The sequence below is a fragment of the Saccharothrix deserti genome (genome assembly GCF_009769385.1).
GTDB lineage: Bacteria > Actinomycetota > Actinomycetes > Mycobacteriales > Pseudonocardiaceae > Actinosynnema > Actinosynnema deserti.
This window is the reverse complement of the sequence record NZ_ML775960.1, coordinates 114732-227460: the sequence shown is the minus strand read 5'-3', so window position 1 is coordinate 227460 and position 112729 is coordinate 114732. Positions and strand designations below refer to the sequence as shown.

At 71.0% G+C, this 112729-nt stretch carries 113 protein-coding genes (1 of these 113 running past the window's edge); 59 read left to right on the top strand and 54 right to left on the bottom strand.

Annotation, left to right across the window (positions count from 1 at the left end; translation table 11 throughout):
• A protein-coding gene (locus FM051_RS03265; RefSeq protein WP_158840465.1) for a DUF4352 domain-containing protein crosses the window boundary here: on the top strand, positions 1-402 show its 3' portion. The gene continues 369 nt to the left of window position 1, outside the view; the window shows 402 of its 771 coding nt (coding positions 370-771); the start codon falls outside the window, past its left edge; the stop codon is at positions 400-402.
• A 13-nt stretch (positions 403-415) separates the two neighbouring features.
• Here FM051_RS03265 and FM051_RS03260 read toward each other — a convergent pair whose 3' ends face one another.
• Positions 416-1048, bottom strand: coding sequence for a DUF3043 domain-containing protein (locus tag FM051_RS03260; protein ID WP_158840463.1), 633 nt, complete (start codon positions 1046-1048; stop codon positions 416-418).
• Between the two features lie 42 nt (positions 1049-1090).
• Here FM051_RS03260 and FM051_RS03255 point away from each other — a divergent pair, with 42 nt between their 5' ends.
• Both FM051_RS03255 and FM051_RS03250 read left to right on the top strand, forming a co-directional pair.
• The gene (locus tag FM051_RS03255) at positions 1091-2104 is read left to right on the top strand and encodes a glycerate kinase family protein (RefSeq protein ID WP_158840461.1); all 1014 of its coding nucleotides are present in this window, start codon (positions 1091-1093) and stop codon (positions 2102-2104) included.
• An 89-nt stretch (positions 2105-2193) separates the two neighbouring features.
• Positions 2194-2568 carry a HesB/IscA family protein gene (locus tag FM051_RS03250; RefSeq protein WP_077007559.1) on the top strand — a complete coding sequence of 125 codons (375 nt, stop codon included), beginning with the start codon at positions 2194-2196 and terminating at the stop codon, positions 2566-2568.
• Between the two features lie 128 nt (positions 2569-2696).
• On the opposite strand, the gene FM051_RS03245 is transcribed toward FM051_RS03250, so the two are convergent.
• The 4 genes from FM051_RS03245 to FM051_RS03235 form a co-directional block, all read right to left on the bottom strand.
• Positions 2697-3086, bottom strand: a complete 390-nt coding sequence (locus tag FM051_RS03245) for a VOC family protein (RefSeq protein ID WP_158840459.1) — start codon at positions 3084-3086, stop codon at positions 2697-2699.
• The gene (locus tag FM051_RS03240) at positions 3083-3379 is read right to left on the bottom strand and encodes an ArsR/SmtB family transcription factor (protein ID WP_158840457.1); all 297 of its coding nucleotides are present in this window, start codon (positions 3377-3379) and stop codon (positions 3083-3085) included. Before FM051_RS03240 ends, FM051_RS03245 begins: the two co-directional genes overlap by 4 nt.
• Positions 3380-3532: 153 nt before the next feature.
• Positions 3533-3703, bottom strand: coding sequence for a hypothetical protein (locus FM051_RS50380; protein ID WP_202918657.1), 171 nt, complete (start codon positions 3701-3703; stop codon positions 3533-3535).
• A gap of 75 nt (positions 3704-3778) precedes the next feature.
• Positions 3779-4957, bottom strand: coding sequence for an MFS transporter (locus FM051_RS03235; protein WP_238412099.1), 1179 nt, complete (start codon positions 4955-4957; stop codon positions 3779-3781).
• Positions 4958-5002: 45 nt separating this feature from the next.
• On the opposite strand from FM051_RS03235, the gene FM051_RS03230 reads away from it, so the two are divergent.
• A complete protein-coding gene (locus FM051_RS03230) occupies positions 5003-5521 on the top strand; it encodes a MerR family transcriptional regulator (RefSeq protein ID WP_158840455.1) in 519 nt (172 codons plus the stop codon).
• Between the two features lie 77 nt (positions 5522-5598).
• On the opposite strand, the gene asnB is transcribed toward FM051_RS03230, so the two are convergent.
• A complete protein-coding gene (gene asnB / locus FM051_RS03225) occupies positions 5599-7527 on the bottom strand; it encodes an asparagine synthase (glutamine-hydrolyzing) (protein WP_158840453.1) in 1929 nt (642 codons plus the stop codon).
• A gap of 209 nt (positions 7528-7736) precedes the next feature.
• On the opposite strand from asnB, the gene ctaC reads away from it, so the two are divergent.
• Positions 7737-8669, top strand: coding sequence for an aa3-type cytochrome oxidase subunit II (ctaC, locus tag FM051_RS03220; RefSeq protein WP_158840451.1), 933 nt, complete (start codon positions 7737-7739; stop codon positions 8667-8669).
• A gap of 12 nt (positions 8670-8681) precedes the next feature.
• Positions 8682-9098, top strand: a complete 417-nt coding sequence (locus FM051_RS03215; protein ID WP_158840449.1) for a cytochrome c oxidase subunit 4 — start codon at positions 8682-8684, stop codon at positions 9096-9098.
• A 65-nt stretch (positions 9099-9163) separates the two neighbouring features.
• Here FM051_RS03215 and FM051_RS03210 read toward each other — a convergent pair whose 3' ends face one another.
• The 4 genes from FM051_RS03210 to FM051_RS03195 all read right to left on the bottom strand — a co-directional run bounded on the left by FM051_RS03210 (position 9164) and on the right by FM051_RS03195 (position 12196).
• Positions 9164-9829 carry a lysophospholipid acyltransferase family protein gene (locus FM051_RS03210; RefSeq protein WP_158840447.1) on the bottom strand — a complete coding sequence of 222 codons (666 nt, stop codon included), beginning with the start codon at positions 9827-9829 and terminating at the stop codon, positions 9164-9166.
• Between the two features lie 443 nt (positions 9830-10272).
• Positions 10273-11334, bottom strand: a complete 1062-nt coding sequence (gene trpD / locus FM051_RS03205) for an anthranilate phosphoribosyltransferase (RefSeq protein ID WP_158840445.1) — start codon at positions 11332-11334, stop codon at positions 10273-10275.
• 7 nt (positions 11335-11341) lie between these two features.
• A complete protein-coding gene (locus tag FM051_RS03200; protein WP_158840443.1) occupies positions 11342-11752 on the bottom strand; it encodes a hypothetical protein in 411 nt (136 codons plus the stop codon).
• A gap of 51 nt (positions 11753-11803) precedes the next feature.
• Positions 11804-12196, bottom strand: a complete 393-nt coding sequence (locus FM051_RS03195) for a hypothetical protein (protein ID WP_158840441.1) — start codon at positions 12194-12196, stop codon at positions 11804-11806.
• Positions 12197-12279: 83 nt separating this feature from the next.
• On the opposite strand from FM051_RS03195, the gene ctaE reads away from it, so the two are divergent.
• From ctaE to qcrB, 4 genes are read left to right on the top strand one after another with little or no spacing between them, the layout of a single operon-like run.
• Entirely contained in the window at positions 12280-12888 is a 609-nt protein-coding gene (gene ctaE / locus FM051_RS03190; RefSeq protein ID WP_158840439.1) for an aa3-type cytochrome oxidase subunit III, read from the top strand.
• Positions 12889-12932: 44 nt separating this feature from the next.
• Positions 12933-13742 carry a cytochrome bc1 complex diheme cytochrome c subunit gene (gene qcrC / locus FM051_RS03185; protein ID WP_158840437.1) on the top strand — a complete coding sequence of 270 codons (810 nt, stop codon included), beginning with the start codon at positions 12933-12935 and terminating at the stop codon, positions 13740-13742.
• A complete protein-coding gene (qcrA, locus tag FM051_RS03180; RefSeq protein ID WP_158840435.1) occupies positions 13739-14863 on the top strand; it encodes a cytochrome bc1 complex Rieske iron-sulfur subunit in 1125 nt (374 codons plus the stop codon). The genes qcrC and qcrA overlap by 4 nt, the downstream gene beginning before the upstream one ends.
• Positions 14860-16530: a cytochrome bc1 complex cytochrome b subunit gene (qcrB, locus tag FM051_RS03175; protein WP_158840433.1), complete on the top strand. Its 1671-nt coding sequence runs from the start codon at positions 14860-14862 to the stop codon at positions 16528-16530. Before qcrA ends, qcrB begins: the two co-directional genes overlap by 4 nt.
• A 439-nt stretch (positions 16531-16969) precedes the next feature.
• Here the strand turns inward: qcrB and FM051_RS03170 are convergent, their stop codons facing one another.
• Positions 16970-17254: an Lrp/AsnC family transcriptional regulator gene (locus FM051_RS03170; protein ID WP_158840431.1), complete on the bottom strand. Its 285-nt coding sequence runs from the start codon at positions 17252-17254 to the stop codon at positions 16970-16972.
• 42 nt (positions 17255-17296) lie between these two features.
• Positions 17297-19000: a DEDD exonuclease domain-containing protein gene (locus FM051_RS03165; RefSeq protein WP_158840429.1), complete on the bottom strand. Its 1704-nt coding sequence runs from the start codon at positions 18998-19000 to the stop codon at positions 17297-17299.
• Between the two features lie 253 nt (positions 19001-19253).
• Here FM051_RS03165 and FM051_RS03160 point away from each other — a divergent pair, with 253 nt between their 5' ends.
• The 4 genes from FM051_RS03160 to FM051_RS03145 all read left to right on the top strand — a co-directional run bounded on the left by FM051_RS03160 (position 19254) and on the right by FM051_RS03145 (position 24432).
• Entirely contained in the window at positions 19254-20612 is a 1359-nt protein-coding gene (locus FM051_RS03160; protein WP_420803564.1) for an NYN domain-containing protein, read from the top strand.
• Positions 20613-20908: 296 nt separating this feature from the next.
• A complete protein-coding gene (locus tag FM051_RS03155) occupies positions 20909-21949 on the top strand; it encodes a C40 family peptidase (protein ID WP_158840427.1) in 1041 nt (346 codons plus the stop codon).
• Between the two features lie 61 nt (positions 21950-22010).
• On the top strand, positions 22011-23276 hold the full coding sequence (locus FM051_RS03150; protein ID WP_158840425.1) for a hypothetical protein: 1266 nt from the start codon (positions 22011-22013) through the stop codon (positions 23274-23276).
• Between the two features lie 25 nt (positions 23277-23301).
• Positions 23302-24432, top strand: coding sequence for a glycosyltransferase family 4 protein (locus FM051_RS03145; RefSeq protein WP_158840423.1), 1131 nt, complete (start codon positions 23302-23304; stop codon positions 24430-24432).
• A 154-nt stretch (positions 24433-24586) separates the two neighbouring features.
• On the opposite strand, the gene FM051_RS03140 is transcribed toward FM051_RS03145, so the two are convergent.
• Complete coding sequence (locus tag FM051_RS03140; RefSeq protein WP_158840421.1) at positions 24587-27508, bottom strand: AfsR/SARP family transcriptional regulator; 2922 nt, start codon at positions 27506-27508, stop codon at positions 24587-24589.
• 426 nt (positions 27509-27934) lie between these two features.
• Positions 27935-29743, bottom strand: coding sequence for an AMP-dependent synthetase/ligase (locus FM051_RS03135; protein WP_158840419.1), 1809 nt, complete (start codon positions 29741-29743; stop codon positions 27935-27937).
• Between the two features lie 112 nt (positions 29744-29855).
• Here FM051_RS03135 and FM051_RS03130 point away from each other — a divergent pair, with 112 nt between their 5' ends.
• The 7 genes from FM051_RS03130 (at position 29856) to FM051_RS03100 (ending at position 35163) form a co-directional block, all read left to right on the top strand.
• Positions 29856-30236, top strand: a complete 381-nt coding sequence (locus tag FM051_RS03130; protein WP_158840417.1) for a polyketide cyclase / dehydrase and lipid transport — start codon at positions 29856-29858, stop codon at positions 30234-30236.
• 11 nt (positions 30237-30247) lie between these two features.
• Positions 30248-31036 carry a metallophosphoesterase family protein gene (locus FM051_RS03125; protein WP_158840415.1) on the top strand — a complete coding sequence of 263 codons (789 nt, stop codon included), beginning with the start codon at positions 30248-30250 and terminating at the stop codon, positions 31034-31036.
• Positions 31037-31063: 27 nt separating this feature from the next.
• Complete coding sequence (locus FM051_RS03120) at positions 31064-31501, top strand: SRPBCC family protein (RefSeq protein ID WP_158840413.1); 438 nt, start codon at positions 31064-31066, stop codon at positions 31499-31501.
• On the top strand, positions 31498-32709 hold the full coding sequence (locus FM051_RS03115; protein WP_158840411.1) for an ArsA family ATPase: 1212 nt from the start codon (positions 31498-31500) through the stop codon (positions 32707-32709). The genes FM051_RS03120 and FM051_RS03115 overlap by 4 nt, the downstream gene beginning before the upstream one ends.
• A gap of 5 nt (positions 32710-32714) precedes the next feature.
• The gene (locus tag FM051_RS03110) at positions 32715-33083 is read left to right on the top strand and encodes a hypothetical protein (RefSeq protein ID WP_158840409.1); all 369 of its coding nucleotides are present in this window, start codon (positions 32715-32717) and stop codon (positions 33081-33083) included.
• Positions 33077-34048, top strand: a complete 972-nt coding sequence (locus tag FM051_RS03105) for an ROK family glucokinase (RefSeq protein ID WP_158840407.1) — start codon at positions 33077-33079, stop codon at positions 34046-34048. Before FM051_RS03110 ends, FM051_RS03105 begins: the two co-directional genes overlap by 7 nt.
• A gap of 182 nt (positions 34049-34230) precedes the next feature.
• Positions 34231-35163: a sensor histidine kinase gene (locus tag FM051_RS03100; protein WP_158840405.1), complete on the top strand. Its 933-nt coding sequence runs from the start codon at positions 34231-34233 to the stop codon at positions 35161-35163.
• 219 nt (positions 35164-35382) lie between these two features.
• On the opposite strand, the gene FM051_RS03095 is transcribed toward FM051_RS03100, so the two are convergent.
• Complete coding sequence (locus FM051_RS03095) at positions 35383-35868, bottom strand: hypothetical protein (protein WP_158840403.1); 486 nt, start codon at positions 35866-35868, stop codon at positions 35383-35385.
• Positions 35869-36070: 202 nt separating this feature from the next.
• Between FM051_RS03095 and FM051_RS03090 the strand changes: the two genes are divergently transcribed.
• The 3 genes from FM051_RS03090 to FM051_RS03080 all read left to right on the top strand — a co-directional run bounded on the left by FM051_RS03090 (position 36071) and on the right by FM051_RS03080 (position 38455).
• The gene (locus FM051_RS03090) at positions 36071-36802 is read left to right on the top strand and encodes a lysophospholipid acyltransferase family protein (RefSeq protein WP_158840401.1); all 732 of its coding nucleotides are present in this window, start codon (positions 36071-36073) and stop codon (positions 36800-36802) included.
• A gap of 22 nt (positions 36803-36824) precedes the next feature.
• Entirely contained in the window at positions 36825-37337 is a 513-nt protein-coding gene (locus tag FM051_RS03085) for a polyadenylate-specific 3'-exoribonuclease AS (protein ID WP_158840399.1), read from the top strand.
• A gap of 92 nt (positions 37338-37429) precedes the next feature.
• Positions 37430-38455: a 6-phosphofructokinase gene (locus FM051_RS03080; RefSeq protein WP_077007532.1), complete on the top strand. Its 1026-nt coding sequence runs from the start codon at positions 37430-37432 to the stop codon at positions 38453-38455.
• A 132-nt stretch (positions 38456-38587) separates the two neighbouring features.
• Here the strand turns inward: FM051_RS03080 and FM051_RS03075 are convergent, their stop codons facing one another.
• Together FM051_RS03075 and FM051_RS03070 are read right to left on the bottom strand one after the other, a co-directional pair.
• Positions 38588-38944 carry a cupin domain-containing protein gene (locus FM051_RS03075; protein WP_158840397.1) on the bottom strand — a complete coding sequence of 119 codons (357 nt, stop codon included), beginning with the start codon at positions 38942-38944 and terminating at the stop codon, positions 38588-38590.
• 22 nt (positions 38945-38966) lie between these two features.
• The gene (locus FM051_RS03070) at positions 38967-39215 is read right to left on the bottom strand and encodes a DUF4242 domain-containing protein (protein WP_158840395.1); all 249 of its coding nucleotides are present in this window, start codon (positions 39213-39215) and stop codon (positions 38967-38969) included.
• 118 nt (positions 39216-39333) lie between these two features.
• Here FM051_RS03070 and FM051_RS03065 point away from each other — a divergent pair, with 118 nt between their 5' ends.
• Positions 39334-41040: an AfsR/SARP family transcriptional regulator gene (locus FM051_RS03065; RefSeq protein WP_158840393.1), complete on the top strand. Its 1707-nt coding sequence runs from the start codon at positions 39334-39336 to the stop codon at positions 41038-41040.
• Positions 41041-41089: 49 nt separating this feature from the next.
• On the opposite strand, the gene FM051_RS03060 is transcribed toward FM051_RS03065, so the two are convergent.
• Complete coding sequence (locus FM051_RS03060; RefSeq protein ID WP_202918655.1) at positions 41090-42109, bottom strand: DUF2891 domain-containing protein; 1020 nt, start codon at positions 42107-42109, stop codon at positions 41090-41092.
• A 75-nt stretch (positions 42110-42184) separates the two neighbouring features.
• On the opposite strand from FM051_RS03060, the gene FM051_RS03055 reads away from it, so the two are divergent.
• Positions 42185-43573, top strand: coding sequence for a class II 3-deoxy-7-phosphoheptulonate synthase (locus FM051_RS03055; protein WP_158840391.1), 1389 nt, complete (start codon positions 42185-42187; stop codon positions 43571-43573).
• A gap of 79 nt (positions 43574-43652) precedes the next feature.
• On the opposite strand, the gene FM051_RS03050 is transcribed toward FM051_RS03055, so the two are convergent.
• On the bottom strand, positions 43653-45725 hold the full coding sequence (locus tag FM051_RS03050) for a Stk1 family PASTA domain-containing Ser/Thr kinase (protein WP_158840389.1): 2073 nt from the start codon (positions 45723-45725) through the stop codon (positions 43653-43655).
• A 185-nt stretch (positions 45726-45910) separates the two neighbouring features.
• On the opposite strand from FM051_RS03050, the gene FM051_RS03045 reads away from it, so the two are divergent.
• Positions 45911-46276 (top strand): Rv2175c family DNA-binding protein, encoded by a 366-nt coding sequence (locus FM051_RS03045; RefSeq protein ID WP_202918654.1) that lies wholly within the window; start codon positions 45911-45913, stop codon positions 46274-46276.
• A gap of 160 nt (positions 46277-46436) precedes the next feature.
• Here the strand turns inward: FM051_RS03045 and FM051_RS03040 are convergent, their stop codons facing one another.
• Both FM051_RS03040 and mptB read right to left on the bottom strand, forming a co-directional pair.
• The gene (locus FM051_RS03040) at positions 46437-47324 is read right to left on the bottom strand and encodes a phytoene/squalene synthase family protein (RefSeq protein WP_238412098.1); all 888 of its coding nucleotides are present in this window, start codon (positions 47322-47324) and stop codon (positions 46437-46439) included.
• Complete coding sequence (gene mptB, locus FM051_RS03035) at positions 47321-48859, bottom strand: polyprenol phosphomannose-dependent alpha 1,6 mannosyltransferase MptB (protein ID WP_158840387.1); 1539 nt, start codon at positions 48857-48859, stop codon at positions 47321-47323. The genes FM051_RS03040 and mptB overlap by 4 nt, the downstream gene beginning before the upstream one ends.
• A 204-nt stretch (positions 48860-49063) precedes the next feature.
• Here mptB and FM051_RS03030 point away from each other — a divergent pair, with 204 nt between their 5' ends.
• Both FM051_RS03030 and FM051_RS03025 read left to right on the top strand, forming a co-directional pair.
• Complete coding sequence (locus tag FM051_RS03030) at positions 49064-49768, top strand: ABC transporter ATP-binding protein (RefSeq protein ID WP_158840385.1); 705 nt, start codon at positions 49064-49066, stop codon at positions 49766-49768.
• Between the two features lie 30 nt (positions 49769-49798).
• Complete coding sequence (locus tag FM051_RS03025; protein ID WP_158840383.1) at positions 49799-50524, top strand: ABC transporter permease; 726 nt, start codon at positions 49799-49801, stop codon at positions 50522-50524.
• On the opposite strand, the gene crtI is transcribed toward FM051_RS03025, so the two are convergent.
• Together crtI and FM051_RS03015 are read right to left on the bottom strand one after the other, a co-directional pair.
• Positions 50457-51950 carry a phytoene desaturase family protein gene (crtI, locus tag FM051_RS03020; RefSeq protein WP_158840381.1) on the bottom strand — a complete coding sequence of 498 codons (1494 nt, stop codon included), beginning with the start codon at positions 51948-51950 and terminating at the stop codon, positions 50457-50459. The two genes, FM051_RS03025 and crtI, sit on opposite strands and share 68 nt — an antisense overlap.
• A 2-nt stretch (positions 51951-51952) precedes the next feature.
• Complete coding sequence (locus tag FM051_RS03015) at positions 51953-53020, bottom strand: polyprenyl synthetase family protein (RefSeq protein ID WP_158840379.1); 1068 nt, start codon at positions 53018-53020, stop codon at positions 51953-51955.
• 105 nt (positions 53021-53125) lie between these two features.
• Between FM051_RS03015 and FM051_RS03010 the strand changes: the two genes are divergently transcribed.
• Positions 53126-54010 (top strand): methylenetetrahydrofolate reductase, encoded by an 885-nt coding sequence (locus FM051_RS03010; RefSeq protein WP_158840377.1) that lies wholly within the window; start codon positions 53126-53128, stop codon positions 54008-54010.
• A gap of 72 nt (positions 54011-54082) precedes the next feature.
• Here FM051_RS03010 and FM051_RS03005 read toward each other — a convergent pair whose 3' ends face one another.
• Positions 54083-54733, bottom strand: a complete 651-nt coding sequence (locus tag FM051_RS03005; protein WP_158840375.1) for a DUF3153 domain-containing protein — start codon at positions 54731-54733, stop codon at positions 54083-54085.
• 105 nt (positions 54734-54838) lie between these two features.
• On the opposite strand from FM051_RS03005, the gene FM051_RS03000 reads away from it, so the two are divergent.
• Positions 54839-56521 (top strand): DUF885 domain-containing protein, encoded by a 1683-nt coding sequence (locus FM051_RS03000; protein WP_158840373.1) that lies wholly within the window; start codon positions 54839-54841, stop codon positions 56519-56521.
• Between the two features lie 87 nt (positions 56522-56608).
• Entirely contained in the window at positions 56609-57241 is a 633-nt protein-coding gene (locus tag FM051_RS02995) for a CHAP domain-containing protein (protein ID WP_158840372.1), read from the top strand.
• Between the two features lie 97 nt (positions 57242-57338).
• On the opposite strand, the gene FM051_RS02990 is transcribed toward FM051_RS02995, so the two are convergent.
• Together FM051_RS02990 and FM051_RS02985 are read right to left on the bottom strand one after the other, a co-directional pair.
• Entirely contained in the window at positions 57339-57899 is a 561-nt protein-coding gene (locus FM051_RS02990) for a GNAT family N-acetyltransferase (protein ID WP_158840370.1), read from the bottom strand.
• The gene (locus FM051_RS02985; protein ID WP_158840368.1) at positions 57896-58396 is read right to left on the bottom strand and encodes a YbaK/EbsC family protein; all 501 of its coding nucleotides are present in this window, start codon (positions 58394-58396) and stop codon (positions 57896-57898) included. Before FM051_RS02985 ends, FM051_RS02990 begins: the two co-directional genes overlap by 4 nt.
• Before the next feature lie 182 nt (positions 58397-58578).
• Here FM051_RS02985 and FM051_RS02980 point away from each other — a divergent pair, with 182 nt between their 5' ends.
• Complete coding sequence (locus FM051_RS02980) at positions 58579-58992, top strand: SAV_6107 family HEPN domain-containing protein (RefSeq protein ID WP_158840366.1); 414 nt, start codon at positions 58579-58581, stop codon at positions 58990-58992.
• A complete protein-coding gene (locus FM051_RS02975) occupies positions 58989-59753 on the top strand; it encodes a maleylpyruvate isomerase N-terminal domain-containing protein (RefSeq protein ID WP_158840364.1) in 765 nt (254 codons plus the stop codon). Before FM051_RS02980 ends, FM051_RS02975 begins: the two co-directional genes overlap by 4 nt.
• Before the next feature lie 227 nt (positions 59754-59980).
• Here the strand turns inward: FM051_RS02975 and FM051_RS02970 are convergent, their stop codons facing one another.
• Positions 59981-61564, bottom strand: coding sequence for an alkaline phosphatase D family protein (locus FM051_RS02970; RefSeq protein ID WP_158840362.1), 1584 nt, complete (start codon positions 61562-61564; stop codon positions 59981-59983).
• 22 nt (positions 61565-61586) lie between these two features.
• On the opposite strand from FM051_RS02970, the gene FM051_RS02965 reads away from it, so the two are divergent.
• Positions 61587-61937: a VOC family protein gene (locus FM051_RS02965; protein WP_158840360.1), complete on the top strand. Its 351-nt coding sequence runs from the start codon at positions 61587-61589 to the stop codon at positions 61935-61937.
• 16 nt (positions 61938-61953) lie between these two features.
• On the opposite strand, the gene FM051_RS02960 is transcribed toward FM051_RS02965, so the two are convergent.
• The gene (locus tag FM051_RS02960) at positions 61954-62367 is read right to left on the bottom strand and encodes a hypothetical protein (protein WP_158840358.1); all 414 of its coding nucleotides are present in this window, start codon (positions 62365-62367) and stop codon (positions 61954-61956) included.
• Positions 62368-62505: 138 nt separating this feature from the next.
• Here FM051_RS02960 and FM051_RS02955 point away from each other — a divergent pair, with 138 nt between their 5' ends.
• Both FM051_RS02955 and FM051_RS02950 read left to right on the top strand, forming a co-directional pair.
• Positions 62506-63150 (top strand): GntR family transcriptional regulator, encoded by a 645-nt coding sequence (locus FM051_RS02955; protein ID WP_158840356.1) that lies wholly within the window; start codon positions 62506-62508, stop codon positions 63148-63150.
• A 2-nt stretch (positions 63151-63152) separates the two neighbouring features.
• The gene (locus tag FM051_RS02950) at positions 63153-64148 is read left to right on the top strand and encodes a 1-aminocyclopropane-1-carboxylate deaminase (RefSeq protein ID WP_158840354.1); all 996 of its coding nucleotides are present in this window, start codon (positions 63153-63155) and stop codon (positions 64146-64148) included.
• 171 nt (positions 64149-64319) lie between these two features.
• On the opposite strand, the gene FM051_RS02945 is transcribed toward FM051_RS02950, so the two are convergent.
• Positions 64320-68864, bottom strand: coding sequence for an ATP-dependent helicase (locus tag FM051_RS02945; RefSeq protein ID WP_158840352.1), 4545 nt, complete (start codon positions 68862-68864; stop codon positions 64320-64322).
• A gap of 76 nt (positions 68865-68940) precedes the next feature.
• Between FM051_RS02945 and FM051_RS02940 the strand changes: the two genes are divergently transcribed.
• Both FM051_RS02940 and FM051_RS02935 read left to right on the top strand, forming a co-directional pair.
• Complete coding sequence (locus tag FM051_RS02940; protein ID WP_158840350.1) at positions 68941-70866, top strand: Hsp70 family protein; 1926 nt, start codon at positions 68941-68943, stop codon at positions 70864-70866.
• A 50-nt stretch (positions 70867-70916) separates the two neighbouring features.
• Complete coding sequence (locus FM051_RS02935) at positions 70917-72152, top strand: MFS transporter (RefSeq protein ID WP_238412097.1); 1236 nt, start codon at positions 70917-70919, stop codon at positions 72150-72152.
• 13 nt (positions 72153-72165) lie between these two features.
• Here the strand turns inward: FM051_RS02935 and FM051_RS53010 are convergent, their stop codons facing one another.
• Positions 72166-72291, bottom strand: a complete 126-nt coding sequence (locus FM051_RS53010; RefSeq protein WP_274383441.1) for a hypothetical protein — start codon at positions 72289-72291, stop codon at positions 72166-72168.
• A gap of 9 nt (positions 72292-72300) precedes the next feature.
• Entirely contained in the window at positions 72301-73140 is an 840-nt protein-coding gene (locus tag FM051_RS02930) for a LysR family transcriptional regulator (protein WP_158840348.1), read from the bottom strand.
• A gap of 71 nt (positions 73141-73211) precedes the next feature.
• Between FM051_RS02930 and FM051_RS02925 the strand changes: the two genes are divergently transcribed.
• From FM051_RS02925 to FM051_RS02910, 4 genes are all read left to right on the top strand, one after another.
• A complete protein-coding gene (locus tag FM051_RS02925) occupies positions 73212-73673 on the top strand; it encodes a cupin domain-containing protein (protein ID WP_158840346.1) in 462 nt (153 codons plus the stop codon).
• A gap of 10 nt (positions 73674-73683) precedes the next feature.
• On the top strand, positions 73684-73878 hold the full coding sequence (locus FM051_RS02920) for a DUF3046 domain-containing protein (RefSeq protein ID WP_158840344.1): 195 nt from the start codon (positions 73684-73686) through the stop codon (positions 73876-73878).
• A gap of 171 nt (positions 73879-74049) precedes the next feature.
• Positions 74050-75093 (top strand): recombinase RecA, encoded by a 1044-nt coding sequence (recA, locus tag FM051_RS02915; protein ID WP_158840342.1) that lies wholly within the window; start codon positions 74050-74052, stop codon positions 75091-75093.
• Positions 75094-75099: 6 nt separating this feature from the next.
• Entirely contained in the window at positions 75100-75684 is a 585-nt protein-coding gene (locus FM051_RS02910) for a regulatory protein RecX (RefSeq protein ID WP_158840340.1), read from the top strand.
• A gap of 38 nt (positions 75685-75722) precedes the next feature.
• Here the strand turns inward: FM051_RS02910 and FM051_RS02905 are convergent, their stop codons facing one another.
• Positions 75723-76415 (bottom strand): YqeB family protein, encoded by a 693-nt coding sequence (locus tag FM051_RS02905; RefSeq protein ID WP_158840338.1) that lies wholly within the window; start codon positions 76413-76415, stop codon positions 75723-75725.
• 54 nt (positions 76416-76469) lie between these two features.
• Here FM051_RS02905 and FM051_RS02900 point away from each other — a divergent pair, with 54 nt between their 5' ends.
• Positions 76470-77126 (top strand): HAD family hydrolase, encoded by a 657-nt coding sequence (locus tag FM051_RS02900; RefSeq protein ID WP_158840336.1) that lies wholly within the window; start codon positions 76470-76472, stop codon positions 77124-77126.
• A 66-nt stretch (positions 77127-77192) separates the two neighbouring features.
• Here FM051_RS02900 and eda read toward each other — a convergent pair whose 3' ends face one another.
• Complete coding sequence (gene eda, locus FM051_RS02895) at positions 77193-77831, bottom strand: bifunctional 4-hydroxy-2-oxoglutarate aldolase/2-dehydro-3-deoxy-phosphogluconate aldolase (RefSeq protein WP_238412096.1); 639 nt, start codon at positions 77829-77831, stop codon at positions 77193-77195.
• On the bottom strand, positions 77828-79693 hold the full coding sequence (gene edd / locus FM051_RS02890; protein WP_162470677.1) for a phosphogluconate dehydratase: 1866 nt from the start codon (positions 79691-79693) through the stop codon (positions 77828-77830). The genes eda and edd overlap by 4 nt, the downstream gene beginning before the upstream one ends.
• Before the next feature lie 224 nt (positions 79694-79917).
• On the opposite strand from edd, the gene FM051_RS02885 reads away from it, so the two are divergent.
• The 4 genes from FM051_RS02885 (at position 79918) to FM051_RS02870 (ending at position 83734) form a co-directional block, all read left to right on the top strand.
• The gene (locus FM051_RS02885; protein WP_158840334.1) at positions 79918-80211 is read left to right on the top strand and encodes a hypothetical protein; all 294 of its coding nucleotides are present in this window, start codon (positions 79918-79920) and stop codon (positions 80209-80211) included.
• Positions 80212-80328: 117 nt separating this feature from the next.
• Entirely contained in the window at positions 80329-81090 is a 762-nt protein-coding gene (locus FM051_RS02880) for a hypothetical protein (protein ID WP_158840332.1), read from the top strand.
• 9 nt (positions 81091-81099) lie between these two features.
• On the top strand, positions 81100-82983 hold the full coding sequence (locus FM051_RS02875; RefSeq protein ID WP_158840330.1) for a fumarate reductase/succinate dehydrogenase flavoprotein subunit: 1884 nt from the start codon (positions 81100-81102) through the stop codon (positions 82981-82983).
• Between the two features lies 1 nt (position 82984).
• Positions 82985-83734, top strand: a complete 750-nt coding sequence (locus FM051_RS02870; RefSeq protein WP_158840328.1) for a succinate dehydrogenase/fumarate reductase iron-sulfur subunit — start codon at positions 82985-82987, stop codon at positions 83732-83734.
• A gap of 36 nt (positions 83735-83770) precedes the next feature.
• Here FM051_RS02870 and FM051_RS02865 read toward each other — a convergent pair whose 3' ends face one another.
• From FM051_RS02865 to FM051_RS02825, 9 genes are all read right to left on the bottom strand, one after another.
• Positions 83771-84091 carry a metalloregulator ArsR/SmtB family transcription factor gene (locus tag FM051_RS02865; RefSeq protein WP_158840326.1) on the bottom strand — a complete coding sequence of 107 codons (321 nt, stop codon included), beginning with the start codon at positions 84089-84091 and terminating at the stop codon, positions 83771-83773.
• 25 nt (positions 84092-84116) lie between these two features.
• The gene (locus tag FM051_RS02860) at positions 84117-85307 is read right to left on the bottom strand and encodes an MFS transporter (protein ID WP_158840324.1); all 1191 of its coding nucleotides are present in this window, start codon (positions 85305-85307) and stop codon (positions 84117-84119) included.
• Between the two features lie 74 nt (positions 85308-85381).
• Complete coding sequence (locus FM051_RS02855; protein WP_202918653.1) at positions 85382-85972, bottom strand: TetR/AcrR family transcriptional regulator; 591 nt, start codon at positions 85970-85972, stop codon at positions 85382-85384.
• 34 nt (positions 85973-86006) lie between these two features.
• Positions 86007-86579 (bottom strand): hypothetical protein, encoded by a 573-nt coding sequence (locus FM051_RS50375; RefSeq protein WP_202918681.1) that lies wholly within the window; start codon positions 86577-86579, stop codon positions 86007-86009.
• 31 nt (positions 86580-86610) lie between these two features.
• Positions 86611-86778 carry an ADP-ribosylglycohydrolase family protein gene (locus tag FM051_RS02845; RefSeq protein ID WP_158841002.1) on the bottom strand — a complete coding sequence of 56 codons (168 nt, stop codon included), beginning with the start codon at positions 86776-86778 and terminating at the stop codon, positions 86611-86613.
• A 238-nt stretch (positions 86779-87016) separates the two neighbouring features.
• Positions 87017-87142, bottom strand: a complete 126-nt coding sequence (locus tag FM051_RS53005; RefSeq protein ID WP_274383440.1) for a hypothetical protein — start codon at positions 87140-87142, stop codon at positions 87017-87019.
• An 86-nt stretch (positions 87143-87228) separates the two neighbouring features.
• Positions 87229-90078 carry a vitamin B12-dependent ribonucleotide reductase gene (locus FM051_RS02835; RefSeq protein ID WP_158840322.1) on the bottom strand — a complete coding sequence of 950 codons (2850 nt, stop codon included), beginning with the start codon at positions 90076-90078 and terminating at the stop codon, positions 87229-87231.
• Positions 90079-90194: 116 nt separating this feature from the next.
• Positions 90195-90653, bottom strand: coding sequence for a transcriptional regulator NrdR (nrdR, locus tag FM051_RS02830; protein ID WP_158840320.1), 459 nt, complete (start codon positions 90651-90653; stop codon positions 90195-90197).
• A gap of 459 nt (positions 90654-91112) precedes the next feature.
• Entirely contained in the window at positions 91113-91610 is a 498-nt protein-coding gene (locus FM051_RS02825; protein ID WP_158840318.1) for a LysM peptidoglycan-binding domain-containing protein, read from the bottom strand.
• 241 nt (positions 91611-91851) lie between these two features.
• On the opposite strand from FM051_RS02825, the gene lexA reads away from it, so the two are divergent.
• Entirely contained in the window at positions 91852-92529 is a 678-nt protein-coding gene (lexA, locus tag FM051_RS02820; protein WP_202918675.1) for a transcriptional repressor LexA, read from the top strand.
• 84 nt (positions 92530-92613) lie between these two features.
• On the opposite strand, the gene FM051_RS02815 is transcribed toward lexA, so the two are convergent.
• The 3 genes from FM051_RS02815 to FM051_RS02805 are packed head-to-tail and all read right to left on the bottom strand — an operon-like array spanning position 92614 to position 95640.
• Positions 92614-93639 carry an NHL repeat-containing protein gene (locus FM051_RS02815; protein WP_238412095.1) on the bottom strand — a complete coding sequence of 342 codons (1026 nt, stop codon included), beginning with the start codon at positions 93637-93639 and terminating at the stop codon, positions 92614-92616.
• Between the two features lie 5 nt (positions 93640-93644).
• Positions 93645-95090: a GTPase HflX gene (hflX, locus tag FM051_RS02810; protein WP_158840314.1), complete on the bottom strand. Its 1446-nt coding sequence runs from the start codon at positions 95088-95090 to the stop codon at positions 93645-93647.
• 43 nt (positions 95091-95133) lie between these two features.
• Complete coding sequence (locus tag FM051_RS02805; RefSeq protein ID WP_158840312.1) at positions 95134-95640, bottom strand: ArsR/SmtB family transcription factor; 507 nt, start codon at positions 95638-95640, stop codon at positions 95134-95136.
• Between the two features lie 56 nt (positions 95641-95696).
• Between FM051_RS02805 and FM051_RS02800 the strand changes: the two genes are divergently transcribed.
• Genes FM051_RS02800 through FM051_RS02785 form a run of 4 tightly spaced genes read left to right on the top strand, consistent with a single transcriptional unit; the run spans position 95697 to position 99656 of the window.
• Positions 95697-96914, top strand: coding sequence for an MFS transporter (locus FM051_RS02800; protein WP_158840310.1), 1218 nt, complete (start codon positions 95697-95699; stop codon positions 96912-96914).
• Positions 96898-98127 (top strand): MFS transporter, encoded by a 1230-nt coding sequence (locus FM051_RS02795; RefSeq protein WP_158840308.1) that lies wholly within the window; start codon positions 96898-96900, stop codon positions 98125-98127. Before FM051_RS02800 ends, FM051_RS02795 begins: the two co-directional genes overlap by 17 nt.
• The gene (locus FM051_RS02790; protein WP_158840306.1) at positions 98120-98992 is read left to right on the top strand and encodes an SMP-30/gluconolactonase/LRE family protein; all 873 of its coding nucleotides are present in this window, start codon (positions 98120-98122) and stop codon (positions 98990-98992) included. The genes FM051_RS02795 and FM051_RS02790 overlap by 8 nt, the downstream gene beginning before the upstream one ends.
• 40 nt (positions 98993-99032) lie before the next feature.
• Entirely contained in the window at positions 99033-99656 is a 624-nt protein-coding gene (locus tag FM051_RS02785; RefSeq protein WP_158840304.1) for a TetR/AcrR family transcriptional regulator C-terminal domain-containing protein, read from the top strand.
• Between the two features lie 24 nt (positions 99657-99680).
• On the opposite strand, the gene dapF is transcribed toward FM051_RS02785, so the two are convergent.
• The 3 genes from dapF to FM051_RS02770 are packed head-to-tail and all read right to left on the bottom strand — an operon-like array spanning position 99681 to position 102101.
• The gene (gene dapF / locus FM051_RS02780; RefSeq protein ID WP_420803563.1) at positions 99681-100481 is read right to left on the bottom strand and encodes a diaminopimelate epimerase; all 801 of its coding nucleotides are present in this window, start codon (positions 100479-100481) and stop codon (positions 99681-99683) included.
• A 10-nt stretch (positions 100482-100491) separates the two neighbouring features.
• Entirely contained in the window at positions 100492-101394 is a 903-nt protein-coding gene (miaA, locus tag FM051_RS02775) for a tRNA (adenosine(37)-N6)-dimethylallyltransferase MiaA (RefSeq protein WP_158840300.1), read from the bottom strand.
• Between the two features lie 23 nt (positions 101395-101417).
• Complete coding sequence (locus FM051_RS02770; RefSeq protein ID WP_158840298.1) at positions 101418-102101, bottom strand: class III extradiol dioxygenase subunit B-like domain-containing protein; 684 nt, start codon at positions 102099-102101, stop codon at positions 101418-101420.
• A 185-nt stretch (positions 102102-102286) separates the two neighbouring features.
• Here FM051_RS02770 and FM051_RS02765 point away from each other — a divergent pair, with 185 nt between their 5' ends.
• A complete protein-coding gene (locus FM051_RS02765) occupies positions 102287-103630 on the top strand; it encodes a DUF349 domain-containing protein (RefSeq protein WP_158840296.1) in 1344 nt (447 codons plus the stop codon).
• A gap of 4 nt (positions 103631-103634) precedes the next feature.
• Here FM051_RS02765 and FM051_RS02760 read toward each other — a convergent pair whose 3' ends face one another.
• Genes FM051_RS02760 through miaB form a run of 3 tightly spaced genes read right to left on the bottom strand, consistent with a single transcriptional unit; the run spans position 103635 to position 106158 of the window.
• Positions 103635-104213: a GNAT family N-acetyltransferase gene (locus FM051_RS02760; protein ID WP_158840294.1), complete on the bottom strand. Its 579-nt coding sequence runs from the start codon at positions 104211-104213 to the stop codon at positions 103635-103637.
• Positions 104213-104692, bottom strand: coding sequence for an Rv2732c family membrane protein (locus tag FM051_RS02755; RefSeq protein WP_158840292.1), 480 nt, complete (start codon positions 104690-104692; stop codon positions 104213-104215). The genes FM051_RS02760 and FM051_RS02755 overlap by 1 nt, the downstream gene beginning before the upstream one ends.
• A complete protein-coding gene (gene miaB / locus FM051_RS02750; RefSeq protein WP_158840290.1) occupies positions 104689-106158 on the bottom strand; it encodes a tRNA (N6-isopentenyl adenosine(37)-C2)-methylthiotransferase MiaB in 1470 nt (489 codons plus the stop codon). Before miaB ends, FM051_RS02755 begins: the two co-directional genes overlap by 4 nt.
• 58 nt (positions 106159-106216) lie before the next feature.
• Here miaB and FM051_RS02745 point away from each other — a divergent pair, with 58 nt between their 5' ends.
• Positions 106217-107164 (top strand): TAXI family TRAP transporter solute-binding subunit, encoded by a 948-nt coding sequence (locus tag FM051_RS02745; protein WP_238412094.1) that lies wholly within the window; start codon positions 106217-106219, stop codon positions 107162-107164.
• Between the two features lie 18 nt (positions 107165-107182).
• Here the strand turns inward: FM051_RS02745 and FM051_RS02740 are convergent, their stop codons facing one another.
• The gene (locus tag FM051_RS02740; RefSeq protein ID WP_158840288.1) at positions 107183-108562 is read right to left on the bottom strand and encodes a HAMP domain-containing sensor histidine kinase; all 1380 of its coding nucleotides are present in this window, start codon (positions 108560-108562) and stop codon (positions 107183-107185) included.
• Positions 108563-109234, bottom strand: a complete 672-nt coding sequence (locus tag FM051_RS02735) for a response regulator transcription factor (protein ID WP_158840286.1) — start codon at positions 109232-109234, stop codon at positions 108563-108565.
• Positions 109235-109395: 161 nt separating this feature from the next.
• Here FM051_RS02735 and FM051_RS02730 point away from each other — a divergent pair, with 161 nt between their 5' ends.
• The 4 genes from FM051_RS02730 to FM051_RS02715 all read left to right on the top strand — a co-directional run bounded on the left by FM051_RS02730 (position 109396) and on the right by FM051_RS02715 (position 112658).
• Entirely contained in the window at positions 109396-110124 is a 729-nt protein-coding gene (locus FM051_RS02730; RefSeq protein ID WP_202918673.1) for an amino acid ABC transporter ATP-binding protein, read from the top strand.
• A gap of 64 nt (positions 110125-110188) precedes the next feature.
• Positions 110189-111076, top strand: coding sequence for a glutamate ABC transporter substrate-binding protein (locus FM051_RS02725; protein ID WP_158840282.1), 888 nt, complete (start codon positions 110189-110191; stop codon positions 111074-111076).
• Between the two features lie 65 nt (positions 111077-111141).
• Positions 111142-111813: an amino acid ABC transporter permease gene (locus tag FM051_RS02720; RefSeq protein ID WP_158840280.1), complete on the top strand. Its 672-nt coding sequence runs from the start codon at positions 111142-111144 to the stop codon at positions 111811-111813.
• Entirely contained in the window at positions 111810-112658 is an 849-nt protein-coding gene (locus tag FM051_RS02715; RefSeq protein ID WP_158840278.1) for an amino acid ABC transporter permease, read from the top strand. The genes FM051_RS02720 and FM051_RS02715 overlap by 4 nt, the downstream gene beginning before the upstream one ends.
• Positions 112659-112729: the final 71 nt, after the last annotated feature.

Below are 112729 nucleotides of genomic sequence, written 5' to 3'. Positions count from 1 at the left end.
TACGGCTGGATCACCGGGAACGAGACCGGCGTCGAGCGGCTGGCCGAGTCGAGGTCGGCGAGCGCGGGCGCGTTGGCGCTCACGGTGGACGGGGTCGAGGTGACCTCGCACTTCACCAAGGTCACGATGACCGTCCGGAACGACTACGACACCTCGGTCACGTTGCCGGTCTTCGGCTACTCGCAGCTCACCAGCGGGGCCGTCACGGTCGAGGGCGAGCCGTTCCGCAGCAGGTGGCCCGACACCGTGCCGCCGGGGCAGTCGAGGACCGGGACGATCACGTTCGGCGAGCCGCTGCCCGATTCCGCGACCAGCGTCACGGTCACGTTCACCACCGTGTTCGGTGCGTTGCACGGACCCGACTCGCTGTCCGTGGAGGACGTCCCGCTACGGCCGGTGTAGCCCGCGTGGTCCGTCAGACCTTGTCGCCGGGGGAGACCCGCGGCTTGGGGACGCGCAGGCGGCGCAGCTGGCTGGCGCGGATGAACGAGTACCAGCCGATGGACAGGCCGCGGCTGGTGTCGTCCGGGAACTTCAGCCGCACCCGCTTGACGACCAGCCGGCCGAGCACGAAGCCCTCCAGGATCATCGCCAGCAGCATGAACGTGGTCACCAGCGTCGCGTACTGCTGGACCGCGGGCATGGGCACGAGCAGCGCCACGAACACCAGGATGGCCAGCGGCATGAACAGGCCCATGAGGTTGCGCCGCGAGTCGACCACGTCGCGGATGTAGGCCTTCACCGGCCCGCGGTCGCGCGGCAGGAGGTACTTGTCCTCGCCGGCCATCATCCGCTGCCGCCGCTCGACCGCCGCCGCACGGCGCTCTTCCTTGGACACCTTGTTCCCGCGCGCCCGCTTCAACGCCTCGCGCTGCGTCCTCGGCGGCGGCGGCACGGGGCCGCGCCGCTTGCCCTCCGCCTCACGTCGCTTCGGCGTGGGCCGGCCCTTGGCGGGCGTGCGCGACGGATCGGCCGGGTTCACCTCCGCCGGCATGTCCTCGGCGGTGGTGTCAGCGGCTTCGTCGGCGTTGCGGCGCAGGAACCTCACCACACCAGAGTAGGAGATGCCCCGATAAGTACTGTTCGCGAGGTGCGAGTTGTTATTGCGCCGGACTGCTTCGGCGGAACCCTGACCGCGCGGGAAGTCGCCGAGGCCGTGGCCGCGGGCTGGCGGCGCACCGCTCCCGACGACGAGCTCCACCTCCGCCCGCTGGCCGACGGCGGCCCGGGTTTCGTGGACGTCCTGCACGCCGCCCTGGGCGGCACCCTGCACACGACGACCGTCACCGGCCCGCTGGGCACGCCCGTGGAGGCGCGCTGGCTGGAGCACGACGGGTGCGCGTACATCGAGTCCGCCCAGGCCTGTGGCCTGCACCTGATCCCGTCCGACCAGCGCGCGCGGACCGCCGAGACCGCCACCACCAGGGGCGTCGGCGAATTGATCAACGCCGCCCGGCACGCCCACACGATCGTGGTCGGCCTGGGCGGCTCGGGCACCACCGACGGCGGTGAGGGCCTGCGGGAGACCGTCCAGCCCGTCACGGCCCGCCTCGTCGCCGCCGCGGACGTGGAGAACCCCCTCCTCGGCCCGCACGGTGCCGCGCGCACGTTCGGCCCGCAGAAGGGCGCGTCACCCGAAGCGGTGGAACGCCTGGAGGCGCGGCTGGCCGCGATGGACGAGTTGGCCGACGTCCGCGACCTGCCCGGCGCGGGTGCCGCCGGAGGCCTCGGAGCTGCACTGATGGCTCTCGGCGCGACCGTCGCGTCCGGTGCCGGGATGGTCCGCGAGCTGACCAGGCTGGACGACGCGCTGGACCACGCCGACCTGGCCGTCACCGGTGAGGGCAGCTTCGACTGGCAGTCGCTGCGCGGCAAGCTGGTGACCGCCGTGGCCGGTGGTTCGGCGGAACGCGGCCTGCCGTGCGTGGTGCTCGCGGGCCAGGTCACGGTGGGTAGGCGTGAGGCCGCGGCGGCGGGCGTGCAGGAGTCGTACGCGGTGGCCGAGCACGCCGGGTCGGTGGAGCGGAGCATGGCCGACCCGGCGGGCACGCTGGCCGATCTCGCCGCGGAGGTGGCGAGGCAGTGGTCACACCCCCGCACCTGACGGCTGTGCGACCATGGGGACAGGAACAAAGCGGGTACTACCCGTGTTGCTCGGAATAGATGCCCGCAAAGGACCTCTGAGGGAGAGCCATGACGACCGCTCAGGACGCAGTCACCTCGACTCCTGACGCCCCGCCCACCCATGGCGTGACGCTGACCGACGCGGCGGCCTCGAAGGCCAAGGCGCTGCTCGACCAGGAGGGGCGCGACGACATGCACCTGCGCATCGCCGTCCAGCCCGGTGGTTGCGCGGGGTTGCGCTACCAGCTGTTCTTCGACGAGCGCACGCTCGACGGTGACGCCCTGCGCGACTTCGGCGGCATGAAGGTCGCCGTCGACCGCATGAGCGCCCCGTACGTCGAGGGTGCCGTGATCGACTTCGTGGACACGATCGAGAAGCAGGGTTTCACCATCGACAACCCGAACGCCGGCGGCTCGTGCGCCTGCGGCGACTCGTTCCACTGATCGACCCGCTGGAACCGCAGTAACCACGGGAAGGGCCTCCGCCGCACGGCGAGGCCCTTCCCGTTTTGCGCTTGCGCCGTTGCGCCTGAGGTGCGGCCGGCGGGACTTCTGCCGGCGGGGGTGGGCGACTACTTCATGGCGGCGATCTGGATCAGGTTGCCGCAGGTGTCGTCGAAGACGGCGGTGACGACCGGCCCCATGTCGGTCGCGTCCTGGGTGAACTCGACGCCCAGCCCCTTGAGCCGCTCGACCTCGGCGTACACGTCGTCGACGGCGAACTGGGTGAACGGGATGCCGTCGGTGACCAGGGCCTTCTTGAACGGGCCCGCCGCCGGGTGGCCGTCCGGCTCCAGCAGGAGCTCGACGCCGTCCGGGTCGGCGGGGGAGACCACGGTGAGCCAGCGGGCCTCGCCGGCGGGCACGTCGGTCTTCTTGATGAACCCCAGCTTCTCGGTGTAGAAGGCCAGCGCCTTGGCCTGGTCGTCGACGAACACGCTGGTGATGTTGATGCGGATCACGGGTTCGGTCCCTCTCGCTCGATGGGCCACCGCTCGAGGATCGAGCGCAGCGGGCTCGTGTCGATGTGGTGGAACTTGTACCGGCCCTGCCGCCGGGTGTGCACCAAGCCGGCCTGTTCGAGCACCGCGAGGTGCTGCGAGATGGCCTGGCGCGAGGAGGCCAGGCCGTGCTTCATGGTCAGTCGGCCGCAGATCTCGAACAGCGTCTGACCGTCCTTGTCGGTCAGCTCGTCCAGGATGGTGCGTCGCGTCGCGTCGCCGATGGCCTTGAACAGGTCGGGGTCTGCGTCCACGGGCACAGTTATAGGCAAGTCACCACTTGCCTGTCAAGGAGGGCGGCGGCAAGGGGGAGGACGGCGGTCAGCGTGAAGCCCTCCTCGCCTGACCACCGCCGATCACGCCCAGTCAAAAGCCCCCGCCGGGGCGGGGGCTTCCAGGGATCGGACTCAGACGTAGGCGTCCAGGTCCGCGACCTGGGCGTAGTTGGCGTCGTCCACCTGCCACGGCACCGCGGCCCGCGGTTCCTGGAGGGTCTTGCCCGCGGCCCGCAGCTCCTGCGGCAGCTCGGTGCAGTCCTCGATCAGCTCGTCCAGCGTGTCCGCCTCGATGTTCCTCACATCCGCGACCGTATGCGCGCAAATGCCTTGACCAAAGCCCTACCGGGCGGTAGTTCCGCCCGGTAGGGCCTCATCTCACACGTGCGCGACCAGTGGCGCGGGCGCCGCCGGAGCCGCCGACCGCGCGGTCACCCTGCCGACCACCAGAGCCACCCCCACGCCGAGGATGGTCGACACGCCGCCGACGGTCCCGACCCACTGCAGGCCGAGTCCGCTGGTCAGCACCACGCCGCCGAGCATCGGGCCCAGCGCCGCGGCCACGTTGAACGCGGAGATGTTCACGGAGGCGACCAGCCCGGCCGCCGAACCCGCCTGACCCATCAGGTAGGTGTGGATCAGCGGACCGGCGGTGAACGCGCTGGCGCCCAGCACGAACACGCTCACCACGGCGGCCACCTTGCTCTCCAGCATCAGCCCCTGGGCGAGCAGCCCCACGCCGAGCACGCCAAGCGGGATCGGCAGGACGCGGGCGATGTTGTGCGTGGGCACCCTGCCCGCCAGCGTGCTGCCGACGAGCGTGCCCAGGCCGTACACGAGCAGCACGCCGGTCACCCAACCCGGCTCGAACCCGCTCACGTCCCGCAACGCGGGCGCCACGTACGTGAACGCGGTGATCAGACCGGTGAACGACAGGATCGTGGTGGCCAGACCGAGTAGCACGGTCCGCCGGCCGAACGCGAACAGGCTGGCCCGCACACCGGGGTCCGGCTCGTGCGCGACCTTCGGCGTGCCGAGGACGACCCCGATCAGCCCGATCGCGGTCAACGCGCTGACCAGCACGAACGACGCCCGCCAGCCGTAGTTCTGGCCGATCAGCGTGCCGAGCGGGATGCCCAGGATGGTGGACAGCGCGACACCGTTGACGACCTTGGCGATGGCCGCGGTCTGCTTCTCCGGCGGCACGGCGGAGATGGCGACCTGGGAGGCCACCGCGAAGAACAGGCCCTGGGCCAGCGCGGCGACCATGCGCGCCACCATGAGCAGGGTGTAGTCGTCGGCCAGGGCGCTGCCCAGCGAGGCGAGCAGGGCCAACGCCATGACGGAGATCAGGAGCTTGCGGCGCGAGATGCGCCCGGTGAACACGGTGAGCACGGGGCCGCCCAGGGCCACCGAAACGGCGTAAGCGGTCACCAGCAGGCCTGCGGTCGGCACGTCCACACCGAGGTCGGCGGCGACCTCGGGGAGCACGCCGACGATGATGAACTCGGATGTCCCCACAGCGAAAGCGCTGAGCATCAGGATGAAGGCGATCACGGAACCGACGGTAAAGTGTGACACTGACGTCAGGGTCAAGGTTGCGTGATCGAGCGCTCTTTTCGACGGGAGTGGGAATACGTGCTGATCGGTGAGCTCGCGGAGAAGACCGGCGCCACGGTGCGCATGCTGCGCTACTACGACCAGCAGGGACTGCTGACCCCGCCGCGCACGGACAGCCGTTATCGCGTCTACGACGAGTCCGATGTGGAACGGGTGCGCAGCGTCCGCTGCCTCATCAACTCCGGCCTGAACGTGCGGCTCGCGCGGCTCGTGCTCGCGCACGCGTTCGACCAGGACATCCCGCTGCCCGAGGACGAGGCGGCCTGCGTGCCGCTGCTGGAGATGCTGAACGAGGAGCTGACGTCCATCGACGCCCGCATCGAGCAGCTGACCCGCAGCAAGGCCCACCTGTCCAAATTGGTCGATGACGTGACCCGCATCCTGGAGGACAAGATCGGCACGGAGGCCGTCGCCGAGTGCCGGAGCGCGGTCGACGCACGCCGCCGCGCCGGACAGGCCGAACGGGCTGAACAGGCCGAACGCGTCGAGAAAGCGGGCTGAGCCACACGCCACCCCCGAGCACGACCCGCGCACGACGAAGGCCCCCGGCACGCACGCCGGGGGCCTTCGTCGTGGGCTTAGAGCTTGACCGGGTAGTGCGGCTCCGGGATGACCGGGCGGATCCGGCCCTCCACGAAGATCCCGTGCCAGATCATGAACACCAGCAGCGCCCAGATCCGCCGGCTGTGGTCCGCGACGCCGGACCGGTGCTCCTCGATGACCCGCAGCACCGCGCCCTTGTCGATGTACTGGTCGGTCTGCGACTGGCGCACGTTCTCCACCGCCCAGTCGTGCATCTCGTCCTTCAGCCAGTGCCGGATCGGCACCGGGAAGCCCAGCTTGCGCCGGTTGAGCACGTGCGCGGGCACGATGTCGCGGATCGCCCGGCGCAACGCGTGCTTGGTGGTCTCCCGGGTCAGCTTCAGCTCCGACGGCACCTGCGACGCGATCCGGAACACCTCCGGGTCCAGGAACGGCACCCGCAGCTCCAGCGAGTTCGCCATGGTCATCTTGTCGGCCTTGACCAGGATGTCGCCGCGCAACCACGTGAACAGGTCCACGTGCTGCATCCGCGTCACCGGGTCCCAGCCCTCCGACTCCCGGTACACGTGCGCGGTCACGTCCTTGTGCGACACGTTCGGGTCGTACGTGCGCAGCACCTGCCGCAGCTGGTCGTCCATGAAGATCCGCGCGTTGCCGTAGTAGCGCTCCTCCAGCGTGAGCGCGCCCCGCCGCAGCAGGTCCTTGCCGCGCACGCCCTGCGGGATCTTCGTGGACACCTTGCCCATGGCCTTGCGCAACGCGCCCGGCACCTTCTCGAACGGCGCCAGCGACAACGGCTCGCGGTAGATCGTGTAGCCGCCGAACAACTCGTCCGCGCCCTCACCCGACAGCACGACCTTCACGTGCTCCCGCGCCTCGCGGGCGATGAACCACAACGGCACCAGCGCCGGGTCCGCCACCGGGTCGTCCAGGTACCACGTGATCAGCGGCAGGGCGTCCATCATCTCCTGCGCCGTCACCGCCCGGACCACGTGCTTCACCCCGATCGCGGCGGCCGACTCGGCGGCCACGTCGATCTCCGAGTAGCCCTGCCGCTCGAACCCGGTGGTGAACGTGATCAGGTCCGGGTTGTGCTCCTTGGCCAGCGCCGCGACCACCGTCGAGTCGATGCCGCCGGACAGGAACGAGCCGACCGTCACGTCCGCCCGCATGTGCTTGGCCACCGAGTCCCGCAACGCCTCGGTGATCTCGTCGTACAGCCGGTTCGCGTCCGCCTCGCCGTGCACCGCGCGCGGCCGGAACGTGGCCGGGAAGTACCGCTCGACCACCGGCTTGCCGCCCGGCGTGAGCGTGAACGACGTGCCGGACTCGATGCGGTGGATCTCGCTCTGCAGCGACTCCGGCTCCGGCACGTACTGCAGGATCAGGTAGTGCTGGAGCGCCTTCTGGTCCACCTTCGGCGTGATGCCGATCGTGGGCGCCAGCTCCAGCACCGACTTCTTCTCGCTGGAGAACGCCACACCGCCCGGACCGGCCGCGTAGTACAGCGGCTTGATGCCGAACGGGTCGCGCGCGCCGAACACCACCCGGCGCGCCTTGTCCCAGATCAGGAACGCGAACATGCCGCGCAGCTTCGCCACCGCGGCCGGCCCCCAGTAGTGGTAGGCCGCCACGATCGTCTCGGTGTCGCCGTCCGTGGCGAACACCGCGCCGAACTGCTTGGTCAGCTCCGCGCGCAGCTCCACGTAGTTGTAGATCTCGCCGTTGAACAGGATCGCGTACCGACCCTGCTGGTCGTGCGGACCCCAGTGCAGGGGTTGGTGCGAGTGCTCGATGTCGATGATGGACAGGCGGTTGAAGCCGAAGACGACCTCACCGCCCTGCCAGGTGCCACTCTCGTCGGGGCCGCGGTGCCGCTGGCAGCGCAGAGCCCCCGCCACCGCCGAGCGAGCCCGCTCGGCGTCGTTCTCGCCAGGGCAAACCAGTCCTACCAGGCCGCACACGCCGTAACACCTTTCGAGTCGTGTGGAGAAGAGTCCAGTATGCCGGGGGGCCTGTGTGTGACCGAAACTGCACCGCACGGGTGCGGCCCCCGACGGGTGACGCGCCATGCGCTGGGCTACGCTCCCGCATGATCCGGCATGGGGTGCAATCGCGCTCCTGCCTGCGAGATTTGAGTAGCGGTCGAAGGCAACTGAGGAGGCGGCGAGCAGTGGGCCTGAAGGAGGGCACCAGGGCAGCCCGGCTGGCGAAGGTCGGCGGGCTGGTCGGCCTGGTCGGCGTCGGGGCCACGGGTTGCTCCACGGAAGAGGTGCTGCGCTTCGGTTGGCCGGTGGCCGTGACGCCGCAGGCCGAGGCGATGCGCGAGCTGTGGACCTGGTCGGTCGTCGCGGCACTCGCGGTCGGTGTGATCGTGTGGGGTCTGATCCTCTGGTCGGTCGCGTTCCACCGCAAGAAGAGCGAGGAACTGCCCCGCCAGGTCGCCTACAACCTGCCGTTGGAACTCGTGCTGCTGGTCGTGCCGACGATCATCGTGGCGGTCTTGTTCTACTTCACCGCCGTGACGCAGAACTACGTCACGGACAAGAGCAAAGACCCCGACGTGACGGTCGACGTGATCGCGTTCCAGTGGAACTGGGAGTTCCAGTACCCCGGGTTCAAGACCAACGACGCCCGGCTGCCGGTGAGCACCGTCGGCTCGTCCGGCGAGATCCCGCTGCTGGTCGTGCCGCAGGGCCGGTCGATCCGCTTCAACCTGCGGTCGACCGACGTCATCCACTCGTTCTACGTGCCCGAGTTCCACTTCAAGCGGGACGTCTTCCCCGAGCCGGAGAAGAACAACCAGGACAACTCGTTCCAGATCGACCAGATCGACCGGACCGGGTCGTTCGTCGGGCGGTGTGCCGAGCTGTGCGGCGTCTACCACGCGGTGATGAACTTCGAGGTCAGGGCGCTGTCGCCGGGTGACTTCGACCGGTACATGTACCTGCGGCAGTCCACCAACCGGGCCACCGGCCAGCCGTACACGGCCGCCGAGGCGCTGACCGAGATGGACTGCGGCGAGCTGTGCACGCCGCACGCCGTGACGACCAAGCCCTTCGACACCGACCGGACTGTCCGCGAGGCGTCCGGCGGCGGGAAGTAGGAGGACGCTGCGATGAAGGTCGAAGCACGCATTTTTGACTTGGTGATGGCGTTCTCGTTCCTGATGGCCGTCGTGTACGGCTACTGGACTTGGGCGGACACCGGCGCGGTCGAGCCGACCGGGACGGTGGCGCTCGCGCTGACCGGCGGGTTGGCGCTCATCGTCGGCACGTACTTCCGGTTCGTCGCCCGGCGCATCGAGGTGCGGCCCGAGGACAACGCGGACGCCGAGATCAGCGACGGTGCCGGTGAGCTGGGCTTCTTCAGCCCCGGCAGCTACTGGCCGATCGCTCTGGCGGCGGCTGCCGCGACGGGCGGGGTGGCGTTGGCGTTCTGGCACGTCTGGCTGCTGGTGATCGCGGTCGTGCTGGTGCTGATCGCCGTCGGCGGTCTCGTGTTCGAGTACCACACCGGTCCGAGCCACGACTGACCTGGGCTTTTCGGGGGCCACCTTTCGGGTGGCCCCCTTTTTCGTGCTCGTGGGGCTTCCGGCCTTCAGGCCGCGTTCGAGTTCTGGTAGCTGTCCACGTATTCCTGTTCGGACAGTTCCAGGATGCGGTAGACGATCTCGTCGGTGACCGAGCGGAGCACCGGCAGCGACTCGTGCATGCCCGCGTAGCGGTCGAAGCGCAGCGGCTTGCCGAACCGGATGGTGACCGGGCGGATGCGGGGCAGCTTGCGGTCGACCGGCTGCACCTTGTCCGTGCCGATGAGACCGACCGGGACGACCGGTGCGCCGGACTCCAGCGCCATCCGCGCCACGCCCGTGCGGCCGCGGTGGAGGCGGCCGTCCAGCGAGCGCGTGCCCTCCGGGTAGATGGCGAACGCGCCGTCGTCGGCCAGGATCGCCTTGGCGGTGTCCAGCGAGGCCCTGGCGGCCCTGCCGAGGCCGCGGTGGACGGGGACGTGGCCCAGGGAGCCGAAGAAGTAGCGGGAGAGGGCTCCCTTGACGCCCTTGCCCTCGAAGTACTCGGCCTTGGCCAGGAACGCGACGCGGCGCGGCACCACCATCGGGATGACGATGCTGTCGATGAACGACAAGTGGTTCGGCGCGAGGATCACCGGACCGTCGGTGGGCACGTTCTCCAGCCCCTCGACGGTCGGCCGGTAGACCAGCCGCGCCGTGGGCGCCACCACTCGCTTCATCACCGTGTAGAGCATGCTCACAGCATGACCGGCCGCTGTTACCCGGCGGTGAAAAGGTGGCAGTCGTCTCCGGCCTGGGTGTAGGGGTGCAGCCGGATGGGTTAGAGGACGTGGTCCGAGGCGTGCGTGGCCCCAATGGCGTGCGGCGGCAGGGGCTTACGGCGCTGGGGCCTGCCGCGGAAGGGCGTGCGGCGGCACGGCGTGCACGGGTGGGCGTGCGGCGGGGTGGTGGGCGGCCAGCGGGTGGCGTGTGGGCATGCGGCGCGAGGGCGTGTGGCGGTGAGCCGGTCGCCGGATGCGCGGGCAGTTATCCATCGTGTGCCGGCGGTTATCCACAGGCGGGCGTCCTGAACCGGCACACCGTCGGTCCTACCGGGCAGAATAAAAACAGGGGTCCCCTGGAGGCGACCCCTGCGAAGCATGGCTTGCGCTCGCGGCGGAACGGACAGCGGTCCCGGTCAGGCGTCGGCGAGGGCCGTCTTCAGCTCGGTCGAGCGCGCCGCCCACCGCCGCAGCAGGTCCGCCGCCGCGCCGGAGTCGACCGCCTCGGCGGCCCGGCCCATCGCGTCCGCGATGTCCGCGTGCAGGTCACCCGACAGCCCGGCGTGCGCCGCCAGCGCGCCGGCCGCGTTGAGCAGCACCGCGTCCCGCACCGCACCCGGCTTCCCGGCCACCAGGTCGCGCACGACCTCCGCGTTGAACGACGCGTCACCGCCCCTGAGGTCCTCCGGCAACGCCGCCGCGACACCCAGCACCGACGGGTCGATCCGGTCCGCCCTCACCGCACCGCCGTCGGCCACCCACACCGACGTCGTGGTGGTCGTGGTGATCTCGTCCAACCCGTCGTCACCGCGCACGACCAGCATCGTGTTGCCCCGACGTGCGAAAACACCCGCGATCAACGGTGCCGCCGACGCACGGGCACACCCGATCAGACCCACCTTCGGCTGCGCCGGGTTGGTCAACGGCCCCAACAGGTTGAACGACGTCGGGATGCCGATCTCCCGCCGGGGCGCGCCCGCGTGCCGGAAACCGGGGTGGAACACCGGGGCGAAGCAGAACCCGATCCCCAGTTCCTCGACCGTCTGCTGCACGCCCAACGGCGGCAGGTCGATGGCCACGCCCAACGCCTCCAGCACGTCCGCCGTGCCGCACTTCGACGACGCCGCGCGGTTGCCGTGCTTCACCACCGGCACGCCGGCGGCGGCGGTCACGATCGCCGCCATGGTCGAGATGTTCACCGACCCGGAGCCGTCGCCGCCCGTGCCGACGATGTCCGCCGCACGCCCTTCCACCGTGAACCGGCGGGCGTGCCGGAGCATCATCGTGGCGATGCCGTCGACTTCCTCCGGCGTCTCGCCCTTCGCCCGCAGCGCCACCGCGAACGCGGCGATCTGCGCCGGGGTGGCGGCGCCGGACATCACCTGGTCCATGGCCCAACCCGTGTCGTCCTGGGTCAGGTCGACGCGGTCGATGAGCTGGTTCAGCAGTGACGGCCAGGTGCGGTCCACGGTCGTCATCGGGTCATCAGCCCCGGACGACGGGCAGGGCCGTCGACCGCAGCACCTCGGCCACGGTCTCGGCGGCGGCCAGCGGGTCGAGCGGGTGCACCAGCACCGCGTCCGCCTGCGACCACGTCGCCAGCCACCGGTCGTCCTTGCGGCGCACCGCGACGACGATCGGCGGGCAGTCGGTGATCTCGTTCTTCAGCTGCCGGGACAGGCCCATGCCACCGGTCGGCTGCGCCTCGCCGTCGAGGATCGCCAGGTCGACGCCGCCGTTGTCCATCTCGTACAGGACATCGGCGACCGAACCCACCTCGACGTACTCGACGCGCCCCAGGTCGGGCGCGGGACGGCGCCCCACCGCAGTGATGATCGTCTCACGCACCTCGGGGCGGTGGCTGAACACCAGGATCCTGGTCGTGTGCGTGCTCATCTGCGCGATCCTCCGGCGGGTCGGGTGCCAGGTGACGCAGATGTTATCCGGCTAACGTCCCGCGACTTGCAGTGCGTCCCACCCGATCCAGTCGCCGCCCAGCCGCTGGGCCAGGCTCGCCATCCGGGCCCGCTCCTGAGCGCAGTGCAACGCGTCCAGCTGCTGCACCCGCAACGCGTGCCAGCGCCCGTCGAAACGCAGCTCCCAGCCGTCCGGCGCGAGCAGTTCACGCGCGCGTTCTACCTGGTCAGCCGGCAGCACGAGGTGGTGCCGCAGCACCGCGGGCTCGTCGGGCTGCCACCGCGGCGACCTGGCCAGCACGGCCGAGTCGGCCTCGGCGATGTCGAACGCCTCCACCACCACCGACAGCCCCGGTGAATCGATCTCCAGTGCGGGTACACCCCGCCGCGCGCGTCGATCACGCAACCGGCTCAACAACCCCATGACGTCCTCACCGCGCGTGTGACCCAGATGACCTGCGGACCCGCCCAGGACCCGATGGGCGGACGGAAAACCTGCAAGCAATAATGCGTCGTGTGACAACGGCAGCGCCCTCAATCGGCCAGCGCGTGCACTCGCTGAACCGACCGAACATGGTCAGCGTCGGCACGATCGTCTGGCTGTCCAGTGAGCTCATGTTCTTCGCCGGGCTCTTCGCCATGTTCTTCACGGTGAAGGCCCAGAACGAAGGGCACTGGCCACCAGAGCCGACCCACCTGAACGTGCCGTACGCACTGTTCTTCACGATCATCCTGGTGGCCTCCTCGTTCACGTGCCAGTGGGGCGTGTTCGCCGCCGAGCGTGGTGACGTGTTCGGCCTGCGTCGCTGGTACGTCGTGACGCTGATCATGGGCGCGATCTTCGTCGCCGGTCAGGCCGGTGAGTACATCAACCTCGTGCACGAGGGCACCACGATCCCCGGCTCGGCGTACGGCACCGTCTTCTACCTGACGACCGGCTTCCACGGCCTGCACGTGATCGGTGGTCTGATCGCGTTCGGCTACCTGCTGATCCGCACGAAGCTGAGCAAGTTCACGCCCGCGCAGGCGACCTCCGCGATCGTCGTGTCGTACTACTGGCACTTCGTCGACATCGTCTGGATCGGCTTGTTCGCCGTCATCTACATCGTGCCCTGACCAGCTCGAACCCCGAACTCACACCAACAAGGGTTGCCGCACACATGACCACCAACACCACACGGGCCCGGAAGCGCAGCACGAAGCTGCGCAGGCGGATCTCGGGCCTGCTCGCGCTGGGCTTCGCGCTGCTGGCCGCGGGCTTCACGTTCACCGCCCTCGCGCCGCAGCCGCAGACCGCGACGGCGCAGGACGACCCGGCGCAGGTGCGACTGGGCGAGCAGCTCTACAACAACACCTGCATCACCTGTCACGGCAAGAACCTGGACGGCGTCCAGGACCGCGGCCCCAGCCTGATCGGCGTGGGCGAGGCGGCCGTGTACTTCCAGGTGTCCTCGGGCCGCATGCCGATGGCCCGCCAGGAGGCGCAGGCACAGCGCAAGCCCACCAAGTTCACGCCGGAGGAGGTGGACGCGCTCGGCGCGTTCATCCAGTCCCGCGGCGGCGGCCCGCAGACTCCCGAGGAGCGCGGCGAGGCGCTGCGCGGCGAGGACCCGGCCCGCGGCGGCGAGCTGTTCCGGCTCAACTGCTCGGCGTGCCACAACTTCACCGGCCGCGGCGGGGCGCTGTCGTCCGGCAAGTTCGCACCCGAGCTGGACGGCGTGACCGAAGAGCAGCTGTACACCGCGATGCTCACGGGCCCGCAGAACATGCCGAAGTTCTCCGACCGGCAGCTCACGCCGGAGGAGAAGGAAGACATCATCGCTTACATCAAGTCGGTGACCGACGGGAACAACAACCCCGGCGGTGCCCCCCTCGGCGGCCTAGGGCCGGTATCGGAGGGTCTGATCGCGTTCATCGTGGGTATCGCCGGTCTGATCGGCGTGGCCCTCTGGATCGGAGCCAAGGCATGAGCGGCGTGAAGCCGAACGAGCTGCCCGACGAGGCGGAACTCGCCGGGATGAGCCGGGAAGAGCTGGTCAAGCTCGGGACCAGCATGGACGGCGTCGAGCTCGTCCACTACGAGGAGCGCTGGCCGGTCAAGGGCACGCGCGCGGAGAAGCGCGCCGAGCGCCTCGTCGCCCTGTGGTTCACCATCGCCGCGCTCGCGGGCATCGCGTTCCTCGTGGCGTTCATCTGGTGGCCGTGGAAGTACGAGGCCCCGCACGGCACGGAACACATCCTGTACAGCCTGTACACGCCGATCATCGGCCTCACGCTCGGCGTGGCCATCCTGGGCCTGGGCGTCGGCGCGCTGCTGTACACGAAGAAGTTCATCCCGGAGGAGCTGGCCGTCCAGCAGCGCCACGACGGCGGATCGCCCGAGGTCGACAAGGCCACGGTCATCGCCGAACTGGCCGACGCGGGCGTGAGCTCCACGATCGGCCGCCGGTCGCTCATCAAGCGCACCGCGGGCCTCGGCGCCGGCGTGTTCGGCCTCGGCGTGCTGGCCGTGCCGCTCGGCGGTCTGATCAAGAACCCGTGGGCGGACAGCGAGTCGAAGGACTCCCTGTGGCACACCGCGTGGAAGGCCGAGAACGGCGAGAAGGTCTACCTGCGCCGGCACACGGGCGACTTCCACGAGATCGCGCTGGTGCGTCCGGAGGACCTGGACGCCGGTGGTTTCGAAACGGTGTTCCCGTTCCGCGAGTCGGAGCGCGACGACGAAGAAGCCCTGGTCCACGCGTTGAAGCGGGCGGACAGCCCGGTCATGCTCATCCGCCTGCGCCCCGGCCAGGCGGTGACCAAGCGGGCCGGCCAGGAGGACTTCAACTACGGCGACTTCTACGCGTACTCGAAGATCTGCACCCACCTCGGGTGCCCGACTTCGCTGTACGAGCAGCAGACCGGCTTGCTCCTGTGCCCCTGCCACCAGTCGCAGTTCGACGTCTTCCACTACGGCAAGCCCCGGTTCGGCCCGGCGACCCGCGCCCTGCCGCAGCTTCCGATCACGGTGGACGAGGACGGATACTTGATTGCCCGCAGCGACTTCATCGAGGCTGTGGGTCCGGCGTTCTGGGAGCGTAAGTCATGAGCGGCATCACCACGCCGACAAAGCGGCAGGGTGCCGCCGCCCGCGCGGCGGGTGGCGCCGCGAAGTGGGCTGACGACCGGTACCACATGGCCGGTGGCATGCGGAAACAGCTGAACAAGGTGTTCCCGACGCACTGGTCGTTCCTGCTCGGCGAGATCGCGCTGTACAGCTTCATCATCCTGCTGCTGTCCGGCACGTACCTGGCGTTGTTCTTCGACCCCTCCATGGAGGAGGTCGTCTACAACGGCAGCTTCGTGAACCTCCAGGGCATCGAGATGTCCCGGGCGTTCGAGTCGACCCTGCACATCTCGTTCGAGGTGCGCGGCGGTCTGTTCGTGCGCCAGGTCCACCACTGGGCCGCGCTGCTGTTCATGGGCGCGATCGTCGTGCACATGTTCCGGGTGTTCTTCACCGGTGCCTTCCGGCGTCCGCGTGAGATCAACTGGGTCATCGGCATCGTGCTGTTCATGCTCGGCGCGATCGAGGGCTTCCTCGGCTACTCGCTGCCCGACGACCTGCTGTCCGGCACGGGCCTGCGGGTGATGGCGGCGCTGCTGATCTCGTTCCCGGTGGTCGGCACGTGGATCAACTGGCTGGCGTTCGGCGGGGAGTTCCCCGGCACGGAGATCATCCCGCGGCTGTACACGCTGCACATCCTGGTGATCCCGGGCATCATCCTGGCGCTGATCGCGGTGCACGTCGGCCTGGTCTGGTACCAGAAGCACACCCAGTTCCCGGGGGTGGGCCGCAAGGAGACCAACGTCGTCGGCGTGCGCATCATGCCGGTGTTCGCGGCCAAGGGCGGCGGGTTCTTCGCCGTGGTCACGGCGGTCACGGCGATCATGGGCGGCATCTTCCAGATCAACCCGATCTGGAACTTCGGCCCGTACAACGCGTCGCAGGTGTCGGCGGGCGTGCAGCCCGACTGGTACATGGGCTGGACCGACGGTTTGATCCGCCTGTGGCCCGCGTGGGAGCTGTACCTGGGCAACTACACGGTGCCCGCGCCGTTCCTGCCGTTCCTCCTGGGCCTGCCGCTGCTGACCGGTCTCGCGGCGGTGTACCCGTGGATCGAGCGCAAGATGACCAAGGACTACGCGCACCACAACCTGCTCCAGCGCCCGCGTGACGTGCCCGTTCGGACGTCGCTGGGTGCCATGGCGATCTCGTACTTCATGGTGCTGCTGCTCTCGGGCGGCAACGACATCATCGCGATGAAGTTCGACATCTCGCTGAACGCGATGACGTGGATGGGCCGCATCGGCATGCTCCTCGTGCCGCCGCTGGCGTACTTCATCACGTACCGCATCTGCATCGGTCTCCAGCGCGCGGACCGCGAGGTGCTGGAGCACGGTGTGGAGACGGGCATCATCAAGCGCCTGCCGCACGGCGAGTTCATCGAGGTCCACCAGCCGCTGGGTCCGGTGGACGAGCACGGCCACCCCCTGCCCCTGGCCTACCAGGGCGCGTCGGTGCCGAAGAAGATGAACAAGCTGGGTTCGGCCGGGCACCCGGTGCCGGGCAGCTTCCTGACGCCGGACTCGCCGGAGGAGACCGCAGCCCTGGCCCGTGCGCGGGCCGAGCGCGGTGTCGCGGCGGACTCCCTGAGCGCCGAGAACAAGCCCGCGGGCGAACTGGCCGGGAAGCCGGCTCAGCCCGAGGACTGACCGTTCACCGAAAGGGCCCCGCACCTCGTCTGATGGTGCGGGGCCCTTTCGCGTGTCGGGAGGGCGGCGCTCGGCCCGCCCGATGCCGGATTCGCCTGGTTCGCCTTCGGTTGGTTCGACTTCGCCGGGTCGACTTCACCGGGTTCGACGCAGGCGAGCCGAGCCGGACGCGACCACAACGCGTGCGAGCAATGCCCCGCAGGGGTCCCCGCCCAGGGGATCCCTGTTTTTCATTCTGCCGGCGGGGTCCGACAATTTCGGAGAATCAGCAGGTCAGACGAGGTTCGTGACCGGTCGGTCGGTAGTCGCCCCGAGCCGTCCGGAGGGCGGCCGGAGGGTGAACGCCGGCGAGCCGGCGCACGGCGGCATTGGCAGGCGTGCGACGGCTCGGCAGGAAGCGGCAGTGGGCGCGGCGGAACCCCGGTTGGCCGGTGGCCGGTCAGGCGTCTTCGAGGCCGATGGCGAACGCCGCGTCCGTGTCGCGCTTCGAGTACGACCGGAACGAGATGTGGGTGTCCGTGTTCAGCACGCCGGGCACCTTGGAGATGTGGCCGGGCACCAGGTCGGCCAGGTCTTCGTGCCGGGCGACCTTGACCAGGGCGATCAGGTCGACGTCACCGGCGCACGAGTAGACCTCGGTGACGCCCTCGATGTCGGCGATCGCCTGCGCCGCGTCCGGAATGCTCTCGGCGGCGGCCTGGATCAGCACGATCGCGGTGATCACAGCGGTCCTCCACAAATCGTCGGGGTATCGACCGACCACATGCTAGTGGCCCGCCATCCGGTACTGGTCGCGACCGGCCTCGGCGCGTGCCACCCACTCCCGCCACGCGCCGGCGGCGGACGCGGGCGACGTCCACGGCACGTCGCAGTGCACGAGCCGCGTGCCCGGCTGGTCGATCCACCGCAGCACCACGCCGACCTCCTCCGCCGGCGCGCCGAACAGCGGCCCCTCACCCGGGATCACCGTCTCCGCCGACGCCACCAGCGCGTCGACCACCGGCATCGGTCGCGCACCCCGCCGCGCCACCCCTGCCGACGCCAAGCGCCCGTGCCGGACCACGGCGAACTCCCACCCACCGGAGCCGTCCGGACGCGCTGCCACCACCTCGGGCAACGCGGCCAGCCCCGCGAGCCGCTGCGCACGGTCCAGTGAGCGCACCAACGACGACATGCGGTCACGGCGGGTGGCGGCGTCCTCGAAGCGGTGGTCGGAGGCGAATGCGTCGATCTGCGCGGTGAGGCCGTGCAACGGCGCCACGTCCGTCCCGGCGACCAACTGCCGGAACGCGTCGGCGGCCGGCGAGTACTCGTCCACCGACTGCCGTCCCGCGCACGGCGCCTTGCACCGGCCCAACTCGAACAGCGCGCACGGCGTGGCGGACGCGTTGCGCGCCGAGATCCGGATGGAGCACGCCCGCAGCGGCACGGCCTCCAGCACCGCCTCCAGAGCCGCTTCGGCGAGCCTCCGGGACCGGAACGGGCCGAACGCACCGTCCCGAGGCGTGCGGACCACGGAGAGGCGCGGAAACGCCTCGTCCGTCAGCACGAGCCACCACGCCTGCCCCTGGTTCTTGGAACGCCGGTTGTAGGCGGGCTTGTGCGCGGTCAGCAGCCGCAGCTCCCGCACTTCCGCCTCCAACGAGTGCGCGCACTCCACCGCGTCCACCCGAACGGCCAGCGAGACCATCTCCCGCAACCGCCGCCGTCCCTCGCTCGCGGTGAAGTACTGCCGCACCCGCCGACGCAGATCGGACGCCGTGCCGACGTACAGCACCTCCTCCGACGGCCCCCGGAACATGTAGACACCGGGGGTGGACGGCAGGTGCGCGGCGAGCGTCCGCTTCCGCCGCTGCGCCGGCGTCACCTCGGGCAGGTAGGCGACCAGCTCCTCCAGCGAGTGCACCCCGACCGACCCGACCCGCTCCAGCAGGTGGTGCAGCACCTCGACGGTCGCGCGCGCGTCGATCAGGGCGCGGTGGTTCGGCGGCACGGACACGCCGAACAGGTCCGCCAACGCGGACAGCCGGCAGCTCGGCGCCTCGTCACGGCTCAGCACCCGGCGGGCCAGCTTCACCGTGCAGACCACGGTCGGCTTGGGCCACGAGTAGCCGTGGCGGGCGCAGGCGGCCTTGATGAAGCCCACGTCGAAGCCGGAGTTGTGCGCCACCAGCACCGCACCGGCGGCGAACTCCAGGAACGCGGGCAGCACCGTGTCCAGCCGAGGCGCGCCGGTCACCATCAGCTGCGTGATCCCGGTCAGCGCCACGACCTGCGGCGGGATGCCGCGCTCGGGGTCGACGAGCGTCGCGAACTCGCCGATCACCCGCCCGCCGCGCACCTTCACCGCACCGATCTCGGTGATCGAGTCCTCGTCGGCCCGGCCACCCGTGGTCTCCAGGTCGAACACGACGAACGTGGTCTCGCGCAGCGGGGTGCCCAGTTCGTCGAACGTGAGCTGAGTAGTCATCAGCCGGGCAGGGTACGTGCCCCCACCGACAGTGTTGGATTGCCGCTGCTCCGCAGCCGGCGGACGAGGCCACCACCTGCGACTTTTCGCCCCAACCGGACCACCACGCGAGGTCGCGTCGATCGTTCGCGACTCATTTTCCGGCGATCACGCTTTTCGATCGTCGGAAAATCAGACGCGAGCGGTCGACTTCCAGGCGACCGAGCCCGCCGTCTCCGGAGGAGCGGCAATCAAACACAGCTAGCCTATTGGGGTGCAGGAGCCGATCGTGCCCGCGGACGAGGCGGACGACCTGGTGGCCGAGGAGCCCGACCAGGCCGTCGAGTCCACTGTGGACTGGTCCGCCCTGCCCGAACCGCTGCGGGTGCGGCTCGCGGAGTTGTGCGCGGATGCGTTGGGGGAGTTGGCGAAAGTCGACATCCCCCAGTCCCTGCGCGCGGTGGCGCGGTTCGCGCCCACCAAACGCGCGCGGCTGGGGGCGCCCGCGTTGCTCGGCGGGCTGAAGGCGTCGGCGAACTTCCGCGCCGCGGTCGTCGAGTGGCTGCAGCGCAACCGGCCGGCCGCGCTGGAGGTGACGTCGCCGGACCCGGTGGCGGCGGGCGCGGCGGCGATCCTCCAGGGCGAGGAGGTCGCGGCCCACTTCATCGAACTCGTCGGCAGGCGCGTGGCGGACGCCTCCCTGCGCTCCGAGCGTGACCTGGCGGCGCAGCGCGCGGAACGGCTCGAGGTCGAGTTGGAGCGGCTCAAGGCGGAACGGGCCGAGGTGGGCGGTGCCGCGGACAAGATCCGCGAAGAGGCCGAGGTCGAGCTGGAACGGCTGCGCAAACGGTTGCGGGAGCAGGGCGTGCGGCTGCGCGAGGCCAAGGACCGGGCCGAGTCGGCGGCGGCCGAGGTGGAGCGGGTCCGAGCGGAGGCCGAGGCCGAGTTGCGCCGGTTGACCGCGGAACGGGACCGCGAGCGTGAACGCGCCGAGCACGAACGCGCCAAGGCGCGGCGGGCCGTGGCGGACGCCGAGGTGGCGCGCCAGTCGGCCAAGGAGGCCCGCCAGGCCGACGAGGTGCGGTTGGCCCTGCTCGTGGACACCCTGGACGGCGCGGTGAACGGCCTGCGCCGGGAACTGGCCCTGGGCGGGGCGGGGCCCCGGCCCGCGGACCTGGTCAGGGGCGCGAGCGCGGCGCAGGGCGCGGTCGGGCGGGTGGAGGACCCGGCGGCGTTGGACCGGCTGTTGGCGCTGCCCGCCGTTCACTTGATCGTGGACGGCTACAACGTCACCAAGACCGGCTACCCCGAGCTGTCGCTGTCCGATCAGCGGGACCGCCTGGTGCACCAGTTGGCCGTGTTGGCGGCGCGCACCGGTGCGGAGGTGACGTTGGTGTTCGACGGCGCGGGCGTGGTGGCCGTGCCGACGTCCGCGCCGCGCGGGGTCCGGGTCCTGTTCAGCGATCCCGGTGTGCTGGCGGACGACGTGATCAGGGCTTTGGTGACGGCCGAGCCGGAAGGCCGTCCGGTGGTCGTGGTGACGTCCGATCGGGCGGTGGCCGATTCCGTCCGGCGGCGGGGCGCGCATCCGGTGCCGTCCGCGGTGCTGTTGGCCCGCTTGGGCCGGGTGTGACCCAAATCGTTTTTTTAACACCACCGGCGGTCACACGACCAGGTCACAGCTAGGCCGTTCGAGAACCTGAGGCGGCCGGAGCGGTTTTCGTCCCCCCGCTAGTGGACGGCGGGACTCACTTTTCGTAACCTAGCCGAGATCTCGCGGCGGGCAGCGGTCCATCCTGGACGGCGACGCGAGTTCACCGCCGTATCGGCCTGTCGGGGAGCCGAGCCGGACACTCGAACCAGAGGACTGCCGGGCTGCGTCATGCGCCCGGCCGGTAGGCGGTTCACACGAAGGAGACACACGCGACTGTGGCGTCGCAACGACTCAAGCGCGGCCTGCGCGGGGCGATGGCGGCCACGGCGGTGGCCGCTGCCGCGGTGGGCGTCATGCCCGTACCCGCCGGAGCTCAGCCGAACACCCCCGCGAACGCCTCCGAGGCGCTGAAGAAGTACAACGAGCTGGCCGAACAGGCCACGAAGCTCAACGAAGAGGTTCTGCGCGCCGAGGAACAGCGCACCGCCAACCAGGCGAAGCTGGACGAGGCGAACGCGGCCCTCGCGCAGGCGACCCAGGCCGGCGAACAGGCGAAGACCGACGAGGAGACCTTCCGGGTCCAGGTCGACAAGCTCACCGAGGCGTCGTTCGAGGGCGCCCGGTTCAACCAGCTGTCGGCGTTGCTGGTGTCCGACTCCCAGCAGGACTTCCTCAACCGCATGTCCGCGCTCGGCGTGCTCGCGTCGGACAACAACGAAGCCCTCGGCCTGCTCTCCGGCGCCGTCAACGCGGCCGAGGACGCACGCCAGAAGGCGGCTGCCGCCCAGGGCGCCGCACAGGCCGCGACCGACGAGGCGAACCGGATCGCCGACGACATCAAGAAGCGGCAGTCCGAGCTGCAGGGCCAGATCACCGAGGTCAAGAACCAGCTCAACCGGCTGACCGCCCAGGAGAAGAACACGCTGGGCAGCGTCGGCGTGAAGGTCAACGTCAACGTGCCCGCGGGCGCGGCGGGTACCGCCCTGCAGTTCGCCTTGGACCAGCAGGGCGACATGTACCTGTACGGCGCGACCGGCCCGGACCGCTGGGACTGCTCCGGCCTGACGTCGAAGGCCTACGCGGCGGCGGGTGTGACCATCCCGCGCACTTCCGGTGGCCAGGCGGGCGCCGGGCGGCCGGTGACCCGTGCCGAGGTCAAGGCGGGCGACCTGATCATCTACAACGGCGGCAACCACGTGGGCATGGCGGTGGACAACGGGCGGGTCGTGCACGCGTCCACCGACGGTGTTCCGGTCAAGGTCGTGTCGCTGGAGTCCCCGGGCAGCATCTACGCCATGCGTCGCATCGAGGGCTGACAGCCGTCGTCCAGCAGGGCCATCCTGAACGGGGTGGCCCTGCTGATGACTTTGGAGGCTCGTGAGCCGCTTTCGGGTCCTGTTGGCCGCGTTGGTGGCCGTGACCTTCCTCACCGGACTGGGCGTGGCCGTGGTCCCGGTGAGCCCGTCCATGCCCTCGGCGTCCGCCGACACCGTCTCCTCACCGCGCGCGGACGCGATCCGGTCGCTGCTCGAACGGCGGGCGCGGGCGTTGCTGGAGCGCGACGAGACGGCGTTCACCGCGGACCTCGACCCGCAGGCCGACCCCGGTTTCCGGCAACGGCAGCGCGACCTGTTCCGCAACCTCGCCGCCGTGCCGCTGGCCGAGTGGGAGTACCGACTGGAGGGCGAGACGGATCTCTCCGCGCTCGACCTGCCCGCCGGCGACGAGTGGTGGGCGCCGGACGTGCGGCTGTCCTACCGGCTCAGCGGCGTGGACGTGGAGCCGAGCAGCCAGGGCATGGCGTACCTGTTCACCCGGCGCGGCGACCAGTGGTACCTCAACTCCGACACCGCGCTGGAGCCGATCGGCAAGCGGACCTGGCGCGGGCCGTGGGACTTCGGGCCGTGCCACGTGCTCACCGGCACCGGCGGGTTCGTGCTGAGCCACCCCGGCGGCGAGGTGCTGGCCGCGCGGGTGCTGGCGGAGTTGGACGGCGCGGTGACCGCGGTGACCGAGGTGTGGGGCGCGGCGTGGTCGCGTCAGGTGGCCGTGCTGATCCCGGCGAGCGCGGAGGAGATGGTCGCGCTGGTCGGACCCGGCTTCGCCACCGGGTCGATCGCGGGTGTCGCGGTGGCCGACCGGATCGACCCCGACACGCACACCGCTCGCGGTCAACGGGTGGTGCTGAACCCGGACAGCGCGGGTGTGTTGTCGCCGTTGTCGTTGCGGGTGCTGCTGCGGCACGAGATCACGCACATCGCGGCGCGCGGGGAGACGGTGGACGGGGCGCCCATGTGGGTGCTGGAGGGGTTCGCCGACTACGTGGGCTACCGGCGCAGTGACGTGCCGCCGCGCAAGGCCGCGCCGTTGCTGGCCGCGCAGGTGCGGCAGGGGTTGCCGACCGCTCTGCCGGCGGACGGAGACTTCCGCGGCGCCGCGATGGAGTTGGCGTACCAGCAGTCGTGGTCGCTGAACCTGTACCTCGCGTCGTCGTTGGGGGAGCCGGGGTTGGTGCAGCTGTACCGGCGGCTGGCGCGGGTTCGGGCGTCCGAAGTGGACGGCGTGCTGGTGGAGGTCACCGGTGACGACACGGCGGCGTTGGTGCGGGGCTGGCAGGACTTCCTGCGGCAGGCGTTTCCCTGACTTCGCGGTCCCGTAACGTGGGTGCGTGCGTCGGACCCTGTTGGTGACCAATGACTTCCCGCCACGGCCCGGCGGTATCCAGGCCTACCTGCACGCGTTGGCCGTGCGGCTGCCCGAGTTGGTGGTGTACGCGCCGTCGTGGGAATCGGCCGCGGGCTCGCACCCGTCGTTCGACGCGGCCCAGCCGTTCGAGGTGGTGCGGCATCCGGGGACGTTGATGCTGCCCACACCGGACGTGGTGCGGCGTGCGTCGGACATCCTGCGTGGAGCGCGCTGTGAGGCCGTGTGGTTCGGGGCGGCGGCGCCGTTGGCGTTGATGACGTCCCGGTTGCGGGCCGCTGGTGCTTCGCGGGTGGTGGCTTCCACGCACGGGCACGAGGTCGGGTGGTCGATGCTGCCGGGGGCGCGGCAGGCGTTGCGGCGCATCGGGTCGGACGTGGATGTGGTGACGTTCGTGAGCCGGTACACGCGGTCGCGGTTCGCGGCGGCGTTCGGGCCTTTGGCGGCTTTGGAACACCTGCCGTCCGGTGTGGACACGTCGGTTTTCGCGCCTTCTCCAGCCGAGCGTGAGGCGGTGCGGGCGCGGTACGGGTTGGGTGACCGGCCGGTGGTGGTGTGCGTGTCGCGGCTCGTGCCGCGGAAGGGGCAGGACGTGCTGGTGCGGGCGTTGCCGGAGATCCGGCGGCAGGTGCCCGACGCGGCGTTGCTGCTGGTGGGCGGTGGGCCGTACCGGAAGACGTTGGAACGGCTGGCCGCTTCGGTCGGGGTGTCGGATCACGTCGTGCTGACCGGGTCCGTGCCGTGGGAGGAGCTGCCCGCGCACTACAACGCGGGTGACGTGTTCGCCATGCCGTGCCGGACGCGGGGGCGTGGGCTGGACGTCGAGGGCCTCGGCATCGTGTACCTGGAGGCGTCGGCCACCGGCCTGCCGGTCGTGGCGGGCCGCTCCGGGGGCGCACCGGAGACGGTGCGCGACGGCGTGACCGGGCGCGTGGTCGACGGCCGTGAGGTCACGGAGGTCGCCACCACCATCGCCACCCTCCTGGCCGACCCGGGCACCGCCGCCAAGATGGGCGCCGCCGGCCGCGAATGGGTCACCGCCAACTGGCGCTGGGACGCCCTGGCCGACCGCCTGGCCACCTTGATCAACACCTGAACGTTCAACACACCGCCCGCGAACGTAGGACACACCGCCCGCGAACGTAGGACACACCGGTTCTGAACGTAGGACACACCCGACCTGAGTGTTCGACTCTCGCGTATGTCCTACGTTCGCGTTGGGTGTGTCCTCCGTTCCGGAGGGGTGTGTCCTACGTTCGGGAGGTCGGGCCGGGTGCGGCGGGGTGATCATCACCCAAGGCCAGGTGGACGGCGGCCAGTTCGGTGCGGGCGGAGCGTTCGGTCACGCGGAGGCCCAGGGTCGCGGTGAGGGTCACGGCTTGGGTGGCGAGGGTTTTCGCCTCGGTGAGTTGGCCCAGGAGTCTGCGGACGGTCGCCAATCCCACCAGGGCGCGAGCCTCGCCGGGGAGGTAGCCGATTCGGCGGGCCTTGGTGAGGGCCTGCTGGAACTGCTCGTCGGCGGTGCGGAGGGAGCCGAGGCCGCGGTTCGCGGAGGCCATCACCACCAGGACGTTCGTGGTGATCCGCTGGTCGCCGTCCTCGCGCAGTTCGGCCAACGCCCGGTCGGCCAGCGCCAGCGCCTCGGCGTGTTCACCGAGGTCCAGGCGCACGGACGCGATGCTCTCCAAGGCCCGTGCGGCGGCCTCGTGGAACCCCGCCTCGGTCGACAGGCGCAACGCTTCGGACAGGTGGGACAGCGCGCGCTGCGGCTCACTCATGAGCTGTGACGCCACGCCCAACAACGTCAACGCGGTGATCTCACTGCCGCGCAACCCGTGCTCCACGCTGATCGCCAGCGCCTCACCCAGCAGGTCCACCGCCTCGGCCAGCTCACCGGTCTCGATCGCCAGCACGCCCAACCCGGTCAGCACACCCGTCTCACCCGACCGCGGCCCGCCGGACTCGCGCTTCAACGCCAGGCACGTCTCCAGGTCGTTCCGCGCCGACGCCAGGTCACCGGACTCCAGCCGCACCACACCGAGGTTCTCCCGCACCCCCGCCTCGGACTCCAGGTCACCGGACATCCGGTGCAGCTCGACGGCCCGCGTGTAGTGCGCGATCGACGTCTCGAAGTCGCCGAGCCGCCAGTGCAGCGTGCCCAGGTTCTGGTGCATCGCCGCCTCACCCGCGACGTCACGCTGCTCGTGCGCCGCGTCCAACCCGTACTGCGCGGTCGACAGCCACTCGGTGACGTGCTTGCCGATCCACAGGTACCCGCGCAGCGCGTCGGCCAGCCGCCACGACACCGCGGCCGGCCCGCGCTCGGCCGCCGAACGGATCGCCGCGGTCAGGTTCGCCCGCTCCGCGTCCAGCCACGCCCGCGCCTGCGCCGCCGTCTCGATTTGCGGCAGCCGCACCGCCCGCCCGGCCGGCGCGGGCAACCGCATCAGGTCCGGGTACAACAGCTCGGCGCAGTGGTCCACCGCACGCACGTAGAACTCCAGCAGCCGCACGCGCGCCGCACCCACCTCGTCGGCCGGCGCCGCGTCCGCGACCGACGCGGCGAACCGCGCCAGCTCGTCGTGGAACGCGAACCGCCCCGCCCCGGAGCGCACCAGCCGCGCCCTGGTCAGCTGGTCGAGCAGCGCGGCGGCCTCCGGCACCGGCAGGTCGGCCGCGTTCGCCGCCGCCTCGGTGGTGAAGTCCGGCCCCGGCACCACGCTCAGCAACCCGAACAGCCGCCGCGCGCCCGGCGTCAGCGCGGCGTGCGCGAGGTCCAGCGGATGGCGCCCGCCCAACCGGTTCAGGTACCGCGCCACCGACCCGCCGCCCACCGACGCCGCCACGATGTCCAACGTCAACGGCAGGTGCCCGCAACGCCGCGCCAACTCCTCCGCCGCCTGCCCGGACCGCCGCAGCAGGGCCAGCGACTCGTGCGGCTCGAACACGTCCAGCCCGACCCGGCGGGCGCCGTCGACGGCGATCAGCCCGCGCAGGTCGTCCCGGCTGGTCACCAGCACCGGACAGCTCGCCGCACCCGGCAGCAGCGGCCGCACCTGGTCCGGCGCGGCGGCGTTGTCCAGCACCAGCAGCATCCGCCGACCGGTCAGCAACGACCGGAACAGGGTGCTCTGCTCGTCCACGTCCACCGGGATCTGCTCCGGTGGCACGCCGAGCGCCCGCAGGAACCGGGTCAGCACCTCCACCACCGGCGTCGCCGGTCCGGGCGCGTACCCGCGCAGGTCCACGTACAGCCGACCGTCCGGGAACCGGTCCCGCAGCCGGTGCGCCACGTGCACCGCCAACGCCGTCTTGCCCACACCCGGCACGCCCGTCAGCGCCACGATCGGCACGGCGGTGCGCGGCTCGTCCGGCGCGATCAGCCGCGAGATCCGGTCCACCAGCTCGACCCGCCCGACGAACTCCGGCACGTCCGGCGGCAGCTGGTCCGGCACGTCGGGGTCGGCCCGTTCGGCGGGCGCGGCCAGGCTCGGGTCGCCGACCAGGATCGCCTGGTGCAGCCGGCGCAGCGCCGCGCCCGGCTCGATGCCCAGCTGCTCGTCCAGCATCCGGTCGACCAGCCGGAACGCCTCCAGCGCCTCGGCCTGCCTGCTGGCCCGGTACAGCGCCACCATCAGCTGCGCCCAGAACCGCTCCCGCAGCGGGTGGTCCGCGGTCAACGACCGCAGCAGCGGCACCAGCCGCTCGTGGTTGCCCAACGCGAGCTCGACGTCGTTGCGCTCCTCGTGCACCACCAGCAGCCGTTCGGCCAGCCTCGGCACCTCGTCGTCGCGCAACGCCTCCGACGGCACGTCCGACAGCGCCGGACCGCGCCACAGGTTCAACGCCTCCGCGTACAGCTCGGCCGCGTCCACCAGGTGCCCGGACTGCGCGGCCTGCCGGGCGAGGCCCGCCGTGGTGGTGAACCGGTGCACGTCCACGTGCTCCGGCGGCACCACCAACCGGTAGCCGTCCGAAGTGGTCCGGATCAGCGACGGGTCGCCCAGGAGTTGCCGAAGCCGCATGACGTAGGTCTGCAACGTGCCGCGAGTGCGGGCGGGCGGGTCGTCGCCCCACAGGAACGAGACCAATTCGCCAATTGAGACGACCCGGCCGGCGCGCAGTGACAACGCGGCCAGCAGCGCACGGTGCTTACCCGCCCGAACCGACACCGGTCGACCCTGTATGCGCACTTCAAGCGGGCCGAGAAGGCCGAACCACGGCCCAGCGCCCATCCGCCTGCGTCCCCTCGTTCAGCCTCCCCGCGGCACAGCCTAGGACGGGCGCTGACGGCCCGAGTCATCGCCGCGTCAGCGATACGACAGCGCGTTCGGGCACTCTTTGACTCGTCCCGGTTGGGGGACCGGGACAACACAACTTCTCGGGTCCGCGTCAGCGGATACGCGATCACTGGGGGTCGGGTGGCCCACACCGCAAGGTGTGGGCCACCCGTCTGTTTACGGGCCGGACCACCCCGCGAGGTCGCGTCGATCGTTCGCGACTCATTTCCCGGCGATCACGCTTTTCGATCGTCGGGAAATCAGGCGCGAGCGGTCGACTTCCAGGCGACCTCGCCCGCGACGCCGGAGGCGGCGCAATCAAACACTGTAGATGGCTTCGATGTCCTGCTTGTAGGTAGTGGCCACGACGGCCCGGCGCAGCTTGAGGCTCGGCGTCATCTCGCCGCCCGCCTCGGTGAAGTCCACCGGCAGGATGCGGAACTTCTTGATCGCCTCCGCTTTGGACACCGACCGGTTGGCCTCGTCCACCGCCGCCTGGATCTCGCCGCGCAGCGTCTCGTCGTCCACCATCTCGGCCACGGTCGCCGACGCCGGCTTGCCGTTCTGCTCCTTCCACGCCGGGAAGAACTCCGGGTCGATCGTGATCAGCGCGCCGATGAACGGCTGCGCGTCACCGACCACCATGCACTGGCTGATCAGCGGGTGGGCCCGGAGGCGGTCCTCCAGCACGGCGGGCGAGACGTTCTTGCCGCCGGCGGTGACGATGATCTCCTTCTTGCGGCCGGTGATCTTCAGGAAGCCGTCGTCGTCCAGCTCTCCGATGTCGCCGCTGTGGAACCAGCCGTCCTCCAGCGCCTCCGCCGTCGCCGGGCCGTTGTTCCAGTAGCTGCGGAACACGATGTCGCCCTTGATCAGGATCTCGCCGTCCTCCGCGATGCGCACCGAGGTGCCGATCACCGGACGGCCCACCGTGCCGACCCGGAACGCCGCCTCGGTGTTCACGCACGCCGCCGCGCTGGTCTCGGTCAGGCCGTAGCCCTCCAGCACCGGCACGCCGACGCCGCGGAAGAAGTGCGCCAGCCGTTCGCCGAGCGGCGCGCCGCCGGACACCGCCGCGATGCACCGGCCGCCGAGCGCCGCCTGGAGCTTGCTGTAGACGAGCTTGGCGAACACCGCGTGCTTGACCTTGAGCCCGATGCCCGCGCCGCCCGCGTCCAGCGACTGGCTGTAGGCCACCGCGGTCGCCTCGGCGGCGTCGAAGATCTTGCCCTTGCCCGCCGCGTGCGCCTTCTGCTTCGCGCCGTTGTAGACCTTCTCGAACACGCGCGGCACGGCGACCACGAACGTGGGCCGGAACGACTGCAGGTCCTGCACCAGGTTCTTCACGTCGGACGTGTGGCCCATGGTGACCCGGTTGTACACACCGCACACCGCGAGAGCGCGGGCCAGGATGTGCGCCAGCGGCAGGAACACCAGCAGCGTGTTGCCCGCCTGCATGAGCTGCGGGAACGCGACGTTCGCCCCGCGGATCTCGGACAGCAGGTTGCGGTGGGTCAGCTCGCAGCCCTTCGGACGGCCGGTGGTGCCGGAGGTGTAGACGATGGTCGCGGTGTCGTCCGCGCCGACCTCCTTGCGCCGGGCCCGCGCGTCGTCGTCGGACACCGAGGCGCCCAGCGCGGTCAGCTCGTCGATCGCGCCCGCCGCGTCACCGGAGGGGCCGTCGATCTGCCACACGTGCCGCACCTCGGGCAGGCCCGCCACCACCGAGTCCACCGTCGCGCGGTGGTCGGAGGTCTCCACGAACACGGCCTTGGCCGAGGAGTCGGACAGGATCCACTCGACCTGCTCGGCCGAGGAGGTCTCGTAGATCGGGACCACGACGCCGCCGGCGTGCCAGATGGCGAAGTCGAGGAGGGTCCACTCGTAGCGGGTCTTGGACATCAGACCCACCCGCTCGCCGGGCTGGATACCCGCCGCGACCAGGCCCTTCGCCACCGCGAGAACCTGGGCGGCGAAATCACGGGCGGTGACGTCAACCCATGTCCCGTCCACGCGGCGGCGGAAGCTGACGGCGTTGCCGAAGCGCTCCGCGTTCGCCCACACCATGTCGGTGAGGTTCTCCTCGGCAGCCACAGTGGCGGTGGCGGGGACGCTGAACTCGCGCACGTCGACCTCCGGACGTTTGTTTGTTACCGGTGGGGAAACTTAGCCTGTGATTCCGGCGATACACCAGGCTGGTGGGTAGTTCCGTAATCGTGTCGTGGCACTCTTCCCACCCGTGCCCAGTGTCGACGTCGTGGACGAGACGTTCCTCGCAGTGCCTCCGGCGGTGGTCGCCGCCGCCTTCGCCCCACCCTCGGCCTGGGCCGAATTCTGGCCCGACCTGACCCTCGACGTCTACGCCGATCGGGGCACTCAGGGGTTGCGCTGGACGGTAGCGGGTGCGCTGACCGGAACGATGGAGGTGTGGCTGGAACCCGTCCTGGACGGCACCCTGCTGCACTACTTCCTGCGCGCCGACCTGCCCGGCGACGCCTCCGACAAGCGGGTCCGGCGGGAGGTCCGCCGCCGCCAACTGGCCGCCAAAGAGGTCTCGCTCGGTCTCAAGTCGACCTTGGAAGACGGCCGGCCGCCCGGGATCGCGCCCGTCCTGCCGTAGATTTGGGTCCCGTGCGGGTTCACGTCGTCTCGGATGTCCATGGCAACGCGGAGGCCCTGGCCCGCGCCGGCGACGGCGCCGACGCCCTGGTGGTGCTCGGTGACCTGGTCGACTTCGTCGACTACTACGACCACGGCAAGGGCATCCTCGGCCGGGTGTTCGGCGCGGAGAAGGTCGAGGTGTTCGCCCGGCTGCGGCGCGGCAGGCTCGGCGCGGAGACGGTCCGCTACATGCGATCGCTCTGGGAGAGCCTGGACAACGCCGCCGACGTCGTCCAAGAGGCGATCATCGAGCAGTACACCGCGCTGTTCGGCGCGATGACCGCGCCCACCTACGCCACGCCGGGCAACGTGGACAGCCCCGAGCTGTGGCCGATGTTCGCCCGCGACGGCGTGCACGTCCTGGACGGGCAGGTCGCCGAGATCGGCGGGCTGAGGTTCGGCTTCGCGGGCGGCGCGCTGCTGCACCCCGGTTTCGTGCCGAGCAGGCGCGGTCCGTGGCGGCCCTACCTGCGCACCGAGGAGGAGTTCGGCGCGGCACTGGCGGGCCTGGGCGAGGTGGACGTGCTGTGCACCCACGTGCCGCCCGCGGTGGCCGAGCTGACCTACGACGTGGTGGCCCGCCGGCCGGAGCTGGGCTCCTCGTCGTTGCTGAAGGTGATCGAGCGCGACCGGCCCCGGTGGTCGGTGTTCGGGCACGTGCACCAGCCGATGGCGCGGCGGGTGCGGGTCGGCTGGACCGAGTGCGTCAACGTCGGTCACTTCCAGCGCAGCGGCACGCCCCACGTGCTGCATTGGTGAGCTGAACTACCGGGTAGCCTCCCCGACATGGCCGACGAGTCCACCCAGTCCATCGTCATCGAGGCGACGCCCGAGGAGATCGTGGCGGTCATCGCCGACTTCGACGCCTACCCCGAGTGGGCCAACGGCGTGAAGCGGACGGAGGTGCTGGAGGCCGGGTCGGACGGCCGCGCGGCCCAGGTCAAGTTCAACATCGACCAGGGCCCGATCAAGGACGAGTACGTGCTCGCGTACGACCAGTGGTCCACCGAGCGGATCTCCTGGCACCTGGTCAAGGGCCAGATGCAGAAGTCGCAGGAGGGCAGCTACGCGCTGACCCCCAAGGACGGCTCGACCGAGGTCACCTACACGCTGTCGGTGCAGCTGGTCGTGCCGATGATCGGCCTGTTCCGCCGCAAAGCCGAGAAGATGATCATGGACACCGCGCTCAAGGAGCTCAAGCGGCGGGTGGAAAACGCTGGATGAGCGCCCGCCTGCTGCTGTTCACCGGTAAGGGCGGGGTCGGCAAGACGACCTTGGCCGCCGCCACCGCCGCCGCGCTCGCCGCCGGTGGCCGCAAGGCGCTGGTCGTGTCCACCGATCCGGCGCACTCGCTGGGCGACGCGTTGGGCGTGTCGCTGTCCGGGCACGTCACCGAGGTCGACGGTGGCGGGTCGTTCACGGCACTGCACGCCGCCCAGATCGACCCCCGCGCGTTGGTCGACGACGCGTGGCGCGACCTGCGCGGACACCTGCGGACCGTGCTCGCGGGCGCGGGCGTCGACGAGCTGGACGCCGAGGAGCTGACCGTCCTGCCCGGCGTCGAGGAGCTGCTGGCGCTGTCCGAGGTGCAGCGGCTGGCGAGCTGCGGGCCCTGGGAAGTGGTGGTCGTGGACTGCGGTCCGACCGCCGAGACGTTGCGCCTGCTGGCGCTGCCCGAGGCGTTCGCGTCCTACCTGGAACGGCTGTTCCCGACCCACCGGCGGGTGGTGCGCGGGTTGCTGGCCGGTGTCGCCGGCAACAGCACGGTGGAGAAGTGGGACGCCACCGCCGACGCGTTGGGCAGGCTGGCGGCGAACCTGGAGCGGCTGCGCGGTCTGCTGACCTCGCCGACGACCAGCGTGCGGCTGGTGTTGACCCCCGAACGGGTGGTTGCGGCGGAGACCAGGCGGACCGTGACGGCGCTGGCGCTGCAGGGCATCCGGGTCGACGGCGTGGTGGCCAACCGGGTGGTGCCGCACCCCGGCGCGGGCCGCGGGCCGGCCGCCGCGTGGCTGCGCACCCGGCGGGCCGAGCAGGACGCGGTGCTCGCCGAACTGGCCGACCTCGGGTCGGTGCGCACGGTGGAGCACCGGGCCGCCGAACCCGTCGGCACGACCGCGTTGCTGGAGGTCGCCGACGGTCTCTACCAGGGGCGTGACCCGTTGGAGGGTTCCGCCGCCGCCGACGGTCCGCTGCTCGAAGTCGTGCGATCCGGCGAGCTGGAGTACACGTTGCGCATGGCGTTCCCGGTCGGCGATTCCGAGCTGGACCTGGCCCGGGTCGGTGACGACCTGGCCGTCACCGTGGACGGCAGGCGCCGGCTCGTCGCGCTGCCGTCGCTGCTCAAGCGCTGCCTCGTGACCGGCGCCGAGCTGGACGACACCGGGTTGGCGGTGCGGTTCGCACCCGACCCCGATCTGTGGATGCGGTGAGGCACGTGGACTCGAAGCTTGCCGACTCGAAGCTCGTCGAGGAGCTGCGCCTGCTGCTCGACGCCGCCGCCGAGCGGGCGCAGCCCTGGCTGCACCGGATGGCCGCCGAGGGCGAGCACGACACGAGAACGTGCGGCTGGTGCCCGTTGTGCAACGCGGTGGCGTTGGGCCGCGGTGACCGGTCGGAACTGGCGGCCAAGGCCGCCGAGCACGTGGCCGGCCTGATCGCGGTGCTGCGCGCGGCGTTGGCCGAGCCCGCGCCGCCGCCCGCCTCGGATGACCCGGGTGACCTGGGGGACTCGGGTGAAGAGCCGGCGCGGCCGGAGAAGCCGCGCGTCCAGCACATCCCGGTGGTGCGGCGGTCGCAGTGCTGACTGTCGGCGTCGACGTCGGCGGGACGAGCGTGCGTGCGGGTGTGGTCGACGGTGACGGCGCCGTGCTCGACACGGCACGTGCGGCCACGCCGAGCGGTGAAGAGGCGTTGGAGGAAGCGCTCTGCGCGGCCGTCGCCGAGCTGGCGTCCCGGCACCCGGTGTCGGCGGTCGGCCTGGCCGTGGCCGGGTTCGTGGACTCGGACCGGCGGACCGTGCGGTTCGCGCCGCACCTGGCGTGGCGGCAGGCGCCCGTCGCGGACCGGATCTCGAAGCGCGTCGGTATGCCGGTGGTGCTGGAGCACGACGCGAACGCCGCCGCGCTGGCCGAGCACCGGTTCGGCGCGGCGCGTGGCGCGAAGATCGCCGCGCTGATCGCGATCGGCACCGGGATCGGCGGGGCGTTGCTGATCGACGGCCACGTGTTCCGCGGCGGGTACGGCGTGGCGCCCGAACTGGGGCACCTGCGGCTGGTGCCGGACGGGCGGCCGTGCCCGTGCGGCAAGAACGGGTGCTGGGAGCGGTACTGCAGCGGCACGGCGTTGAGCACCACGGCGGTCGAGCTGCTGGCCCGGTACCCCGGTCTGTCGACGGTGCTGGCGCGTGAGGCGTTGGGCGACTCGCGGGCGGTGACCGGGCGGCGGGTGGCGGGCGCGGCGCGCGATGGCGACCCGTTGGCGCAGCGCGCGATGGCGGACCTGGCCCGGTGGCTGGGGGACGGGTTGGCGCTGGTCGCCGACGTGTACGACCCCGAGGTCGTGGTGATCGGCGGTGGCGTGTCGGAGTCCGCGCCGTTGTTCCTGGACGACGCCCGTGAGCGTTACGCGGCCGTGGTGACGGGGGCCGGGCACCGGCCGTTGGCGCGCATCCGGACCGCGCAGCTCGGTGACGACGCGGGGATCGTCGGCGTGGCCACGCTGGCGCGCGACCTGGCCGCGAAGACGGCCCGCAACGGGCGACGGCACTGACCGACGGGCACCCGCACCGGCACTGGCACTGGCACTGGCACTGGCCAGCGGGCACCGGCACTGGCCGCCGGTCGCGCGTAGCATCGCGGAATGCGGACCTCCGGCGCCGTAGCCGACATCCGGAGACCGGGGCCGCGCGACCACGACGTCCGCGGGCCCTGCGCGGATCCGGCGGTGTCCGGATGAGGACGGGCGCGGCGCGCGGGCACATCGGCCACTTCCACGAGACGGCGTTCTACGGCAGCGACGACGACTACCGGTCGATCGTCGTGCCGTTCCTGGACGGCGGTGTGTCGGCCCGCGAGCCCGTGCTGGTGGCGTGCCGGTCGGCCAACGAGCGGCTGATCCGGGATTCGGTGGCGGACGCCTCCGGCATCGTCTTCCTGCCCGCCGGTGACCAGTACGACCGGCCGACCGAGGCGATCCTGACGTACCGGAAGCTGTTCGCCGAGTACGCGGGGGCGGCGCAGATCCGGGTGGTGGGCGAGGTGCCGCACCCCGGCATCGGCGGGTCGTGGGACTGGTGGTCGCGGTACGAGGCGGCGGTGAACGAGGTCTTCGCCGAGGTCCCGCTGTGGGGGCTGTGCCCGTACGACCTGCGCACCACGCCTGCCCCCGTGCTGGCGGACGTCCTGCGCACCCATCCGCACGTGATCGGGGCGGACGGGGCACACGTGCGGAACCCGCACTACACGTCGTCCTGGGCGTTGCCGCCCGCCGAGCCCACGTCGCTCGAGTCCGAACCGCCCCTGGTCGAGCTGACCGACCCTTCGCCCGCCGAGGCGCGGCGTGCGGTGACGACGGCGTGCTCCGCCGTCCGCCTGAGCCGCGACGAGGTGGACGACATCGTGTACGCCGCCAGCGAGGCCGTCACCAACGCGCAGTACCACGGCAAACCGCCGGTGACGCTGCGCGCGTGGGCCGGCCGGGCGCACGTGCTGGTCGCCGTGACGGACCGCGGCAACGGCCCAACGTCACCCCTGGCGGGCCTCGTGCCGACCGACCGCTCCGCCACGGCCGGCGTGGGCCTCTGGCTCACCCACCGCACGTGCCGCGACGTCACCATGACCCGAGACCGGGACGGCTACACCATCCGCCTGACCGTCGGCCCCTGACCCGCGCGTGAGTCGAACACCCAGGCCCCGAGAGTCGAACCTCCAGGTCCCCTGAATTCAACGCTCAGGTACCCCGCTGGCCGACGTGAGTGTTGAACTCGGGCCCCCTGAGCGTTCGACTCTCGGGACCTGGAGGTTCGACTCTCGCGTGAGTCGAACGTTCGCGTTGGGTGTGTCGAACGTTCGGGTGCGGCGAGTTCTACGTTCGGCGGGGGTGGGTCACAGGACTGCGCCGTCGTCCCAGCCGGAGTCCGGTGGGGGGCCGCTGCGCATGCGGAGGATCAGCCAGCCGGCACCCGAGCACATCACGATCAGCGCCAGCGGCGTCCCGATCGCGCCGGTCAGGCCGAACAGGCCCGGCGCGACCAGCAGCACGACACCCAGCACGATCACCAGCAACGCGGCGATCGTCCCCGGCCGCAACGCGGGCAACGGCGGCGGCTCCGGCGGCACGTAGTGGTCGTTCGGGTCGTCCGAGTCCGGATCCGCGTCATCGTCGTCGGGCCCGTCCTCGACGGTCGCGACGGCGGGCTGCCCCTCGGGCCGCACCGGCCGCACGGGCTCCGCCTCGTCGTCCTCGTCCGGTTCGTCGTCGTCCGACCAGGCCTGCCTGCCCACGCCTTCGCGTTCCAGGCCCGCCACGATCTCGGCGAACGTCGCGTCGACGTCCTCCGGGCCGTCGGTCGAATCGCGTCGGGAGTTCATGGGCGTGCTCCAGCCCTCCGAGTCGTGAAGGCCAATCCTTCTGCCAGGGTTCATCGTCCCACGAGCCCGTTGTGTTGCGGATTACGGCAGCCGGTGGACCTTGGGACCGTACCGCCTTCGCGCGGGTCTTCGTTGTGTCTTGTGCCGTCGGCTCCGTAGGCTGGCGGCGGGGATCAAGCTCGTCGAGGAGGCGCTCCCAGCGGTGCTCTACTGGTTGATGAAACACATCTTTCTCGGGCCGCTCCTGAAGCTGTTCTTCCGACCCCGGATCATCGAGGGCGCGGAGAACATCCCCAAGGAGGGCGGCGCCATCCTGGCGAGCAACCACCTCGCGGTCTCCGACTCGTTCTTCCTCCCGCTGAAGCTGTCCCGCCGGGTCACCTTCCCGGCCAAGATCGAGTACTTCACCGGCAAGGGCCTCAAGGGCGCCTTGCAGCGCTGGTTCTTCTTCGGCGTCGGCCAGGTCCCGATCGACCGGTCCAGCGCGTCGGCCGCCCAGGGCGCGCTCGACACCGGCGTGCGGATCGTGCGCGAGGGCAAGCTGCTGGGCATCTACCCCGAGGGCACCCGGTCGCCCGACGGCCGCCTCTACAAGGGCAAGGTCGGCGTCGCCTGGATCGCGCTGGAGTCCGGCGCGCCGGTCATCCCGGTCGCGATGTTCGGCACGGACAAGGCCAACCCCATCGGCTCGAGGATGTGGAAGCCGTACCCGATCCGGATCAAGATCGGCAAGCCGTTGGACTTCTCCCGCTACGAGGGCCTGTCCGGCGACCGGTTCGTGCTGCGGTCCATCACCGACGAGATCATGTACGCCCTGATGGAGCTGTCCGGTCAGGAGTACGTGGACGTCTACGCGGCCAAGGCCAAGGAGGCGCAGGCCGCCCCGCAGCCCGCGAAAGCGGTCGATCGGCTGCCCGAGACGAAGGCGGGCTGAACGCCACCCCTAGGGTGGTGGTGTGCGGTTCTTCTACGACTGTGAGTTCATCGAAGACGGGGTGACGATCGACCTCGTCTCCATCGGAGTGGTCGACGAGGAAGGCCGCGAGTTCTACGCCGTGTCCACCGAGTTCGACCCGGCCAAGGCCGGTCCGTGGGTGCGCGCGAACGTGCTCAACCAGCTGCCGTCGCCCGCCAGCCAGGCGTGGCGCAGCCGGGAGCGGATCCGGAAGGACCTCCTCGACTTCCTCGGCGGCCCCAAGGCCAACCGGGACGACATCGAGCTGTGGGCCTGGTTCGCGGCCTACGACCACGTGGCGCTGGCGCAGCTCTGGGGCCCGATGCCGGCCCTGCCGCGCTGCCTGCCCCGGTTCACCCGTGACCTGCGGCAACGCTGGGAGGACGTGGGCAAACCCCGGTTGCCGCAGGCCCCGGCGGACGCGCATGATGCATTGGCGGACGCCCGGCACAACCTGGCCCGGTGGAAGGTGATCGAGACGGAACGGCTGCGCAAAGGTTTCGCACTCCGGTAACAGTCCGGTAATTGGACCCCTCGCTTGCTGCACCGATCCAGGGCGTGTCAGTCTTGGGTGACCCACGCCACGAGAAGAGATTGGCTAAGCAAATGCGCATTGGTGTGCTCACCGGCGGTGGCGACTGCCCCGGCCTCAACGCGGTCATCCGCGCTGTGGTCCGCAAGGGCATCGAGGCCCACGGCTGGGAGATCGTGGGGTTCCGGAACGGATGGCAGGGGCCGATCGAGAACCTGACCAAGCCGGTCGGGCTCGGTGAAGTCGAGGACATCCTCACCAGGGGCGGCACCATCCTCGGCTCGTCGCGCACCAACCCGTACAAGGTCGAGGGCGGTGTCGACCGGATCCGCGAGAACCTCGCCGCGAACAAGGTCGACGCGCTGATCGCGATCGGCGGCGAAGACACCCTCGGTGTGGCCAAGCGGCTGACCGACGACGGCATCGGCGTCGTGGGCGTGCCGAAGACCATCGACAACGACCTGGGCGCGACCGACTACACGTTCGGCTTCGACACCGCCGTGCACATCGCCACCGAGGCGATCGACCGGCTGCGCACGACGGCCGAGTCGCACCACCGGGCGCTGGTCGTCGAGGTCATGGGCCGGCACGCGGGCTGGATCGCGCTGCACTCGGGCCTGGCCGGCGGTGCGAACGTGATCCTGGTGCCCGAGCGGCAGTTCAGCGTCGACAAGGTGGTCGAGTGGGTGGAGCGGCGCTTCGAGCGCCAGTTCGCCCCGATCATCGTGGTCGCCGAGGGCGCGATGCCCGAGGGCGGCGCCGAGGTGCTGCACTCCGGTGAGAAGGACGCGTTCGGCCACGTGCGGCTGGGCGGCATCGGCACCTGGCTGGCCGAGGAGATCGCGGAGCGGACCGGCAAGGAGTCCCGCGCGGTCGTGCTGGGCCACGTCCAGCGCGGCGGCATCCCGACCGCCTACGACCGGGTGCTCGCCACCCGTTTCGGCCTGCACGCGGTGGACGCGGTCGCCGAGGGCGACTTCGGCGTCATGGTCGCGCTGCGCGGCACCGATATCGTCCGGGTGAAGCTGGCCGAGGCGACCGCGGAGCTGAAGACCGTTCCGATGGAGCGCTACGCCGAGGCCGAGGTCTTCTTCGGCTGATCGACACCTGTCCGTTCAGGCGCCCCGAACGCTGCGTTCGGGGCGCCTTTGCGTTGGCCGGGGTGTGCTGAACGTTGAACTCGGGTGTTCTGAACGTAGGACACACGCGTTCTGAACGTAGGACTCTCGCGGTTACTTCTTGGCGTAGTCGCGCAGGCCGGTGAAGTCGACCATCACGCACGTCTCGTTGCCGACGATCCAGGCGTCGTGGCCCGGTTCGATCATGACCGCGTCGCCCGGCCCGGCGTCGGCTTCGCTGCCGTCGTCCATGACGACGTGCATCCGGCCGGACAGGACGTAGCCGGTGTGGGCCGCCTGGCAGGACTCGGTGCCCGCGATCGGCTTCACGTCCTGCGACCACCGCCAGCCGGGCTCGAACTCCGCCCTGCCCACCGTGGTGTCACCGACGGTGACCAGATCGACGTGACCGTGCGGGAACTGCCGCACCTCGTCCGGATCGGTGAAGCTCTTCGCTTCGAGTACAGACATCGTCATCCCCTTCTAGGTGTTGTCAGCCCTGCACGACGGGGTAGATCTCGTCGGCCACGAGGCCGTGCGCCTCGCGGTGCACCCGGTGCGCCGTCTCCGCGTCCGGCGCGTCGACCAGGCAGAAGACCTTCCCGTCCTTCTCGTCGACCCAGTAGTTGAGGTAGTGGACGCCGTACTGCTCCTGGGTCCGGAGATCGGCGGCGTGGGCGTCGGCGACGTCCTTGACGCCGGCGCCCTCGGGGAGGCTGTTGTGCACGTCCATGAACAACATGGCGTCCTCCTGGAACTCGGGGAGGGGTAGGGGCGGACGGTAGCCGGCGGGGCGTTCCCAAACCGTTCCCACAGCGTTCCCACCAGCGTTCTTGTCGCGCCGGACGTATGGTTCCGCCATGCCAGCCACCTGCCGGGTGTGCGTTCTGGGCAGGTTTTCCGTCGCGGTCGACGGCAGACCCGTCCCCGGCAACGTGTGGCGGAACCGGCGGGCGGCCGACGTGGTGAAGCTGCTGGCCGTGGAACCCGACCACCGGTTGCACCGCGAGCAGGTGATGGACCGGCTGTGGCCCGATCTGCCCGTGGAGGCGGCGGGGGCGAACCTGCGCAAGGCGCTGTACTACGCACGGCGGGCGCTCGGGTGCGCCGACGCGGTCCGGTGCGAGGGGCGGATGCTGACGCTGTGGCCGTCCGGGGTCCTCGACGTGGACCTGGACCGGTTCGAGCGGGCCGCCGACGCCGCGTTGGCCTCGGGTGACGCCACGCGGTGCGCGCTCGCCGCCGCCGACTACCACGGGGACCTGCTCGCCGACGACCGCTACGAGTGCTGGGTGGCCGAGCCGCACGAGAAGGCCAAGGGCCGTTACGTCGCACTGCTGCGGGCCGCCGGCGACTGGACGCGGTTGCTCGAACTCGACGAGACCGACGAGGAGGCGCACCGCGCGGTGATGCGGCGGCACCTGGCCGCCGGCAACCGCCGTGAGGCGCTGCGCCAGTTCGAACGACTGCGCCACGCGCTGCGGGAGCGGATCGGCGTCGGGCCCGACGCGGAGACCATCGCGCTGTACGAGTCGGCGCTGGCCGTGGACGCGGCCGAGCCGCCGTCGCCGTCACAGCGGGCGGCGGTGGCGCTGGCCAACGGTCTGGTCGCGTTCGGGCGGCGCAACCTCGCCGAAGCCGAGCGGTTGGCGCGGCAGGTGCGGGTGCTGGCGCTGGACGCGGACCTCGGGCACGAACTGGGGGAGGCGTCGACCCTGCTCGCCCTCGTCGCGCACGCGCGGGGCACCTGGCACGAGCTGTTCCGGGAGGAGTTCGCGGAGTCCGTGCGGCACCAGACGCGGCCGGAGGTCTACGACGCCCACCTGTGCTTCCAGGAGTTCTACCTGTACGGACCGGAGGGCCACGACGGCGCCGAGTCGTTCGGCCGGGACCTGCTGGACATCGCGTCACGGGCGGGGTCGGCCTCGGGGCGTGCGCTGGCGTACCTGCTGCTGGGCGAGTTCGCGTTGCTGTCCGGGCACCTCGACAACGCGGTCAGCACCCTGGAGAAGTCGCTGCGCGAGGCCGAGCGCGCCGGGTGCGTCTCGGCGCAGTCCCTGGCGCTGGAACGCCGGGCCGAGGCCGAGACCCGGCGCGGCGACCGTGCCGCCGCCCGCGCCGACCTCGACCGCGCGCTGCCGCTGGCCCGGTCGTCGGGCATCCCGTCGCACCTGGTGATCCGCGTCCACGGTGTCCGCGTGCTCGCCGCGGACAGCCTCGGTGGGGCGCTCAGCGCGATCCGGGAGGCGGAACGCTGGCTCACCGAGGCGCCGCACGTGTGCGATCCGTGCTCCATGGGTTTCCGGATCGCGGCGGCGACGTCGTGCGCCGGCGCGGGCAACCCGAGCCGCGCCCGGCTGCACGTGGCGGAGGCGGAGCGGATCAGCGGGCTGTGGCAGGGCGGCCCGTGGTCGGCCGCGTTGTGGGAGGTGCGCGCGGAGGTGCGGCGCGCCGAAGGCCAGCGCGCCCAGGCGGCGGCGCTGTTCCTGGAGGCGGCCGAGCTGTTCGCGGCGATGCGCCGGCCGATCGAGGAGAGCAGGTGCCGCGCCGCCGCTGCCGCCTGTTAGGCGTGCGCCTCGGACCGCCGCCTCGGACCGCCGCCTCAGACCGCCCGCCTCAGACCGCCGAGAACGCGCCGAGGTGCAGGTAGGCGGCGAACGTGCCCAGCCAGTGCTCGGCGTAGTAGCCGTGGCCGAACACGTACCGCAGGCCGGTCTCCCGGTGCTCCTCGGCTGCCGTGCGGGCGAGGTCGGTGTACCGGTGCCCCTCGGGCAGCGCGTCGGCGATGGACCGCCACTGCCACGCCCGCGACAGCGCCAGGCCGACCAGGTGCGAGCCGTACGCGTCGCCCGGGTCGTCCACCGGCACCGGCTCGCGCAGCACCTTCCAGCGCGCGTCCTCCAGGTTCGGCAGGAACGCCTCGAACCACGCGGTGAACTCGTCGGCCGGCAGCACCCGCCGCACCAGGTCCGCCTCGGTCAGCGCGGGTGACAGGAAGTCCGCCGCGTCCGGCTCGAACCCGCCGTACCCGACGTCCTCCCGGTGCCACCGCAGCGCCGCCCCCGCGCACGCGGCGGCCAACTCCTCGTCACCCACGGCACGCGCCGCGTCGAGCACCAGCCCGGTCGCGAACGACGTGTTGCCGTGCGTGCCGGTCCGGACCGGCAGCCGCGCGCCGGCCACCTTGGCGAGATACCGGTCACGCAGGACCGCGCTCAACGGCCGCAGCGCCTGCGCCCACGGCGACTCCCAGGTGCGCAGTTCCGCGTCCAGCACCAACAGCCACGCCCACCCGTAGGGACGCTCCCAGAACCCGCCGCCGGGGCCGTCGAAGAACGCCGCCTCGGTCTCCGCGTTCTCCTCGGTGATCAACGAATCCAGCACCCGACGGGCCTCCGCCGCGCCCTCGACCTCCGGCCGCGACCGCAGCAGGCGGACCGCCAACCAGGTCTGATGCACGCACGAGTGCCAGTCGAACGACCCGGCGAAGATCGGGTGCAGGGTCCGCTGCGGCACCAGGTCGGCGTCACCGGCGATCACGTGCGACCAGTGCACCGGGTAGTCCCGCTGGACGTTCTCCACCGCCGTCGACAGCAGCCTGGCCGTCGTGTTGTCATCCATTCGGGTATCGGACATGGCGGACATCATGCACAGGATCATGCACAGCCGGACCCGCGCCCGTCTCTCTATGTGGACGGCTATCTTTAACGTGTGAACTGGACCGTGGACGTGCCCGTGGACACGCTTCCCGAGCTTCCGCCCCTCCCGCCCGAGCTGCGCACGCGGCTGGACGACGCGCTGGGCAGGCCCGCCGCCCAGCAGCCGGAGTGGCCGGACGCGGAGCAGGTGCGCCGAGTGCGCGCCGTGCTGGAGAGCGTGCCGCCGATCACCGTGCCCGCCGAGATCGACCGGCTGCGCGACAACCTGGCCGAGGTCGCCCGCGGCGAGGCGTTTCTGCTGCAGGGCGGCGACTGCGCGGAGACGTTCGCGGACAACACCGAGCCGCACATCCGCGCGAACATCCGGACCCTGCTCCAGATGGCCGTCGTGCTCACCTACGGCGCCAGCCTGCCGGTGGTGAAGATCGGCCGCATCGCGGGCCAGTACGCCAAGCCGCGCTCGTCCGGCATCGACGCGCTCGGCCTGCCGTCCTACCGCGGCGACATCGTCAACTCGCTGGTACCCACGCCCGAGGCGCGCGTGCCGGACCCGTCGCGGATGATCCGCGCCTACGCCAACGCGGGCGCGGCGATGAACCTGCTGCGCGCGATGACCAGCGCCGGCATGGCCGACCTGCACCGGCTGCACGACTGGAACAAGGACTTCGTCCGCCAGTCGCCCGCCGGCGAGCGGTACGAGGCGCTGGCCGCCGAGATCGACCGCGGCCTGCGGTTCATGTCGGCGTGCGGCGTGAACGACGCGTCGCTGCACACCACCGAGATCTTCGCCTCGCACGAGGCGCTGCTGCTGGACTACGAGCGGGCGTTGCTGCGCCTGGACACCGGCGGTGACGAGCCGAAGCTGTACGACCTGTCGTCGCACTTCCTGTGGATCGGCGAGCGGACCCGGCAGCTGGACGGCGCGCACATCGCGTTCGCCGAGCTGCTGTCCAACCCGATCGGCCTGAAGATCGGCCCGACGACCACGCCGGAGATGGCCGTCGAGTACGTCGAGCGGCTCGACCCGCACAACCAGGCCGGCCGGTTGACCCTGATCAGCCGGATGGGCAACGGCAAGGTGCGCGACGTGCTGCCGCCGATCATCGAGAAGGTCGAGGCCTCCGGTCACCGGGTCATCTGGCAGTGCGACCCGATGCACGGCAACACGCACGAGTCGTCCACCGGCTACAAGACCCGGCACTTCGACCGGGTGGTGGACGAGGTGCAGGGCTTCTTCGAGGTGCACCGCAGGCTCGGCACCCACCCCGGCGGCATCCACATCGAGCTGACCGGCGAGGACGTCACCGAGTGCCTGGGCGGCGCCCAGGAGATCTCGGACACCGACCTGGCCGGCCGCTACGAGACCGCCTGCGACCCGCGGCTGAACACGCAGCAGTCGCTGGAGCTGGCGTTCCTGGTCGCGGAGATGCTGCGCAGCTGACCGCACGCCCCTGACAGGCCGGTGGCCCCGACTCCGCGGAGTCGGGGCCACCGTCGTTCTCAGCGCGTTTCAGCCCCGGTCACAGGGCGATCAGCGTGATCCTGGTGTCCTTCGGCACGCGCTCCCCGGCCCGCACGGACTGGTTGACCACGCGGGCCTGGTCGCGGTCGTTGAACTGGACGTCGACCTTGAGGCCCGCGTCCTCCAGGATCTCCTTCGCCTCCTTGACCCGCTTGCCCTCGACCTGGGGCACGGTCACCGAGTCCGCCGACACGATGACGGTCACCCGGCGGTTGTTCGGGGGCAGGTTCGTGCCCGCCGGCGGGTCGGTGCGGATCACCTTGCCCCCATCGACCTTGTCGGAGAACTCCTCCGGGCCCTCGACCGGTTCGAACCCGGCCGCGCTGAGCTCGGCGAACGCCTCGTCCTTCGACTTGCCGATCACGCTCGGCACCGGCTTGGGCTGCGCGCCCTTGCTCAGCACGATCGTCACGGTCGAGCCGATCGGCACCTCCGTGCCGGGCGAGGGCTTCAGCGTCACCACCTTGCCCTTGGGCACGCGGTCGCTGAACGCGTCCTCGGCGGGGTTCAACTGGGACTTCAACCCGACCGACGTGATCTCCCGCTCGGCCACCGGGATCTCGACACCGGGGCTGATCTGCGGCACCACCGGCTTGCCCGCGGACACCACGATCCGCACCAGGTCGCCCTGGGTGGCCTTGGACCCCGCCGGCGGGTCGGTGCTGAGCACCTGACCCTTGGGCACGGTGTCGCTGTTCTCGGTCCGCACCGTCTGCTTGAGCGAGGCTTCCTCGACCATCGCGATGGCCGCGGCCTCGTCCTGGCCGACCAGGCTCGGCACGGTGGTGGTCCGGCCGATCGCCAGCCACCAGCTGGTGACGCCGATGAGGACCGCGGCCACCACCACGACGCTGAGCCACGTGATGAACTGCCTCTTGCTGCGCGCCCGCATCTCCTCGTACTGCTGCTCGGGCGTCTTCTTCTTCGGCGGTCTCTTGGGGCGCACACGGGCCGGCGCGGGCTGCGGCGCGGCGGCGTTCGGGTTGGCGGCGTTCGGGTTGGCCGGCGGCAGGAAGTCCGCCCGCGGGATCGCCCTGGTGCCCTGGGGGCCGGACGACGCCGGCGTGAGCGGGTTCGGCCGGTGCACCGGCACGGTCGGGTCGGCGAACGGCGCGCCCGCGCCCACCCGCACCGGTTCCACGCGCAACGTCTGCTCGGCCGGGCTCGGCGGCGCGGGCACGTGCTGCGTCGCCTGCTCCACCGCCGCCGCCACGGGCACCGGCACGTCAACGCTCGCGATGCCGAGCTTCGCCCGCGCCGTCTCCACCTCGGACAGGAACGACTCGGCGTCCGCGGGCCGCAGGAACGCCTCCTTGCGGGTCGCCCGGCGCACCAGCTCGGCCACCTCGGCGGGCACGTCCGGCACCGCGGGCACCTCGTCGTTCACGTGCCGGTAGGCCACCGAGATGGCGTTGTCGCCCACGTACGGCGGCGTGCCGGTCAGCATCTCGTAGAGCAGCACGCCCGCCGAGTACACGTCGCTGCGCGCGTCCGTGGTGCCCGTGGTGACCTGCTCGGGCGAGAGGTAGGCGACTGTGCCCAGGATCATCGTGTCGCTGGTCACACCCACCGTGGACACCGCCCGGACGAGGCCGAAATCGGCCACCTTGACCGTGCCGCCCCGACCGATGAGCACGTTCTCCGGCTTCACGTCCCGGTGCACGAGGTCGGCCCGGTGCGCGGCGGCCAGCGGTGAGAGGACCTTCTCGATCACCGTGAGCGCCAGCGGCACGTCCAGCTTGCCGCGCGCGTTGAGCAGGTCGCGCAGCGTGCCGCCCTCGACCAGCTCCATCACCAGGTAGACCCGGTCCTCGTCCACGCCCTGGTCGTGGACCTGCACCACGCCGGGGTGGTGCAGTTTCGCCGCGGCCCGCGCCTCGCGCTCGAACCGCGCCACGAACTGCGGGTCGGCCGAGAACCTCGGGTCCATGACCTTGATGGCCACTGTGCGCTCCAGGCGCGTGTCCACACCGCGGTACACGGTGGACATGCCGCCCCGCGCCACCAGGGTGCCTACCCGGTAGCGTTGTTCGAGCAGCCCGCCGATCACGTTCGTCGCCGACCTTTCCACAGCCGTGGATCGTACGGTGGGGTGATGCCGACCGATGCTGTGCGCTCGAGCATCCCACGCGCGCGTGTGGGATCCGCGTCAAACTCGGGCGAAACAGGGGGTGTCCCCAAGCCAACCCCTGGGTGTACCGCCACCACCCGGTTGGCGCAGGGCGTCGTTCCCGCCGTTGTGGCATCGTGACGCACGTGAGTGCGATTCCTGCCGCTGCGGATGTGCTGGCTCCCGACCTGGAGGTCCTGCCCCTCCCCGAGGTCGCCGAGCGTCTTGCCCTACCGATCAACCGTGTCCACCAGTTGCTGCGCGACGGTCAACTGCTCGCGGAGCGCCGGAACGGTGTCCTCGTCGTCCCCGCCGAGTTCCTCGCCGCCGGAGGCGTGGTCAAGGGGCTGCCCGGCACCATCACGGTGCTGCGCGATTCCGGCTTTTCAACCGATGAGATCCTCCGGTGGCTGTTCACCGAGGACGACACCCTGCCCGGCACGCCGATCGAGGCGTTGCGCGGCGACCGAGGCCGTGAGGTGAAGCGGCGGGCACAGGCCCTGGGTTTCTGACCGACCCGCACCACCCCGACGACCTACGACGTCCGGGCGGCTCCCTTCACCGGGAGTCGTCCGGACGTCGCGTTTCCGGGGTGTGGCCACCCGGGTTTTCCGCCTGTGACGGGGGAATCGCGCGACGGGCCGTTCCGTTGGACGGCCCTGTTCCGCCGCCTCAGCGACCGGTGACCCGAGCCACCAGCGCCCGCGCGAAACCGGGCACGGCGACCGCCAGCCGCCGCGAGTTCGGCACCACCACGCGCCGGTCCAGCACCTGGTAGTCGGCCGCCGCGATCTCGTCCAGGATCCCCCGGTACAGCGTCAGCGCGGTCCGCACGCACGGCCGGGACACGGGCTTCAGCATCGGCACGCCCACCTCGGCCTCCCGGTACACGGCCAGCGTGTGCGCGACGAGGTGCCGGAACACCCGCCGCACCCGCTGGTCCGACTCGCCGGTCCGCCGGCACCGCACCAGCAGCTCGCGGTCGACGCCGTAGGCCGTCAGCACGTCCTCCGGCAGGTAGAGCCGGCCCCGGTCGAGGTCTTCGCCGACGTCGCGCAGGAAGTTCGTCAACTGGAACGCGCGGCCGAGCGCGGCGGCGGACGGTTCGGCTTCCGCACGAGGCACGACCGTCCCGAACACGGGCAGCAGTTGCAACCCGATCACCGCCGCCGACCCGTGCATGTACCGCTCCAGCGCCGGGAAGTCCGGGTACGACGTGACGGTCAGGTCCATCCGCATCGACGCCAGGAAGTCGCTGAACAGCGAGGTGTCGATCGAGTACCGGTGCGCGGTGTCCGCCAGAGCGGCGAGCACCGGGTGGCCGGTGGGGCGACCCGTCAGCTCGTCGGCCAGCTGCGCGTCCAACAGCTTCAGCTCGGCCGCCGGGTCGGCCGACTCGCCGCTGTCCACGATCTCGTCGGCCCATCGCGCGAACCCGTACAGGGCGTGTACGGCGGGGCGCTGTGACGCGCTGAGCATCCGCGTGGCCAGGAAGAACGTGCGGCCGTGCCGGGCGTTCAGCTCGCGGCAACGGGCGTACGCCGCGGCCAGATCCGTCACGCGTACCTGCCGGACAGCTTCAACGGGTCGGGCTTGGTCAGCGACACGCAGGCCAGCGCGGACACCACCGCGACCATCGCCAGGTAGACCCACGAGTACAGCGCCGTGTCGCCGTTGGGGAAGGTCACCAGCAGCAGCCAGGTGGAGAAGAACGCCGCCGCCTTCAGCCCCGTCGTGGTCCACGGCAGCGCCGCCGCCATCACCAGCGGCCAGCTGAAGTACCAGGGCAGCGTGGCGGGGGAGAGCAGGGCCACGGCCAGCATGGTGATCGCGGCGCGGCGCACCGCCTCGGGCCCGCCGTCCTGCGCGGCCCGCCACTGCCGCCACGCGATGTAGATCAGCAGCACGGAGCCGAGGCCGCGGGCGATGGTCATGAACCAGCCCGGCTCGACCCGGACGAACCCGCTGACCACGGTGTGCGCGAAATCGCCGACCGCGCTGGGCAGCGACAGCCAGTTCACGATCGTGGACGACGAGCTGAGCGCCGGGATCCAGCCCAGGTCCAGCCCGGACACGACGGTGGCCGCGGCGAACACCGCGACGAACGTGACCACACCGCCCGCGATGGCCTTGCCGAGCTGCGCCGCCCGCGTGCCGTCCAGCCGTCGTGCCCACACCAGCACCAGGAACGGCAGCGCGACCACGGCGGTGGCCTTCACCGCGAACGCCAGCGTCACCACCGCGATGCCCAGCACGTGCCTGCGGTCCAGCACCAGCAGCACGCCGGCGGCCAGCAGGCCGACCATCAGCAGGTCGTTGTGCGCGCCGCCGATGAGGTGCACCAGCATCAACGGGTTCGCGGCGGCCACCCACAGCGCGATCGCGGGCCGTCCGCCGAGGTGGCGGGTGAGGCCGGGCAGCGCCCAGCACAGCAGCACCAGGCCGATCGCGAGCACCATCCGCATGATCACCACGCCGCCGATGACGCTGCCGCCGGTCGCCCACACCACGCCCTGGGCGAGCATGAGGAACAGCGGCCCGTACGGCGCCGGGGTGTTCTGCCAGACCCAGCTCACGTTGTCCGACAGCGGGCTCTGCAGCACCGCCGGGCCGACCGAGTAGGGGTCGAGGCCGTTGAGCGCGAGCTGGCCCTGTGCCAGGTAGCTGTAGATGTCCTTGCTGAACAGCGGCGGCGCGAACAGCAGCGGCAGCGTCCAGGCCACGATCGCGGTGAGCACCGCGGCGCTGCCGACGTGCCCGTTGCGCACCATCCGGCCCAGCCTGACCCACGACCAGATCACCATGCCGAGGCCGACGTAGAGGACCGCGGTGGCGAGGTCGTGGCCGTGGCCGTACCGGATCCAGCTCAGCGAGGTGTCGGCGAGCAGCGGGTCGTGCTTGAGGATCGCGCCCGCGCCGGTGCCGCCCAGGGCGAGCAGCATGACGCCGCCGACGCCGAGCAGGATCGTGCGGATGGGGATGCCGCCCGGATCGGGTCGGTCCGAGCCCGCGCGGTCCGGAACCTGGGTAGCCGACGACCGCACCGGCTCGACAGGTGCGGCGCTCGATCGTGGAAAGGACGGGGTCGCGGCCATCGCGGCAACATCGTCGCACAACGGCTGCGAGGTCCGGCACGTGATGGCGCAGTCTGGTGACAGGCTCGTAACACCCGGAGGGATCCTCGCACGGGCGGGTCACTCGGGGGAGTGACCACATGGAGTATTCGGTGTGCGGATCGGGATCGGTTCCACCTGCGCGGAGGTCTGGCGGATCGCCCGATGAGGGCCATAATTCAACGCATGTCCAATGCGGTCGGCGTCGATCGCCTGCGCGTGGTGCGCGGCGGTCGTGAGGTCGTGCGCGGTGTCGGGTTCGACGTGCCGCGCGGCTCGGTCACCGGGCTCCTCGGGCCGAGCGGGTGCGGCAAGACGACGTTGCTGCGCGCCGTGGTCGGTGTCCAGGTGGTGGCGTCGGGCCGGGTGACCGTGCTCGGCCACCCGGCGGGCAGCGCGGTGCTGCGCGACCGGATCGGCTACTCGACGCAGAGCCCGTCGGTGTACGCGGACCTGACCGTGGCGGAGAACCTCGCCTACTTCGCGTCGATCCTCCGCGCACCGCGCGGCGACGTGGACCGGGTGCTCGAAGAGGTCGGCCTGAAGGGCAACGCCGACCAGCTCGTGACCACGCTGTCCGGTGGCGAGAGGGGCCGGGCGAGCCTCGCGGTGGCGTTGCTGGGCAAGCCCGAGGTGATCGTGCTGGACGAGCCGACCGTCGGCCTGGACCCGGTGCTGCGCGAGGACCTGTGGCTGCTGTTCCACCGGCTCGCCGACGCGGGCGCGGCGCTGCTGGTGTCCAGCCACGTGATGGACGAGGCGGCCCGGTGCGACCGGCTGCTGCTGATGCGGGACGGCGCGCTGCTCGCCGACGACACCCCGGACGCGTTGCGCGCGCAGACCGGGACTCAGGACCTGGAGCAGGCCTTCCTGGCGCTGGTACGGCAATGAAGGGGTGACGGCGATGAAGGGGTTGCGGCGATGAACACCCTGGCCACCGCGAAGCGGATCCTCACCCAGCTCCGGCACGACCACCGCACCGTGGCGCTGATGGTGCTCATGCCGTCGTTGCTGCTCGTCCTGCTCCGGTACGTGTTCGACTCGGAGCAGATGTTCAACAGGGCGGCGCCCGCGCTGCTCGGCGTCTTCCCGTTCACGATCATGTTCATCGTCACGTCGATCACCACCCTGCGGGAACGGCTCACCGCCACGTTGGAGCGGCTGATGACGATGCCGATCGGCAAGGTCGACCTGCTGCTCGGCTACGCGGTGGCGTTCGGCCTGGTGGCGGTGGTGCAGGTCGCGTTGGCGGCCACGGTCGCGTTGACCTGGCTGGGGTTGGAGATCAGCGGCTCGGTGTGGCTGTTGCTGGTCATCGCGGTGCTGGACGCGCTGCTCGGCATGGCGTTGGGCCTGTTCGCCAGCGCGTTCGCCCGCACCGAGTTCCAGGCCGTGCAGTTCATGCCCGCGATCGTGATGCCCCAGGTGCTGCTGTGCGGGCTGTTCGTGCCGCGCGACCAGATGGCGACGGTGCTGAACTGGATCTCCGACGTGCTGCCGCTGTCCTACGCGGTCGACGCGCTGACCCAGGTCACGACGTCCTCCGAAGTGGACGGAACGCTGATCCGGAACCTGCTGGTCATCGCCGGGTGTGCGCTGTTGGCCTTGCTGCTGGGCGCCGCGACCTTGCGCCGACGGACCCCGTGATCCGCTGGGCGGCGAGCCTGCCCGAGATCAGCACCGGCGGCACGCCCACACCCGGCGTGGTGCCGCAGCCGGCCAGCACGGCGTTGTCCAGCACCAGGTTGCGCGGCCGGAACGGGCCGGTCTGGGCGAACGTGTGCGCGGCCGAGAACGGCGTGCCGGCGGCCAGGCCCATCGCGGCCCAGTCGTTCGGCGTGACCAGGTGCTCCACCTCGATCGCGTCGCCGAACCCGGTGAGCCCGCGCGCCTCCAGCACGCCCACCAGCTCGTCCCGGTAGGCGGGGCCGACGCGTTCCCAGTCGACAGGGCCGGTGCGCAGGTTCGGCGCGGGCGCCAGCACGAACATGCCCTGCCCCGGCGGCGCGGTGACCAGCAGCGACGGATCGCTCATCAGCGTCCCGCGGCGGGTCAGCTCGTCGAACGTCCGCTCCCACTCGTGGCCGAAGAACAGCGTGTGGTGGGCCAGCTCCGGCCACGTCCGGTCCACGCCCGCGTGCAGCACGACCGCCGACGGCGACCACGTCACCGGCAGCGGGCGGCGCGGGCGGTGGCCCAGCAGGCGGTACGACATCGGCAGGTCCGGGGTGAGCACCACCGCGTCGCACGGGATGCGCTCACCGTGCGACGTGCGCACGGCGGTGACCCGGCCGCCGATGCGTTCCAGCCAGGCCACCGGGGTCTGGAACCGCAGGTCCGCGCCCGCGTCCCGGGCGGCAGCCGCCAACGCGTCCGGCAGCGCGCGCATCCCGCCGTGCGGGTAGTAGACGCCCGCGATCGTGTCCATGTACGCGATGACGCCGTACGCGGCGAGGGCCTTGCGGGGCGGCACGCCCGCGTACAGCGACTGGAACGAGAACACCCGCTGCAACCGCTCGTCGTGGACGAAACGCGCCACCGACGGACCCAGCCTGCCGAACCCGCGCAACGCGGCCAGCTTCGCCAACTGCGGCGTGAGCAGGGACAACGGCGAGTCGAAGTTCGCACCGATGAACGAGTCGCGCTCCACCCGGTACAGCTCGGTCAGCCAGCGGCGCAGCGCCCGGTACCCCTGCGCCTCGCGCGGACCGGCGAACCGGCGCACCTCGGCCTCCATCGCCTCCGCGTCCGCGTGCACGTCCAGCGTGCTGCCGTCGGCGAAGCGGGCCCGGTAGGCGGGGTCGACCGGGCGCAGGTCGAGCCGGTCGCGCAGCGAGTCGCCGACCGCGTGCAGCGCCTCGTCCACCAGCTCCGGCATGGTCAGCACGGTGGGGCCGGTGTCGAACCGGTAGCCGCCCAGGTCCAGCCGCCCGGCCCGGCCGCCGGGCACGGCGTCGCGCTCGACCACGGTGACCCGGCGACCCGCGCCGAGCAGGTGCAGCGCCGCCGACAGCCCGGCCAGCCCCGCGCCGACCACGACGACGTGGTCCGTCCGGCCGGTGACCGTGCGCATCGTCAGGAGGTCCGCTTCGTGGCGCTGATCGCCAGCTCCGCCAGCCGCTCACCGGCCGGTTCGGCGATCGGCGCGCGGTTCAGGGCGGTGAGGGCCGACTCGGTCAGCTCGGCGATCCGCTCCTCGACCGCGTCCACCGCGCCGACCTCGCGCAGCCGGGCGCGCACCTCGTCCACCATGGCCACGTCCAGGTCCGGCTTGCCCAGCGCCTCGTGCAGCACGTCCGCGCCGAACTCCATGCCCAGCGCCACCAGCAGCGTCCGCTTGCCCTCGCGCAGGTCGTCACCCGCGGGCTTGCCGGTCACCGCCGGGTCGCCGAACACGCCGAGCAGGTCGTCGCGCAGCTGGAACGCCACCCCGATGTCGGTGCCGAACGAGCGCAGGCCGTCCACCAGCTCCGGTGAGCCGCCGCCGATCGCCGCGCCCATGTGCAGCGGGCGTTCCACGGTGTACGCGGCGGTCTTGAGCCGGTCGATGCGCAGCGCGGCGTCCGGCGAGCTGTCGCCGCGTGCCTGGGTGAGCACGTCGAGGTACTGGCCGGCCAGCATCTCGGTGCGCATGTCCCGCCACGGCAGGCTCAGCCGCTGGAGGGCGTCGGTGGGCAGGCCGGCCGCGAACAGCATGTCGTCCGCCCAGGCCAGCGCCACGTCGCCGATCAGCACCGACGCGGCCAGCCCGAACCGCTCCGGTTCGCCCAGCCAGCCCTCGGCACGGTGCTTGCGCGCGAACCGGACGTGCACGGTCGGCATGCCCCGGCGGGTTTCCGAAGCGTCCATCAGGTCGTCGTGCACCAGGGCGCAGGCCTGGATCAGCTCCAGCGAGCTGACCGCCGTGAGCACGGCCTCCGCGAGCTCGCCCTCCGGGTCGCCACCCGCGGCCCGCCAGCCCCACCAGGCGAAAGTCGGCCGGATCCGCTTGCCTCCGCCGAGGACGAAGTCGGCCAGCGCGTCGACGGCGCTGGTGAAGTTCTCCTCCATGCGCGCACCCAGTGCCCGGCGGTCGGCCAGATAGCCTGCCAACGCTTCGTCGACGTGCTTGGGCAGTTCGAGGTCCAACGGGTGGGGCGGCACCCGTCTATGGTCACCTCTGCTGCCGGCGACCGCCCAACCGGGGGGTTCGTCTCATCAAGTGAAAGGGCTCTCCCACTGTCCGGACGTACCTCTAGGCTTACCGGCATGACGTCGGTGGTCGAACGCCTGCGCGGGGGCTCCCCCGTGTTCTCCGTCGAGTTCTTCCCGCCCCGCGACGAGGCGGACGAGACCGTGCTCTGGCGCGCGATCCGCGAGCTGGAAGCCTTCGACCCGGCTTTCGTGTCCATCACCTACGGCGCCGGTGGGTCGTCGCGCGACCGGACCATCCGCACCACCGGCCGGGTGGCGCAGGAGACGACCCTGCTGCCGATGGCCCACCTGACCCTGGTCAACCACTCGGTGGCCGAGCTGCGCAACGTGATCGGCTGGTACGCGGCGGTCGGCGTGCGCAACATCCTCGCCGTGCGCGGCGACCCGCCCGGCAACCCGAACGCCGAGTGGGTGCCCCACCCGGAGGGCCTGACCTACGCCGAGGAACTGGTCCGGCTGTGCCGTGAGCTGGGCGACTTCTGCGTCGGCGTCGCGGCGTCACCGTACGGCCACCCCCGGTCGACGAACCTGGACGAGGACACCAAGTACCTGGTGCGGAAGATCCGTGCGGGCGCCGACTTCGCGATCGCGCAGCTGTTCTTCCAGCCGGACGACTTCCTGCGCCTGCGTGACCGGGTGGCCGCGCTGGGTTGCGACACCGTCCTGATCCCCGGCCTCATGCCGTTGACCACGCCGCGGACGTTGGCGAAGACGGAGGAGCTGTCGGGCGCGCCCGTGCCGGATTCGCTCGCCCGGCGGCTGGACCCGTACGTGGACGACCCGGTGGGGTTCCGCAAGGCCGGTATCGACGTGGTGACGGAGATGGGGGAGCGGCTGCTCGCCGAGGGCGTGCCGTGCCTGCACTTCTACACGTTCAACCGGTCGAAGGCGACCCGCGAGATCGTCGGCCGCCTCGGCCTGGTGCCCGCTCGCGCTTGAGGTTGACGGCCTCGGTGTCGTGGTCGGTGAACCGCGACACCGAGGATCACTGCTCGGCGGCGTGGTGGCTATTCAAGCGACTTGGCTGCGGCGGTGGGCGACGATCGCCAGGATCAGCACGATCAGTGCCGCCCCACCGGTCAAGCCGGCGACCAGCATCGTCCACCCGAAGTACGACACCGAGTTCTCACCGGCGTACCGGACCGTCGCCGTCAGCATCGACGCCTGACCGGGTTTCGGGGACCACGCGATGGTCGCGTCGTCCTCTTCTCGCCCGTTCGTGTCGATGATTTCACCCGGGAAGCTGATCTTCACCTGGATGTCGGCGCGTTCCGGCGGCACCTGCGTCAGGTCCACCGAGCCCGACAGCGTCACCAGGTCGCCCGACCGCCGGAACGTCAGCTGGTACCGGCTCGACGAGGCGCTGGTCGCCGCCGACAGCGTCCGCACCTCGTCGAACGTCAACCCGTTGAAGAACAGCTGCGTGCCGACGTAGTCGTCGACCTTGTACGGCTTGGTGGTGACCCGGCTGGCCAGCTCGTTCGGCACCTTCAGCTGCGGGCCGGGGTCGTTGTCCTGGGTCGGCGGCGTGGCGGCGGTGATCTCGCCGGACACCCGGTCGTCCTGGGACAACGCCATGGCGGCGTGCAGCCGGACGCACCCCGTCAGCGAGAACAGCGCGAGGAGGAACACCGGCAGCAGGAGCGCGGAGGCTCTGGACACCAGGTCATCCTGCCGGCAGCGGTCAAAAGTTGACCGGCGGGACACGGTCGTGAGCCTGGCTAATTACCTGTTGGAGGGACACGGCCCGCAGGTAACGTGCGGCGCATGTCAACCTCCTCCTCGGCCGGCGTGCACGGCATCAGCAACCAGTTCGTGGCCGACTACGCGGCAGCGGACCCGTTGACCGCCACGTTCATCGGCAAGCCCGGCTACGACGACCGGCTGACCGACTACTCGCCGGAGGGCCACGCCGCCCGCGAGGAGTTGGCCCGGAGGGCGCTCGCGGCCATCGCCGCGGCCGAGCCCGCGGACAAGTCGGAGGCCGACGCGAAGGCCGTGTTCCAGGAGCGGGTCGGCCTGGACGTCGAGCTGCACGAGGCCGGCCTGGTGGAGGGCGCGCTCAACGTCATCGCCAGCCCCGTGCAGGCGCTGCGCGAGGTGTTCGACCAGATGCCCGCCGAGACCGCCGACGACTGGGCCGTGATCGCCAAGCGGCTCACCGCCGTGCCGGACGCGGTGGCGAACCTGCGCGCGGGCCTCGCCTACTCCGCCGACAAGGGGCGCGTGTCGGCGTTGCGCCAGGTCAGCCGGGTCGCCGAGCAGTGCGACCGGTGGGCGGGCCGTTCGGGCGGCAGGTCGTTCTTCGCCGACCTGATCGCCGAAGCCCCGGCGGACGGCGCGCTGCGCACCGACCTGGAGGCGGGCGCGAAGGCCGCCGCCGAGGCGTACGGGGACCTGGCCGTGTTCCTGCGCGACGACCTCGCGCCCAAGGCCCCGAAGAAGGACGCCGTCGGCGAGGACATCTACCGGCTGCAGTCCCGCTACTTCACCGGCTCCCGCTTCGACCTGGCCGAGGCCTACGAGTGGGGCTGGGCGGAGTTCAGCCGCATCGAGACCGAGATGAAGCAGGTCGCGAACCGGATCAAGTCGGGCTCCACGCTCGCCGAGGCCGCCGCCGCGCTGGACGCCGACCCGCGCTACCTGGTGCACGGCAAGAACGGCCTCCAGTCGTGGATGCAGGAGCTGTCCGACAAGGCGCTGAGGGACGTCCGGGGCGTGCACTTCGAGTTGCCCGACGAGCTGATGAAGCTGGAGTGCCGCATCGCGCCGCCCGGCGGCGGCGTCGGCGCGTACTACACCAGTCCCACGCCGGACTTCACCCGACCCGGCCGCATGTGGTGGTCCGTGCCGGAGGACAAGGAGGAGTTCTCCACCTGGCGCGAGGTCACGACCGTCTACCACGAGGGTGTGCCCGGCCACCACCTCCAGATCGCCACGGCCGTCTACCAGGCGGAGAAGCTGAACGAGTTCCAGCGGCTGCTGTGCTGGGTGTCCGGCCACGGCGAGGGCTGGGCCCTGTACTCCGAGCGGCTGATGCGCGAACTCGGCTACCTCGACGACGACGGCGACCTGCTCGGCATGCTCGACGCGCACCTGTTCCGCGCGGCGCGGGTGATCATCGACATCGGCATGCACCTGGAGTTGGAGATCCCCAAGGGCACCGGCTTCCACGAGGGCGAGCGGTGGACCCCGGACCTCGGCCTGGAGTTCATGCTCACCCGCACCATCACCGACCCGGCGCACGTGCGCGACGAGATCGACCGCTACCTGGGCTGGCCCGGCCAGGCCCCGTCGTACAAGCTGGGCGAGCGGCTGTGGCTGGCGGCCCGCGACGAGGCCCGCGCCCGGCACGGCGACGCGTTCGACCTCAAGATCTTCCACACGCAGGCCTTGGAAATGGGCGCCATGGGGCTGGACACTCTTCGTGAGCGGCTCGCCGAACTCTGACGTGCGCCACCCGGTGACCCCGGCCTCACGCCGAGGTCACCGGGGCCGGTGTTGGATGTGCGGGCGGACAAGGGGCAGGGGGATCTGATGACCAGACGTGTCATGCGGGCCGCACTCGGTGTGGTGCTGGCCGGTGCGCTGCTGATCGGCGGAGCCCCCGGGTACGCGCCGGCCCAACCGGGCGGGGTCGGCGACCAGGCCCAGTGGCGCATCCGGCAGGACATCGTGGACCACGCGCTGCGCGAGGTCGGCGCGCGCGAGACGAACGCCAACTACTACCCGCAGCGGTACCAGGAGATCGGCCAGGGCATCCTGCGCCCGGCCGAGTGGTGCGGCGTGTTCGTCAACTGGGCCTGGACGACCGCGGGCGTGCCCACCCGGCCGTCGATGAGGCCCGCGCCCGGCGCGTCCGTGCTCGACCAGGGGCACTGGGCGACGTACTGGCAGAAGTGGGGCAGGGCCAACGGCCGGTGGAAGGACATCGCCGAGCGCGACGTCGCGCCGGGCGACGCCGTGGTCTACGGCAACTACCCGGACATGCACGCGCACGTCGGCCTGGTGGTCGAGGTCAAGTACGACCGGACCGGCCGGAAGGCGACGCACGTCCGCACCGTCGAGGGCAACTTCGGCGACCGGGTCGTCTACTCGAAGCTGCGCAAGATCGAGGGCCTGAACGCGGGCAAGTACCTCCAGGCGACGGGATTCGTCTCGCCGTTCTAGCCCGGAATTGTCGGACCCCGCCGGTAAAATCAAGACAGGGGTCCCCTGGCGGGGACCCCTGCGAAGCGTGCGGGGTCAGGTGATCGGCCGTGCGGGGTCAGGTGATCGGCAGGGTGCGGCCCAGCACGGCGAACGGCCGCGGGTCGCCGGTGAACTGGTAGTGCCGCAGCACGTCCACGAAACCCGTGCGCCGGTACAGCCGCCAAGCCTTGCTCGGACCCTCCGGAGTGGACAGCAGCACCCGCGAACTCGGCACGCCCTCGAGCAGGTTGCGCAACAGCTGCTCCCCGACACCGCGGCTCTGCGCGCGCGGCAGCACGTGCAGCTCGGTCAGCTCGAAGTAGTCGCGCATCCACTCCTCGACCGCTTTCGGCCCGGCCACCATGGTCAGCCCGTGCCGCACCTGCTCGTGCCACCACTGGCCGACCGAGCCGCGGTAGCCGTAGCCGATGCCGATCAGCTCGTCCTGCTCGCCCAACGCCACCACGCACCGCCAGCCGTCGCGCAGCATGTGCGCCAACCACATGGGCGCGCGCTGCTCGGCCGTGCCGGGCGGGTAGTCCATCGCGCTGACGTAGAGCGCCAGCGCCTCGTCCAGCCGGGAGTTCAACTCCCGCGCGGACAGCGCGACGATCCGCTGCGACGGCGCGGCGGTCACCGGGCGACCTCGGCGGGTGTGCCACCGGTCAGGTCCACCAGACCCGCGTAGGTCGTGGGGTAGACCGCGTGCGGGTGCCCGGCCGCCGCCCACACCACCTCGTACTGCTCCAGCGCCACGTCGACGAACGTGCGGATCGCGGTCGGGTGACCCACCGGCGAGACACCGCCGATCACCTGGCCGGTGTGCTCGCGCACGAAATCGGGTGTGGCCCGTTCGATCGAGTCGGCGCCCGCCAGCGCGGCGAGCTTCGCCGTGTCCGCCCGGTGCGCGCCGGACGTGAGCACGAGCAGTGGCGAGGCGACGCCGTGGCGTACCGCGGCGAACACCAGGCTGTTGGCGATCGCGCCGACCGGCACACCCACCGCCTCGGCCGCCGCGGCGGCGGTGCGGACGGCGTCGGCCAGCACGCGGATCCCGTTCGCCGCGTCGTGGTGTCCCGCTTCGGACAGTGCGGCGGCCACCTTGCGGATGCCGGGGTGGTCGAGTGCGCTCACCCGTCCATAAGACCACGTGCGGTCGGCTTGAGGAGTGCCGGGCCGGCAGGATAGTCTGATCTAGCTCGAACGTTTGTTCGAGCAATGCCTTGGTGGTGGGGCGGGGGAAGCGCCCCACCACCAAGTGCCGCCGTCTCCCCGCGGCGGTCGTCGCTGTCCCGACGCCGCGAGGAGGCCGCGAGATGACTCAGACCTTCCCCCGCCGCATTCCCCTCCCGCTACCACCGGTGTCGGCGGTGACCCTGCTCGCCCAGGCCCGAGAATGCCTGGTCGAGGCCGAACGAGACCCCGCACCGCCCACCCGCTTCGCCACGGCCTACCTGGCCGCGATGCGGGCCGCGGCGGCCGTGCTGGCGGCGAGGGGCCGACCCCACCGGGGCCGCGCCAAGCCGACCAGCGTGTGGGTCCTGCTGCCCCGCCTCGCGCCGGAGTTGCGCGAGTGGGCCGCGTTCTTCGCCGAGTGCTCGGCGACGCGCGCGGCCGTGCAGGCGGGCATCACCCGGCAGGTCACCCAGCGCGCAGCCGACGACCTGGTGCGCCAAGCGGCGCAGTTCACCGAGCTGGTCGACGAGATCATGTACGAGGACGGACTGTGAGCAGGGGACTGGTCGCCTACGACCGCCTGATCGACGTGGTGGAGCACGAAGCCGAGCGCCTGGCGGCGTCGGCCGAAGGACAGCGCCCGGAACGCCAGGTGCCGGCGTGCCCGGGGCTCAACCTCGGGGAGACGGCGCGGCACGTGGGCAGCACGTACCGGATGGTGTCGACGTGGCTGAGGGAAGGCAGCCAACCCCTGGTGTGGCAGCAGGACCCGGAGGTGGGGCAGACGCTGCCCGAGTACGTCCGCTCGGGCGTTCCGCCGTTGGTGCGGGCGCTGCGGGCGCGCGGGCCGGACGACCCGTGCGAGACGTGGTGGCCGGCCGAGCGGAACCACAACTTCTGGGCGCGGCGGTTGGCGCACGAGTCGACCGTGCACCGGATGGACGTGCAGGCGGCGGCCGGGCTGCCGGTCGACACCGTGGACGACGACGTGGCCGAGGACGGCGTGGACGAGATCCTGTCGCTCTGGTTGGGGCACCGGCTGGACATCCTCGGCGTGCGCGGCACCCGTGAGGGCACCGTGGCGATCCGCACGGGGAGCAGGGTGTGGCTGGCGACGACCGGCCCGGACCCGGCGGTGGCGCGGCTGGTCGGGGAGGAGGAGGCGGCGTCGGCTAACGGCGAGGTGAACGGCACGCCGATGCAGGTCTACCGCTGGCTGTGGGGCCGGATCCCGGACCGGGACCTGCCGCCGACGACCGGTGACCACGACGCGATCGCCCAGCTGTGGGCGTTGTTGAGGCTGGCCACCAAGTAGGGGCCGGCCACCGGGTAGACGTGCGTCCGCCGCCGGGCCCGACCTCCACCCGGCGGCGGACGCACCTCGGCCCACCCGGCGGCGACTTGTCCACAGCCGCCCCGCCGGCCGTCGGAATTGTCAGTCCCTTGCGGCAGAATAAAAGCAGGGGTCCCCTGGGGGGTACGCCTGCGAAGCGTCGGCTTGAGCTGAGCCTTCGTCGTTTGGTGTCACAGCGTCGTCTGGTGTCACAGCGCCATGGAAGTCGCTTCGCGCAGGCCGTCGGAGGTCGCGGTTTCCAGGCGGAAGCGGGCTTTCCGGCCCTCGATCTCCAGCACGCCGACCGAGTTGCCGAAGTGCGGTCCGCTGAGCTTGTGCCACGCCACCGGATCCGGCGAGATCCCGCGCCGGTCCGCCCACCGCCGCAGCACCCGCGCGATCGGACGTGACCACGACAGCCGGAACGCGGGCCGGAACACCCACGGCGGCTCGTTGTGCACCGGGGAGCACACGAGTTGGTACACCTTCGCGTCCACCGCCGAGGCGAACGTCGCCCGCGCCGCATAGCTGTGGTGCACGTCCCCGGACAGCACGCACACCGTGCCGGGCCGGTCGTCGGACCGCGAGATCCGCTCCAGCAACCGGGCCAGCCGCTCGAACGACGCCCGGAACGCGGGCCAGTGCTCCAGGTCCCCCGCCTGACGCACCTTCTCCCCGAGCCGCCCCCGCCACCCCGGCAGGTCCGCCAACCTCTCGTTCAACGACTGGAAGTGGCTCAACGCGTGCGGCATCAGCCACGGCAGCGACGAGCCGATCAACAGGTGGTCGAAATCGCCTTGCGCGTTCTGCTCGATCCAGTCGAACTCGCGGTCGCCCACCATCAGCCGCTCCGGTCCGGACAGGATGCGCCCGCTGCGCGTGTCGATCACCAGCAGCCGCACCGGGCCGAAATCGCGCCGGTAGCTCCACCGCGCCGACTTGCCGCCGTCGACCTCGCGATCGGCCTGCTCGGCGAAGTCCTCCAACAACCCCCGCACGTCACCGCCGCTCGACCGCACCTTCTGGTACAGCTCGTCGTGCGCCAACTCGTCCGGCCCGAGGTTGCCCAGGTGCTGGTACACCCAGTACGACGCGAGCCCGGCCCGGATGCGCTCCGGCCACCAGCGCTTGGTCGCCATCTGCTCGCGCCACGTCCGCGAGGTGTTCCAGTCGTCGCGCACGTCGTGGTCGTCGAAGATCATCGACGTCGGCACCACGGACATCAGCCAGCGGATCTCCGGGTCGGTCCACGTCTCGTGGTACAGCTCGGCGTACTCCCGGAACGACACGACCTCGCCCGCCGGCTCCGGTCGGCGCTCCGCCAGCCACTTCGTGATCCGCGGGGTCGGCTCGTCCGCGTAGACCTGGTCTCCCAGCAGCACCAGCGCGTCCGGCCACCGTTCCTGCGGCTGGTCCTTCATCCGCAACGCGTACGCGTCCAGCGCGTCCGGGCCGAGCTTGTCCGGCGTCACGTCCGACTTCGCCGCACGGCACGAGCCGAACAGCAGCCGCCGCACGGGGGTGGTGCGGATGCTGGACGGCGGGAACGGCGGGAACGGCGAGTCCGGCCGCGGCCACACCACGTCACCGTCCAACCGCACGTCGTAGGGCGTGGTGGTGTCGGGCGCGAGGCCTTCGACCACGACCAGGGCGAAGTGCTGTTCACCGACCTGGAACGTCTCGGCGCGGCAGCCCGCGACGGCGACCTCGCACGCGGCGTCGGTCTCGACCCACACCGTCGCCGAGGTGGAGTCGACGTGCCGCAGCACCGGACCAAGAACCAGATCGACCATGGGCAGACGTTACCGTCGGGACATGGCAACGAGGTGGTGTGACGTCGTCGTGGACTCGGCAGATCCGGTCGTGCTCGCCCGGTTCTGGTCCGCGTTGCTGGACAAACCGATCACCGGCGAGGGCGTCGACGAGGTCGACGTGGCGTTCAGCGACGGGCAGGAACTCGTGTTCGTGGCCGTGTCCGACCCGAAGGTGGTGAAGAACCGGGTGCACCTGGACCTGGCGTCTGCGTCCACCGAGGACCAGGCGGCGATCGTGGCGCGGGCCGTGGAGCTGGGCGCGAAGCCGGTCGACATCGGGCAGGGCGACGTGCCGTGGGTGGTGTTGGCCGACCCGGAGGGCAACGAGTTCTGCGTGCTCACGCCCCGTTGACCTCACTCGCGGACTCTCACGGCGATGGGGCCTTGGCGGGCGGTAGGGCGAACCACCGGCGGCTCGCGGGCAGGTACTGCAGGACGATGGCCGCGATGACCAGCGGGAAAAGCCCCAGTCCTGGCACCAGGCCCAGCATGATGAGCCCGATGCGGTTGTCGTGGCCGTGCCGCAGCCCGCTGCCGAGTCGCCAGATCCCAACCGCCGCGACGGTCAACAGTGCGCCGACCGCTGCCCTGATGTCGTTGCCGTACCCGAAAGCCCGCACCGCCTCGAAGCCGTAGGCCAGGGTGAGGAGCACGCCCGTGATGATCCACAGCACTGCCGCGGCGGTGAGCGTCCCCGGACGCGGCAACTGATCTTCCTGGGGAGACGGCGGGGGCATCGGCGCGATTTGGTACGGATCCCGCTCTTCCCGATCCCTCGACATGACGTGCTCCCTCCCCGGTGACCGCTCGGTTTCATGGTCGGGCGCAATGCGTTCACGTTGAGCGTGGTGGCACGAACCGGCCACACATCCCCGGGAAGTCCTGGCGATCTTCCGGGCCGGCGTCTACAGTCTCGCGATATGCAATATATTAGTCGGGCGCTGTTCCGCGACCAGGCGCTGACCGCGATCCGCGAGGCGATCCTGGGCGGCGACCTGGCGCCCGGCGTGCCGATCAAGGACGTGGAACTGGCCGAGCGGCTGGGCCTGTCCCGCACGCCGGTGCGCGAGGCGTTGGCCCGGCTGACCGACGAGGGCCTGGTCGAGACCAAGCCGCACAGCTACACCAGGGTCACCCCGCTGGACACGGTGGCGGTGCGTGACGCGCACGTCGTCATCCAGACCATGCACGCGCTGGCCGCCCGGCTGGCCGTGCCACGCATGGTCGACGCCGACCTGGACGCCATGCGTGCCGCCAACACGGCGTTCGCGCACGCCCTGGACACCGGCGACGTGCCCGGCGCGCTCGCCGCCGACGACGAGTTCCACGGGGTGGCCGTGCGGCGCAGCGACAACTTCGCAGTGGTGGCCACCATCGAGCGCTACACCCCGCTCGTCCGCCGCCTGGAACGGCTGCGGTTCGCCGCGCCGACCGGCCGCCACTCGGTGGCCATGCACGACGAGATCATCACCGCCTGCGCCGCGGCCGACGCCGACCTGGCGGCACGGCTGGTCGGGCGGAACTGGGCGACGTTGGCCGACCTGCTCTCGGTTGAGGAGAACTGACAATGGCACTGGGCGATTTCGCGCGCTACCCGCTGACCTTCGGCCCGTCCCCGGTGCACAAGCTGGAGCGGCTGACCAGGCACCTCGGGGGCGCGCAGGTGTGGGCCAAGCGGGAGGACTGCAACTCCGGGTTGGCCTACGGCGGCAACAAGACCCGCAAGCTGGAGTACCTGGTGGCGGACGCGTTGGCGACGGGGTGCGACACGCTGGTGTCCATCGGCGGCGTGCAGTCCAACCACACCCGCCAGGTGGCCGCGGCGGCGGCGCGGGCCGGGCTGAAGTGCGTGCTGGTGCAGGAGAGCTGGGTCGACTGGCCGGACGCGGTGTACGACCGGGTGGGCAACATCCTGCTCAGCCGGTTGATGGGCGCCGACGTGCGGCTGGTGGAGGCCGACTTCGGCATCGGCGTGAAACCCGCGTGGGAGCAGGCGATCGAGGACGTCCGGGCGTCGGGCGGCAAGCCGTACGCCATCCCGGCGGGCGCGTCGGACCACCCGTTGGGCGGCCTCGGGTTCGCCGGGTGGGCGGCCGAGGTCGAACAGCAGGAGGCCGAGCTGGGGGTGCGGTTCGACACGGTGGTCGTGTGCTCGGTGACCGGCAGCACGCAGGCGGGCATGGTCGCCGGGTTCGCGGGCAGTGGGCGGACGATCATCGGCATCGACGCGTCCGCCGAGCCGTGCGACACCCGTGACCAGGTGCTGCGCATCGCCAAGAACACGGCGGACCTGCTCGGCGTCGAGGTGGCCGACGAGGACGTCCTGCTCGACGACCGGTACCACGAAGGCATCTACGGCGTGCCCGGGGAGTCCACTTTGGAGGCCATGAGGCTGGGCGCGCGGCTGGAGGGCATGATCACCGACCCGGTGTACGAGGGGAAGTCCCTGGCCGGCCTGGTGGACCTGGTCTCCACCGGCGAGATCCCGCGCGACTCCACGGTCCTGTACGCCCACCTGGGCGGCCAACCGGCGTTGAACGCCTACAGCGCCCTGTTCCGCTGAGGCCGGCCGTGAACTCTTCCGTGGTCGCGTGAGACCGGTCCGCCGTGCGCCGCCTCCTTCCAACCCGGCAACGTCAATGGTGTGCGAAAAGTTTCCGGTTGACCTGCTTCTTCGCTCATTTGGGTGATCTTGAGTGTGATCGGTGGTCGTGGCAGCCGCACCGCTCTTCCCTCACGCGCGCAGCCGGAGACCCTTGGGTGTCGCCCGGAAGCCTGCTTCCTGGAGGATGCCTGCCAGCCGTGAGCCCAGCGCCACCTCCCCGTCCGCCCGCTGCACTGCCAGTTGTCCCAACCACCCGTCGCGGACGGCCCGGCTCAGAGCCTGTGCGGCCGCGCGCAACGGCTCTTCCTCCTCGGTGAACGACAGCAGGGACCGGCCGCCCCGCTCCACGTAGAGCGTTGCCTCACCGTCCACCAGGACGACCAGCGCGCCGGACTTGCGGCCTGGGCGGTGTTTGCCCTCACCGGACAGCTCCGGCCACACCAGCGCCGCGCCGTAGGGCTGCGCCGGATCGGCCGCCGCCAGCACCACGGCGTCCGGCGTGCCCACGTGCTCCTGACCCGGCGGCCGGGACGACGCGCGCAGCCGGTCCACCGCACCCCGCGCCGCGAACTGCGCCGCGCCCAACCCCTCGACCACGTACCCGCGCACGACCTGCCCGGACTCCTCCATCGCGCGCAACACCCGGTACACGCCGCTGAACCCGCCGGTCACCCGCTCGGTGTCCAACGCGCCGCGCGTCAGCACGCCGTGCCGCTCCAGGAACGCCTCGGCCCGCGCGTGCGCCCGCCGCGTCGCGTCCGTCGCCGGCACCACGGCCAGCGACCACCGGCCCGCCACCGTCGGCGGCCCGCTGCGGCTCGGCATGTCCGGCCAGCCCGCCCGCATCCGCGCGTAACGACCGCGTGGCGCGGCCCGCCGGGGTTTGTGCGCCGTGCCGCCGCCCGCGACCAGCGCCCGCAGCGGCGACAACGTGTCGTTGGTGACCACGCCGGCCCACACCAGGTCCCACAGCGCGCCGACGACCTCGCCGTCCGTCGTCGGGCCCTGCAACGACACCCGGTCGACCAGCTGCCGGAAGAACAACGCGCCACCGGCCAACGCCTCCACCACGGCGGTGTGCAGCGACGAGTCCGGCATCGCCTCCGGCACCAGGTCCGGCAGCAGCAGGTCGGCCACGTCCGTCGGCGCCAAAGCGATCCAGCCGTCGCCACCGGACAGCGAGCCGCACCCCGTCCACGTCACCTCGCCGGACGCGGTCAGCTCGTCCAGCAGCGCCGGGCTGTAGCCGGGCAGCCGCGCGGGCAGCACCAGCGACTCGACCGCGCTCGCGGGCAGCGGCGCGCCCGCCAACTGCTCGACCACCGAGTACACGTCGTCCACCGTCGGCGCGGACCGCAACCGCCGACCCACCCCGTGCCAGCCCGGCAGGAACCGGCCCAGCGCGGCCGGCTCCACCGGTTCGACCTCGGCCCGCAGCCGGGCCAGCGAGGCCCGCCGCAACCGCCGCAGCACGTCGGCGTCGCAGTACTCGGTGTGCGTTCCTCCCGGCCGCAGCTCACCGCGCACCAGTCGGCCGGTGGCCGCCATCCGCTCCAGCACCCCGGTCACCACCGCGACGCCCAGCCCGAACCGCTCCGCCGCCTCCATCGCGGGGAACGGCCCGTGCGTGCGCGCGTACCGCGACAGCAGGTCGCCCACCGGGTCGGCCACCGGCTCGGTGAACACCTCCGGCACACCCACCGGCAGCGCCACGCCCAACGCGTCCCGCACCCGACCCGCGTCCTCGATCGTGATCACCCGGTCCTGGCCCGCGATGCGCACCCGGATCGCCCGCCGCTGCGCCACCAGGTCCGCCAGCCACTCCGGCCGCACACCCCGTTTCAGCGCTTCCTCCTCGGACAGGTCGCCGAGGAACCGCAGCAGGTCCGCCGCGCCCTCCGCGTCCCGCGCGTGCCGGTCCGGCGCGAGGCGTTGCAGGTTGCGCTCGACCTCCTCGACGACCTCCGGGTCGAGCAGTTCCCGGATCGCCTCGGACCCCAGCAGTTCGGCCAGCAGCGCCGAGTCCAGCGACAGCGCCGCCGCCCGCCGCTCGGCCAGCGGCGCGTCCACCTCGTACAGGAACATCCCGACGTACCCGAACAGCAGGCTCCGCGCGAACGGCGAGGGCGACGGCGTCTCCACCTCCACCACGCGCACCCGCCGTGCCCGGATGTCCGTCATCAGCTCGCGCAGGCCGGGCACGTCGTAGACGTCCTGGAGGACCTCGCGCATCGCCTCCAGGACCACCGGGAAGCTCTCGTACTTCGCCGCCACCGACAGCAGTTGCGCCGCCCGCTGCCGTTGCTGCCACAACGGCGTGCGGCGACGCGGATCACGCCGGGGCAGCAGCAGCGACCGCGCCGCGCACTCCCGGAACCGGGCCGCGAACAGCGCCGACCCGCCCACCTCGGCCACCACGACCTGCTCGACCTCCTCCGGGTCGAGCAGCACGTCGTCCGCACCGGCCACCACCTGCGCGCCGTCCAGGTCGACCGCGTCCGGCAGCCTGATCACGATCCCGTCGTCGGAGTGCGCCGCCTGCACCTCGATACCGCGCCGTTCCCGCAGCCGGGCCGCGATCGCCAACGCCCACGGCGCGTTGACCTGCGCCCCGAACGGCGAGTGCACCACCAGCCGCCAGTCGCCCAGCTCGTCCCGGAACCGCTCCACCAGCACGATCCGGTCGTTGGGCACGTGCCTGGTCGCCTCACGCTGCTCGCCCAGGTACGCCAGCAGGTTCGACGTCGCCCACGCGTCCAACCCGGCCGACGTCGTCCGCTGCCCGGCCTCCTCGTCGTCCAAAGTGGACACCTCGCGGAGGAACTTCCCCAGCGCCCGCCCCAGTTCCAGCGGACGTCCCGGCGCGTCGCCCTTCCAGAACGGCATCCGCGCGGGCTGACCGGGCGCGGGCACCACGATCACCCGGTCGTGGGTGATGTCCTCGACCCGCCACGACGACGTGCCGAGCAGGAACGTGTCGCCCACCCGTGACTCGTAGACCATCTCCTCGTCCAACTCGCCCACCCGCGAGCCGGGACCGCGCTCCGACGGCGGCGTCATCACCGCGAACAGGCCCCGGTCCGGGATCGTGCCGCCCGACGTCACCGCCAGCCGCTGCGAACCCGGCCTGCCGCGCAGCTCACCGGTGATCCGGTCCCACGTGATCCGGGGCCTCAGCTCGCCGAACTCCTCGCTCGGGTACCGGCCCGCGAGCATGTCGAGCACCGCCTGCAGGGCCGATTCCGGCAGCGCGGCGAACGGCGCGGCCCGCCGCACCAGCCCGGCCAGCGCCTCGACCGTCCACGGCTCCATCGCCACCATGGCCACCACGTGCTGCGCCAGCACGTCCAGCGGGTTGCGCGGGTACCGCACGGCCTCGATCGCGCCGTCCCGCATCCGCTCCGCCACCACCGCGCACGACACCAGGTCGCCCCGGAACTTCGGGAACATCACCCCGCGCGACACCGCGCCGACCTGGTGCCCGGCCCGGCCGACCCGCTGCAACCCCGACGCCACCGTCGGCGGCGCCTCCACCTGCACCACCAGGTCGACCGCGCCCATGTCGATGCCCAGCTCCAGCGACGACGTCGCCACCACGCACGGCAGCCGCCCGGACTTCAGCTCCTCCTCGACCACCACCCGCTGCTCGCGCGACATCGAGCCGTGGTGCGCGCGGGCGATCGTGGCGGTGCGCTGGGTGGTGATCCCGGACTGGCCGGGCGCCTCCGCCGGGAACCGCTCCAGCTCCACGGCTTCCTCGGCCAGTTCGTTCAGGCGCGCGGTGAGCCGTTCGGCCAACCGCCGCGAATTGGCGAACACGATCGTCGACCGGTGCTGCCGGACCAGCTCCAGGATCCGCTGCTCCACCGACGGCCAGATCGACGCCCGCTGCTCCGCGCCCGCCGCCGAACCGGACACCTCGCCGGTCGGCTCGCCGAGCACCGACATGTCCTCGACCGGGACCTCGACCCGGACCTCGATCGTCTTGGCCGTCTTCGGCTGCACGACCCGCACCGGCCGCCCACCCGCGAGGAACGCGCTCACCTCCTCGACCGGCCGGACCGTCGCGGACAGCCCGATCCGCTGGGCCGGCTTGTCCAGCAGCGAGTCCAGCCGTTCGAGGGACAGGGCGAGGTGCGCGCCGCGCTTGGTGCCCGCCACCGCGTGCACTTCGTCCACGATCACCGTCTCGACCCCGCGCAACGACTCCCGTGCCGCCGAGGTGAGGATGAGGAACAGCGACTCCGGCGTGGTGACCAGCACGTCCGGCGGGGTCCGGCTGAACGCCCGCCGCGCGTCCGCCGGTGTGTCGCCGGTGCGCATGCCGACCGTGATGTCCGGCTCGGGCAGCGACAGCCGGTGCGAGGCCTGCCGGATACCCGCCAGCGGCGCCCGCAGGTTCCGCTCCACGTCCACCGCCAGCGCCTTCAACGGCGACACGTACAACACCCGACACCGCCGCTTCGGCTCGGCGGGCCTCGGCGTCGACGCCAGCCGGTCCAGCGCCCAGAGGAACGCGGCCAACGTCTTGCCGGACCCCGTCGGCGCGATGACCAACGCGTGCTCACCCGCGGCCGCAGCCTCCCACGCACCCTCCTGCGCCGCCGTGGGCGCGGCGAAGGCCCCGGTGAACCACTGCCGGGTGGCTGGGGAGAAAGCAGCCGAGACGTCCATACGACCATCTTGAACCCGGGGTCCGACATTTTTCGTTTGTGGCACGATCACCCCGTTCGAAACAAAGGGGTGTACTTTGCGCGTCCTGTCCGTTGACCTGGGCACTTCCAACACCGTCGCGGTGCTCTCCGCGCACGGCCGGCCGCCCCGGGTCGTGGAGGTGGACGGTTCGGCCACCATGCCGTCGGCCGTCTACTGCGAAGAGGACGGCACCCTCGTCGTCGGCCGTGACGCCGAGCGCCGCGCCCGCCTCGACCCGGCCCGTTTCGAACCCAACCCCAAGCGCCGCGTGGACGACGGCGTGCTGCTCCTCGGCTCCAACGTCGTCCCCGTCACCGACGCGCTGGCCGCCGTGCTGCGCCGCGTGCTCGACGAGACCAACCGCCAGCTGGGCGGCGAGTCGCTGGACGAGATCCGCCTCACCCACCCCGCGCAGTGGGGCTCTACGCGCCGCAACGTGCTGCTGTCCTCGGCTCGCCTCGCGGGCGTGACCGGCGAGATCGTGCTCGTCCCCGAACCGGTCGCCGCCGCCTCCCACTACGCCTCGCTGGCCGTCGGCCAAGCGCTTGCGGTGTACGACCTGGGCGCGGGCACGTTCGACGTGGCCATCGTCGCGGCCACCCAGAAGGGCTTCACCGTGCTCGCCGAGGACGGTTTGCAGGACCTGGGCGGCCTCGACGTCGACCAGGCCCTCCTCGAACACGTCGGGCGGCAGGTCTCGCACCGCGACCCCGGCGCCTGGCAGCGGCTGCTGCGCCCGGAGTCCACGGCCGACCGCAGAGCCCGGCGCGCGCTCCAGGAGGACGTGCGGGCCGCCAAGGAGTCGTTGTCACGGCACGCGCACACCGAGGTGCCGATGCCGGAGCCGTTCGAGGACGTGCTGGTCAACCGCTCCGACCTGGAAGCGCTGGTCCGGCCGAGCATGATGCGCAGCGTGGAGCTGCTGGAGTCCACGATCCGCTCCACCGGCATGGCGCCCAACCAGCTCGCGGGCATCTACCTGGTCGGCGGCTCCAGCCGAATGCCGCTGGTGGCGACCATGATCGCCGAGCAGGTGCGGATCGTGCCGACGAGCCTGGACCAGCCGGAGACCTCGGTCGCTCTCGGTGCGCACCACGTGCCCAAGGACGGCGTCACGCCCCGCTCCCAGGAGCCGACGAGGCCCAAGGAGCCGGACACGGTCGTCACCAAGCCGGTGAACCCGGCCTCCAGCGGCCGGTACCAGGTGAACCCCGCGGTCAGCGGCGCGCACCAGGTGAACCCGAACGCCAGTGGCCAGTACCAGGTGAACCCGAACGCCAGCGGCCCGTACCAGGTCAACACCCCGAGCGGCGCGTACCAGGTCAACCCGGCGGTCAGCGGGCCGTACCAGGTGGGCTACCCGCAGACCGGGCCGCAGCAGTTCAACTTCCCGACCGTCGGCCCGCGCGCGCAGACCAAGCCGGAGAAGAAGCCCAACCGGACGGTGCTGATCTCCGTCGGCGCGGCCGTGGTGCTCGTGCTGGCCGTGGTCGGCGGGATCTTCGCGTCCGGCGGGCCGGGCGTGCCCACCGCGCAGGACTGCAAGAAGGACACGCAGCAGGACGACAAGGGCTTCACCGAGTGCCTGCGCCGCCTCGCGGGCACGATCCCGGACACCAGCACGTGCAAGGCGGGCGGCACGCCCGGTGTGGGCGGCAACCGCATCAAGGGCACCGTGGTCAGCTGCTCGGTGAAGGACGACTACGCGGTCCAGTACGTGCTCACCGAGACCGTCGTCGGCGCGCAGAACGGCGCGGAGAGCGTCGTGCGGTCGCTCAAGAGCGACGTGGTCGAGGCCCAGTGGGCGGGCAACGGCCTCACCGGCAAGTACCGGGCCGCCGCCGACGGCGGGTTGGGGCTGCTCGTGTTCACCGCGGACAACCTCCCGCTGCTCGGCATCGTGACCAAGAGCGGCGGCGAGGAGCTGACCGCGGACGAGGTCGCGGACTTCTTCGAGAACACCGTCCAGCCCGGTACCTGAACCCGGACGGTGGCTGGTCGGGCCCCGTTCCCCCTGGCACGATCATGATCATGACTGTGGTCGACGTCGTGCAGCGCAGGGTGCTGCGGGTGCTGGCGGTGACCCAGGTGCTGGGCGCGGCGGGCGTCGCCATCGGTCTGGCGGTGAGCACGCTCATCGCGGCCGTGCTGGCGGACTCCGACGCGGTCGGCGGGCTGGCGCAGACCGCAGCGGTGCTCGGCGCGGCCCTGTTCGCCCTGCCCGCGGCCCGGTTGGCGGCCCGGCGCGGACGGCGTCCGGCGCTGGTCCTCGGCTACGGCGCGGGCGCGGTCGGCGCGGCGGTGGCGGCGTGCGCGGTGGTGCTCGGCTCGTGGCACGTGCTGCTGGTCGCGCTCGTCCTGTTCGGCGCGGCGTCCAGTGCGAACCTCGCCGCCCGGTACGTGGGCGCGGACCTCGCCCATCCGCACCGCAGAGCGCGCTCGGTGGCGTTGGTGGTGTGGGCGGCGACGGTGGGCGCGGTGGTCGGGCCGAACCTGGCCCACCCGGCCGGGCAGGTGGCCGTGCGGCTGGGGTTGCCGGTGGGCGCCGGGCCGTACCTGTTGTCGGCGGTGTTGTTCGGCTTGGCCGCGGTCGTCGTCCTGCGGTTCCTCAGGCCCGATCCGCTGACCATCGCGCAGTCCGCCGTCGCGCCCGCGCACTGTGCCGGGGGGATGGGCGACACCAAGGGGTCGATGGCGGTGTTGCGGTCGCTGCCCGCCGCCGGGAAGCTCGCGCTGGGCGGCGTGACGCTGTGCCACACCGCGATGGTGGGGCTGATGTCGATGACCCCGGTGCACATGGACCACGGGGGCTCGTCGCTGCGCGTCGTGGGCGTGGTGATCAGCCTGCACGTCGCCGCGATGTACGCGGCCAGCCCGTTGTTCGGGTGGATGGCCGACCGGTTGGGCCGGGTGCCGGTGCTCGCGATCGGCGCCGCGCTCGTGGTCGCCGCGTCCGGCATCGCGGGCATGGCGCCCTCGCACGAGGCGCCGCAGCTGGCCGCCGGGTTGGCGCTGCTGGGTTTCGGCTGGTCGGCGGGCCTGGTGGCGGGATCGGCGCTGCTCACCGAGTCGGTGACGGTGGTGGACCGGCCGGCCGCGCAGGGCCTGTCGGACCTGTCCATGAACGTCGGCGGCGTGCTCGGCGGCGTCGCGGCGGGCGTGGTGGTGACCGCGTGGTCCTACGCCGCGTTGGGGCTGGTCGTCGGGTTCACCGCGCTGCCGCTGCTGGTGGCGTGCCTGTTCGCGTCGCTGCAGCGGGTGCGTTGACCGGGCGCGTCGATCAGCGCTTGCGGTTGTACCAGAGCGCGCGCAGGCCCACGACGATCGCCGCGACGAGCCCGGCGATCACCACGATCGTGGCGATCGGCGACGACATGCCCGTGGGGTCTTCCTGCAACAACAGCACACGTCGAGGTTAGCGCGCCGCCGCGGCGAATTCGCGCACCCGGACCGTTTCGCCCGCGCTGCGCCAGACCATGCCCCACGCCAGCCGCGGCGCGTCCACCAGCGGCAGGAACACGATCTTCGGGCGGGTGAAGTAGCCGACGGCGTGCGCGCCCAGCGGGCAGACGCCCTCGCCGTTGGCGATCGCGGTGAGCAGTTCCTGGAACGTCGTGAGGTCCCGTCCACGCTTGACGGGCGCGCCCTCGGGGGTCGTGTCACTCCAGTAGGCGGCTTTGAAGACCGTGTCGCGTGCCAGGTCCTCCAGGGTCACGGACTTCTGCCGTGTGAACGGGTGTGTGTCCGACACGGCGAGCACCAAGGGCTCTTCGAAGACGACCGGACCGGAGGTCAGATCCGGCTCGTCCACCGGGAACAGGGTCACCAGCACGTCCACCTCGTCCGCCCTGAGCAGCGAGAACGGGTCGGTGAACGGGGCCTCGCGGACGCGCACCTCGCTGTCCGGGTGGCGGGCGCGGAAGGTGTCGAGGACGTCCGTGATCAGGTCGGCGATGGCCGGCGCCTCGAACCCGACGCGCAGCAGAGCCGTCCCGCGCGCGGCCTCCACAGCGCGCGCTATGCCGTCCACGATCTGTTGATAGGCGGGCGCGAGGTCGTCACGCAGGCGGCGGCCGATGGGGGTGAGCGCGACCCGGCGGCTGGTGCGCTCGAACAGGGGCGCGCCGATGCGGCGTTCCAGCTGCTTGACGGACTGGCTGACCCGCGCCTGGGAGACGCGCAGGCGTTCGGCGGTGCGGCTGAAGTGCAGCTCCTCCGCGAGCGTCAGGAAGACCTCCAGGTCACGCCGTTCCATAACACCGAGGTTATCGTTCTATCCGATCTTCGTCGTTGTTCGGGGTCCTTCGAGCGACGAATCTCGACCACATGGAAAACACCCTGCTCGTCCGGGCCGACCAGGCCGAGAAGCTCGACGCCGACCCCGCCGCCGTCGTCACCCTCCTCGCCGACCTCGACGGCCTGACCAGCAACCGGTCCACCTTCCGCGACGGTTCGGACGGCGCGCCGCCGCACTTCCACACCCGCGCCTCGGAGCTGTTCTTCGTGCTCGACGGGACGCTCCAGGTGCTGCTGGACGAGGACGTGCTGACCCTGGAGCGCGGCGATTTCCTGGTCGTGCCGCCCCGCGTGCCGCACGCGTTCGGCGCGCTCAAGGGCGCCGACGCCGACGTCCTGTTCGTCTTCACGCCCGGCATGGGGCGGTTCGACTACTACCGGCTGCTCGACCGCGTGCAGCGCGGCGAGGCGAGCCCGCAGGAGATCCGCGACTCGCAGGACCGGTTCGACAACCACTACGTCGACAGTCCGGCGTGGAAGGCGGCGCGATAACCTGGAGGGGATGCGCATCACGATGTTCCGCAAACTGATGGCGAACGAGTTCGGCCAGGTCAGGGCGGAGATGGTGGCCAGGGATCACGTGCTGTCGGCCCTCGGCGGGCGGACGCCCGACCAGGCGTTGGAGGCGGGGTTGTCGGCCAAGGAGATCTGGCTGGCGGTCTGCGATGCCTTCGACGTGCCGGAACAGCGGCGGTGACCTGGCGTGTCGACCAAGTGGTCGAACACCTGTTCGGCTACACTCCCCGACACGACCGGGTGACAACACCCCGCGGGTGACCTGGTCCCCGCCTAAAAATGTCGGACCCCACCCGTAACGTCGGCCCCGACATCGCACAGCGACCCCAAGACACTCCGAGGTGGACTCCAGATGGCACCCCAGGCACCCGACCGGGACAAGGCCCTCGAGCTGGCCTTGGCCCAGATCGACAAGCAGTTCGGCAAGGGCTCGGTCATGCGGCTCGGCGAGGAAGCCCGCGCCCCGATCCAGGTGATCCCCACCGGCGCGATCGCGCTCGACGTGGCACTCGGCATCGGCGGCCTGCCCCGCGGCCGCGTGGTCGAGATCTACGGCCCGGAGTCCTCCGGTAAGACGACGGTGGCGCTGCACGCCGTGGCCAACGCCCAGCGCGGCGGCGGCATCGCGGCGTTCATCGACGCCGAGCACGCGCTCGACCCGGACTACGCGAAGAAGCTGGGCGTCGACACCGACGCCTTGTTGGTCTCCCAGCCCGACACCGGCGAGCAGGCGCTGGAGATCGCGGACATGCTGGTCCGCTCCGGCGCGCTCGACATCCTGGTCATCGACTCGGTGGCGGCCCTGGTGCCCCGCGCCGAGATCGAGGGCGAGATGGGCGACAACCACGTGGGTCTGCAGGCCCGCCTGATGAGCCAGGCGCTGCGCAAGATCACCGGTGCGCTCAGCAACTCCAACACCACCGCGATCTTCATCAACCAGCTGCGCGAGAAGATCGGCGTGATGTTCGGCTCGCCCGAGACCACGACCGGTGGCAAGGCGCTGAAGTTCTACGCGTCGGTGCGGCTGGACGTGCGGCGCATCGAGACCCTGAAGGACGGCGGCGAGCCGGTCGGCAACCGCACCAGGGTCAAGGTCGTGAAGAACAAGGTGGCCCCGCCGTTCAAGCAGGCCGAGTTCGACATCCTCTACGGTCAGGGCATCAGCCGGGAGGGTTCGCTCATCGACATGGGCGTCGACCAGGGCATCCTGCGCAAGTCGGGCGCCTGGTACACCTACGAGGGCGACCAGTTGGGCCAGGGCAAGGAGAACGCGCGGAAGTTCCTGCGCGAGAACCCGGACGTGGCCAACGAGATCGAGAAGCGGATCAAGGACAAGCTGGGCATCGGCGCCACGCTCGACGCCGAGGAGCCCGCCGCGGCGCCGGTCGAGTTCTAACCTGGCATGGCAGGACGAGGTGGCCGTGGTCGCGGGCTGTCCCGCGACCCTTCGGCCGACGACACCGAGCCGCGCCCGGTCGACCCGGTGCAGGAGCAGCGCAAAGCGACGGACATCTGCTACGCGCTGCTCACCGCACGGGCCAGAACGCGCGTGGAGTTGAAGGACGCCTTGCTCCGCAAGGGCATCACGGAGCAGACGGCCGAACTCGTGCTGGCCAAGTTCGACCGGGCGGGGCTGATCGACGACGCGGCCTTCGCCGAAGTCTGGGTCCGCTCGCGGCACACCTACCAGGGGTTGGGGCGTAGAGCCCTGGCCATGGAACTGCGCCGCAAGGGCGTCGCGGACGAGGTGGCGGCCGAGGCCGTCGCGGCGGTGGACGACGAGGCGGAGGAAGACCGGGCGAGGGACCTGGTGCGCAAGAAACTGCGCACCATGGCGACCCTGGACGACACCACCAAGATCCGCCGCCTGGTCTCCGCCCTGGCCCGCAAGGGCTACGCCGAAGGCCTCGCCTACCGCGTCGTGCGCGAAGAACTCCGGCGTGTGGGCGAGGACACCACGACCCTGGACGACCTGACCCAGGACTGACGGTCAGGTCGGAGGGGGGCCGACCGTCGGGGCCGGCCTCAGGGCAGTGGCCGGGCGAGTCGCCAGTACTGGCGCTTCTTCTCCTCGCGCACGACAACACCGAGCCGGCTCAGCTCGTCCCGCAGTTCGGCCGCGTCTTCCTTGTCGTCCTTGCGCAACGCCTCGGCCCGCACCTTCAACAACGCGTTCGCCCCCTGCGGCAGGTCCGGCGTCCCGTCGACCCACCGCCGGTACTGGTCGCGGTACGGGTCGCCGTCATCCAGCCACTGGTACCCGTGCGTCTGGAAGGCGTCCGCCAGCGCCTCCGGCTTCAGGTCATGGCTCTCGCGGGCCAACTCGCCGGTGTCCACGCCGAGCAGCACGAGCTTCTTGCCGTCCAGGAACACCCCGGACACGAGTGTCCGGTCGAAACTCCTGTGCTTCCCGCCCCTCAACAGTTCGACACCCTCGTTGAACACCTCGACGACCAGCCGCTCGTGAGCCGCGATCCCGGCCACCACCAACCCGAGCACGGCGCCGACCGCCACCGAACCGACCGTCGCCCAAGGCTCCGGGATGGACGCCACCAACCGGAACGGCCCCTGCATCGGCGCCCACGGCAACCCGGCCACCCACCCGGCGATGGCCTTCAGCCCCCACACCACGACCGCGCCCAGCACCGGGAAACCGACCGACACCAGTGCCACCTGCCCGCGAGGTTCGGCGACCACTGTGGTTCGTCGCGCGCTCATCCCGCACTACCTCCCCCGATGTGAACGTTCAACCTATCGCCGTACCCTGCACGGGTGGGCATAGGGGCCGGGCACATCAGCGCCGAACACGTGGTCTGGGACTGGAACGGCACCCTGCTCGCCGACAACGACGCGGTCCTCGCCGCGGTCAACCGGGTCTGCCGCCACTTCGGCCGCCCACCCATCACCCTGGACCACTGGCGCGACGTCTTCAGCCGCCCCCTCAAGGACTGCTACGAGCGCCTGCTCGACCGCGAACTGACCGCACGGGACTGGGCCGACATCGACGTCCTCTACCACGACGAGTACCGCAACCTGCTGAACCTGTGCGGCCTGGCCACCGGCGTGCCCCACCACCTCCGGCAGCTCCGCCACACCCAGTCGCTGCTCTCGATGTGGTTCCACGACGAGCTGGTCCCGCTGATCACGGACTTCGGCCTGGAAGAGCTGTTCACCCGGGTCGACGGCCTCCGCCTCACGACCGGCGGCGGTTCGAAGGCCGAACACCTCGCCGAACACCTCGACGCGCTGAAGCTGCACCCCCACCGGGTCGTGCTCATCGGTGACGTGGTGGACGACGCCGAAGCCGCCCGGCACGTCGGCGCGCAGGTCGTCCTGGTCGCCACCGGCACCAGCTCGCGCAAGGTGCTCGAACAGGCCGGCGCACCGGTCGCCGACTCGATCCCGGAAGCCCTGACGTACTTGCTGTGACCGGGGCGTACTCGCTGTGACCGGGGCGCCTCCCCGTTCGACGAAGGAGGCGCCCCGGATCACGACTCAGAGAGCGGCGGCAGCCCGTGCCAGCTCTTCGATCCGCGCGAAGTCACCCGAGGCCAGCGCGTCCTTCGGCGTGAGCCACGACCCGCCGACGCACCCGACGTTCGGCAGCGCCAGGTAACGCGGCGCGCTCGCCGCCGTGATGCCGCCGGTCGGGCAGAACCGCAGGCCGGGCAGCGGGCCGCCGATGGACTTGAGGTGGTCCACCCCGCCCGCGGCCTCGGCCGGGAAGAACTTCAACGAGGTCAGCCCGCGCTCGGCCAGCCGCATCGCCTCCGACACGGTCGCCGCGCCCGGCAGGAACGGCAGCCCGGTGTCCTCGACCGCGTCCAGCACCCGGTCCGTCGACCCCGGCGTCACGAGGAACGCCGCACCGGCCTTCGCGGCCTGCTCGGCGTGCTCGGGCGCGGTCACGGTGCCCGCGCCGATCACGATGCCCGGCACCTCCGCCGCCACCCGCTCGATCGCGGCCAGCGCGGCGGGCGTGCGCAGGGTCAGCTCGATCACGCGGATGCCACCGCGCAGCAACGCCTGCGCCAACGGCACGGCGTGCGCGGCGTCGTCCACGACGACGACCGGGATGACGGGGGACAGCGCCAGCAGATCCGCGGCCGTGGCGTGCGCTGGGGTGGTGGTCACCGGGAAACCTCCTGGTTGAGCTGGCCTTCGAAGTGCGAGGCCGCGATCGGTCCGAACACGCTCGCGCCGCGGTCGGCGGGCCCGACCGCCCGGCGCAGCGCGGCGAACAGCTCCCGGCCCGTGCCGGTCCACGCCTGCGCGTCCGGTGGGAAGTCCACCAGGTCGCGTCCGGCCAGCTCCGCCGGGTCCACGAACGCCTCCAGCGTGCCCGTCTCGGCGTCGAGCCGCAGCACGTCGCCGTCGCGCACGCGGGCCAACGGGCCGCCGACGGCCGCCTCCGGGGTGAGCTGGATGGCGGCCGGGATCTTGCCCGACGCGCCGGACATCCGCCCGTCGGTGACCAGCGCGACCTTGAAGCCGCGGTCCATCAGCACGCCCAGCGCCGGGGTCAGCTTGTGCAGCTCGGGCATCCCGTTGGCCTGCGGCCCCTGCTGCCGCACCACGACCACCACGTCCCGTTCCAGCTCGCCCGCCTGGAACGCGGCGCTGAACGCCTCCTGCGAGGTGAACACCCGCGCCGGCGCCTCGACGACCCGGTGCTCCGGCTTGACCGCCGACACCTTGATCACCGCGCGGCCGAGGTTGCCGGACAGCATGCGCAGGCCGCCGTCGGCCGCGAACGGCTCCGACACGGGCCGCAGCACATCGGTGTCCAGCGAGTAGCCGGGACCGTCACGCCAGGTCAGCACGCCTTCGACGAGCACCGGCTCCTGCCGGTAGCGGTCCAGCCCGGGGCCCGCGACCGTGCGAACGTCGGCGTGCAGCAGGCCCGCGTCCAGCAGCGTGGAGACGAGGAACTGCACGCCGCCCGCGGCCTGGAAGTGGTTGATGTCCGCCGAGCCGTTCGGGTAGACGCGGGCCAGCAGCGGCACCACCGAGGACAGCTCGGAGAAGTCGTCCCAGTTCAGCTCGATGCCCGCGGCCGACGCGATGGCGACCAGGTGCATGGTGTGGTTGGTCGACCCACCGGTGGCCAGCAGCGCGATCACGCCGTTGACGACCGACTTCACGTCCACCACGTGCCCGATCGGGGTGTAGTCGTCGCCGCGGCTGATCTCCACCGCGCGCCGCGCGGCCTCCTCGGTCAACGCGCGCCGCAGCCCGGTGCCCGGCGGCACGAAGCTCGCGCCCGGCAAGTGCAGGCCCATGACCTCGACCACGAGCTGGTTGGAGTTCGCGGTGCCGTAGAAAGTGCAGGTCCCGGGGCTGTGGTAGGACGCGGACTCGGCTTCCAGCAGGTCCTCGCGGGACGCCTTGTTCTCCGCGAACAGCTGCCGCACCCGTGCCTTCTCGGAGTTCGGCAAGCCGGAGTTCATCGGGCCCGCGGGCACCAGGATCGCGGGCAGGTGCCCGAACGACAGCGCGCCGATCAGCAGACCCGGCGTGATCTTGTCGCACACGCCGAGCAGCAGCGCCGAGTCGAACATCTCGTGGGACAGCGCGATGCCGGTGGCCATCGCGATCACTTCCCGGCTGAACAGCGACAGCTCCATGCCCGCACGGCCCTGGGTGATGCCGTCGCACATCGCGGGCACGCCGCCCGCGAACTGCGCCACGCCGCCGACGGCGCGCGCGGCGTCCTTGATCCACGCCGGGTACTCGTGCATGGGCTGGTGGGCGGACAGCATGTCGTTGTACGCGGACACGATCGCCACGTTCGGGCGACGCAGTGCCCGCAGTAGCTCTTTGTCACCGCCCGTGATGCCCGCGAAACCGTGCGCCAGGTTGCTGCACGCCATGTCGCGGCGGGCCGGGCCCTCCTGCTGGGCCTGGGCGATTCGTTCGAGGTAGGCGGACCGGCCGGCGGCGCTGCGGGCGGCGATTCGAGCCGTCACTCCGGCGACGACGGGATGCACGCTCATGGTTCGCTGTCTCCGGTGGTGATCACGGGCCGTGATGGGCCCGGTGGGACGGCAGCGCTGGCGTCGCACGTGCGGACGTGACAGTTAGCACAGTAAGTCACGACACATGATCGTCACAAAACCGATTCAGATCCTGAGACACGACTCGAATCCCTGTGGTGCTTGTCACAAGGCTTTCGACTTGGCAGAGTCGGCACCGGACCCACCCGAGGGAGGTGCTGACCATGACGTCCTCCGAGATCGTCGAGTTGCGCCGGACGCTTGGCCAACTGCGCCACTGCGTCGGCGGCCTGCGCGCCAGGTACGGCGACGTGGCCGCGGTGCAGCGGCTGGCCAACGACGTCGAACGCCTGGACATCGACGCGACCGAGCTGTTGGACCTGGAAAGCACGCCACGGCAACGTGAGGCGCCGAGGGTCGAACGGGAAGTCGTCGTCGTCCCCGACACGCCGTACGACCCGAAGCTGTGGACCGACGCCGACGACGAAGGACTCGGCGGCTACCGCCATCGAACCTGAGCAGACAGCAGGCCGGCCCCCGCGTGAGAACGCGGGGGCCGCTCCCTTTTTCGGCCCAAGAGTGTGTCCCGCACCACAATGTGTCCCGCACCACAACGACGTGGAACGAGGTGAGGTATGAGGGCGCAGATCGCCCAGCGCACGTTGCGGACGGACCGGTGGTGGCTACCGCCGCTGGCGACGTTCGTCGGCTTGTTGCTGATCTCGATCTATGCGGCCGTGAGGACCTTCATGGGCGACTACTACTGGGTGGACGAGTACCGCTACCTGACGCCCATGTACTCGCCGTGCCTGAGTGAGGAGTGCCTGCCCGCGGCAGCGCACTTCGGCCGGCCGCTGCCCGAGCTGCCGGGGTTCCTCACCCCGCCGGTGGTCATCATCCCGTTCCTGCTCGGTTTCCGGGTGACCTGCTACTACTACCGCAAGGCGTACTACCGGGCGGCGTGGATGTCCCCGCCCGCGTGCGCGGTGGCCGAGCCCCACGCCAAGTACACCGGTGAGACCCGCTTCCCGCTGATCGCGCAGAACCTGCACCGCTACTTCTTCTACGCGGCCTCGCTCCTGCTGCTGATCAACGTCTACGACGCGATCTACGCGTTCAGCACCGGCGTCGGGCTGGGCAACCTGGTGCTGCTGGTGAACGTGGGCCTGCTCGCCGCGTACACGCTGTCGTGCCACTCCTGCCGGCACATCGCGGGCGGGCGGTTGAAGCACTTCTCCAAGCACCCGGTCCGGTACTGGGCGTGGACGCAGATCTCCAAGCTCAACGCCAAGCACATGCAGCTGGCGTGGGCCTCGCTGATCTTCGTCTGCGTCACGGACCTCTACGTCGCGCTGGTCGCCTCCGGGACGATCTCCGACCTCCGATTCGTCAACTGAGGAGTGGTTTTGCCCGAGCTGGAACGGCATTCGTTCGACGTGCTCGTGATCGGTGCCGGCGGTGCGGGGCTGCGCGCCGCGATCGAGGCCAGGGAACACGGGATGCGCACGGCGGTGCTGTGCAAGTCGTTGTTCGGCAAGGCGCACACGGTGATGGCCGAGGGCGGCATCGCCGCGGCCATGGGCAACGTGAACTCCAACGACAGCTGGCAGGTGCACTTCCGGGACACCATGCGCGGCGGGAAGTTCCTCAACAACTGGCGGATGGCCGAGCTGCACGCCAAGGAGGCGCCCGACCGGGTGTGGGAGCTGGAGACCTACGGCGCGTTGTTCGACCGCACCAAGGACGGTCGGATCAGCCAGCGCAACTTCGGCGGCCACGAGTACCCGCGGCTGGCGCACGTCGGCGACCGCACCGGGTTGGAGCTGATCCGCAGCCTCCAGCAGAAGGTGGTGTCGCTCCAGCAGGACGACTACGCCGAGACCGGCGACTACGAGTCGCGGCTGAAGGTGTTCCAGGAGTTCACCGTCACCGACCTGGTGCTGGACGACGGCAAGGTGGCCGGCGCGTTCGGCTACTGGCGCGAGTCCGGCCGGTTCGTGCTGTTCGAGGCGCCCGCCGTGGTGCTGGCGACCGGCGGCATCGGCAAGTCGTTCAAGGTGACGTCGAACTCGTGGGAGTACACCGGCGACGGTCACGCCCTGGCCCTGCGCGCCGGCGCGTCGTTGATCAACATGGAGTTCGTCCAGTTCCACCCGACCGGCATGGTCTGGCCGCCGTCGGTGAAGGGGATCCTGGTCACCGAGTCGGTCCGCGGTGACGGCGGCGTGCTGCGCAACTCCGACGGCAAGCGGTTCATGTTCGACTACATCCCCGAGGTGTTCAAGGACAAGTACGCCGACAACGAGGCCGAGGCCGACCGCTGGTACGCCGACCCCGAGCACAACCGGCGGCCACCCGAGCTGCTGCCGCGCGACGAGGTCGCCCGCGCGATCAACTCCGAGGTCAAGGCGGGACGCGGGTCCGAGCACGGCGGCGTGTTCCTGGACGTGTCGACCCGGCTGCCCGCGGAGGAGATCACCCGGCGGCTGCCGTCGATGCACCACCAGTTCAAGGAGCTGGCGGACGTCGACATCACGGCGCAGCCGATGGAGGTCGGGCCGACCTGCCACTACGTGATGGGCGGCGTGCAGGTCGACCCGGACACCGGCGCGTCGTCTGTGCCGGGGCTGTTCGCGGCGGGCGAGGTGTCCGGCGGGATGCACGGCTCGAACCGGTTGGGCGGCAACTCGTTGTCCGACCTGCTGGTGTTCGGGCGACGGGCGGGCGCGGGCGCTTCCGACTACGTGTCGGGGCTGTCGGCGCGGCCGGTGTGCTCGGATTCCGCCGTGACCGAGGCGGAACGGGTGGCCGTCGCGCCGTTCTCCGGTTCCGACGGGGGCGGTGAGAACCCGTACACGCTGCACATGGAGTTGCAGCAGGCGATGAACGACCTGGTCGGCATCATCCGCAAGGCCGACGAGATGGACCAGGCGATCAAGCGGCTGGACGAGTTGAAACGGCGGGCCGCGACCCTGGTGGTCGAGGGGCACCGGCAGTTCAACCCCGGCTGGCACCTGGCGCTCGACCTGCGGAACATGCTCGTGGTCAGCGAGTGCGTGGCGCGGGCGGCGTTGATGCGCACGGAGAGCCGAGGCGGGCACACGCGGGACGACTACCCGCAGATGGAGGCCGACTGGCGGCGCAAGCTGCTGGTGTGCCGGCTGTCCGGCCCCGACGGTTCCGTGGAGGTCGTGGAGGAGCCGCAGATCCCGATCCGGTCGGACCTGCTGGCGTTGTTCGAGCACGGAGAGTTGCAGAAGTACCTGACCGCGGACGAGCTGGAGGGGTGACATGGGGTACCAGGGGCACTTCCGCGTGTGGCGCGGCTCGGACCAGGGCGGAGGGCTGGAGGACTTCACCGTCGAGGTCAACGAGGGCGAAGTGGTGCTCGACGTGATCCACCGGCTGCAGGCGACCCAGACGCCGGACCTGGCCGTGCGGTGGAACTGCAAGGCGGGCAAGTGCGGGTCGTGCTCGGCCGAGATCAACGGCAAGCCCCGACTGCTGTGCATGACGCGGATGTCGGTGTTCGCCGAGGACGAGACGGTGACCGTGACGCCGATGCGGACGTTCCCGGTGATCCGCGACCTCGTGACGGACGTGTCGTACAACTACGAGAAGGCGCGCGAGATCCCGTCGTTCAAGCCGCCGGCCGGTGTGGCGCCGGGGGAGTACCGGATGCAGCAGGTCGACGTGGAGCGCTCGCAGGAGTTCCGCAAGTGCATCGAGTGCTTCCTGTGCAACAACACGTGCCACGTCATCCGTGACCACGAGGAGAACAAGGAGTCGTTCGCCGGGCCGCGGTTCCTGATGCGGGTGGCGGAACTGGAGATGCACCCGCTGGACGAGGCGGACCGCGTTCCCGAGGCGCAGTCGTCGCACGGCCTGGGGCTGTGCAACATCACCAAGTGCTGCACCGACGTGTGCCCGGAGCACATCAAGATCACCGACAACGCGTTGATCCCGATGAAGGAACGCGTGGCCGACCGGCGTTACGACCCGGTCGTGTGGCTGGGCAACAAGCTGTTCCGCCGGAACTGACCTCGACGGGACCCGCCCACCGGCGTGGGCGGGTCCTCAGGAGCGGCCTCGCCGGTGGTTCCGGACGACGACCTGGTCGGGGCAGACCGCGCCCAGGAACCTGCCGACGTGCAACGCCAGCCGTTCCGCCACGAGCGAGTAGAAGATCCGGTTCGCCTCACGCCGCTCCCGCACCAGCCCGGCCGACTTCAGCACGCCCAGGTGCCTCGAGATCGAGGGACCGCTGATCGGGAACCGGCCCGCGATCTCGCCCGCGGTCAGCTCGCCGGAGCGGAGGTCCTCCAGGATCTGCCGCCGGGTCGAGTCGGCCAACGCGCGGAAGACACTCGCCTCCCGGTCGGCTTCGACGCTGTCCATGCTTACTGTTTAGCGCAGGAGCTAATCAGCGAACAACCGATCGGTCCCGGTCGGGTAGGTCGCGGCGAAGGCGTGGCTCGTCACGGCGGCGCAGGACGTCGGGGATCAAGGTCGCGAGGCCGGCCACCGCGAGTGCCGCGCCCAGCCACAGCGGTGCGCGCAGGCCGTGATCGGTGATGAGCAGCCCGCCCAGCCACGACCCGATGATGATGCCGAGCGTGATGAACGACCCGTGCACGGTGTTGACCAGCGGTCCGGCGTTGCCCGTCCGCTGGACCCGCGTCACCAGGGCCGGGTTCATCGTGACGCCGACCAGGCCGATGCCGAGCAGGCTCACGACCGCCGGCACCTGCTCGTCGGCGAACAGGGCGAAACCGGTGAGGAAGACGGCGTTCAGGCCCAGGCCGGTGAACAACGCCGGCAGCGCGTGCCGGTCGGCGAGCCGCCCGACCACGTGGTTCCCGACGAGCGTGGCGACGCCGTAGCCGATGAGCAGCAACGGGACCGCGGTCGGGGTGAAGCCGGTGACCTCGGTCAGGATCGGGTTGACGTAGCTGAACGCGGCGAAGGTCGCGCCGATGACGAACGTGCTGGTGGACAGCACCAGCCACAGCCTGGGGCGGGCGACGGCCCGCAGTTCGGCGCGGACGGTGGTGTCGCCGTTGACGCGGTCGAGCCTCGGCACGCCCGCGAACGTGCTCGCGGCGGCCACGACGGTGAGCACCGCGATACCCCAGAACGCCGCGCGCCAGCCGAGGTGCTCGCCGATGAACGTGGCCAGCGGCAGGCCGAGGAGCGTGCCGAGCATCAGTCCGTTGAGGACGGTCGCGGTGGCCCGGCCGCGCAGGTTCTCCTTGACCAGGGCGGAGGTCACCGAGATCGCGACGCCGAAGAACGCCTGCGAGGCCGCGCCGGTGACGACGCGGGCGGTGAGCATCACGCCGTAGTCGGTGGCGGTGGCGGCGAGGACGTTGCCGGTGAGGAAGACGGCGAAGAGGGTCATGAGCGCCGGTTTGGGGCGGAGTCGGAGCATCAGCACGGTGAGCAGCGGTCCGCCGACGGCCATCGCGGCGGCGAACGCGGTGATCAGGTAGCCGATCTCGGGGATGGTGACCTGCAGGCCGGCGGCCATCTGCGGCATGAGGCCGGCGACGACGAACTCGCTGGTGACCATGGCGAAGATGCCGAGGGCCAGCAGGTGGACGACACGGGGCATTCCGGTGCTCCTATTTTGTATCGATCTGTCCAAAACGTGGGCGTGCGTGATCCCCGTTGGATCCACGCCGGGTTCTAGAGGGCGTCCAAGGCGGTGTTCGCGATGGCTCGCAGTGTCGGGATGTCGGCGCCGCCCTGTCCGGCGACCCTCATCCCCGCGATGACGGCGTTGAGGAAGCGCGCCAGTTCCGCCGGGTCTCTGCCGGACGTGAGCTCGCCGTCCCGTTGTCCGATCCCGATGACCGTCGTGAGGGCGTCCAACCTGCGCTGCTGGTCACGTGCCACCAGTTCGGCGGCTTCCCGGTCGCGTGCGGCGAGTTCGACGGTGGTGTTGACGGTGAGGCAGCCGAGCCCCCGGTCGTCCCGCCGGTTCTCCTCCTCGCCCGCGATGATCGCGTCGAACAGGTCGTGCAGCCGGTCCTTCGCGGAACGCGTCTCGTCTTCGAGGAGCGCGAGCTGGCTGGTGGTCATGAGGTTGGTGTAGCGGACGAGGGCGCGCTTGAAGAGCTCGTGCTTGCTGGTGAACGTGTTGTAGATGCTGCTGCGCCCCAGCCCGGTGGCGCGGCACAGGTCCTCGGTGGACGTGGCTTCGTAGCCGTTCGCCCAGAACGTGCGCATGGCCGCGTCGAGCGCCTGCTCCTCGTCGAACGCCTTGGGTCGGGGCACGTCGACGACCGTAGCAGGTTTTGGAACGACCTATCTAGAACTGGGCGACCAGCTTCGCCGCCACCCACAGGAAGACCTTGGGATCGCCGAGACCCGACGCGGTGAGCCACTCGGCCGCCGCCCGCGCTTCCCATTCGTCCTGGACCAACCCCCAACGCCCGGGACGGATACCGGTCGCCTCCCGGACGTCACGCACCAGCCCGTCGAGGCAGGTCCAGGTGTGCCAGCCCCCGCAGTCGAGCCCGACCAGCTCGAACCCGAGCGGCTCACCGCCGGTGAAGGGCTCGTGCCGGGCCAGCCGTTCCGGCAGGCTGCCCGCGTTCCCCTCCCGACCCTCCACGTTCATGTCGGCGAGCAGGGCCGGGACGTCCTGAGCGGCGATCCCCACCCCGAGCACGTGCAGGCCGTCCCTACCCGCACGAGCCTCCTCGGCCGACACCGGGTCGCCGAACCACTCGTCCCACCCGTCCGGGGCCGCCGTCAGCAGGTCGGCGATGCAACCGCTCATCGACACCAGTTCGGCACCGGCCAGACCGACGTCATGCCAGTCCTGCCTGGATCCCCGCGAGGCCACTCGGTAGCCGGCCAAGACGTAGTCGACGGTCACGGAACCAGTGTCGCCGGCCGGGCAACCCGTTTCAGTCCCACATCCGGCCGAACGCGGCCAGCTCGTCACCGTGCTCGATGCGCTCGGCCCACTCCTCGGGCCACGCGTCGAGACCGTGCGCGGCACCCGCGAACGCCCCGGCGAGACACGCGATCGAGTCCGAGTCGCCGGACGTCGTCGCCGCCCGCGACAGGGCCACCGCACGAAGTGATCACGCAACGCACCGGCGATGCCCTCACGCCCCGTCTCACCCAACGCCCGCGCGACCGCCAACGTCATCTGGGTGTCATCGGTGACCAGAGCGGGATCGCCCTCCAACTCCCGCGGCCCACCCACGCCGTAGCGCTGCTCGATCTCGGCGACGGTCAGGAACTCGGTCGGCGCGCCCAAGGCGTCCCCGTAAGCCAACCCCAACAACGTCCCGCTCGCCCGCGTCATCACGACATCGCTCCTGTCGCTTGATCAGGGCCCTCGGTCCAGTAGCGCTGAAGCCTGGCGACCGCCTCGTCGCTGCTCATCCCGGCCACCTCGGACTCGTCGACGCCGACCCGCGAGATCAGCATGTGCACGAGGTCGGCGGGCAGCGGCAGGGCCGGGAGCCGATGACGCTTGGCTCCCGGCCCTGACCGGCTGGATCATCCGATTGTGGTCAGCTGCAACCCGAGGTGGAGCCGCAGCCCTCGCACAGGTAGCAGGAGCCGGCCGGGCGCATCTTCGTGCCGCACGTCATGCACAGCGGCGCGTCGGCGGCCTTGCCCAGGTGCAGTTCGAGCAGTTCCGTGGAGCTGCCCACCTTGATGTCCTGCGGCTTGGACTTCTTCTCCTCCAATGCCGGGGTGGACGTGGCCGAGGCCGTCGGGGCCGAGTCGACCGACGTGCGCAGACCCTCCAGGTCGACGTCGCCGTTGCCGTAGTCGGACGACACCTGCGCGGTGCGCTCGTCGGCGGTGAAGATGCCGAGCTGCGCGCGCTTGTCGAACGGCAGGTAGTCGAGCGCCAGGCGGCGGAACAGGTAGTCCAGCACGCTGGTCGCGATCCGGACGTCCGGGTCGTCGGTCATGCCGGCCGGCTCGAAGCGCAGGTTCTGGAACTTCGAGACGTAGAACTCCAGCGGGATGCCGTACTGCAGACCCACCGAGATGGACATGGAGAACGCGTCCATCACGCCGGCCAGCGTCGAACCCTGCTTGCCGAGCTTGACGAAGATCTCGCCCAGGCCGTCGTCCGGGTACGAACCGGCGTGCAGGTAGCCCTCCGCGCCGCCGACCGTGAACGACACCGTCTGCGACGGGCGCTTCTTCGGCAGCCGCTTGCGCACCGGGCGGTACTCCACGACCGTCTCGGTCTTCGGCTCGGCGCCCTTGTTGGCGCCCTTGCCCGCCGACAGCGGCTGGCCGACCTTGCAGTTGTCGCGGTAGATCGCCAGCGCCTTCAGGCCCAGCTTCCAGCCCTGGTAGTAGATGTCCTCGACCTCTTCGACGGTCGCCGTCTCCGGCATGTTCACCGTCTTGGAGATCGCGCCCGAGATGAACGGCTGCACCGCCGCCATCATCCGCACGTGACCGAGCGGCGCGATCGAGCGGTCGCCCATCGCGCAGTCGAAGACCTCGTAGTGCTCGGGCTTCAGACCGGGGGCGTCGACCACGTGGCCGTGCTCGCCGATGTACTCGACGATCGCCTCGATCTGCTCCTCCTGGTAGCCCAGGACGCGCAGCGCGCGCGGCACGGTCTGGTTGACGATCTGCATCGAGCCGCCGCCGACCAGCTTCTTGAACTTCACCAGCGCCAGGTCCGGCTCGATGCCGGTGGTGTCGCAGTCCATCATCAGGCCGATGGTGCCGGTGGGCGCGAGCACGCTGGCCTGCGCGTTGCGCCAGCCGTTGCGGGCACCGATCTTCTGGCACTCCTGCCACGCCTTGGTCGCGACCTTCTGCACCGCACCGTCGTTAGCGTGGTACGTGCGCAGCATGTCGTTCGCCGCCGAGTGCTTGCGGATGACCCGCTGGTGCGCCTCGGCGTTGCGGGCGTAGCCGTCGTACGGGCCGACGATGCCCGCCAGCTCAGCGGACCGCTTGTACGCCACGGCCTGCATCAGGGACGTGATCGCGGCGGCCAGCGCGCGGCCACCCTCGGAGTCGTACGCGTGACCGGTCGCCATGAGCAGCGCGCCCAGGTTCGCGTAGCCGATGCCGAGCTGGCGGAACGCACGCGTCGTCTCGCCGATCGCGGGGGTCGGGAAGTCCGCGAAGCAGATCGAGATGTCCATCGCGGTGATGATCAGCTCGACCGACTTGGCGAACAGCTCCGCGTTGAACGAGCCGTCGTCCTTCAGGAACTTCATCAGGTTCAACGACGCCAGGTTGCAGCTGGAGTTGTCCAGGTGCATGTACTCCGAGCACGGGTTCGAGGCGGTGATCCGACCCGACTCCGGCGTGGTGTGCCAGTCGTTGATCGTGCCGTCGTACTGGATGCCCGGGTCGGCGCACTCCCACGCGGCCTGCGCCAGCTTGCGGAACAGGTCCTTCGCGTCGACGGTCTCGATGACCTCGCCGGTCTGGCGGGCGCGCAGGCCGAACCGGCCGCCGTTCTCGTAGGCGTGCATGAACTCGTCCGACACGCGGATCGAGTTGTTCGCGTTCTGGTACTGCACGGACACGATGTCCTTGCCGCCCAGGTCCATGTCGAACCCGGCGTCGCGCAGCGCGCGGACCTTGTCCTCTTCACGCGCCTTGGTCTGGATGAACTCCTCGACGTCGGGGTGGTCGACGTCCAGCACGACCATCTTCGCCGCGCGGCGGGTCGCGCCACCGGACTTGATGGTGCCCGCGGACGCGTCCGCGCCGCGCATGAACGACACCGGGCCGGACGCCGTGCCGCCGGAGGACAGCAGCTCCTTGGACGACCGGATGCGCGACAGGTTCAGACCCGCGCCGGAGCCGCCCTTGAAGATCAGGCCCTCCTCGCGGTACCAGTTCAGGATCGACTCCATCGTGTCGTCGACCGACAGGATGAAGCAGGCGCTGACCTGCTGCGGCGAGCTGGTGCCCACGTTGAACCACACCGGCGAGTTGAAGCTGAACACCTGGTGCAGCAGCATCCAGGTCAGTTCGTGCTCGTAGATCTCGGCGTCCGCGTCGGTGGCGAAGTAGCCGTGCTTGACGCCCGCCTCGACGTAGGTCTTCACCACGCGGTCGATGAGCTGGCGCAGGCTGTGCTCGCGCTGCGGCGTGCCCACCGCGCCGCGGAAGTACTTGCTGGTGACGATGTTGGTGGCGTTGACCGACCAGAAGTCGGGGAACTCGACGCCCCGCTGCTCGAAGTTCACCGAGCCGTCGCGCCAGTTCGTCATGACGACGTCGCGGTGCTCCCAGGTGACCTCGTCATAGGGGTGCTTGCCCGCCGTGGTGTAGACGCGCTCCACCTTCAGCTTGGCGTTCTTGTCCCCCGCGCCGTTGCGGGTTGCCGTCCTCTTGCTGGAGCCACCGACGGTCTCCGTCATTCCCCGTGTCCTCTTCCCGTTTCGCACGTGCTCGAAGTCTGGTGCACGACCCACGTCCGGGCTCCCCGTCCGAGTCGGTCGCTGGTTGTCCTGTGTCTTGTCCTGCGTCGCGGCGCTCAGTCGTCAGTGCGCTGGGCGTCGCGAAGATCGGCGATCTCCTTCTCGAAGTCCTCGACGGACGAGAAAGATCGATAAACGCTGGCGAACCGGAGGTAGGCGACCTCGTCCAGCTCGCGCAGCGGGCCGAGGATGGCCAGGCCCACCTCGTGGCTCGGGATCTCGGCGTTGCCGCCCGAGCGGATGGACTCCTCGACGCGGTGGGCCAGCTGCTGCAAGGCGTCCTCGTCGACCGGGCGGCCCTGGCAGGCGCGGCGGACGCCGTTGACGACCTTGTCCCGGCTGAACGGCTCGGTGACGCCGGAGCGCTTGACCACCGCGAGCACGGCCTCCTCCACGGTGGTGAACCGGCGACCGCAGCTCGAGCAGGACCGCCGGCGACGGATCACCTGGCCCTCGTCCACCTCGCGCGAGTCGACCACACGAGAGTCCGCGTTCCGGCAGAACGGGCATCGCACGGCTGGTCTCCCCTCCTCCGCGCAGCATCCATCGCGTTAGCCCTCATGGTGGGGAATACCCCAACCTGTGGACTAACTACAACGGTGTAACCACTAGATGTAGGGGTCAACCTATGCCTGGAGCCTACTGCTCTGCAACTCGACACACGTGTCCCGGACCACTCGGTGGGATGTCCGCGGGAGGTTCAGCGCTCCGCGACATGCCGATCACCAGCCGCCTCCGAACGACGCCGCAGGTCACCGCCGGCTTGCGAACGCAAACGCGCGAGTCGAACGCTCAGGTGCCGAGAGTCGAACGTCCAGGACCCCTGAGTTCAACGTTCCGAACGTTGAACTCAGGGGTCCTGGACGTAGGGCACACGCATCCTGAACGTAGGACTCACGGCACCTGGAGGTTCGACTCTCGCGACCTGGGTGTTCGACTCTCGCGGTTGGCTGGAGGTTGAGCCCTGGGGAGGGTCAGGGGGTGCCGTCGGGGGCGATCAGGGACTGGCCGGGGACCACGTCGGAGTCCGGGAGGTTGTTCAGCTCGCGGATGCGGGCTGCCACGGCCTCGGGGTCGCTGTTCGGGGCGCTGCGCTCCGCTACGTCCCGCAGCGTCTCGCCCACCTGGACGTGGACGACGTTGGTCCGTTCGGGGACCGTCGTGGCGCCGGAGACGTACAGGTAGAGCAGGCTCAGCAGGGCGGCGAACACGGCCGCGGTCGCGGCGTAGACGAGGAACTGGACGGCCGGGTGCCGCTGTGGGCGCACGTCGCAGGCGGCCGGTTCGGGCGCGGTCTCCCGGACGGCGAGCGGGCGGGGGCGGGTCGACGGGCGGCGGTTGTCCTTGTCCGGTACCTCGAACCGGCGGAGTACCCGTGGTCCGGGTCGCAATCCGACGCCGAGGGCGACATCCTCGACACCGGCGCCGTCCACGAGTTCGAAGCTGTTCCGGGTGCCAATGACCACCGCCATGATGCCCTCCACGCAGGTCATCCGATCATGATCGAACCTGTGTTCGATCGAACGTCCGTGCGAATGTCTACCACTTCACCGGGCGAAATCGCTAGGACACGCCGAGCATTACTTCGAACAGGTGTTTGATCTGGACAGGGAACGCGACTACCGTCCACAAGTGAAGATCGTCGGAGAAGCCGGCCTGGGCAATCGGGACCGGTGAGGAGGAAGCACCGTGGCACGCAAGACCAACGAAGACCTGCGCACCGCCGATGCGCCCTCCGCGCCCGAACCGGCGGACATCGCGGGCAACGCCGGGCTCACCCTGCGCCAGCGCAAGGTGCTCGACGTGATCCGCGACTGGCTCGACCGGTTCGGCTACCCGCCCAGCGTGCGCGAGATCGGGGAGGCGGTCGGCCTGACCTCCACCTCCTCAGTCGCACACCAGCTGCGTGCGCTGGAGCGGAAGGGGTACCTGCGTCGCGATCCGAACCGACCGCGCGCGGTGGGTGTGCTGCCGGCCGAGATCGTGACCGGCCTGGACCCGGCGTCCAAGCCGACGCCCGCGTACGTGCCCATGCTGGGCCGCATCGCGGCCGGTGGGCCGATCCTGGCCGAGGAGGCCATCGAGGACGTGTTCCCGCTGCCGCGCGAGATCGTCGGCGAGGGCGACGTTTTCCTGCTGAAGGTCGTGGGTGACTCGATGGTGGACGCCGCCATCACGGACGGCGACTGGGTCGTCGTGCGCCAGCAGCCCACCGCGGACAACGGCGAGGTGGTGGCCGCGATGATCGACGGTGAGGCCACCGTGAAGACGTTCAAGCGCAAGGAGGACGGCCACGTGTGGCTGATGCCGCACAACGCCGCCTACCAGCCGATCCCGGGCGACGAGGCGTCGATCCTGGGCAAGGTCGTGGCGGTCCTGCGCCGGCTGTAGAGCGTCACGGCGGCGCCCGTCGGGGCGTGAATCCGGGGGACGAGGCGGTCCGGGCCCAGGGGCGCGGACCGCTCGGCCCCGTGGTCAAGCCCGGCGCTTGCGGGAACGCCGGACCAGGGCTCCCACCAGTGCCAACGCCACCGCGCCGCCACCCACCACCGGCCACGCCGAGAACGAGTCGGAGGCCGGGGGAGCGGCCGAGTCGTCGGGTGCCGGAGCGTCCGCCGAGGTCGTGGTGGGCGCGGGCGGCACGGCCAACGCCGCCGCACCCCGCACCGCACGCACGGTCGACGAAGTGCCCCCGGCGTTGCCGAACTCGGACGCCGACAACAGCGTGCCGTCCGGGTCGAACGCGATGGCCTCACCCTGCGGCTCACCGGCCAACGGCACCCGCACCGGGTCGGACTCCAACGCCGCCGCCAGGTCACCACCGTCCGGAACCGGGAACAGGTACGCGTCGGTGTAGGTCCGCAACGCCGCCACCTTGCCGTCCCGCGACATCGCACCGCCCGTGACCAGGCGCGTCACCACGGAACTCTGCAACGGCCCGCCAGTGGTGTCCGTGCCGCTGATCGGCACCTTCGCCACCTGCTCCATCGGCGTCGCCGCGCCCTCGCTCAACCCGGAAACCGGCCGGTACACCAACGGCGACCCGATGGTTTCCTTCGTGATGATGTGCGGAATGCCGTCGCGGTCCACCAACAATGCTTCGGCGTCGTGCTTTCCGTCAGGATACGTAAGGCGGTACAAACGGGCGCTGCCGTCGGGGGAAACCGCGTGCAATGCCACGGTTTCGCGCGACTTGCCGTTGTCCCCGGTGTCCGCCGCCCACAGGGTTCCGTCAGGAGCCAATGCGAGATCTTCGACGTCGAGCGGGTTGTTCGGCGCGGTGATCGTCCGGGTGATCGCGCAATTCCGGTCCATCACCTGGATCAGCAGTCGGCCGTTGTCGCTGTCGTTCACCGCGAACCACTGGTCGCCGTCCGACGCGAGGCCGGACAGCTCCGCCAGCCGCTCGTCGGTCACCGCGCACACGTCGGCGACGGCCGGCTCCGCCGAAGCGGAACCGGCCGTCAGCACCAGGCCTGCTAATACCAGGAACGCGCGCAACGGTCTCAGGCGCGGCTTCCGTTCACGGCGAACTTCTCCAGCGCACCGGCCAGGTCGGGCCGGACCCGGGCGGACAGCTCGGTGCCCTCCTCGGTGTGCCGCTCCTTGAGCACTTCGCCCTCGCGGTGCACGCGTGCGACCAGCTCACCCCGCGCGTACGGCACCAGCGCGTCGACCACGACCTCCTGCCGAGGCGTCATGGACGCGATGCGTTCACGCAGGTCGGAGATGCCTTCACCGGTGTGCGCGGACACGAACACCGCCGTGGGGAACAGGTGCCGCAGCCGGGCCATGCCCAGCTCGCCCACCGCGTCGATCTTGTTCACCACCAGCAGCTCGGTCGGCATCGGGTCGTCACGCCGCGACGAGATCTCGCTGATCACCTCGCGCACCGCCACGACCTGCTTCTCCGGCATCGCGTCGGAGCCGTCGACCACGTGGACCAGCAGGTCCGCGTCGGCGACCTCCTCCAACGTCGACCGGAACGCCTCGACCAGCTGGTGCGGCAGGTGCCGCACGAAACCGACCGTGTCGGTCAGCGTGTAGGGCAGGCCCTCGGGCGTCTCGGTGCGCCGCGTGGTCGGGTCGAGGGTCGCGAACAGGGCGTCCTGCACCAGCACCCCCGCGCCGGTCAGCGCGTTGAGCAGGCTGGACTTGCCCGCGTTCGTGTAACCCGCGATGGCCACGTTCGGCACCGCGTTGGACACGCGGCGGTGCCGCTTGGTCTCCCGGATGACGCCCATCGCGGCGATCTCGCGGCGCAGCTTGGAGATGCGCGCGCGGATGCGCCTGCGGTCGGTCTCCAGCTTCGTCTCACCGGGACCGCGTAGACCCACGCCGCCGTTGCCGCCACCCGCACGACCACCGGCCTGCCGGGACAGCGACTCGCCCCAACCGCGCAGACGCGGCAGGAGGTACTGCAGCTGGGCCATCTCGACCTGCGCCTTGCCCTCACGGGTGGACGCGTGCTGGGCGAAGATGTCGAGGATCAGCGCGGTGCGGTCGACGACCTTGACCTTCAGCTTCTCCTCCAGCTGCCGCAGCTGGCCGGGGGAGAGCTCGCCGTCGCAGATCACCGTGTCCGCGCCGGTCGCGATCACGACGTCGCGCAGTTCGTGGACCTTGCCGGAGCCGATGTAGGTGGCCGGGTCGGGCCGCTCGCGCCGCTGCACGAGGCCTTCCAGCACCTCGGAGCCCGCGGTCTCGGCGAGCAGGGCCAGTTCCGCCATGGAGGCGTCCGAATCGGCCGTCGTGCCCTCGGTCCACACGCCGACCAGCACGACGCGCTCCAGGCGGAGCTGCCGGTACTCGACCTCGGTGACGTCCTCGAGCTCGGTGGACAACCCCGCTACGCGACGCAGTGCGGCGCGCTCTTCGAGCGCCAGGTCGCCGGTGGACAGCTCGTCCTCGTGGTCGAGCCAGTCGTTGCTGTTGTACGTGTTTTCCGTCATTTGCCCTTCATCGTCCCACGGCACCCCTACCAGGGCCGAGTGGTTAATCTCCCGGGTAGAGCGCCAGGTAGATCGCCACGCGTTCCCCGTCGGGGTGTGCCGGCTCTGCTGCCAGCTCATCGAACAACGAACGGAGGCGGCGCTTTAGTTCCGCCCGGTCGACCCTGACCACCAATCGGATCTGGTCCACGGCGGCCGGCCCGACCTCCGCGACCTCCCCGAGGAACGCCTGGAGCACGGCCTCGCCGGTCTCGGCCGCGAGCGGGCCGCGGTCCTTCGCGAGCCGCCACGACAGGCCCGTCGACTTGTACGGGATCTCCCGCGCACCCCGGTTGCCGGACCGGGCGGGCTGGGCCTCCAGGAAGCCCGTGGCGACGAGTTTGCGCACGTGGTGGAGGGTGGTGGCGGGGTCCTTGCCGAGCCGTTCGGCGATCTCCTTGTTGGTCATCGCGCGGTCGTACGTGAGCCGGATGATGCGCAGCCGCACCGCCGAGGCCAGGGCGGCGGCTTCGGCGTCGGTTGCCGGGCGTCTCTCCACCCTGCCCAGCATAGGCGGCACGGCTTAAGTGATTGACACTTTCCAATCACTCCCGAGACACTGCGACCGTGTCCCTCTGGTCTCATCGCGACTTCCGCCTGCTGTGGGCAGGCGACACCATCAGCCAGTTCGGCTCCACGATCGGCCGCACCGTGTTGCCGCTGCTCGCGGCGGGCGCGCTGGCCGCCACGCCGTTCGAGATGGGTGTGCTGTCGGCGGCTGCGACGGCCGCGTTCCTGCTGATCGGGCTGCCCGCCGGGGTGTGGGTGGACCGGTTGAGCCGCCGTCCGGTGATGCTCGTGGCCGACCTGGCCCGCGCGGCGCTGATGCTGTCGATCCCGGTGGCCTGGTGGCTGGGCGTGCTCACGCTGGTCCAGCTCGTCGTGGTCGCCCTGCTGGTCGGCGCGGCCACCGTCATGTTCGACATCGCCTACCAGTCGTACCTCCCGGCGCTGGTCGGGCGGGAGCAGCTGGTCGAGGGCAACTCGAAGCTGGAGGCGAGCCGGGCCGTGGCGCAGGTGTCCGGTCCGGCCGTGGCGGGTGGTGTGGCGCAGGCGGTCGGCGCGGCCGTCGGGGTGCTCGCCACCGGCGTCGGCTACCTGGCCTCGGCGGTGTTCCTGCTGCGCATCCGCACCGAGGAACCGCCGCCCCGTTCCCCGGACAAGCCCGGTTTCGTCCACGAGGTCGCCGAGGGCCTGCGGTTCGTCTTCGGGCACAGGTCGCTGCGCGCGATCGTCGGCTGCACGGGCACCGCGAACTTCTTCGGCGGCATGTCGATGGCCCTGCTGGTGCTGTTCCTGGTGCGCGAACTGGGCCTGTCCGACGGCGTGGTGGGCTTGGTGCTCAGCTCGGCGGGCATCGGCGGCGTGCTGGGCGCGCTGACCGTGAGCCGGTGGAACGCCCGCTTCGGCCAGACCACGGTGATCTGGCTGTCCGCCCTGGTCACCTGGCCGTTCGGGCTGCTCGTCCCGCTCGGTGCGGCGGACTGGCGGATCGCGTTCCTGGTCGTCGGCGAGGCCGCGGTGGCGTACGGGGCGACCGTCTACAACATCGCGCAGGTCAGCTACCGGCAGTCCATCTGCCCGGACCACCTGCTCGGCCGGATGAACGCCAGCATCCGGTTCGTGGTGTGGGGCGGGATACCGCTGGGCGGCCTGGCCGGCGGCGCGCTGGGCGAAGGGATCGGGGTCACGCCCACGTTGTGGGTGGCCATGGCGGGCCAGTGCGCGTCCGTGCTGTGGGTGGTGTTGTCGCCGCTGAGGAGCCGTGATGGCGTCCCGGCGTGACTTCCGGTTGTTCTGGGGCAACGATTCGCTCAACCAGTTCGGCACGGCGGTGTCGAGTTTCGTGCTGCCGCTGGTGGCGATCGAGGCGCTGGACGCCTCGGAGTTCCAGGTCGGCCTGCTCAACGCCGCCGGGATGGCCGCGTTCCTGTTCATCGGCTTACCCGCGGGTGTCTACATCGACCGGCTGCGCAAGCGGCCCCTGCTGATGTGGACCACGACCGGGCGCGCGCTGCTGTTCGCCACCGTTCCGGTCGCCGCGTGGCTGGGCGGCCTCACGTACCTCCACCTGGTGCTCGCCGCACTGGCCGCGGGCGTGCTCACGGTGTTCTTCGAGGTGGCGAGCCAGGCGTACCTGCCCGCTCTCGTGCCGCGCGGCGAGTTGTCGCACGCCAACAGCAGGCTCGTGTCGACGCAGCAGGTCGCGCGGCTGTTCGGACGGCCGCTGAGCGGGCCACTGGTGCAGTTCCTGGGCAGCGCGAACGCCGTCCTCGCGATCAGCTTCTCGTACCTGACCTCGGTGCTGCTGCTGCGCGGCATACGCCTGGTCGAGGAGCCGGTGGAGCCGCGCAAGCGCGAGCTCCGGGCGGAGATGGCCGAGGGTCTGCGGTTCGTGTTCGGGCACCCGCTGCTGCGGCCGACGGTGCTGTGCACGACGTCGTTCAACCTGAGCTACGGCATGTGGACGGCGGTCAACTTGCTGTTCCTGCTCCGCGACCTCGAGTTGACGCCGACGGCCGCCGCCGTGCTGCTGGGTCTGGGCGGCGCGGGCGGCGCGTTGGGGGGCCTGCTCACCGGCTGGTTGGCCGGGGTCGGGCAGGTGCGGCTGATCTGGCTGTCGATGGTCGTGACGCAGCCCGCGTGGCTGCTGGTCCCGCTCGCGGAACCGGGTTGGCGGCTGGCGCTGTTCGCGATCGGCACGGTGGTCACGTTGATGGGCGCGGTCGCCTACAACGTCGCGCAGGTCAGCCTGCGCCAGGCGCTGTGCCCGGACCGGTTGCTCGGCCGGATGAACGGGAGCGCGCGGTGCCTGGTCTGGGGTGCGGCGGCCGTGGGCGCGTTGGCGGGCGGCGCGCTGGCCGAGTGGGTCGGCGTGCGGAACACGCTGTGGGTCGCGGCGGCGGGGATGATCCTGTCCGTGCTCTGGGTGGTCCTGTCACCACTGCGGCAGATGCGCGATGTGCCCCGGATCACTAACGTCGAGCGGCATGGCTGACACCACCGTGCTCCGCGAAGGTCTCCGGTACGGCGAGTGTCCGCGACAGGGCCCTGACGGCAGGCTCTACTACTCCGACTTCTACGACCACGAGGTCCGTGCGATCGACCTGGACACGGGCGTCGAGGAGGTCGTGTGCACGGTGCCCGAGCAGCCGTCCGGCCTGGGCTGGCTGCCGGACGGTCGGCTGCTCGTGGTGTCCATGCGGGACCGCAGGGTGCTGCGGCTGGACGACGGCGGGCTGGTCGAGCACGCCGACCTGAACGGCATCGCCACCTTCCACGCCAACGACATGCTGATCGACCCGCACGGCCGCGCGTACGTCGGCAACTTCGGCTTCGACCTGCACGGCGCCCTCGCGGTGGGCGGTGAGGCGCCGATGCTGGAGCCGGACTGGGTCGCGCCCGGCACGTCGTTGGCGCTGGTCCAGCCGGACGGCACGGCCACCGTCGCGGCCGAGGACCTGAAGTTCCCCAACGGGATGGGGCTGTTGCCCGACCGGAATGGTGAGCACGGGCGGCTGGTCGTCGCCGAGACGTTGGCCTTCCGGCTGACCAGCTTCGCCGTGGCCGACGACGGCACGCTGTCCGACCGGCGGGTGTGGGCGTCGCTGCGCGAGCACTTCATCGCGCCGGACGGCATCGCGGTGGACGCCGACGGCGGCGTGTGGGTCGCGCCCGCGCTCCAGCCGTTCGTGTTCCGGGTCGAGGAGGGCGGCGAGATCACCCGGCGGGTGGAGACCAGCCAGGTCTGCTTCGCCGTCGGGATCGTCGAGGACAAGCTGGTCTGCTGCACCGCGCCCTCCTCGCAGCCGGAGGTGGTGGCCGAGGCGCGGCTGGGCAAGCTGGAGGTGTTCGCCCTCTAGTCCCGCACGGCAGTCCCGCACGGCTCGGTAAAATAGGTCAGTGACCAAGGCGCAAGGAGGTCGGCCCAGTCCGGCGCGGCTGGACCGCGACACCGTCGTGCGCGCCGCCCTCGACGTGCTCGACGAGGAAGGGCTGGACGCGGTGTCCACCCGCGCCATCGCCACGCGGCTGGGCGTGCGGATGAACACCGTGCTCTGGCACGTGAAAAGCAAGGCCAGGCTGCGGGAGCTGATGGCGGACGCGATCCTCGGCCAGGTCGACCTCGCCGACCTGCCCGAAGACTGGCGCGAACGGGCGGCCGAAGTGCCCAGGCGGCTGCGCCGGGCGTTGCTGGCGCACCGGGACGGCGCGAGTGCCGTCGTCGGCGCCCACGCGGCCGAGCCCGGCACGCTTCGGTTCGCCGAAGCCCTGGCGGCGGCCCTGATCGCGGGCGGGGTGCCGCGGGTGGCGTGGACCCTGTGGACCCTCGTCCACCTCACGCTGGGGCTGGTGCGGGAAGAGCAGGCCGCGTCCGGTGACGACCGGTTGGCCGACGCGCTGGACGCGGCACCGGGCGACTACCCGTCACTGCGGGCCGTCGCGGACGACCTGGAGCCGACCGCGTTCGCCCAACGGCTCGACCACGGCGTGACCCTCGTGCTCCGGACGCTGGAGCCGCACTGACGCCGGAGCCGCACCAGAGGCGCTCTAGAGCGCGTCCCACCAGGCCTGGTCCAGCTCGCCGCGGGCAACCAGCACGGCCGGGCCGGTGAGCGTGGAGGTCTCCTCCTCGATCACCACGGACACCTGTCCACCGAGGACGTCCACAGTGGCCTTGCCGGTGCGCTGACCGGTCCCGTACAGCCACGACGCCACCGCGGCCACCGTGCCCGTGCCGCACGACCGGGTCTCGCCCACGCCGCGCTCGTGCACGCGCATCCGGAGGGCGCCGTCACCGAGCACGTTGACGAACTCCACGTTCACCCCGTGCGGGAACTGCACCGGGTCGTGGCCGGGCGGCACGTGCAGGTCGAGTTCCGCCACCGGCACCTCGGTCACGCACGCCAGGTGCGGGTTGCCGACGTCTACCGCGACCCCGCCGAACGCGCTGCCGCCGACCGTGGCGGTGCCCGTGCCGGTGACCATCGCGCGCCCCATGTCCACCGTCACGGTGCCGTCCTGGTGCGCGACGACGTGCCGCTCACCGGCCCGCGTGCCGATGGTGAACTCGCCGAGGGGCATGAGTTCGGCCTCCACCAGGTACCGGACGAACACGCGCACCCCGTTGCCGCACATCTCGGCGATCGAGCCGTCGGCGTTGCGGTAGTCCATGAACCACGGCCCGAAGTCGGGCCGCACGACCCGCAGCACGCCGTCCGCGCCCAGGCCGCGCTGTCGATCGCACAGCGCGCGCACCCGCGACTCGGTCAGGTCCAGCAGACCCTCCGGATCGGGCAGCACGACGAAGTCGTTCTCGGTGCCGTGGCCCTTCAGAAACTCGACTCCCACGCCCACCAGGCTACGGTGCGACGAGCTTGAGCACGTCCTCGGCCAGTCCCGGAGCGGCCGCGTCGAACCACGTGACCCTCTGGTCGCGGCGGAACCAGGACCGCTGCTTGCGCACGAACCGCCGGGTGGCCTGCGCGGTCGTCGTCGCCGCCTCGTCCAGCGAGCACTCGCCGTCGAACGCGGCCAGCACCTGCTGGTAGCCCAGCGCGCGGGACGCCGTGCGGCCGTCGCGCAGCCCGCGGGCCTCCAGCTCGCGGACCTCGTCCACCAGACCCGCCTCGAACATCCGCGCCACCCGCGCGTCGACCCGCTCGTCCAGTTCGGACACGTCGCGGTCCAGCCCGACCACCACCGTGCCGTACCGGGCCGGTCCCGGCTTGGGCAGCGTGGCCGAGAACGGCTGCCCGGTCAGCTCGATGACCTCCAGCGCGCGCACCACCCGCCGGCCGTTGCTGGGCAGGATCGCCAGCGCCGCGGCCGGGTCGAGCTGCGCCAGCCGCCCGTGCAGGGTCTCCGCGCCGAACACCGCCAGCTCCTGCTCCAGCTGGGTCCGGATCTTCTCGTCGGTGCCGGGGAACACCAGGTCGTCCAGCACGGCCTGCACGTACAGACCCGAACCGCCGACCAGCACCGGCGTGCGGCCCTCGGCCAGCAGCCGCTCCACCACGGCCCGCGCCTCGCGCTGGTAGGCGGCCACGGACGCGGTCTCGGTCACGTCCAGCACGTCGAGCAGGTGGTGCGGCACGCCCTGCCGCTCGGCCTCGGTGATCTTCGCCGTGCCGATGTCCATGCCCCGGTAGAGCTGCATCGCGTCGGCGTTGACCACCTCACCGCCCAGTTCGACGGCCAGCCGCACGGCGAGGTCGGACTTTCCGGTGGCGGTGGGGCCCACGACGGCGACGGGAGTGCTCACGCCCCCCAGCCTCCCAGACGGCCTCAGGCGTCCCAGACGGCGAGGTGGTAGCCGACGCCGAACGGTGCCAGGAACGCCGACCGGGTGCACCGCCACGCGCCCGGCACACCCGCCGCCACCTGCCACGCGGCCCGCCCGGACGCGCCCAGCTCGGCCGCCGACGCCGGGTCGATCGCCCGCAACGCGCCCGTGTCCGCCGTGGCCAGCGCCTTGCGCACGTCCTCGTCGAACGGCCCGGCCCGCTCGTCCGGGCGTCCCACGGCCCGCTCGCCGTGCCGGTGCGACCCGTCGCCCAGCACGAGCAGCGCACGCGAACCACCCAGCCGCTCACCCAGCGCGACGCACTCGGCGGTGGGCAGGTCCGGCGGCACGACGTGCACCCGCACGCTCCGCGCGCCCACCCGTTCCCGCAGCCACGCCGCCACCAGCACCGGAAGCGGCAGGTCCTCATCCACAGAGGACGCGTCGTCCGACAGCGACACCGGGACGTCCACCCCGAAACCGCGGAACGTGCCCCTCACGTCCTCGACCACCCGCGGCCCGGACGGGTCGACACCGACCGCCACCCAGTCCGCCGCGTGCGCGGCCAGATCCCGTGCCGCGGCCAGGCACGCCGAACGCACCTGTTCGGTCTCCGGCACGGCTCCCGTCACCAGTTCGGGCACCAGCAGAGGAGGGTGCGGAACGACCACCAGGCGCGAGATCATGGCAGCCAACGCTACTCATCGGCCACCACCGGTACCGATGCGAGCCTTGACCTGTTTGAATGCGCGCGAGGTACTGGACACTCTTAGGGAGAGTCGCGGTACTCGGGTGCTGGGCCCCGTCGTAGGCGGGGCGCCCGTGGTCGGCACGGGCACCACGAAGTGGGCAGGCGAGGAGGAAGCCGGCGATGACGGAGCACGAGACGACACCGGGAACCACTGGCGACAGTGGTGCGGGGGCGGTGGTCGAGGAGACCCGGGTGGAAGCGACGCCGGTCACGCCGGTCACGGCGCCACCGCCGGTCCCCGTGGCGTCGGACCACCCTGACCGCTGGGGGCGCGTGGACGCGGACGGCACCGTCTACGTCAAGACGGCCGAGGGCGAGCGGGTCGTCGGTTCCTGGCAGGCGGGCGAGCCCGCCGAGGGCCTGGCGCACTTCGCGCGCCGGTTCGACGACATCCGCACCGAGGTCGAGCTGCTGGTGACGCGGCTGTCCTCCGGCGCGGGCGACCCCAAGCACGCGCTGACCAGCGCGAAGCACGTCCAGGAGAGCCTGGCCGACGCGGCGGTCGTCGGTGACCTCGCCGCTCTGGCCGCGCGCGTCGAGTACGTGCTGGTCAAGGCGGAGGAGGGCCTGGAGGCCGCCAAGGCGGCCAAGGACGAGGCACGGGCCGCGGCCGGCGCCCGCAAGCAGGAGCTGGTCGAGGAAGCCGAGGCGTTGGCCAACGAGTCGACGCAGTGGAAGGCGGCCGGCGACCGGCTGCGGCAGATCCTGGACGAGTGGAAGACCATCCGGGGTGTCGACCGCAAGACCGACGAGCAGCTGTGGCGGCGGTTCTCCAAGGCGCGCGACGCGTTCAACCGCAGGCGCGGCTCGCACTTCGCGGACCTCGACCGGCAGCGCAGCGTGGCCAAGAACCGCAAGCAGGAGCTGGTCGAAGAGGCCGAGAAGCTCATCGAGTCCGACGACTGGGGTCCCACGGCCGGTCGGTACAAGGAGCTGATGGTCGAGTGGAAGGCCGCCGGGCGGGCGCCCAAGGAGGCCGACGACGCGTTGTGGCAGCGGTTCCGCGCCGCCCAGGACGCGTTCTTCGCCAAGCGCTCCGAGGCGTTCAACGAGCGTGACGCGGAGTTCGCGACCAACGCGAAGCTGAAGGAGGAACTGCTCGCCGAGGCCGAGCGGATCGACCCGTCGCTCGACCTGGAGGCTGCCCGCAACCAGCTCTACAAGATCCAGGAGCGGTGGGACGCGATCGGCAAGGTGCCGCGCGAGCGGGTCCGCGAGCTGGAGGGCAAGCTCCGCACGATCGAGGAGCGGGTCCGCGGCGCGGTGGACGCCCAGTGGCGTCGTTCCGACCCGGAGGCCGAGGCCCGCGTGGCGCAGTTCCGCGAGCGGGTGGAGCAGTTCGAGGCGCAGGCCGAGAAGGCGCGCACGGCGGGCGACAAGCGCCGCGCCGAGCAGGCCGAGGCCCAGGCCAAGCAGTGGCGCGAGTGGCTGGCCGCCGCCGAGCAGGCGGTCGCGAGCCGCTGAGCGGCTAGTGGGCGATGGGCCCCTTCACCGGCGGTGAAGGGGCCCAGCCCGCTGTGAACAGCAGGTCGGGGCCGTCCTCGCCGTCGCGGTCCAGGTGTTCGGCGCGCCCCAGGCCCGCTTTGAGCGCCACCCGCTGCGAAGCGGTGTTGGCGGGCCGCACCCTGGCCACGACCGGGAACGCGCCCAGGTGCTCGGTCGCCCACCGCACCACCTCGTGCGCCGCCTCGGTGCTGATGCCGTCACCCCAGCTCGCCGGGCTGAACCGGTAGAACAGGTTGAGCGCGCGCCGCTCGTCGACCTGGCTGACCTTCACGCCGCAGAAGCCCAGCGTCCGCTCCGCGCCGAGCCGGCGGACCGCCCAGTACCCGAAGCCGTACCCACGCCAGTGGTTCATCCACCGCTTCAGCAGGACATCGGCCTGGTCACGGCTGTGCACCGCGTCCGCCGGGTTGTGCGCGAGGGCCACCGGGTCGCCCTGGATCTCGTGCACCGCGTCCAGGTCGCCGATGACCGGCCGCCGCAACGACAGCCGCCCGGTGCGCAACTCCCCGAAGCCGGACAGCACCGGCCAGGGTTCGGGCATCACTGCATGGGCGGCCGGGACGCGGCCAGCCGAAGCCACTTCACCAGCAGCACCACCACCGCCACCACCGCCAGGATCAGGCCCGGACCAGGACCGGGACCGGGGTGGTGACCGGTCGTGGTCTGCGTGGTCCAGATCGACAGCACGCCCGCCACCGACGCGGCGAACGACGCCAGCGCGGACACCCACGCCAACGCCCACCGGCGCACGGCCAGCGTCACCGCCGGCAGCAGCACGCCCGCGATCACCGCGGCGTAGGAGAACACCTTCGGCAACGCGTCCGCCTCGCCGAACAGCAGGCTCAGCCCCTGCACGCCGTCGACCCACGGCAGGATCAGCGACACCAGGACCGCCAACGCCGCGACGGCGATCGTCAACGCGCCCGCGCCGGGGTCGATGCGCTTGGCCGCCGAACGGCCCACCCCGTTGATCTCCTCGCGCAGCCCGGCCAGGTCGTCCGGCTCCTGCTCCTCGCTCATCCGACCGAGCACCCGCCGACGGCCGCGGGCAGGGGCGCGGGCTTGCCGAACGACGGCAGGCCCAGCGTCACGCCCGGTGTCTTCGGCTTGAGACCGGCCTCGGACCGGTCACCCGCCTTGGTCCGGCGGTGCGACAGCAGCGGACCGTCCGCGATGAGGTTGTGCGGCGCCCCGTAGGTCACCACGGTCTCCACCACGTCACCGGGGCGCACGTGCGCGTCACCGGGCGTGAAGTGCACCAGGCGGCCGTCGCGGGCGCGACCGGTCATCCGGTGCGTCTCGGCGTCCTTGCGGCCCTCGCCGGAGGCGACCAGCAGCTCGACCGTGCGGCCGACCTGCTCCCGGTTCAGCTCGTGCGCCACCTCGTTGACCAGCGTGACCAGCCGGTCGTACCGCTCCTGCACGACCTGCTTGGGCAGCTGGTCGGGCAGGTCGGCGGCGGGCGTGCCGGGGCGCTTGGAGTACTGGAAGGTGAACGCGGAGGAGAACCGGGCCTCGCGGACGACGTCCAAAGTGGCCTGGAAGTCCTCCTCGGTCTCACCGGGGAAGCCGACGATGATGTCCGTGGTGATGGCCGCGTCCGGCATGGCCGTGCGCACGTTGTCCAGGATGGACAGGTACTTCGCGGTCCGGTACGAGCGGCGCATCTCCTTGAGCACGCGGTCCGAGCCCGACTGCAGCGGCATGTGCAGCGAGTGGCACACGGCGGGCGTCTCGGCCATCGCGGCGATCACGTCGTCGGTGAAGTCCTTCGGGTGCGGCGAGGTGAACCGGACCCGCTCCAGGCCCTCGATCCCGCCGGTGGCGCGCAGCAGCTTGCCGAACGCGAACCGGTCGCCGAACTCGACGCCGTAGGAGTTGACGTTCTGCCCCAGCAGCGTCACCTCCAGCACGCCCTCGTCGACCAGCGCCTGCACCTCGGCCAGCACCTCGCCGGGTCGGCGGTCCTTCTCCTTGCCGCGCAGCGACGGGACGATGCAGAACGTGCAGGTGTTGTTGCAGCCGACGGACACCGACACCCAGCCGGAGTAGGCCGAGTCGCGGCGGGCGGGCAGCGTCGAGGGGAAGGTCTCCAGCGAGTCCAGGATCTCGACCTGGGCCTCGCGGTTGTGCCGGGCGCGTTCCAGCAGCACCGGCAGCGAGCCGATGTTGTGCGTGCCGAAGACGACGTCGACCCACGGCGCGCGCTTGACGATCTCGCCCTGGTCCTTCTGCGCGAGGCAGCCGCCCACGGCGATCTGCATGTCGGGGTTGGCGGACTTGGCGGGCGCGAGGTGACCGAGCGTGCCGTAGAGCTTGTTGTCGGCGTTCTCCCGCACGGCGCAGGTGTTGAACACCACCACGTCCGGCGCGACGTCGCCTTCGGCGGGCGTGTAGCCCGCGTCCTCCAGCATGCCGGCCAGGCGCTCGGAGTCGTGCACGTTCATCTGGCAGCCGAACGTGCGGATCTGGTAACTGCGCGTCACTGCAACCTAGTCCTTCCGTCGGGTCCAGCGTAGAGCGTGGACGTGCGACGATGCGCAGGTGTCGGGAACACTGTTGCGGTTGCACGCGGTCGGGGCCGCCTTGGCCCTGGCCACGCTGTCGTTGAGCGCGTGCGGTGACGACTTCGACCAGGTGAAGCTGACCATGGCGGCCGGCAGTCCGGGCGGGGTCTACCACGAGTTGAGCACGGTGCTGGCCGACGCGTGGAGCCGGGACCCCGGCATCCCGCGCCCGCAGGTGGCGAACACGGCCGGTTCGGTGGACAACCTGGGTCGGCTGCGGGCCAACCAGGCGCAGGTGGGGTTCTCGGCGGCCGACGCGGCGGAGAAGGCGCAGAAGGAGAGCAAGGGCCACAAGCTGCTCGCCCTGGCCCGGATGCACGACGACTACCTCCAGGTGGTGGTGCGGGACGACCTGCCGGTGACCAAGCTGGCCGACTTGAAGGGCCTGCGGGTGAGCGTGGGCGCGAGCAACTCGGGGGTGAAGTTGATCGCCGAGCGGCTGTTGGAGTCGGCGGGCATCTCGCCGGGCAGCGACCTCAAAGTCCAGTACATGGACCTGCAGACCAGCGCGGACGCGATGCGCGACGGGGCGTTGGACGCGTTCTTCTGGTCCGGTGGCGTGCCGACGGGCCCGGTCACGACCCTGGCCACGACGGTGAAGGTGCGGATGCTCGACCTGGGCGACGTGCTGCCGAAACTGCGTCAGACCTACCAGGTGTACGGCTCGGCGACGCTGCCCGCGTCGGCCTACCAGCTCGACGGCGGCCCGGTCGTCACGCTGGTCGTGCGCAACTTCCTCCTGGTCAACGACACGATGTCGGACGACGTGGCGGAAGCCCTGGTGAGAGGCCTGTTCCAGGCGCAGCCGGACCTGGTCGCGGCGAGCCCGGTGGCCAGATCGATAGAGGTCCGGTCGGCGATCGAGACGACCCCGATCGAGCTGCACCCCGGCGCGATGCGCTACTACCGCGACGTCAAGGTCTGACCTCCGGGCACGGTCGGGTTACACGGCCGGGAATTCCACCACCACGCGCAGGCCGCCGGCCTCGGGCGACTCCAGCCTGACCGAGCCGTCGACCCGTTCCACGATCTGCCGCACCAGCGCCAGCCCCAGCCCGGAGCCCTGCACGTTCTGGTGCGCCGGACTGCGCCAGAACCGGTCGGTGGCGCGTTCCAGCTCCTCCGGCGCCAGCCCCGGCCCCTCGTCCTGCACCGACAGCCGCACCACACCGTCCCGCCGGCGGACGTCGACGTGCACCAACGTGCCGTCGGACGTGAACTTCAGCGCGTTGTCCAGCAGCGCGTCCAGCACGGTCTCGACACCGCGCGGCGGCACCAGCGCCATGCCGCCCGGCTCGCCGTCCAGCACCAGGTGCACCTCGCGGGCCGCGGCGGCGGGCTGCCACGCCGACAGGCGTCCGGCCACCACCCGGTCCACGTCCACCGGCAGGGGATCGACCGAGGGCGCACCGGCCCGCGCCATGGACAGCAGCTCGTCCAGGATCCGGTTGAGCCGGTTGGCCTCGTCGAGTGCCGCGACCTGGTGCGCGACCCCCTCGCCGACCACGTAGTCCTCCAAATTGGACAGACGGAGTTTCAACGCGGTCAACGGGTTCCGCAGCTGGTGCGAGGCGTCCGCGACGAACGCGCGCTGCGAAGCCAGCACGTCGCTCACGTTCGCCGCCATCTGGTCGAACGACCGCGACAGCTGTCGCAGCTCCGGCGGCCCGTCCGACGACCCCACCGGCTGCACCGGCTGCCCGGACACCACCGCCGACAACAGCCGCCCGGTCGCGTCGTCCAACCGGTGGACCGGCCGCAGCGTCCACCGGACCAGCGGCAACGCCACGAACACGCCCACGACCAGCACCAGCAGGCTGGACGCGAGCAGCACCGCCCACCACAGCAGGACCTCGACGCGGGTCTTCGACGTCGGCGAGAACGTCACCACCGCGCCGCGCACCTCGCCCGCCTCCAGCACCGGCTCGGCGAGCACCAGGTCGGTCGACTCCCACGGCATGACCAGCTCCGGCGCGAGCGGCTGCCGGCCGGCCAACGCACCCCGGACCAGGTCGGACACCTCCGGCGACGACACGTCCACGTCGTCCGAGGACGCCGCCACCACCTGCCCGTCCCGGCCGAGCAGCGCCACCCGTATCCCGTACAGCTCGTGGTAGCGGCGCAGTTCGGCCTCCAGCACGTGCGGCTGGTCGTCGATGAACGGCCGCTGCGCCACGGACGCGAACCGCGTGGTGTCGGTGAGCCGGTCCAGGAACATCTCCTGCTGCTCGGTCTGGGCCACGCCACGCCCCAGCGGGACACCCATGCCCAACAGCACGAGCACGACCAGCGTCAACACGATTCCCAGCAGCCGCGACCGCACTCAGCCCCCGCTCAACCGGTACCCGACTCCGCGCACCGTCTCCAACAAAGATGGACGCCCGAGCTTCGTCCGCAGCGTCGCCACGTGGACGTCCAGGGTCCGGTTGGCCCCCGCCCAGGTGCGTCCCCACACCTCGGCCAGGATGCGCTCCCGGGTGCACACCGCGCCACCCGCCGCCACGACCAGCGCCAACACCTGGAACTCCTTGCGTGACAGTGCCACCACCTCACCCGCCACGGTGACCTCGTGCCGACCGAGGTCGACCCGCACGTCGGACACCTCGAACACCTCGGTGCCGGTGCCGCCGACGCCGACCGGGTCGCCGCGCCGCCGCCGCACCGCGTGCACGCGGGCTACCAGTTCACCCACGTCGTAGGGCTTGACCAGGTAATCGTCGGCGCCGGCGTGCAGGCCGAGGATCCGGTCGTCGATCTCGCCGCGGGCCGAGACCACGATGATCGCCACGTCACTCGCCGCACGGATGTGGCGGCAGAGCGTGACACCGTCCACATCGGGCAGGCCCAGGTCGAGCAACACCACGTCGATCCCGGCCAGTCGATCGAGCGTCCCCCGACCGGTAGCCTGCCGGTCAACCGTGAAACCGCGCCGCGTCAACGCCGGTACCAGCGCTTCTGCCACGCGGTCGTCGTCCTCGACCAACAGCACCCGCACCGTGGAGCCTCCCCGATAAGTGTCGCCACCCTGTGACAGAGTTGAGACCCTAAGTCTTGCTCAACCGCCTGGACTGGTGTGGTGATTCACACCTACGTTTCCGCCATCGCTCAGGAACCCCTACTGGAGGACTGATGACCGCCGCCACTCCTGCTCCGCCGATGATCCGGATGGCGGGCGTGGACAAGTTCTTCGGACCTCTGCACGTCCTCAAGGACGTCACGATCGAGGTGCCGAAGGGGCAGGTCGTCGTGGTGCTCGGGCCGTCCGGCTCGGGCAAGTCCACGCTGTGCCGCACGATCAACCGGTTGGAGCCGATCGACTCCGGCCTCATCGAGGTGGACGGCCAGCCGCTGCCCGCCGAGGGCAAGGAACTCGCCCGGCTGCGCGCCGACGTGGGCATGGTTTTCCAGTCGTTCAACCTGTTCGCCCACAAGAGCATCGTCGACAACGTGATGCTCGCGCCGGTGAAGGTCCGCAAGACGCCCGCGGCCCAGGCCCGCAAGACGGCCATGGAGCTGCTGGAGCGGGTCGGCATCGCGAACCAGGCGGAGAAGTACCCCGCCCAGTTGTCGGGTGGGCAGCAGCAGCGCGCGGCGATCGCCCGCGCGCTGGCGATGCGGCCCAAGGTGATGCTGTTCGACGAGCCGACCTCCGCACTCGACCCCGAGATGGTGCAGGAGGTGCTGGACGTGATGACCACGCTGGCCAAGGAGGGCATGACCATGCTCGTGGTGACCCACGAGATGGGCTTCGCCCGCAAGGCCGCGGACCGGGTGATCTTCATGTCCGACGGCGAGGTCGTCGAGGATTCGACGCCGGAGGCGTTCTTCTCCGCGCCGAAGTCCAACCGCGCGAAGGACTTCCTTGGCAAGATCCTGACCCACTGAAGTCCCACGACCGCGGCGCTGAAGCCTGGCGCCGCTCTCACCCGAAAAGAGCAGGAGAAGGACGATGAGGGTTCGCACCCTTGCGGTGGCGCTGCTGGCCGGCGGCCTCGCCCTGACCGCGTGCGGCAAGGAGGGCAGCCCCGGCGACACCGGTTCTGCCCCCACGCAGCAGGTCGCAGCCGACGTCAAGGTCGACGGCTCCCCGACGTTCGAGAAGATGAAGAGCCGGGGCAAGGTCATCGTCGGCGTCAAGGAGGACCAGCCCGGTCTCGGGTACAAGGACCCGACCAGCGGCAAGTTCACCGGTTTCGACATCGAGATCGCGAAGCTGGTCGCCGCGAAGCTGGGCTTCGAGTCCGACAAGATCGAGTACAAGGCGATCGCGTCCCAGGGCCGCGAGCAGGCGCTGATCAACGGTGACGTCGACTACTACGTCGGCACCTACACGATCAACGCCAAGCGCAAGGAGCAGGTCGGGTTCGCCGGCCCCTACTTCACCGCGGGCCAGGACCTGCTGGTGAAGAAGGACGACAACTCGATCACCGGCCCGGACACGCTCAAGGGCAAGAAGGTCTGCTCGGTCACCGGCTCGACGCCGATCCAGAAGGTCAAGACCGAGGGCCTGACCGAGCCGGAGAACATCGTCGAGCTGCAGAACTACTCGCAGTGCGTGACGCAGCTGGAGCAGGGCGCGGTCGACGCCGTCACCACCGACGACGCGATCCTGAAGGGCTACGCCTCGCAGGACCCGAGCAAGTTCAAGGTCGTCGGCAAGACGTTCTCGAGCGAGCCCTACGGCATCGGCCTGCCCAAGGACGACAAGGCCCTGCGCGACAAGATCAACGACATCCTGGAAGCGGCCATCAACGGCGGCGACTGGCAGGCGGTCTACGACAACACGCTGGGCAAGTCCGGCTCCACGGCCAACAAGCCCGTTCTCGAACGCTACTGATCTCTTCCCGCGGCCGGTCGCCCGTGCGGGCGGCCGGCCGTGCCACCACCTAGCCGAGGAAGCCGATGGACGTCCTGCTCGACAACCTCGACCTGTACGGACCAGGGTTCCTCAACACCGTTGAGCTGTTCCTGATCTCCGCGGTCGGATCGCTGGTGTTGGGAACGATCCTGGCGATGCTGCGGGTCGCGCCGGTCCCGGTGCTGCGCGCCACGGGCGCCGCCTACGTGACGCTCATCCGCAACACGCCGCTCACGCTGGTGTTCTTCTTCTTCACCTTCGCGTTCCCGTTGCTGGAGATCGTGACGCCGGCGAGCTTCGGCTCGGCCGCCGCCTACTACCGCAACGCGGCGCTGGCGGCGCTGATCCTGTACACGGCCGCGTTCGTCTGCGAGGTCGTGCGGTCCGGCATCAACACCGTGCCCGTCGGCCAGGCCGAGGCGTCCCGCGCGCTGGGCCTGACGTTCGGCCAGATGCTCGCCTCCGTGGTGCTGCCGCAGGCCGGCCGGGCGGTCGTGCCGCCGATGGTGAGCACCATGATCGCGCTGCTGAAGAACACCACCATCGCGGCGGGCTTCTCGGTGTTCCAAGCGGGCTCCATCAGCCTCAACCTGTCCGACCGAGGTGAGAACCAGCTCATCGGCCTGCTCTGGGTCGCGCTGTTCTTCGTGGTGCTCGTGACTCCCCTGACCCTGCTGCAACGCAGCCTCGAGAAGCGGTGGAGCATCGCCCGATGAGCGCGGTCCTGTTCGACGTCCCCGGGCCTCGCGCCCGGATCCGCCACCGGCTCTACGCGGTCATCGGCGCCGCCGCGGTGGTCGGTGTGATCGGTTTCGTGGTGTACCGGTTCTGGGTGACCGGGCAGTTCTCCGCCGAGAAGTGGTCCTGGCCCCAGTACGAGTACGTCCAGCTCCAGTTGCTCAGCGCGTTGGGCAACACGCTGCGCGCGTTCGCCTTCGGCGCGGTGTTCGCACTGCTGTTCGGAGCGATCTTCGCGGCGGGCCAGCTCTCCGACCACAAGATCATCCGTGTGCCGTCGATGCTGGTCGTCGAGCTGTTCCGGGCCGTCCCGCTGGTCGTGTTGATCTTCATGTTCCACTACGGCCTGTCGCTCGGCGCGCCGGTCTACTCCGTGGTGGTCGCCCTGACCCTCTACAACGGGTCGGTGCTCGCCGAGGTGTTCCGCGCCGGTGTGCTCTCCCTGCCGCGCGGGCAGAGCGAAGCCGCGTACGCGGTGGGTATGCGCAAGACCCAGGTCATGAGGCTCGTGCTGCTGCCGCAGGCCGTGCGCGCGATGCTGCCGGCGATCATCAGCCAGCTCGTCGTGCTGCTGAAGGACTCGGCTCTCGGCTTCCTCATCACCTACGAGGAGTTGCTGAACGAGGCGCAGCGGATCGGCCGCAGCTTCGAGTTCGGCCGGCCGCTGGTGCCCGTCACGATCGTGGTGGCCGCGATCTACATCGCGATGTGCCTGCTGCTGACCTGGCTGGCGACGTACCTGGAGAAGCGCAACCGGCGCGACAAGAAGGTGATCGAGCTGGAGAAGAAGCCGGCCGAGGACGTCGTCGCGGCAGCCGTCTGACCCGGGGTGAATCGGGGTCGTGGGCGCGCGGGGGGCGCCTGGGCGGGGCGCGGGCCCCGCGTTGTGGGGGG

What these genes read in the sequence shown, in the direction of transcription:
- FM051_RS03250 (WP_077007559.1), top strand. Translation starts at nt 2,194, where the DNA reads ATGACGACCGCTCAGGACGCAGTCACCTCGACTCCTGACGCCCCGCCC.
- FM051_RS03215 (WP_158840449.1), top strand. Translation starts at nt 8,682, where the DNA reads ATGAAGGTCGAAGCACGCATTTTTGACTTGGTGATGGCGTTCTCGTTC.
- FM051_RS03210 (WP_158840447.1), bottom strand. Translation starts at nt 9,829, where the DNA reads ATGCTCTACACGGTGATGAAGCGAGTGGTGGCGCCCACGGCGCGGCTG.
- trpD (WP_158840445.1), bottom strand. Translation starts at nt 11,334, where the DNA reads ATGACGACCGTGGACCGCACCTGGCCGTCACTGCTGAACCAGCTCATC.
- FM051_RS03200 (WP_158840443.1), bottom strand. Translation starts at nt 11,752, where the DNA reads ATGAGCACGCACACGACCAGGATCCTGGTGTTCAGCCACCGCCCCGAG.
- FM051_RS03195 (WP_158840441.1), bottom strand. Translation starts at nt 12,196, where the DNA reads ATGGGGTTGTTGAGCCGGTTGCGTGATCGACGCGCGCGGCGGGGTGTA.
- ctaE (WP_158840439.1), top strand. Translation starts at nt 12,280, where the DNA reads ATGCGTCGTGTGACAACGGCAGCGCCCTCAATCGGCCAGCGCGTGCAC.
- qcrC (WP_158840437.1), top strand. Translation starts at nt 12,933, where the DNA reads ATGACCACCAACACCACACGGGCCCGGAAGCGCAGCACGAAGCTGCGC.
- qcrA (WP_158840435.1), top strand. Translation starts at nt 13,739, where the DNA reads ATGAGCGGCGTGAAGCCGAACGAGCTGCCCGACGAGGCGGAACTCGCC.
- qcrB (WP_158840433.1), top strand. Translation starts at nt 14,860, where the DNA reads ATGAGCGGCATCACCACGCCGACAAAGCGGCAGGGTGCCGCCGCCCGC.
- FM051_RS03165 (WP_158840429.1), bottom strand. Translation starts at nt 19,000, where the DNA reads ATGACTACTCAGCTCACGTTCGACGAACTGGGCACCCCGCTGCGCGAG.
- FM051_RS03120 (WP_158840413.1), top strand. Translation starts at nt 31,064, where the DNA reads ATGGCCGACGAGTCCACCCAGTCCATCGTCATCGAGGCGACGCCCGAG.
- FM051_RS03115 (WP_158840411.1), top strand. Translation starts at nt 31,498, where the DNA reads ATGAGCGCCCGCCTGCTGCTGTTCACCGGTAAGGGCGGGGTCGGCAAG.
- FM051_RS03100 (WP_158840405.1), top strand. Translation starts at nt 34,231, where the DNA reads ATGAGGACGGGCGCGGCGCGCGGGCACATCGGCCACTTCCACGAGACG.
- FM051_RS03095 (WP_158840403.1), bottom strand. Translation starts at nt 35,868, where the DNA reads ATGAACTCCCGACGCGATTCGACCGACGGCCCGGAGGACGTCGACGCG.
- FM051_RS03080 (WP_077007532.1), top strand. Translation starts at nt 37,430, where the DNA reads ATGCGCATTGGTGTGCTCACCGGCGGTGGCGACTGCCCCGGCCTCAAC.
- FM051_RS03075 (WP_158840397.1), bottom strand. Translation starts at nt 38,944, where the DNA reads ATGTCTGTACTCGAAGCGAAGAGCTTCACCGATCCGGACGAGGTGCGG.
- FM051_RS03070 (WP_158840395.1), bottom strand. Translation starts at nt 39,215, where the DNA reads ATGTTGTTCATGGACGTGCACAACAGCCTCCCCGAGGGCGCCGGCGTC.
- FM051_RS03065 (WP_158840393.1), top strand. Translation starts at nt 39,334, where the DNA reads ATGCCAGCCACCTGCCGGGTGTGCGTTCTGGGCAGGTTTTCCGTCGCG.
- FM051_RS03060 (WP_202918655.1), bottom strand. Translation starts at nt 42,109, where the DNA reads ATGTCCGATACCCGAATGGATGACAACACGACGGCCAGGCTGCTGTCG.
- mptB (WP_158840387.1), bottom strand. Translation starts at nt 48,859, where the DNA reads ATGGCCGCGACCCCGTCCTTTCCACGATCGAGCGCCGCACCTGTCGAG.
- FM051_RS03030 (WP_158840385.1), top strand. Translation starts at nt 49,064, where the DNA reads ATGTCCAATGCGGTCGGCGTCGATCGCCTGCGCGTGGTGCGCGGCGGT.
- FM051_RS03025 (WP_158840383.1), top strand. Translation starts at nt 49,799, where the DNA reads ATGAACACCCTGGCCACCGCGAAGCGGATCCTCACCCAGCTCCGGCAC.
- crtI (WP_158840381.1), bottom strand. Translation starts at nt 51,950, where the DNA reads ATGCGCACGGTCACCGGCCGGACGGACCACGTCGTCGTGGTCGGCGCG.
- FM051_RS03010 (WP_158840377.1), top strand. Translation starts at nt 53,126, where the DNA reads ATGACGTCGGTGGTCGAACGCCTGCGCGGGGGCTCCCCCGTGTTCTCC.
- FM051_RS03000 (WP_158840373.1), top strand. Translation starts at nt 54,839, where the DNA reads ATGTCAACCTCCTCCTCGGCCGGCGTGCACGGCATCAGCAACCAGTTC.
- FM051_RS02995 (WP_158840372.1), top strand. Translation starts at nt 56,609, where the DNA reads ATGACCAGACGTGTCATGCGGGCCGCACTCGGTGTGGTGCTGGCCGGT.
- FM051_RS02980 (WP_158840366.1), top strand. Translation starts at nt 58,579, where the DNA reads ATGACTCAGACCTTCCCCCGCCGCATTCCCCTCCCGCTACCACCGGTG.
- FM051_RS02970 (WP_158840362.1), bottom strand. Translation starts at nt 61,564, where the DNA reads ATGGTCGATCTGGTTCTTGGTCCGGTGCTGCGGCACGTCGACTCCACC.
- FM051_RS02965 (WP_158840360.1), top strand. Translation starts at nt 61,587, where the DNA reads ATGGCAACGAGGTGGTGTGACGTCGTCGTGGACTCGGCAGATCCGGTC.
- FM051_RS02960 (WP_158840358.1), bottom strand. Translation starts at nt 62,367, where the DNA reads ATGTCGAGGGATCGGGAAGAGCGGGATCCGTACCAAATCGCGCCGATG.
- FM051_RS02955 (WP_158840356.1), top strand. Translation starts at nt 62,506, where the DNA reads ATGCAATATATTAGTCGGGCGCTGTTCCGCGACCAGGCGCTGACCGCG.
- FM051_RS02950 (WP_158840354.1), top strand. Translation starts at nt 63,153, where the DNA reads ATGGCACTGGGCGATTTCGCGCGCTACCCGCTGACCTTCGGCCCGTCC.
- FM051_RS02945 (WP_158840352.1), bottom strand. Translation starts at nt 68,864, where the DNA reads ATGGACGTCTCGGCTGCTTTCTCCCCAGCCACCCGGCAGTGGTTCACC.
- FM051_RS02935 (WP_238412097.1), top strand. Translation starts at nt 70,917, where the DNA reads ATGACTGTGGTCGACGTCGTGCAGCGCAGGGTGCTGCGGGTGCTGGCG.
- FM051_RS02930 (WP_158840348.1), bottom strand. Translation starts at nt 73,140, where the DNA reads ATGGAACGGCGTGACCTGGAGGTCTTCCTGACGCTCGCGGAGGAGCTG.
- FM051_RS02925 (WP_158840346.1), top strand. Translation starts at nt 73,212, where the DNA reads ATGGAAAACACCCTGCTCGTCCGGGCCGACCAGGCCGAGAAGCTCGAC.
- FM051_RS02920 (WP_158840344.1), top strand. Translation starts at nt 73,684, where the DNA reads ATGCGCATCACGATGTTCCGCAAACTGATGGCGAACGAGTTCGGCCAG.
- recA (WP_158840342.1), top strand. Translation starts at nt 74,050, where the DNA reads ATGGCACCCCAGGCACCCGACCGGGACAAGGCCCTCGAGCTGGCCTTG.
- FM051_RS02910 (WP_158840340.1), top strand. Translation starts at nt 75,100, where the DNA reads ATGGCAGGACGAGGTGGCCGTGGTCGCGGGCTGTCCCGCGACCCTTCG.
- FM051_RS02905 (WP_158840338.1), bottom strand. Translation starts at nt 76,415, where the DNA reads ATGAGCGCGCGACGAACCACAGTGGTCGCCGAACCTCGCGGGCAGGTG.
- edd (WP_162470677.1), bottom strand. Translation starts at nt 79,693, where the DNA reads ATGAGCGTGCATCCCGTCGTCGCCGGAGTGACGGCTCGAATCGCCGCC.
- FM051_RS02885 (WP_158840334.1), top strand. Translation starts at nt 79,918, where the DNA reads ATGACGTCCTCCGAGATCGTCGAGTTGCGCCGGACGCTTGGCCAACTG.
- FM051_RS02880 (WP_158840332.1), top strand. Translation starts at nt 80,329, where the DNA reads ATGAGGGCGCAGATCGCCCAGCGCACGTTGCGGACGGACCGGTGGTGG.
- FM051_RS02870 (WP_158840328.1), top strand. Translation starts at nt 82,985, where the DNA reads ATGGGGTACCAGGGGCACTTCCGCGTGTGGCGCGGCTCGGACCAGGGC.
- FM051_RS02865 (WP_158840326.1), bottom strand. Translation starts at nt 84,091, where the DNA reads ATGGACAGCGTCGAAGCCGACCGGGAGGCGAGTGTCTTCCGCGCGTTG.
- FM051_RS02860 (WP_158840324.1), bottom strand. Translation starts at nt 85,307, where the DNA reads ATGCCCCGTGTCGTCCACCTGCTGGCCCTCGGCATCTTCGCCATGGTC.
- FM051_RS53005 (WP_274383440.1), bottom strand. Translation starts at nt 87,142, where the DNA reads ATGCTGATCTCGCGGGTCGGCGTCGACGAGTCCGAGGTGGCCGGGATG.
- FM051_RS02835 (WP_158840322.1), bottom strand. Translation starts at nt 90,078, where the DNA reads ATGACGGAGACCGTCGGTGGCTCCAGCAAGAGGACGGCAACCCGCAAC.
- FM051_RS02825 (WP_158840318.1), bottom strand. Translation starts at nt 91,610, where the DNA reads ATGGCGGTGGTCATTGGCACCCGGAACAGCTTCGAACTCGTGGACGGC.
- hflX (WP_158840314.1), bottom strand. Translation starts at nt 95,090, where the DNA reads ATGACGGAAAACACGTACAACAGCAACGACTGGCTCGACCACGAGGAC.
- FM051_RS02805 (WP_158840312.1), bottom strand. Translation starts at nt 95,640, where the DNA reads ATGCTGGGCAGGGTGGAGAGACGCCCGGCAACCGACGCCGAAGCCGCC.
- FM051_RS02795 (WP_158840308.1), top strand. Translation starts at nt 96,898, where the DNA reads ATGGCGTCCCGGCGTGACTTCCGGTTGTTCTGGGGCAACGATTCGCTC.
- FM051_RS02790 (WP_158840306.1), top strand. Translation starts at nt 98,120, where the DNA reads ATGGCTGACACCACCGTGCTCCGCGAAGGTCTCCGGTACGGCGAGTGT.
- FM051_RS02770 (WP_158840298.1), bottom strand. Translation starts at nt 102,101, where the DNA reads ATGATCTCGCGCCTGGTGGTCGTTCCGCACCCTCCTCTGCTGGTGCCC.
- FM051_RS02765 (WP_158840296.1), top strand. Translation starts at nt 102,287, where the DNA reads ATGACGGAGCACGAGACGACACCGGGAACCACTGGCGACAGTGGTGCG.
- FM051_RS02760 (WP_158840294.1), bottom strand. Translation starts at nt 104,213, where the DNA reads ATGCCCGAACCCTGGCCGGTGCTGTCCGGCTTCGGGGAGTTGCGCACC.
- FM051_RS02755 (WP_158840292.1), bottom strand. Translation starts at nt 104,692, where the DNA reads ATGAGCGAGGAGCAGGAGCCGGACGACCTGGCCGGGCTGCGCGAGGAG.
- FM051_RS02730 (WP_202918673.1), top strand. Translation starts at nt 109,396, where the DNA reads ATGATCCGGATGGCGGGCGTGGACAAGTTCTTCGGACCTCTGCACGTC.
- FM051_RS02725 (WP_158840282.1), top strand. Translation starts at nt 110,189, where the DNA reads ATGAGGGTTCGCACCCTTGCGGTGGCGCTGCTGGCCGGCGGCCTCGCC.
- FM051_RS02720 (WP_158840280.1), top strand. Translation starts at nt 111,142, where the DNA reads ATGGACGTCCTGCTCGACAACCTCGACCTGTACGGACCAGGGTTCCTC.
- FM051_RS02715 (WP_158840278.1), top strand. Translation starts at nt 111,810, where the DNA reads ATGAGCGCGGTCCTGTTCGACGTCCCCGGGCCTCGCGCCCGGATCCGC.